Origin of the sequence: Ferrovibrio sp. (assembly GCF_964218355.1) — a bacterium.
GTDB lineage: Bacteria > Pseudomonadota > Alphaproteobacteria > Ferrovibrionales > Ferrovibrionaceae > Ferrovibrio.
On sequence record NZ_CAXPMC010000005.1, the window covers coordinates 55,584 to 168,748 of the forward strand.

Annotated in this window: 107 protein-coding genes and 1 tRNA gene (2 of these 108 cut by a window edge); 69 read left to right on the plus strand and 39 right to left on the minus strand. The window is 65.2% G+C overall.

The window, feature by feature from the left end:
• The 9 genes from ACEQZY_RS01750 to pncA form a co-directional block, all read left to right on the plus strand.
• Positions 1-687 carry the 3' portion of a substrate-binding domain-containing protein gene (locus ACEQZY_RS01750; RefSeq protein WP_341702249.1) on the plus strand. 633 nt of this gene lie to the left of the window's left edge, so 687 of the gene's 1,320 nt are visible here — the last part of the coding sequence; its start codon lies beyond the left edge, outside the window; its stop codon occupies positions 685-687.
• Between the two features lie 148 nt (positions 688-835).
• Entirely contained in the window at positions 836-2,467 is a 1,632-nt protein-coding gene (locus ACEQZY_RS01755) for a flotillin family protein (RefSeq protein ID WP_370151856.1), read from the plus strand.
• A gap of 82 nt (positions 2,468-2,549) precedes the next feature.
• Complete coding sequence (locus ACEQZY_RS01760; RefSeq protein ID WP_341702247.1) at positions 2,550-3,779, plus strand: ABC transporter substrate-binding protein; 1,230 nt, start codon at positions 2,550-2,552, stop codon at positions 3,777-3,779.
• Between the two features lie 10 nt (positions 3,780-3,789).
• The gene (locus ACEQZY_RS01765) at positions 3,790-4,656 is read left to right on the plus strand and encodes a branched-chain amino acid ABC transporter permease (RefSeq protein ID WP_370151858.1); all 867 of its coding nucleotides are present in this window, start codon (positions 3,790-3,792) and stop codon (positions 4,654-4,656) included.
• On the plus strand, positions 4,657-5,682 hold the full coding sequence (locus ACEQZY_RS01770; RefSeq protein WP_370151860.1) for a branched-chain amino acid ABC transporter permease: 1,026 nt from the start codon (positions 4,657-4,659) through the stop codon (positions 5,680-5,682).
• The gene (locus ACEQZY_RS01775) at positions 5,672-6,391 is read left to right on the plus strand and encodes an ABC transporter ATP-binding protein (RefSeq protein ID WP_370151862.1); all 720 of its coding nucleotides are present in this window, start codon (positions 5,672-5,674) and stop codon (positions 6,389-6,391) included. The genes ACEQZY_RS01770 and ACEQZY_RS01775 overlap by 11 nt, the downstream gene beginning before the upstream one ends.
• Positions 6,369-8,867: an amidase gene (locus ACEQZY_RS01780; protein WP_370151864.1), complete on the plus strand. Its 2,499-nt coding sequence runs from the start codon at positions 6,369-6,371 to the stop codon at positions 8,865-8,867. Before ACEQZY_RS01775 ends, ACEQZY_RS01780 begins: the two co-directional genes overlap by 23 nt.
• Positions 8,868-8,925: 58 nt before the next feature.
• Positions 8,926-10,620, plus strand: a complete 1,695-nt coding sequence (locus ACEQZY_RS01785) for an AMP-binding protein (RefSeq protein WP_370151866.1) — start codon at positions 8,926-8,928, stop codon at positions 10,618-10,620.
• A 25-nt stretch (positions 10,621-10,645) separates the two neighbouring features.
• On the plus strand, positions 10,646-11,278 hold the full coding sequence (gene pncA, locus ACEQZY_RS01790; protein ID WP_341702240.1) for a bifunctional nicotinamidase/pyrazinamidase: 633 nt from the start codon (positions 10,646-10,648) through the stop codon (positions 11,276-11,278).
• A 13-nt stretch (positions 11,279-11,291) separates the two neighbouring features.
• Here pncA and ACEQZY_RS01795 read toward each other — a convergent pair whose 3' ends face one another.
• From ACEQZY_RS01795 to ACEQZY_RS01805, 3 genes are all read right to left on the minus strand, one after another.
• Positions 11,292-11,960, minus strand: coding sequence for a hypothetical protein (locus ACEQZY_RS01795; RefSeq protein WP_341702239.1), 669 nt, complete (start codon positions 11,958-11,960; stop codon positions 11,292-11,294).
• Between the two features lie 192 nt (positions 11,961-12,152).
• Positions 12,153-12,680 carry a hypothetical protein gene (locus tag ACEQZY_RS01800; protein WP_370151868.1) on the minus strand — a complete coding sequence of 176 codons (528 nt, stop codon included), beginning with the start codon at positions 12,678-12,680 and terminating at the stop codon, positions 12,153-12,155.
• A 180-nt stretch (positions 12,681-12,860) separates the two neighbouring features.
• Positions 12,861-13,799 carry an IS1595 family transposase gene (locus ACEQZY_RS01805; RefSeq protein WP_370151870.1) on the minus strand — a complete coding sequence of 313 codons (939 nt, stop codon included), beginning with the start codon at positions 13,797-13,799 and terminating at the stop codon, positions 12,861-12,863.
• Positions 13,800-14,032: 233 nt separating this feature from the next.
• Between ACEQZY_RS01805 and ACEQZY_RS01810 the strand changes: the two genes are divergently transcribed.
• Genes ACEQZY_RS01810 through ACEQZY_RS01880 form a run of 15 tightly spaced genes read left to right on the plus strand, consistent with a single transcriptional unit; the run spans position 14,033 to position 30,874 of the window.
• Positions 14,033-15,073, plus strand: coding sequence for a sugar-binding transcriptional regulator (locus tag ACEQZY_RS01810; RefSeq protein WP_341702238.1), 1,041 nt, complete (start codon positions 14,033-14,035; stop codon positions 15,071-15,073).
• Positions 15,042-16,079: a deoxyribose-phosphate aldolase gene (gene deoC / locus ACEQZY_RS01815; RefSeq protein ID WP_370151872.1), complete on the plus strand. Its 1,038-nt coding sequence runs from the start codon at positions 15,042-15,044 to the stop codon at positions 16,077-16,079. Before ACEQZY_RS01810 ends, deoC begins: the two co-directional genes overlap by 32 nt.
• An 8-nt stretch (positions 16,080-16,087) precedes the next feature.
• Entirely contained in the window at positions 16,088-18,457 is a 2,370-nt protein-coding gene (locus ACEQZY_RS01820) for an aldehyde dehydrogenase family protein (protein ID WP_370151874.1), read from the plus strand.
• 7 nt (positions 18,458-18,464) lie between these two features.
• A complete protein-coding gene (locus ACEQZY_RS01825; RefSeq protein WP_341702235.1) occupies positions 18,465-19,484 on the plus strand; it encodes a BMP family ABC transporter substrate-binding protein in 1,020 nt (339 codons plus the stop codon).
• Between the two features lie 54 nt (positions 19,485-19,538).
• Positions 19,539-20,540 (plus strand): BMP family protein, encoded by a 1,002-nt coding sequence (locus tag ACEQZY_RS01830; protein WP_370151876.1) that lies wholly within the window; start codon positions 19,539-19,541, stop codon positions 20,538-20,540.
• 23 nt (positions 20,541-20,563) lie between these two features.
• Positions 20,564-22,165 (plus strand): ABC transporter ATP-binding protein, encoded by a 1,602-nt coding sequence (locus tag ACEQZY_RS01835; protein WP_370151878.1) that lies wholly within the window; start codon positions 20,564-20,566, stop codon positions 22,163-22,165.
• The gene (locus tag ACEQZY_RS01840; protein ID WP_370151880.1) at positions 22,162-23,298 is read left to right on the plus strand and encodes an ABC transporter permease; all 1,137 of its coding nucleotides are present in this window, start codon (positions 22,162-22,164) and stop codon (positions 23,296-23,298) included. Before ACEQZY_RS01835 ends, ACEQZY_RS01840 begins: the two co-directional genes overlap by 4 nt.
• A 3-nt stretch (positions 23,299-23,301) precedes the next feature.
• Positions 23,302-24,276: an ABC transporter permease gene (locus ACEQZY_RS01845; protein ID WP_341702231.1), complete on the plus strand. Its 975-nt coding sequence runs from the start codon at positions 23,302-23,304 to the stop codon at positions 24,274-24,276.
• Positions 24,277-24,278: 2 nt separating this feature from the next.
• Complete coding sequence (locus ACEQZY_RS01850) at positions 24,279-24,704, plus strand: cytidine deaminase (RefSeq protein ID WP_370151882.1); 426 nt, start codon at positions 24,279-24,281, stop codon at positions 24,702-24,704.
• Positions 24,704-25,510 carry a purine-nucleoside phosphorylase gene (locus ACEQZY_RS01855; protein WP_370151884.1) on the plus strand — a complete coding sequence of 269 codons (807 nt, stop codon included), beginning with the start codon at positions 24,704-24,706 and terminating at the stop codon, positions 25,508-25,510. Before ACEQZY_RS01850 ends, ACEQZY_RS01855 begins: the two co-directional genes overlap by 1 nt.
• Positions 25,511-25,512: 2 nt before the next feature.
• Entirely contained in the window at positions 25,513-26,874 is a 1,362-nt protein-coding gene (gene deoA, locus ACEQZY_RS01860) for a thymidine phosphorylase (protein ID WP_370151886.1), read from the plus strand.
• Positions 26,871-28,094 carry a phosphopentomutase gene (locus ACEQZY_RS01865; protein ID WP_341702227.1) on the plus strand — a complete coding sequence of 408 codons (1,224 nt, stop codon included), beginning with the start codon at positions 26,871-26,873 and terminating at the stop codon, positions 28,092-28,094. The genes deoA and ACEQZY_RS01865 overlap by 4 nt, the downstream gene beginning before the upstream one ends.
• Positions 28,091-28,987, plus strand: coding sequence for a phytanoyl-CoA dioxygenase family protein (locus tag ACEQZY_RS01870; RefSeq protein WP_370151888.1), 897 nt, complete (start codon positions 28,091-28,093; stop codon positions 28,985-28,987). Before ACEQZY_RS01865 ends, ACEQZY_RS01870 begins: the two co-directional genes overlap by 4 nt.
• On the plus strand, positions 28,984-29,988 hold the full coding sequence (gene add / locus ACEQZY_RS01875) for an adenosine deaminase (RefSeq protein ID WP_370151890.1): 1,005 nt from the start codon (positions 28,984-28,986) through the stop codon (positions 29,986-29,988). The genes ACEQZY_RS01870 and add overlap by 4 nt, the downstream gene beginning before the upstream one ends.
• A 31-nt stretch (positions 29,989-30,019) precedes the next feature.
• Positions 30,020-30,874 carry a 5'-nucleotidase, lipoprotein e(P4) family gene (locus tag ACEQZY_RS01880; RefSeq protein ID WP_341702224.1) on the plus strand — a complete coding sequence of 285 codons (855 nt, stop codon included), beginning with the start codon at positions 30,020-30,022 and terminating at the stop codon, positions 30,872-30,874.
• A 70-nt stretch (positions 30,875-30,944) separates the two neighbouring features.
• On the opposite strand, the gene hydA is transcribed toward ACEQZY_RS01880, so the two are convergent.
• A complete protein-coding gene (hydA, locus tag ACEQZY_RS01885; RefSeq protein WP_341702223.1) occupies positions 30,945-32,396 on the minus strand; it encodes a dihydropyrimidinase in 1,452 nt (483 codons plus the stop codon).
• 149 nt (positions 32,397-32,545) lie between these two features.
• A complete protein-coding gene (locus tag ACEQZY_RS01890; RefSeq protein ID WP_341702222.1) occupies positions 32,546-33,307 on the minus strand; it encodes a TetR family transcriptional regulator C-terminal domain-containing protein in 762 nt (253 codons plus the stop codon).
• Between the two features lie 297 nt (positions 33,308-33,604).
• Between ACEQZY_RS01890 and ACEQZY_RS01895 the strand changes: the two genes are divergently transcribed.
• The 7 genes from ACEQZY_RS01895 to ACEQZY_RS01925 are packed head-to-tail and all read left to right on the plus strand — an operon-like array spanning position 33,605 to position 41,521.
• Entirely contained in the window at positions 33,605-34,990 is a 1,386-nt protein-coding gene (locus ACEQZY_RS01895) for an NAD(P)-dependent oxidoreductase (protein WP_370151893.1), read from the plus strand.
• 14 nt (positions 34,991-35,004) lie between these two features.
• Complete coding sequence (preA, locus tag ACEQZY_RS01900; RefSeq protein ID WP_370151895.1) at positions 35,005-36,282, plus strand: NAD-dependent dihydropyrimidine dehydrogenase subunit PreA; 1,278 nt, start codon at positions 35,005-35,007, stop codon at positions 36,280-36,282.
• Positions 36,283-36,318: 36 nt separating this feature from the next.
• The gene (locus ACEQZY_RS01905; protein ID WP_370151897.1) at positions 36,319-37,554 is read left to right on the plus strand and encodes a Zn-dependent hydrolase; all 1,236 of its coding nucleotides are present in this window, start codon (positions 36,319-36,321) and stop codon (positions 37,552-37,554) included.
• A gap of 18 nt (positions 37,555-37,572) precedes the next feature.
• Positions 37,573-38,424, plus strand: coding sequence for an ABC transporter ATP-binding protein (locus ACEQZY_RS01910; RefSeq protein WP_341702218.1), 852 nt, complete (start codon positions 37,573-37,575; stop codon positions 38,422-38,424).
• Positions 38,417-39,346, plus strand: a complete 930-nt coding sequence (locus tag ACEQZY_RS01915; RefSeq protein ID WP_370151899.1) for an ABC transporter permease — start codon at positions 38,417-38,419, stop codon at positions 39,344-39,346. Before ACEQZY_RS01910 ends, ACEQZY_RS01915 begins: the two co-directional genes overlap by 8 nt.
• Positions 39,343-40,464, plus strand: coding sequence for an ABC transporter permease (locus ACEQZY_RS01920; RefSeq protein ID WP_341702216.1), 1,122 nt, complete (start codon positions 39,343-39,345; stop codon positions 40,462-40,464). The genes ACEQZY_RS01915 and ACEQZY_RS01920 overlap by 4 nt, the downstream gene beginning before the upstream one ends.
• Positions 40,465-40,507: 43 nt before the next feature.
• Positions 40,508-41,521 (plus strand): ABC transporter substrate-binding protein, encoded by a 1,014-nt coding sequence (locus ACEQZY_RS01925; protein WP_370151901.1) that lies wholly within the window; start codon positions 40,508-40,510, stop codon positions 41,519-41,521.
• 55 nt (positions 41,522-41,576) lie between these two features.
• Here ACEQZY_RS01925 and ACEQZY_RS01930 read toward each other — a convergent pair whose 3' ends face one another.
• Positions 41,577-42,476, minus strand: coding sequence for a LysR family transcriptional regulator (locus ACEQZY_RS01930; protein ID WP_341702214.1), 900 nt, complete (start codon positions 42,474-42,476; stop codon positions 41,577-41,579).
• Between the two features lie 96 nt (positions 42,477-42,572).
• Between ACEQZY_RS01930 and ACEQZY_RS01935 the strand changes: the two genes are divergently transcribed.
• The 5 genes from ACEQZY_RS01935 to ACEQZY_RS01955 are packed head-to-tail and all read left to right on the plus strand — an operon-like array spanning position 42,573 to position 48,123.
• The gene (locus ACEQZY_RS01935; RefSeq protein WP_370151903.1) at positions 42,573-43,922 is read left to right on the plus strand and encodes an acyclic terpene utilization AtuA family protein; all 1,350 of its coding nucleotides are present in this window, start codon (positions 42,573-42,575) and stop codon (positions 43,920-43,922) included.
• Positions 43,919-44,302 carry a hypothetical protein gene (locus tag ACEQZY_RS01940; protein WP_370151905.1) on the plus strand — a complete coding sequence of 128 codons (384 nt, stop codon included), beginning with the start codon at positions 43,919-43,921 and terminating at the stop codon, positions 44,300-44,302. Before ACEQZY_RS01935 ends, ACEQZY_RS01940 begins: the two co-directional genes overlap by 4 nt.
• On the plus strand, positions 44,299-45,270 hold the full coding sequence (locus tag ACEQZY_RS01945) for a TAXI family TRAP transporter solute-binding subunit (protein WP_370151907.1): 972 nt from the start codon (positions 44,299-44,301) through the stop codon (positions 45,268-45,270). Before ACEQZY_RS01940 ends, ACEQZY_RS01945 begins: the two co-directional genes overlap by 4 nt.
• Positions 45,271-45,306: 36 nt before the next feature.
• Entirely contained in the window at positions 45,307-47,190 is a 1,884-nt protein-coding gene (locus tag ACEQZY_RS01950) for a TRAP transporter permease (RefSeq protein WP_370151909.1), read from the plus strand.
• 18 nt (positions 47,191-47,208) lie between these two features.
• A complete protein-coding gene (locus tag ACEQZY_RS01955) occupies positions 47,209-48,123 on the plus strand; it encodes a 3-hydroxyacyl-CoA dehydrogenase NAD-binding domain-containing protein (protein ID WP_370151911.1) in 915 nt (304 codons plus the stop codon).
• 16 nt (positions 48,124-48,139) lie between these two features.
• Here ACEQZY_RS01955 and ACEQZY_RS01960 read toward each other — a convergent pair whose 3' ends face one another.
• Together ACEQZY_RS01960 and rpsU are read right to left on the minus strand one after the other, a co-directional pair.
• On the minus strand, positions 48,140-49,783 hold the full coding sequence (locus ACEQZY_RS01960; protein WP_370151913.1) for a PAS-domain containing protein: 1,644 nt from the start codon (positions 49,781-49,783) through the stop codon (positions 48,140-48,142).
• Between the two features lie 155 nt (positions 49,784-49,938).
• Positions 49,939-50,145: a 30S ribosomal protein S21 gene (gene rpsU, locus ACEQZY_RS01965; protein ID WP_341702207.1), complete on the minus strand. Its 207-nt coding sequence runs from the start codon at positions 50,143-50,145 to the stop codon at positions 49,939-49,941.
• 209 nt (positions 50,146-50,354) lie between these two features.
• On the opposite strand from rpsU, the gene def reads away from it, so the two are divergent.
• The gene (gene def, locus ACEQZY_RS01970; protein ID WP_341702206.1) at positions 50,355-50,891 is read left to right on the plus strand and encodes a peptide deformylase; all 537 of its coding nucleotides are present in this window, start codon (positions 50,355-50,357) and stop codon (positions 50,889-50,891) included.
• Positions 50,888-51,523: a COQ9 family protein gene (locus tag ACEQZY_RS01975; protein ID WP_341702205.1), complete on the plus strand. Its 636-nt coding sequence runs from the start codon at positions 50,888-50,890 to the stop codon at positions 51,521-51,523. The genes def and ACEQZY_RS01975 overlap by 4 nt, the downstream gene beginning before the upstream one ends.
• 63 nt (positions 51,524-51,586) lie before the next feature.
• On the opposite strand, the gene ACEQZY_RS01980 is transcribed toward ACEQZY_RS01975, so the two are convergent.
• The 3 genes from ACEQZY_RS01980 to purE all read right to left on the minus strand — a co-directional run bounded on the left by ACEQZY_RS01980 (position 51,587) and on the right by purE (position 53,779).
• Positions 51,587-52,003, minus strand: a complete 417-nt coding sequence (locus tag ACEQZY_RS01980; protein ID WP_341702204.1) for a hypothetical protein — start codon at positions 52,001-52,003, stop codon at positions 51,587-51,589.
• A gap of 175 nt (positions 52,004-52,178) precedes the next feature.
• Complete coding sequence (locus ACEQZY_RS01985) at positions 52,179-53,276, minus strand: 5-(carboxyamino)imidazole ribonucleotide synthase (protein WP_370151916.1); 1,098 nt, start codon at positions 53,274-53,276, stop codon at positions 52,179-52,181.
• A gap of 2 nt (positions 53,277-53,278) precedes the next feature.
• Positions 53,279-53,779, minus strand: coding sequence for a 5-(carboxyamino)imidazole ribonucleotide mutase (gene purE, locus ACEQZY_RS01990; protein WP_341702202.1), 501 nt, complete (start codon positions 53,777-53,779; stop codon positions 53,279-53,281).
• Between the two features lie 162 nt (positions 53,780-53,941).
• Here purE and ACEQZY_RS01995 point away from each other — a divergent pair, with 162 nt between their 5' ends.
• A complete protein-coding gene (locus ACEQZY_RS01995; protein ID WP_370151918.1) occupies positions 53,942-54,724 on the plus strand; it encodes a GGDEF domain-containing protein in 783 nt (260 codons plus the stop codon).
• 344 nt (positions 54,725-55,068) lie between these two features.
• Here ACEQZY_RS01995 and ACEQZY_RS02000 read toward each other — a convergent pair whose 3' ends face one another.
• Positions 55,069-56,328 carry an MFS transporter gene (locus ACEQZY_RS02000; protein ID WP_370151920.1) on the minus strand — a complete coding sequence of 420 codons (1,260 nt, stop codon included), beginning with the start codon at positions 56,326-56,328 and terminating at the stop codon, positions 55,069-55,071.
• Between the two features lie 95 nt (positions 56,329-56,423).
• Complete coding sequence (locus ACEQZY_RS02005) at positions 56,424-57,194, minus strand: alpha/beta fold hydrolase (protein WP_341705626.1); 771 nt, start codon at positions 57,192-57,194, stop codon at positions 56,424-56,426.
• Positions 57,195-57,371: 177 nt separating this feature from the next.
• Here ACEQZY_RS02005 and ACEQZY_RS02010 point away from each other — a divergent pair, with 177 nt between their 5' ends.
• Genes ACEQZY_RS02010 through ACEQZY_RS02020 form a run of 3 tightly spaced genes read left to right on the plus strand, consistent with a single transcriptional unit; the run spans position 57,372 to position 60,103 of the window.
• The gene (locus ACEQZY_RS02010) at positions 57,372-58,820 is read left to right on the plus strand and encodes a nodulation protein NfeD (RefSeq protein WP_370151923.1); all 1,449 of its coding nucleotides are present in this window, start codon (positions 57,372-57,374) and stop codon (positions 58,818-58,820) included.
• Between the two features lie 14 nt (positions 58,821-58,834).
• On the plus strand, positions 58,835-59,605 hold the full coding sequence (locus tag ACEQZY_RS02015; protein WP_341705467.1) for a slipin family protein: 771 nt from the start codon (positions 58,835-58,837) through the stop codon (positions 59,603-59,605).
• A gap of 3 nt (positions 59,606-59,608) precedes the next feature.
• Positions 59,609-60,103, plus strand: a complete 495-nt coding sequence (locus tag ACEQZY_RS02020) for a TfoX/Sxy family protein (RefSeq protein WP_341705466.1) — start codon at positions 59,609-59,611, stop codon at positions 60,101-60,103.
• 12 nt (positions 60,104-60,115) lie between these two features.
• Here the strand turns inward: ACEQZY_RS02020 and ACEQZY_RS02025 are convergent, their stop codons facing one another.
• Positions 60,116-60,304 carry a hypothetical protein gene (locus ACEQZY_RS02025; protein ID WP_341705465.1) on the minus strand — a complete coding sequence of 63 codons (189 nt, stop codon included), beginning with the start codon at positions 60,302-60,304 and terminating at the stop codon, positions 60,116-60,118.
• Positions 60,305-60,476: 172 nt separating this feature from the next.
• A complete protein-coding gene (locus ACEQZY_RS02030) occupies positions 60,477-61,895 on the minus strand; it encodes a M17 family metallopeptidase (RefSeq protein ID WP_370151926.1) in 1,419 nt (472 codons plus the stop codon).
• 106 nt (positions 61,896-62,001) lie between these two features.
• Here ACEQZY_RS02030 and ACEQZY_RS02035 point away from each other — a divergent pair, with 106 nt between their 5' ends.
• The gene (locus ACEQZY_RS02035; RefSeq protein WP_341705821.1) at positions 62,002-62,658 is read left to right on the plus strand and encodes a glutathione S-transferase family protein; all 657 of its coding nucleotides are present in this window, start codon (positions 62,002-62,004) and stop codon (positions 62,656-62,658) included.
• A 37-nt stretch (positions 62,659-62,695) separates the two neighbouring features.
• Here ACEQZY_RS02035 and ACEQZY_RS02040 read toward each other — a convergent pair whose 3' ends face one another.
• From ACEQZY_RS02040 to ACEQZY_RS02050, 3 genes are read right to left on the minus strand one after another with little or no spacing between them, the layout of a single operon-like run.
• Positions 62,696-63,781 (minus strand): TAXI family TRAP transporter solute-binding subunit, encoded by a 1,086-nt coding sequence (locus ACEQZY_RS02040; protein ID WP_370151928.1) that lies wholly within the window; start codon positions 63,779-63,781, stop codon positions 62,696-62,698.
• Positions 63,782-63,841: 60 nt separating this feature from the next.
• Complete coding sequence (locus tag ACEQZY_RS02045; RefSeq protein ID WP_341703058.1) at positions 63,842-64,168, minus strand: SemiSWEET transporter; 327 nt, start codon at positions 64,166-64,168, stop codon at positions 63,842-63,844.
• 50 nt (positions 64,169-64,218) lie between these two features.
• Positions 64,219-64,629 carry an HIT family protein gene (locus ACEQZY_RS02050; protein ID WP_341703057.1) on the minus strand — a complete coding sequence of 137 codons (411 nt, stop codon included), beginning with the start codon at positions 64,627-64,629 and terminating at the stop codon, positions 64,219-64,221.
• 74 nt (positions 64,630-64,703) lie between these two features.
• On the opposite strand from ACEQZY_RS02050, the gene ACEQZY_RS02055 reads away from it, so the two are divergent.
• On the plus strand, positions 64,704-65,897 hold the full coding sequence (locus ACEQZY_RS02055; protein ID WP_370151929.1) for a class I SAM-dependent rRNA methyltransferase: 1,194 nt from the start codon (positions 64,704-64,706) through the stop codon (positions 65,895-65,897).
• An 18-nt stretch (positions 65,898-65,915) separates the two neighbouring features.
• Here the strand turns inward: ACEQZY_RS02055 and ACEQZY_RS02060 are convergent, their stop codons facing one another.
• On the minus strand, positions 65,916-66,830 hold the full coding sequence (locus ACEQZY_RS02060; protein ID WP_370151931.1) for a LysR family transcriptional regulator: 915 nt from the start codon (positions 66,828-66,830) through the stop codon (positions 65,916-65,918).
• 84 nt (positions 66,831-66,914) lie between these two features.
• Between ACEQZY_RS02060 and ACEQZY_RS02065 the strand changes: the two genes are divergently transcribed.
• Positions 66,915-67,337 (plus strand): nuclear transport factor 2 family protein, encoded by a 423-nt coding sequence (locus ACEQZY_RS02065; RefSeq protein ID WP_341703054.1) that lies wholly within the window; start codon positions 66,915-66,917, stop codon positions 67,335-67,337.
• Between the two features lie 12 nt (positions 67,338-67,349).
• Here ACEQZY_RS02065 and ACEQZY_RS02070 read toward each other — a convergent pair whose 3' ends face one another.
• Genes ACEQZY_RS02070 through ACEQZY_RS02080 form a run of 3 tightly spaced genes read right to left on the minus strand, consistent with a single transcriptional unit; the run spans position 67,350 to position 69,913 of the window.
• Positions 67,350-68,546, minus strand: a complete 1,197-nt coding sequence (locus tag ACEQZY_RS02070; RefSeq protein WP_370151933.1) for a pyridoxal phosphate-dependent aminotransferase — start codon at positions 68,544-68,546, stop codon at positions 67,350-67,352.
• A 17-nt stretch (positions 68,547-68,563) separates the two neighbouring features.
• Entirely contained in the window at positions 68,564-68,944 is a 381-nt protein-coding gene (locus ACEQZY_RS02075; RefSeq protein ID WP_341703052.1) for a VOC family protein, read from the minus strand.
• A 30-nt stretch (positions 68,945-68,974) separates the two neighbouring features.
• Positions 68,975-69,913: a DMT family transporter gene (locus ACEQZY_RS02080; RefSeq protein ID WP_370151936.1), complete on the minus strand. Its 939-nt coding sequence runs from the start codon at positions 69,911-69,913 to the stop codon at positions 68,975-68,977.
• Positions 69,914-70,057: 144 nt separating this feature from the next.
• Here ACEQZY_RS02080 and ACEQZY_RS02085 point away from each other — a divergent pair, with 144 nt between their 5' ends.
• The 9 genes from ACEQZY_RS02085 to ACEQZY_RS02125 all read left to right on the plus strand — a co-directional run bounded on the left by ACEQZY_RS02085 (position 70,058) and on the right by ACEQZY_RS02125 (position 83,528).
• Complete coding sequence (locus tag ACEQZY_RS02085; RefSeq protein WP_341703050.1) at positions 70,058-70,543, plus strand: Lrp/AsnC family transcriptional regulator; 486 nt, start codon at positions 70,058-70,060, stop codon at positions 70,541-70,543.
• 206 nt (positions 70,544-70,749) lie between these two features.
• Entirely contained in the window at positions 70,750-73,410 is a 2,661-nt protein-coding gene (locus tag ACEQZY_RS02090; protein WP_341703049.1) for a glycosyltransferase, read from the plus strand.
• 33 nt (positions 73,411-73,443) lie between these two features.
• Positions 73,444-75,192 (plus strand): hypothetical protein, encoded by a 1,749-nt coding sequence (locus ACEQZY_RS02095; protein ID WP_341703048.1) that lies wholly within the window; start codon positions 73,444-73,446, stop codon positions 75,190-75,192.
• Between the two features lie 108 nt (positions 75,193-75,300).
• Positions 75,301-77,154, plus strand: coding sequence for an ATP-binding protein (locus tag ACEQZY_RS02100; protein ID WP_341703047.1), 1,854 nt, complete (start codon positions 75,301-75,303; stop codon positions 77,152-77,154).
• Complete coding sequence (locus ACEQZY_RS02105; protein ID WP_341703046.1) at positions 77,151-78,527, plus strand: sigma-54 dependent transcriptional regulator; 1,377 nt, start codon at positions 77,151-77,153, stop codon at positions 78,525-78,527. The genes ACEQZY_RS02100 and ACEQZY_RS02105 overlap by 4 nt, the downstream gene beginning before the upstream one ends.
• Positions 78,528-78,972: 445 nt before the next feature.
• Entirely contained in the window at positions 78,973-79,935 is a 963-nt protein-coding gene (locus tag ACEQZY_RS02110) for a TAXI family TRAP transporter solute-binding subunit (RefSeq protein ID WP_341703045.1), read from the plus strand.
• 99 nt (positions 79,936-80,034) lie between these two features.
• Positions 80,035-82,116, plus strand: coding sequence for a TRAP transporter permease (locus ACEQZY_RS02115; RefSeq protein WP_341703044.1), 2,082 nt, complete (start codon positions 80,035-80,037; stop codon positions 82,114-82,116).
• A gap of 16 nt (positions 82,117-82,132) precedes the next feature.
• Entirely contained in the window at positions 82,133-82,510 is a 378-nt protein-coding gene (locus tag ACEQZY_RS02120) for a DUF1850 domain-containing protein (RefSeq protein ID WP_370151940.1), read from the plus strand.
• A gap of 85 nt (positions 82,511-82,595) precedes the next feature.
• Positions 82,596-83,528 carry a DMT family transporter gene (locus tag ACEQZY_RS02125; RefSeq protein ID WP_370151942.1) on the plus strand — a complete coding sequence of 311 codons (933 nt, stop codon included), beginning with the start codon at positions 82,596-82,598 and terminating at the stop codon, positions 83,526-83,528.
• Here ACEQZY_RS02125 and ACEQZY_RS02130 read toward each other — a convergent pair.
• From ACEQZY_RS02130 to ACEQZY_RS02160, 7 genes are read right to left on the minus strand one after another with little or no spacing between them, the layout of a single operon-like run.
• Entirely contained in the window at positions 83,525-85,510 is a 1,986-nt protein-coding gene (locus ACEQZY_RS02130) for an acetoacetate--CoA ligase (protein WP_370151944.1), read from the minus strand. The two genes, ACEQZY_RS02125 and ACEQZY_RS02130, sit on opposite strands and share 4 nt — an antisense overlap.
• 18 nt (positions 85,511-85,528) lie before the next feature.
• Positions 85,529-86,098, minus strand: a complete 570-nt coding sequence (locus ACEQZY_RS02135) for a cupin domain-containing protein (RefSeq protein ID WP_370151946.1) — start codon at positions 86,096-86,098, stop codon at positions 85,529-85,531.
• Positions 86,095-87,129, minus strand: a complete 1,035-nt coding sequence (locus tag ACEQZY_RS02140) for an SMP-30/gluconolactonase/LRE family protein (protein ID WP_370151948.1) — start codon at positions 87,127-87,129, stop codon at positions 86,095-86,097. The genes ACEQZY_RS02135 and ACEQZY_RS02140 overlap by 4 nt, the downstream gene beginning before the upstream one ends.
• Positions 87,130-87,142: 13 nt before the next feature.
• A complete protein-coding gene (locus tag ACEQZY_RS02145) occupies positions 87,143-88,456 on the minus strand; it encodes a TRAP transporter large permease subunit (protein WP_341703038.1) in 1,314 nt (437 codons plus the stop codon).
• Positions 88,453-88,947 carry a TRAP transporter small permease subunit gene (locus ACEQZY_RS02150; RefSeq protein ID WP_341703037.1) on the minus strand — a complete coding sequence of 165 codons (495 nt, stop codon included), beginning with the start codon at positions 88,945-88,947 and terminating at the stop codon, positions 88,453-88,455. Before ACEQZY_RS02150 ends, ACEQZY_RS02145 begins: the two co-directional genes overlap by 4 nt.
• Before the next feature lie 57 nt (positions 88,948-89,004).
• Positions 89,005-90,075 (minus strand): C4-dicarboxylate TRAP transporter substrate-binding protein, encoded by a 1,071-nt coding sequence (locus tag ACEQZY_RS02155; RefSeq protein ID WP_341703036.1) that lies wholly within the window; start codon positions 90,073-90,075, stop codon positions 89,005-89,007.
• A gap of 48 nt (positions 90,076-90,123) precedes the next feature.
• The gene (locus tag ACEQZY_RS02160; protein ID WP_341703035.1) at positions 90,124-90,846 is read right to left on the minus strand and encodes an FCD domain-containing protein; all 723 of its coding nucleotides are present in this window, start codon (positions 90,844-90,846) and stop codon (positions 90,124-90,126) included.
• Between the two features lie 135 nt (positions 90,847-90,981).
• On the opposite strand from ACEQZY_RS02160, the gene ACEQZY_RS02165 reads away from it, so the two are divergent.
• Both ACEQZY_RS02165 and ACEQZY_RS02170 read left to right on the plus strand, forming a co-directional pair.
• The gene (locus ACEQZY_RS02165) at positions 90,982-91,758 is read left to right on the plus strand and encodes a cyclase family protein (RefSeq protein ID WP_341703034.1); all 777 of its coding nucleotides are present in this window, start codon (positions 90,982-90,984) and stop codon (positions 91,756-91,758) included.
• A gap of 6 nt (positions 91,759-91,764) precedes the next feature.
• Positions 91,765-92,700, plus strand: a complete 936-nt coding sequence (locus tag ACEQZY_RS02170) for a fumarylacetoacetate hydrolase family protein (RefSeq protein WP_341703033.1) — start codon at positions 91,765-91,767, stop codon at positions 92,698-92,700.
• 4 nt (positions 92,701-92,704) lie between these two features.
• On the opposite strand, the gene ACEQZY_RS02175 is transcribed toward ACEQZY_RS02170, so the two are convergent.
• The gene (locus ACEQZY_RS02175; protein ID WP_341703032.1) at positions 92,705-93,817 is read right to left on the minus strand and encodes an NAD(P)/FAD-dependent oxidoreductase; all 1,113 of its coding nucleotides are present in this window, start codon (positions 93,815-93,817) and stop codon (positions 92,705-92,707) included.
• Between the two features lie 156 nt (positions 93,818-93,973).
• Between ACEQZY_RS02175 and ACEQZY_RS02180 the strand changes: the two genes are divergently transcribed.
• The 10 genes from ACEQZY_RS02180 (at position 93,974) to ptsN (ending at position 101,317) form a co-directional block, all read left to right on the plus strand.
• Positions 93,974-94,060 (plus strand) — tRNA-Leu (locus ACEQZY_RS02180).
• Positions 94,061-94,150: 90 nt separating this feature from the next.
• Positions 94,151-94,765, plus strand: coding sequence for a ribonuclease H-like domain-containing protein (locus ACEQZY_RS02185; RefSeq protein ID WP_341703031.1), 615 nt, complete (start codon positions 94,151-94,153; stop codon positions 94,763-94,765).
• Between the two features lie 285 nt (positions 94,766-95,050).
• Positions 95,051-96,007 (plus strand): SIS domain-containing protein, encoded by a 957-nt coding sequence (locus tag ACEQZY_RS02190; protein WP_370152024.1) that lies wholly within the window; start codon positions 95,051-95,053, stop codon positions 96,005-96,007.
• Entirely contained in the window at positions 96,007-96,687 is a 681-nt protein-coding gene (gene lptC, locus ACEQZY_RS02195; protein WP_341703029.1) for an LPS export ABC transporter periplasmic protein LptC, read from the plus strand. The genes ACEQZY_RS02190 and lptC overlap by 1 nt, the downstream gene beginning before the upstream one ends.
• Before the next feature lie 6 nt (positions 96,688-96,693).
• Entirely contained in the window at positions 96,694-97,281 is a 588-nt protein-coding gene (locus tag ACEQZY_RS02200) for an LptA/OstA family protein (protein ID WP_341703028.1), read from the plus strand.
• A gap of 8 nt (positions 97,282-97,289) precedes the next feature.
• Complete coding sequence (gene lptB / locus ACEQZY_RS02205; RefSeq protein WP_341703059.1) at positions 97,290-98,072, plus strand: LPS export ABC transporter ATP-binding protein; 783 nt, start codon at positions 97,290-97,292, stop codon at positions 98,070-98,072.
• Positions 98,073-98,085: 13 nt separating this feature from the next.
• On the plus strand, positions 98,086-99,642 hold the full coding sequence (rpoN, locus tag ACEQZY_RS02210) for an RNA polymerase factor sigma-54 (RefSeq protein WP_341703027.1): 1,557 nt from the start codon (positions 98,086-98,088) through the stop codon (positions 99,640-99,642).
• 7 nt (positions 99,643-99,649) lie between these two features.
• Complete coding sequence (can, locus tag ACEQZY_RS02215; RefSeq protein ID WP_370151954.1) at positions 99,650-100,297, plus strand: carbonate dehydratase; 648 nt, start codon at positions 99,650-99,652, stop codon at positions 100,295-100,297.
• A 177-nt stretch (positions 100,298-100,474) separates the two neighbouring features.
• Positions 100,475-100,801: a ribosome hibernation-promoting factor, HPF/YfiA family gene (gene hpf / locus ACEQZY_RS02220; RefSeq protein WP_341703025.1), complete on the plus strand. Its 327-nt coding sequence runs from the start codon at positions 100,475-100,477 to the stop codon at positions 100,799-100,801.
• A gap of 48 nt (positions 100,802-100,849) precedes the next feature.
• On the plus strand, positions 100,850-101,317 hold the full coding sequence (gene ptsN, locus ACEQZY_RS02225) for a PTS IIA-like nitrogen regulatory protein PtsN (RefSeq protein ID WP_341703024.1): 468 nt from the start codon (positions 100,850-100,852) through the stop codon (positions 101,315-101,317).
• 12 nt (positions 101,318-101,329) lie between these two features.
• Here ptsN and ACEQZY_RS02230 read toward each other — a convergent pair whose 3' ends face one another.
• Entirely contained in the window at positions 101,330-101,530 is a 201-nt protein-coding gene (locus ACEQZY_RS02230; protein ID WP_341703023.1) for a DUF1150 family protein, read from the minus strand.
• Between the two features lie 75 nt (positions 101,531-101,605).
• Positions 101,606-102,067: an Hsp20 family protein gene (locus tag ACEQZY_RS02235; protein ID WP_370151958.1), complete on the minus strand. Its 462-nt coding sequence runs from the start codon at positions 102,065-102,067 to the stop codon at positions 101,606-101,608.
• 133 nt (positions 102,068-102,200) lie between these two features.
• Between ACEQZY_RS02235 and ACEQZY_RS02240 the strand changes: the two genes are divergently transcribed.
• Positions 102,201-103,709: a 3-hydroxyacyl-CoA dehydrogenase gene (locus tag ACEQZY_RS02240; RefSeq protein ID WP_341703021.1), complete on the plus strand. Its 1,509-nt coding sequence runs from the start codon at positions 102,201-102,203 to the stop codon at positions 103,707-103,709.
• A 3-nt stretch (positions 103,710-103,712) separates the two neighbouring features.
• Here the strand turns inward: ACEQZY_RS02240 and ACEQZY_RS02245 are convergent, their stop codons facing one another.
• The 7 genes from ACEQZY_RS02245 to wrbA all read right to left on the minus strand — a co-directional run bounded on the left by ACEQZY_RS02245 (position 103,713) and on the right by wrbA (position 111,491).
• Positions 103,713-105,569, minus strand: coding sequence for an adenylate/guanylate cyclase domain-containing protein (locus ACEQZY_RS02245; RefSeq protein WP_341703020.1), 1,857 nt, complete (start codon positions 105,567-105,569; stop codon positions 103,713-103,715).
• A 79-nt stretch (positions 105,570-105,648) separates the two neighbouring features.
• Entirely contained in the window at positions 105,649-106,179 is a 531-nt protein-coding gene (locus tag ACEQZY_RS02250; RefSeq protein ID WP_370151960.1) for a hypothetical protein, read from the minus strand.
• 133 nt (positions 106,180-106,312) lie between these two features.
• Complete coding sequence (locus ACEQZY_RS02255; RefSeq protein ID WP_341702744.1) at positions 106,313-107,779, minus strand: HAMP domain-containing sensor histidine kinase; 1,467 nt, start codon at positions 107,777-107,779, stop codon at positions 106,313-106,315.
• Between the two features lie 18 nt (positions 107,780-107,797).
• Complete coding sequence (locus tag ACEQZY_RS02260; RefSeq protein WP_341702743.1) at positions 107,798-109,225, minus strand: FAD-dependent oxidoreductase; 1,428 nt, start codon at positions 109,223-109,225, stop codon at positions 107,798-107,800.
• 20 nt (positions 109,226-109,245) lie between these two features.
• Positions 109,246-109,956, minus strand: coding sequence for a TVP38/TMEM64 family protein (locus ACEQZY_RS02265; protein WP_370151963.1), 711 nt, complete (start codon positions 109,954-109,956; stop codon positions 109,246-109,248).
• A gap of 151 nt (positions 109,957-110,107) precedes the next feature.
• Complete coding sequence (locus tag ACEQZY_RS02270) at positions 110,108-110,827, minus strand: pirin family protein (RefSeq protein ID WP_370151965.1); 720 nt, start codon at positions 110,825-110,827, stop codon at positions 110,108-110,110.
• Between the two features lie 64 nt (positions 110,828-110,891).
• Positions 110,892-111,491 (minus strand): NAD(P)H:quinone oxidoreductase, encoded by a 600-nt coding sequence (wrbA, locus tag ACEQZY_RS02275; RefSeq protein ID WP_341702740.1) that lies wholly within the window; start codon positions 111,489-111,491, stop codon positions 110,892-110,894.
• Positions 111,492-111,595: 104 nt separating this feature from the next.
• Between wrbA and ACEQZY_RS02280 the strand changes: the two genes are divergently transcribed.
• A complete protein-coding gene (locus ACEQZY_RS02280; RefSeq protein WP_341702739.1) occupies positions 111,596-112,537 on the plus strand; it encodes a LysR family transcriptional regulator in 942 nt (313 codons plus the stop codon).
• A 298-nt stretch (positions 112,538-112,835) separates the two neighbouring features.
• A protein-coding gene (locus ACEQZY_RS02285) for an N-acetyltransferase (RefSeq protein ID WP_341702738.1) crosses the window boundary here: on the plus strand, positions 112,836-113,165 show its 5' portion. It continues 192 nt past the right edge of the window; 330 of the gene's 522 nt are visible here — the first part of the coding sequence; the start codon lies at positions 112,836-112,838; its stop codon lies beyond the right edge, outside the window.

The window sequence follows — 113,165 nt, forward strand, 5'->3', positions numbered from 1 at the left end:
CTGCCGGCATTGTCCTGGGCAACAGCCGAGCGGCGCATACAGCGCTGGGCGCTGATCGGCAATGACTATGTCTGGCCAAGAGCCAGCCATGCGCAGGCCCGGCGTTTCATCCGGAACCTGGGCGGCGCGGTTGCTGCCGAGGCATATCTGCCGCTGGGAACGGAGGATTTCGAACCCTGCCTCGATGCGCTAGAGAAAATACAGGCCGATGCGGTGCTGCTGTCCCTGGTGGGACAGGATGCCATCGCTTTCAACCGGGCCTTCGGCGCCCGGGGAATGCATCGTCGTCTGCTGCGCCTGTCAATGTCGATCGATGAAGACACATTGCTTGGCATCGGTGCGGAGAATACGGCGAACCTGATTGCCGCGGCTGGCTATTTCACCGGCGTGGATACCGATGCCAACCATGCGTTTATCGAACGCTACCGCAGTCATTTCGGAGTTCGGGCGCCGGTCCCCAGCACCTTGGGGCAGTCGATTTACGAGGGTTTTGCCTTTCTGCAGGAAGCCCAGGCGACCGCCCCCGGCCGCCCGGTATTCATTCCCGGAGCCCGCGGCACCACCTATCTGGATAACAGCCGCAAGATCGGCCCGATTTATCTGGCGGAGGCCGATGGTGTCGAGTTCAGGCTGCTGCCGCAGGCCCGGCAGCCGCGCGGCCCGTTGCGGAGTCGTCTGTGGAACTGACGCTCTGACCAGGAAAAAAGCATGGGCAATGCCTGTGCATTTTTCTGTTGCATAAGAAATATTTTCCCATTTAAGTAATCTCCATGACGCCTGTGCGGCGTTGTGCCGGTTTGCTGTGCCGGCTGGGGGTATCAAGGGGAGAAGTCGCGTGACCTGGATCGCGTATCTTATTGCTGCGGTCATCCTGATCGCCGTGGTCATCCTGTTCCTCAACCGCTTTTACCGCAAGGCAACCCGGGATACGGCACTGATCCGCACCGGCGCGGGCGGACAACGGGTGATCATGGATGGGGGCTGTCTGGCGCTGCCCTTCCTGCACCATGTCTCCGAGGTCAACATGAAGACCTCGCGAATCGAGATTTCCCGGGCCGGCCCGAAAGCCCTGATCACTGGCGACCGCCTGCGTGTCGATATCGAGGTGGAACTGACGGTGCGGGTAACGCCAAGCCCTGCAGGCATTGCCACCGCCGCCCAGGCGCTGGGCAGCAAGGCATTCCGGCAGCAGGATCTGGCCGATCTGATCGATGGTCGCCTGATCGATGCAATGCAGACGGTGGCTGCCAGGGAAAGCATGGACCATCTACATGAAAACCGCGGGGCTTATGTCCGTGAGGTCCGTGATCTTGTGGCCGAGAGTCTGGCGCAGAACGGCCTGACCCTGGAATCCGTCGCCCTGCGCCGATTTGACCAGGCGCCGTTTTCGTCAGTCGACGAGAATAATGCCTTCAATGCCGTCGGTCTGCGCCGTCTGGCCGAGGTGATTGCCGCCAACAAGAAACAGCGGGCTGCAATCGAGGCAGATGCCGATGTTGCCGTGCGCCAGAGCCAGCTTGACGCGATCAAGCGTGTTCTGGTGATCGAACGCGAGCAGGAAGAGGCGCGCTTGTCGCAGACCCGCGAGGTCGAGCGGCTGAAGGCCGAAAACGATGCGCAGGTGGCGGAATTCGGCGCCGATTCACGCCGGCGGGCCGACCAGGCCAGGATCGCCCAGGAGCGGGAAGTCAGGATGCTGGAAATCGCCCGCGACCAGCAGTTGCGCCAGCGCGACCTTGCCGCCGCGCTGGAAACCGAGATGACCCGCCGAGACAATGGCATTGTGCTGGCGCAGAAACGCAGCGAGGAGGCAGCGGCCGAGGCAATGGCCGAGCAGGCCCGCCAGCAGGTCATCCTCGCGCAGGAAGCCGTGCAGACCGAAAAGGATATGGCGATTGCGGAACGGGTGCGTCAGCTGGCGCTGCTGCGGGCCCAGGAGGCTGCAGAAGTCGACGCGACCCGCACACGCAGTGAAACCGAAACCATCCGCGAGCAGGCCAGAGCGGAAGCGGATGCCACAACGGCAAAAGCGGTTGCACAGCGTGCGGCGATGATCGCGGAGTCGGAAGGCCGCAGTTCGATGATTGCGGCAGAGAATACCCTGTCGGATGCCATTATCCGCATGCGGCTGGACAAGAAGCGGATGGAAACACTGCCGGTACTTGTTGGCCAGATGATGAAGCCGGTCGAGAAAATCGATTCAATCCGGATCAGCCAGATCGGTGGTCTGCCGGGCCTAGGCGGAGGTGCCGGAGGTGGCGGCCAAAACGGCGCGGCCATGTCCGGTGGCAGTGGTGGTGGCGACAGGCCGCTGGTGAATCAGGCCGTCGACGGCATCCTTTCCATGGCCCTGCAGCTGCCGGCAGTCCAGAAGCTAGGACAGGAGATCGGTATCGACATTGCGCAGGGCCTGGCCGGAATTTCGCGCGCGGCAGAGGCGCCGCCGCCTTCCGCAGGCAAGGCCTGATCCTTCCGTTTCCCATCCGCCCTGCCGCCTGCTGCTGCCGGGCCTGAGATTAACCAGATCACGAAACCAATGGAGGCTACCCATGCAGTTTGACCGCCGTTCTTTCCTGCAAAGCGCCGCAGCCATCTCGGCGTTGACCGCGACCGGATTTGCCGGCCGGGCCTATGCTGCTGGCGGAGAGATCAAGCTTGCCAGCATCCATGACCTGTCAGGCCTGTTCGATCTGTATGGCAAGCCGATGGACCAGGCCGTGATCCTGGCTCTCGAGGAAATCAATGCGGCGGGTGGCCTGCTCGGCAAGAAGGTTGACCAGGTCACCTATGATACCCAGTCCCAGATTCCGCTCTACACCCAGTTCGGCCAGCAGGCGGCACTCAAGGACAAGGTGTCGGTGGTGCATGGCGGCATTCTCTCTGCCTCACGCGAGGCGATCCGCCCCACTCTCGATCGTTTCAAGACGCTGTATTTCTACAACACCCAATACGAGGGTGGTGTCTGCGACCGTAATATTTTCTGCACCGGCGTGACCCCGGCGCAGTCGGTGGAAGCGCTGATGCCCTATGCCATCAGCAAGTTCGGTAAAAAGATTTACACTCTGGCTGCTGACTACAACTATGGCCAGATCATCTCGAAATGGGTGGCATACTACGCCAAGCAGAATGGCGGAGAGGTGATCCAGACCGACTTCTTCCCGCTCGATGTGTCGGATTTCGGCGCCACCATTGCCAAGGTGCAGAGTGCGAAACCGGATTTCGTGATGTCGGCCCTGGTTGGCGGTGCGCATCTGTCATTCTACCGTCAGTGGGCGGCTGCCGGCATGAAGTCCAAGATAGCGATGGCATCGACCACGCTGGGCGCCGGGAACGAGCAGGTGGTGCTGACGCCGGCCGAAGGCGACGGCATCCTGCTCGCCTACAATTACTCGAAGGAGCTGGACACGCCTGCCAACAAGGCTTTCCTCGACAAGTGGCAGAAAAAATTCGGCGACACCAAGCCAATCCACGAGCTGGCCGTGGCCACCTACCAGGGTGTTCTGCTCTGGGCGGCCGGTGTAAAGAAAGCAGGCAGTATCGATCGCATGAAGGTGATCGAGGCCCTGGAAACCGGCATTTCAATCGATGGCCCGGCCGGAAAGGTCACTGTCGATCCGAAGACCCATCACTGCACCCTGGATGTACATGTCATCGAGGTGAAGGGGCAGAAGATGACCGTCGTAAAAAGCCTGGCGCAGGTCCCGCCGAAGGATACCCAGTCGGTCTGCGACCTGAAGGCAAATCCGAACGACACGAAGCAATACGAGATCAAGATCTGAGCTCCGGTCGATGGACTTCGTCAGCGTTGTTATCATTGAGGTTCTGTACGCCATCGCGAGTCTGGCACTGATCAGTGCCGGCCTCGCGGTAGTGTTCGGCATGATGCGCGTAATCAACCTGGCCCATGGTGAATTTCTGATGATCGGCGGCTATGCCGCCATTGTCTCCGTGCAGGCGGGAATCAACATATACATTGCCATGCTGGTCGTTGCTCCGCTGGTGGTTGGTCTGCTGGGGCTGATCGTTGAGCGTTGTGTGATCCAGTTTCTCTATGGCCGCATGCTGGATACCATGCTGGCAACCTGGGGCCTGAGTCTGCTTCTGACCGGTGCGGTGACCATGATCTTCGGTAACACCACAACCGGAATATCCACGCCGATTGGCGGTTTCAGTATCGGCGCCTATCAGGTCAGCGGATATAACATATTCATCCTCGTGGCTGGCGCCGCCCTGATGGCCGCAATCTTCCTGGTTCTGAAGACGACACGGCTCGGCCTGGTCGCGCGTGGAGCGATGCAGAGCGCCGAGATGACATCCGGCCTTGGTCACAATCCGAAACGGATTTACATGGCGACCTTCACCATCGGTGCGGCATTGTCGGGACTTGCGGGGGGGATTCTGGCGCCGCTGACCGGGCTGACGCCGACCAGCGGCGGCCTTTATGTGGCAAAAGCTTTCATCACGGTCATATCCGGAGGCGCGGCAGTGGTGACCGGCACCTTATCCAGTGCAGGCCTGTTCGGCGCCCTGACACAACTGACCATGCTCGCCTCCACGCCGGTCTGGGGTGATGTTGCAATGCTGTTTGCGGCGATTGTCCTTTTGCGACTGCTGCCGCGGGGCATCACCGGCCGCTTTTTCACCCGGCAGGTATAGATGGCACCCAGCGACAGGAGAAACCGGCACATTCTGGTGGCGGCACTGGGAATGCTGATCCTTGTCGGCCTGCCGCTGGTTGTCGACCTGATCACCCTGCTCGAGGTCAGCATATACATTGTCTATGCCATCCTGGCGCTCAGCCTCGGGTTTATCTGGGGCTATGGGGGAATCCTGTGCTTCGGCCAGGCCGCATTTTTCGGCCTCGGTGCCTACACCTATGCCGTTGCCGCAATCAATGTCGGGGAGAGTACCGGGCCGTTCCTGCTGGCAATCGTGCTGCCCGGGGCCTTCGCCTTCCTGCTGGGCGCCATGATGTTCTACGGGCGGATCAGCGATGTCTATATGGGAGTGATGACACTGGTTGTCACGCTCATCCTCTTCAAGTTCATTAACTCGACGGCCAACGAAACCTGGGTGGTCGGGACCGCACGGTTGGGCGGTTTCAATGGCATCCCGAGCTTTCCAACCCTGAATATTCCGGGCGATCCCGGGGCCGTACTCGATCCTGAGCAGTTTTTCTATGTAGCAATGGCTTTCCTGATCGGGGTCTATTTCCTGCTGCACTGGCTGATGACCACGCATTTCGGCCGGGTGGTGGTGGCCATCCGCGAGAACGAGACTAGGGCCGAGCTGCTGGGTTATGACGTCCGCCTTTACAAGACGGCCGTGTTTGCCATCGGTGGTGCCGTCGGCGGTCTGGCCGGCGCCTTGTTTGCCAACTGGGGGAATTTCGTCAGTCCCGGCCTGTTCGGCCTGGCGCAGTCGGCGACCATTATCATCTGGGTGATCGTCGGTGGCCTCGGCACCCTGCTCGGACCGGTGATCGGTGCCGTGCTGATCCAGTACATCACCACACTGCTGGGCCAGCAGGGGGTGATTAACAATGCCTTCGTGCTCGGTGCTATCCTTGTTCTGTTCGTTCTGCTTCTGCCAAAGGGATTGGCGCCGGCCATCATGCAGATTGTGACCCGGCGCCGCAGGCCGGTGCGATCCAAACCGCAGCGAGGCGGCCATGGCAGTTAAAGGCGCGGTGGTTCTGGAGACGCGGGCCCTCAGCATGCGGTTCGGAGGGGTGGTCGCGGTCGATAATGTTGATTTCGAATTGCGTGAAGGCGAATTGCGCTGCCTGATCGGGCCGAATGGTGCAGGCAAGTCCACCTTCTTCAAATGTCTGACCGGCCAGCTGACTCCGTCGGCAGGCGAGGTGCTGATCGCGGACAAACCGGTGGCGGGCCTGCCGCCCTGCCGCATTGCCGATGCCGGTATCGGGGTGAAGACACAGACCCCAAGCCTGTTCAATGGCCTGACCGTGCGGGAGCATCTTGCCCTGGCAGTCGAGCGGCACCACAGGGGGGCGGAGGCAGCCGCGCGGGTCACCGAGCTGACCGAACGCTTCGCCCTGGGCGACCTGTCAGCACGGATTGTCGGCGAACTGGCCCATGGCCAGCGCCAGCAGGTCGAGATCGCCATGGTGGTGGCTGCCGATCCGTGGCTGGTCCTCCTGGATGAACCCGCGGCCGGCATGACCCATGACGAGGTCGAGCGCATGGTTGTCCTGATCCGCGAAATCAACCGCCATACCACCATGATCATTGTCGAGCACGACATGCAGTTCATCCGGATGATCGGCGACCAGGTCACGGTGTTTCACCAGGGCGCGATCCTGATCGAGGATCATGTTGATGTGGTGCTCTCGGATGCCCGTGTGCGTGAAGTCTATCTGGGGGCCTGAGGCGATGGCGGCGACAGAGCATACCGGTAACGGGAATGGCAAAGATGTCCTGCTGAAAATCCGCGGGCTGTCGGCTGGCTATGGCAAGATTCCCGTACTGCATGATCTGGATTTCGAGGTCAGGCCGGGCGAGACAGTCGGCATCCTCGGCCACAATGGCATGGGCAAGACCACCCTGCTGAAGACTCTGATGGGCTATATCCGGCCGGCCGGAGGGCGGATCGCTTTCGACGGCGAAGATATTACCGCCCTGCCGCCCTTCGAAAGAAGCCGCGCCGGCATCGGCTATGTACCGCAGGGGCGGGGTATTTTCCCGGACCTGACAGCCCACGAGAATCTGCGCATGGCTCTGATCGGCACGGATGAGGGGCCCATCGACCGCATCCTTGAGGAGATTCCGCGACTGGAGCGGCTGCTCGACCGGCGGGGCGGCAGCCTCAGTGGCGGTGAGCAGCAGCTACTGGCCCTGGCCCGCTGCCTGGCCGGCGAACCGCGGCTGGCCCTGCTGGACGAGCCGACTGAGGGCATCCAGCCCTCCATCATCAAGGAAATGGCGGTTCTGCTGCGGCAGCTGGTGAAAGCGCGCGGCCTGACCGTGCTGCTGGTCGAGCAGAATCTTGATTTCATTGCCCAGCTTTCCGACCGGGTGCTGATCCTGCAGAAGGGGCGCATCACCGGGGAGGTGAAAGGCAGCGAGATTCATAGCGCTGCGATCATCGAGGAATTTGCCGGCTTTGGTGCCGGCCGTCGCCTTTCCGGGCCGGGGACGGCCCAGCCGATGATGCCGCGGCCGGCCACAACCGCCGTCCCCCTGCCGCAGGCCCAGCGGCCAGCACCCATTCAGATGCAGGGCGGACTTGTATCTGGCCTGTCGACCTCCCTGCCGCTGCAGCGGCCGCGGCCATCGGCCGTTCATCCACCGCCTGCTTCCGCTTCCACCGATCCTGCGAGGACCAGTTACATGACTGTCAAGCGTCCGACCGAGTCGCAGTTGCGCGATATCGTGGCCGAGTTCGGCATGGCGATGAGCGACGATACGCTGCGGACCTATCTCAGCCTGATGGAAGGCACCATTCAGGCCTACGACACTGTCGACGCCCTGCCGGATTTCCTGCCGCCGGTGGATTATCCGCGCACGCCGGGCTACCGGCCCCAGCCGGCGGAGAATCCGCTGAATGCCTGGTATGTGAAGGCCGAGGTGCGCGGTGCGCCGCGCGGGCCTCTGTCCGGAAAGAAAGTCGTGCTGAAGGACAATGTCTGCCTGGCCGGTGTGCCGATGATGAATGGTGCCTCCACGCTGGAAGGCTATGTCCCGGATGTGGATGCCACGGTGGTGACGCGCATTCTCGATGCCGGCGGCACGATCGTCGGCAAGGCCCATTGTGAATATTTCTGTCTGTCCGGCGGCAGCCACACCAATGCCACCGGCCCGGTCCATAATCCATGGAAGATGGGGTACTCGGCGGGCGGGTCATCATCCGGCTGCGGGGCCCTGGTCGGTGCCGGCGAGGTCGAGATGGCGATCGGCGGTGACCAGGGTGGTTCAATCCGCATGCCGGGTTCGCTCTGTGGCATCTACGGCATGAAGCCGACCCACGGCCTGGTGCCATACAGCGGCATTATGCCGATCGAGATCACCATCGATCATACCGGGCCGATGACGCGCACCGTGGCCGACAACGCACTGCTGCTGGAGGTCATTGCTGGCGAAGATGGACTCGATCCGCGCCAGTATGCCCCCAAGGTTGACAAATACACGGCTGCACTCGGCCGCGGCGTCAAGGGCATGCGGATCGGTGTGGTGAAGGAAAGCTTCGCCGTTCCTGGCATGCAGGATGATGTGGTTCAGAAGGTCCGCGCCGCAGCGGAGCTGTACCGCCAGCTCGGTGCCCAGGTCGAGGAAGTATCGGTGCCAATGCACAGTCTGGGCACGGCGATCTGGACGCCGATCGCCCTCGAAGGCCTGACCGACCTGATGATGAACGGCAATGGGTTCGGCACCAACTGGAAGGGGCTTTATGTCACCAGCCTGCTGGATGCCCATGCCAACTGGCGCAGCCGCGCTGATGAGTTGTCGGACAGTCTGAAAATATCGATGTTCATCGGCCAGTATTTCCTCAAGCATTATCGCGGCCATTATTATGCCAAGGCGCAGAATCTGGCCCGCCAGCTGAGGCTGGCCTACGATGCGGCACTGGATCGTTGCGACCTTCTGCTGATGCCGACCCTGCCGATGAAGGCGCAGCCGCTGCCGCCGCCGGGCAGCGGCCCGGAACTGGTTATTCAGCGGGCCTTCGAAATTCTGCCGAATACCGCGCCGTTCGACACGACGGGACATCCGGCGATGACGGTGCCCTGCGGTCTCAGCGAAGGGCTGCCCATTGGTGTGATGCTGATCGGCAAGCACTGGAACGAGGCCACCATCTACCAGGCAGCCCACGCTTTTGAACAGGCTGACGACTGGCGTAATATGTAGGCGGGTTCGAAACCGGCTGCATCAGATAGCCGGATATATACCGCAGGAGGAAACAGCCATGAACCGCCTCACCGAGGCCTATACCCGCGGCGAGAGCGCGGAGCCCCTGCTGCGCCTGACCGTTCACGGCCTGCTGGCCCGGACGGTTGAGCGGCATGGTGCCCGCGAGGCGCTGGTCGTGCGCCACCAGGGAATCCGCTGGAGCTACTACGATCTGGCGCGCGCCGTGGATGATCTGGCCGCCGGGCTTCTGGCGCTTGGCCTGCAGAAGGGCGACCGTATCGGCATCTGGTCGCCGAACCGGGCGGAATGGGTGGTGGCGCAATTCGCCACGGCCAGGATCGGCCTGATCCTGGTGAACATCAATCCGGCCTACCGCATCGCCGAACTGGAATTTGCCCTCAACAAGGTGCAGGCAAAGGCCCTGATCGTGGCGCCGCGGTTCAAGACCAGCGACTATCTCGGCATGCTGCTGGAACTGGCACCGGATCTGGCGGAAGGGGATCCGGGGGCGCTGCATCTGAAGCGTCTGCCGCATCTGCGCTGCATCGTCAGGCTGGGCGAGGAGAAAACGCCGGGCATGGTGAATTACGACGCCGTTCTGCGGCTGGCAGGCCCGGCCCAGCGCGCCCGTCTTGATCAGATCGCGGCCGGCCTCGATCCGGACGAGGCGATCAACATCCAGTTCACCAGCGGCACCACCGGCCTGCCCAAGGGCGCAACCCTGACCCACTACAATATCGTCAACAATGGCTATTTCACCGCCCGCTGCATGAAGCTGTCGGAACGTGACCGGCTCTGCATCCCGGTGCCGCTGTATCACTGTTTCGGCATGGTGCTGTCGAACCTGGCCTGCGTCAGCCATGGCGCCTGCATGGTATTCCCCGGAGAGGGCTTTGACGCAAAGGACGTGCTGGAGGCGGTGCAGGCCGAACGCTGCACGGCGTTGCATGGTGTGCCGACCATGTTCATCGCCGAGCTGGACCATCCGGATTTCGGCAGCTACGACCTGTCCAGCCTGCGCACCGGCATCATGGCCGGCGCTCCCTGCCCGATCGAGGTGATGAAGCGGGTGGTGCGCGACATGGGCATGCGCGAGGTGACGATCGCTTATGGCATGACGGAAACCAGTCCGGTCTCGTTCCAGAGCGGTGTGGATGATCCGCTTGAACGGCGGGTAGCGACCGTCGGGCGGATTCATCCCCATGTTGAGGTCAAGATCGTCGGGGAGCGGGGCGAGACTTTGAGGCCAGGCGAGAAGGGTGAGCTGTGTACCCGGGGTTATTCGGTGATGCGGGGCTACTGGGACGAGCCGGGGAAGACGGCCGAGGCGGTGGATGCCGCCGGCTGGATGCATACCGGTGATCTGGCGGTTCTCGACGAGGAGGGGTATTGCAACATCGTCGGCCGGGTGAAGGACATGGTGATCCGCGGTGGTGAAAATCTGTTTCCGCGTGAGATCGAGGAATATCTGTTCCGCCACCCGAATGTGCAGGATGTCCAGGTTTTCGGCGTCCCCGATGCGAAATACGGTGAGGAGCTTTGTGCCTGGATCGTGCCGAAGCCGGGCAGCCAGCCGACCGAGGAAGATATCCGCGGCTTCTGCCGCGGGCAGATCGCGCACCAGAAAATTCCACGCTATATTCGCTTCGTCGATGCCTTTCCGGTCACGGTGACAGGGAAGGCGCAGAAATTCATGATGCGGAAGGCGATGGTCGAGGAACTCGGTCTGAGGGAGGCGGCCACGGCATGATCCGGGCGAAGGAGGCATCCTGGCAATGACGATCGAGATCCGGCCCGATGATGCGCTGATCGTGATCGACGTGCAGAACGACTTCTGCCCCGGCGGCGCCCTCGCGGTGCCGGACGGCGATGCGGTTGTGCCGGTGATCAACGGCCTGATCGGGCGCTTCGCCCATGTGATCCTGACCCAGGACTGGCATCCGGCCGGGCACCGTTCTTTTGCCTCGACGCATCCCGGCCGCCAACCCTTCGAGAGCATCGCGTGGAGCTACGGCCCGCAGACCCTGTGGCCGGATCACTGCATCCAGGGCAGCACCGGCGCAGAGTTCCACCCGGACCTGCGCGTCGATACGGCGGAACTGGTGATCCGCAAGGGCTTTCGCGGCGAGATCGATTCCTATTCGGCCTTCATGGAGAACGACAAGACATCCCGCACCGGCCTCGCCGGTTATCTGCGCGAGCGGCGGCTGAACCGCCTGTTCTTCTGCGGTCTGGCACTGGACTTCTGCGTCGGCTGGTCTGCGCTGGACGGTCGCCGGGAGAGTTTCCCGGCCTATCTGATAGAGGATGCCTGCCGGGCCATCGACCTGAATGGCAGTCGCGCCGGCGCTCTGGAGCAGTTGCAGGCCGCCGATGTGCAGGTGATAACCGCGGGTCAGTTCGTCTGAAGCGTGCTTCTGTTCAAGCGGCAGCAGTCTGTTCTGCCGACGTGAACTGTCCCGCCGTGGCATTCCACTCCGTCAGCCAGGCCTTGGGGCGGCCCGCCCGGCCGGGATCGAATGCCACCTGCCAGCGCGGGTTGCGGCCATCGCTCGGGCTGGGCCGGATCTGCCAGCGGGTCAGGGCTGCGGAAGCGCCATGGTCGCGGCGGAGCAGGAAACCGAGGACCTGCCCGGAGGCCGCCGCTGCCTGCAGCCGCCGGGAAGCGGCCAGGTCCGGGCCATCCACTTCGGCCACCACGGCCGCGTAGCCCGGGCTGCGCAGGGCATCTTCGAAAGCCAGCAGCCGGTCCTGGGCGCGCCGTGTCCAGGCAACGGTCAGGCGGCGATGGTCGAAGCCGTAGGCGGCGAAGGCCGGGGCATGGAATTGCGGCTCCGGGGTGATCCACAGCACGGGACGGCTGCGCCTGACCTGGCCAAGATACGCCGCCAGGAAACCGGTCACGGCCTGTGGCGGACCGATCAGGTCGTGAAGGCTGCCGGCTGGCAGGCCGCCCCAGGGCAGGGCCGAGTCGATCTCCGCATCCCCGAAGGGGGCGACCTTCCCGGCAAGGACCCGGCTGCTGACGGTCAGGCGGTCGATCCGGCTGCGCAGGCCGGCAATCAGGCTGGGGGAAGGTGACAGGGACATCGGTTTCTCCATGAATGACACTGTATGTTCTATTATTGATCGTAAAAATTTCCAATATGTTCTTATTCCCAATTATATACTTGACTGAACGGTGTGATTATGGAAAATGAGAACGGACAGGCCGGCGCTCTCGAAGAAGTCGAGAGAGAAGTCGCCGATATGATCTGGGAATACGAAAACCGCCCTGGTGAATTAGGGGGAGCGTTTGCGCGAAAACTTGTGGCGCATATTCTCGGGCATAAAGATATCCAACAAATCATGAGAGAACGTGGATGTCTCTTTACTCAGGTCGAGACAGTCTTGCCCAAGTTTTAGAACGCGCTTGAATGTGAATTGTTTTTGATTGATGCGGTGATGTTGCTTATTGGCATCCATTCTAACAAAGGTGAATGTCTGCTTATTTAAATCCCATTTGCTGAGAGTTCCGTGTATCAGCCAATGCCGCGCGTCAATAATCGGATGCATCCTTTCGATCATGCCTTTAACTCTAGGCTCAAGGTGCATGATGCTAGGCGTGGTCTTAAAACACTTCTTTATAAATTCCATTTTGCGGCGCAGTTCTGTTGGAATAGTAGATTCTCCGTGCGGTGATCGCGCTCTTGTATAGATAATTTCAACCCACTGAGTCAGCCCTTGCTCCACAAAAGCCCATGGAATTACTAACTGCCCAACCGACAGATAGAGGGCGTTGTGAAAATCCTCGTCTGGAGTCATGTCCATGACCAAATCCCCCGATGATGCAAAGCGCGACGAGGTGCTGAAGCGGATGCTTCAGACCCCGCCAACACGAAACAAGCCTATGGGGAAAGGGGCTAAGAGTCCCGAGGGAAACGACGCTTCAAAATCGCCAGCCCAAGGAAAGCGTAAACGGAGCGTCGTACTGCCGCAGGACTGAGCGGCTTATGCGCTGTGAGACCGCCGATAGGTCAGACGCTTGCCTTCCGCACCCTTATGGGAAAGCACGGCGCGGGCGTCATCTTCAATCTTGCGGGCGTTGTAGCGGAAATCGAATTCCGCCAGATAGCGGTGCAGATGCTTCTCGCCGCAATGCTGGTAGACGCCCTTCATGCCGCGCTTGAAGATCGAGAAATAGCCTTCAATGGTGTTGGTATGCACGGGGCCACGGGCGTATTCCTTGGCCGAGTGGTTCACCGTCTCGTGCTGTGAGACGTACAGGTCCGCATCGGTATAGAGGCGGCTTTCATCGGTGTAGAGCGTGGCGTTGACGGTCACGTTCTTGGAGACGATTTCCAGCACCGTGTTCTTGGTGGCGCGCTCGACATGGAACGAGCGGACATTGCCGCCACGCTCGACCAGAGAGACGATAGCGCGCTTGTTGGCAGGACCACGGGCGCCGGCCTTGTGATAGGGCTTGCCGTCCGAGCGGGTCATGGTGGGTTCGTCCACCTTGCCAAAATAGGTCTCGTCGGCTTCCACAGGCTGGCCGCGGCCGCCCATGGGGCCCGGACTGGTGTCCTTCATGCTCTCGCGGATGCGATGGGCCATGAACCAAGCGGTCTTGTAGGTGACGCCCAGCATGCGGTGAAGCTGGTGGGCGCTCATCCCCTTCTTGGAGGCGCACAGCAGATGGGTAGCCAGTACCCACTTATGCAGGGGGACATGGCTGCGCTCGTAAACGGTGCCGACGCGGACGGTGTACTTCTTGCGGCAGGCCGAGCAGTGATACCAGCCGTCGCCCATGGACTGGCCGCCCAGCGCCTTGGACTCGTCCGTCACCCCGCAATAGGGGCAGGAAGGGCCATCCGGCCAGCGGATCGCCTCCAGATGGGCGCGGGCTGCGGCTTCGTCGGTGAAGATGGGATTGGTCAGGTCGGTCATGGGCTTATCCTCAGGGGCCCTTTATACCGAACGGACGATGTTCAGTCAAGTATATAATTAGGTTCTTATTCCTATCCGAGTGCCTGCGGAGCATCGGAGCAAAGCCCGGTGCGGGCGAATTGCCTCCCCGGGAGGCATGCTCCAGAAAACGGTGGATAAGATTCCGCGTCCCGTTGACTCCCGCGACGGTCCCGTGACAGCGTGAATAAAATTTCACCACCTGAAATTTTATCATGGGCAAGCGCGCATCCACGACTTCTGCCATGGAAGACGACGATCAGGGCCTCGCGGCCCGGGCGGCCTGGCTGTCCTATATCGGCGGCTATACCCAGCAGCAGATTGCCGATCGCCTGCGGGTATCCCAGGCCAAGGCGCATCGCCTGATCGCCGACGCCCTGCGCCGCGGCCTGGTCAAGGTTTTCGTCCAGGGCGTGCCCGCGGAATGCGCCCGCATGGAAGATGCCCTGCGGGAGCGGTTCGGCCTGGCCAGCTGCATGGTGGCGCCATCTCTGACCCCTGCCGATCCGGCCGGCAGCGAAAGCCATGCCTTTGCGGCCATCGGTGCGGCCGGGGCACGGCTGCTGCACCAGGTTCTGACCACGGAAAAGATTGCCGTCGTGGGTGTCGGCAAGGGCCGCACGCTGGCTGCCGTGGTCCAGCATCTGCCCGAAGTGGTCCGCCCGGACCTGAAAGTGGTCGCGGTTTCCGGCAGCCTCAACCGCAATCTGGCCGCCAATCCGCTCGACATCGTGCTGCGTCTGAGCGAGCGCACCGGCGGCCAGGGTTATTTCCTGCCGGTGCCATATCTGGCCCCGAGCGAAGCGGAGCGCGAGGTCCTGCTGGCACAGAAAAGCGTCGGCGACATGTTGCAGCTGGCGCGCCGGGCCGATCTGGTCATGGTCGGGATCGGCAGCCTCGAGGCCGACGCCCATCTGCGCCAGATCGGCATGCTGAACGAGCGTGAATGGAGCGAATTGCGGGCGCAGGGGGCGGTTGGCGACCTGATGGGCAGCTTCATCGACGAGGCCGGCCGCCCGGTTGCAGCTTCGCTGAACCGCCTGTCTATGGGGCTGGGCATCGCCGATCTGAAAGGCCGCCGTGTGGTTGGCCTTGCCGGCGGAGCACGCAAGGCGAGGGCGATTCTGGCGGCCCTGCATACCGGTGCCCTGAGCGACCTGGTGATCGACGAGGATGCCGCGGCCGGTATCCTGGCCTTGCTGGATGCAACAACGGAGGCTCGCGATGGGCGAGGCGCAGAAGGTCGCGCCGCTTGACCGCGAACGGCTGGCCCGGCGCACTGCGCCGGCCGGCGCCGCGGTGTCCGGTGGCGAACATGGCCGCAATCCGGGCCTGCCATTCGATCTCGACCTGATCGAGCCGATCCGCATCAACCGCAGCGCCGTCGAACGCCGCACGGCCAGCCTGCCCGGGCGCCGCAGCGTGAAGAAGGATGCACAGGCGGCCTGGCTGTTGAAGGCCATCACGTGCATGGACCTGACCACGCTGTCCGGCGACGACACGCCGGGCCGCGTGCGGCGGCTCTGCGCCAAGGCACGCCAGCCGGTGCGGCAGGACATCCTTGCACGGCTTGGCCTTGCCGATCGTGGCATCACCACCGGCGCCGTCTGCGTTTACCATGCCATGGTGGCCACCGCCGTCGAAGCCCTGGAGGGGACGGCGATCCCGGTTGCCGCAGTTTCCACCGGCTTTCCGGCCGGCCTCACGCCCTTCGACCTGCGCCTGCGCGAGATCGAGGCATCGGTGGCGGCAGGTGCCCGCGAGATCGATATCGTGATCGACCGCTCGCTGGTCCTGACCGGGAACTGGCGGCAGCTCTATGACGAGATGCGCGCCTTCCGAGCCGCCTGTGGTGAGGCGCATGTGAAGGCAATCCTTGGCTGCGGCGATCTTGGTACGCTGAAGGATGTCGCCCGCGCCTCGGTGATCTGCATGATGGCCGGTGCCGATTTCATCAAGACCTCGACCGGCAAGGAATCCGTCAACGCGACCCTTCCCTTCGCCCTGGTGATGGTGCGGATGATCCGCGACTATCATGCGATGACCGGATGCCGGATCGGTTTCAAACCTGCTGGCGGCATCAGCGCCGCCAAGGACGTTCTGGTCTACCAGATGGTGATGAAGGAAGAGCTTGGCCTGCCCTGGCTGCAGCCGGACCTGTTCCGGATCGGGGCCTCCAGCCTCCTGAACGACATCGAACGCCAGCTCGAACATCATGCCGGCGGCCGCTATTCCGCCGCCCACCGCCATCCGATGGCCTGAGGATTCCGATGAGCATCGCGGCCCTGATGGACAGCATGGATTACGGCCCCGCCCCGGAAAGCGCGACGGCGGCCGAAGCCTGGCTGGAGGCGCGCAGCCGTCGCCTCGGCCTGTTCATTGACGGTGGCTGGCATCGGCCGGGAGATGGAAACTGGTTCGCCAGCATAAATCCGGCGACGGGACAGAAGCTGGCCGAGGTCGCGCAGGCGTCCGCTGCGGATGTTGACGTCGCTGTTGCCGCTGCACGGACAGCGCAGGCCGGCTGGGCAAAGCTTGGCGGTCATGGCCGGGCACGGTTCCTCTATGCCCTGGCGCGACTGGTGCAGAAACATGCGCGTCTTCTGGCCGTGCTGGAGACGCTGGATAATGGCAAGCCGATCCGCGAGACCCGGGATATCGACATCCCGCTGGTTGCCCGGCATTTCTACCACCATGCCGGCTGGGCTCAGCTGATCGACAGCGAATTCCCGGATCACCGGCCATTGGGTGTCGCCGGCCAGATCATCCCGTGGAACTTCCCGCTGCTGATGCTGGCCTGGAAGATCGCGCCGGCCCTGGCGGCTGGCAATACCGTGGTGCTGAAGCCTGCCGAGGAAACCAGCCTGACCGCCCTGCTGTTTGCCGAGCTCTGTGCAGAGGCCGGCCTGCCGAAGGGCGTGGTCAATATCGTCACCGGGGATGGTGCGGTCGGCGAGATGATTGTCCGCCATGCCGGTATAGACAAGATCGCCTTTACCGGTTCGACGGAAGTCGGCCGCCTGATCCGCGCCGCCACGGCCGGCAGCGGCAAGAAGCTCAGTCTTGAACTTGGCGGCAAGTCGCCTTTCCTCCTGTTCGAGGATGCCGATCTCGATGCCGCCATCGAAGGGCTGGTCGATGCCATCTGGTTCAATCAGGGCCAGGTCTGCTGTGCGGGCTCGCGCCTGCTGGTGCAGGAAAGCATCGCGGAAAAAGCCTATGCCCACCTGCGGGCACGCATGGAAACCCTGCGGGTCGGAGACCCGCTCGACAAATGCACCGATATCGGCGCCATCATCTCGCCCCGCCAGCGCGACCGCATCGATGCGCTGGTGCAGAATGGGGTTGCCGAGGGGGCTGCTTTGTGGCGCCCGGCCACCGCAATGCCGGCGTCAGGTTGCTTCTACCCGCCGACGTTGCTGGCGAATGCCGAGCCGTCAATGACGGTAGCGCAGGAGGAAATTTTCGGCCCGGTCCTTGTCGGCATGACGTTCCGTACGCCGGCCGAGGCGGTGGCGCTGGCCAACAACACGCGCTACGGCCTTGCTGCCTCCATCTGGAGCGAGAATATCAACCTTGCCCTCGACATCGCCCCGAAGCTGAAAGCCGGCGTGGTATGGGTCAACTGCACCAACCAGTTCGACGCGGCCAGCGGTTTCGGCGGCTATCGGGAATCCGGATTCGGCCGGGAGGGCGGTCGCGAGGGCATGCTGGAATACCTGTCTCCGGCACCGCCCTCTGCCGCGAAGCCACGCAAACCGGGGAAGGCGGCAGGTCGTCCATCTGCGATCCCGGCCATCGACCGCACGCCGAAACTCTATATCGGCGGTCAGCAGGCGCGGCCTGACAGCGGCTACAGCCGCGATGTGTTCGATATACAGGGTCGGCTGCTGGCCAGGGTGGCCGATGGCAATCGCAAGGATATCCGCAACGCTGTCGAGGCCGCCCGCAAGGCGGAAGGCTGGTCGACCGGACAGGGCCATTCGCGGGCCCAGATCCTGTATTACTGCGCCGAGAATCTGTCTGCCCGTGCCAGCGAATTCGCAGCCCGGCTTTCTGCAATGACCGGACAGCCGGCCGGTGCTGCGCGGCAGGAGGTCGAGGCCAGCATTCAGCGCCTGTTCAGTGCAGCTGCCTGGGCCGACAAGTATGACGGGGCCGTGCATAACCCGCCGCTGCGCGGTGTGGTGCTGGCGATGAACGAGCCGCTCGGCATCCTGGGCATTGTCTGCCCCGACGAGATGCCGCTGCTGTCTTTCACATCGCTCTGGGCTGCCGCGGTTGCCATGGGCAACCGGGTGATCGTGGTTCCCTCCGAACGGCATCCATTGGCGGCAACCGATTTCTATCAGGTTCTGGATACCTCGGATATGCCGGCCGGCGTGGTGAATATTGTCACCGGCGGAAGCAAGGACCTGGCGAAGACACTGGCGGAGCATCACGAAGTGGATGCCCTCTGGTATTTCGGCGATGCTGCCGGTATCGCCATGGTCGAGCAGGCCTCGGCCGATGATCTCAAACAGACCTGGACCGAACCGGCAGGCCGGCGTGACTGGCATAATGCCGCGCAGGGCGAAGGGCGGCTGTTTCTCCAGCGCGCCACCCAGGTGAAGAACATATGGATTCCCTACGGAGCATGAGGCGGCAATGACAAAGCGCGGCTTTCTCGGTCTGGGTCTGGTTGCAGGGGCAATGGGCATGATGGTCGGCGCCGTGGCGCTTCCGTTGCGTGCCGCGGAAATCAAGCCTGCTATCGTCTTTTCCATCGGCGACAAGTTCGACGGATCTTTCAACGAGGCCGCCTATCGCGGCGCCGAGCGGTTCAAGTCGGAAACCGGGATCGAGTACCGCGATTTCGTGATTTCCAACGAAACCCAGTTCGAGCAGGCGCATCGCCGCTTCGCCCAACGCGGCAACGACCCGATCATCGGCGTTGGTTTCTTCCAGACGGCCGCCGTCACCGCCGTGGCCAGGGAATATTCGAAAACCCGCTTTTCCGTGATCGACACGGTAGTCGACCTGCCGAACGTGCAGTCGATCCTGTTCCGCGAGCATGAAGGATCGTTCCTGGTCGGCCTGCTGGCGGCCATGGCATCCAGGACCGGCACCATCGGGATGGTCGGTGGCATGGATATTCCGCTGGTGCGGCGCTTCTACTGTGGTTTCGAGCAGGGTGCCAAACACGTCAACCCGAAGATCACCGTTCTGTATAATTCCACCGGCAACACACCAGCTGCATGGACTGATCCCGGGCGGGCGGCGGAACTGGCGAAGAGTCAGTTCGACCGCGGCGTGGATGTGGTCTTCGCTGCCGCCGGTACCAGCGGGCTCGGCGCCATGCAGGCTGCCAAGGATAATGGAAAACTGGCAATCGGCGTCGATTCAAACCAGAACCATCTGCATCCGGGCACCATGCTGACCTCGATGGTCAAGCGGGTCGACCTGGCCGTCTATCGCAGCTTCGCCGACGCCAGAGCCGGCAGCTGGAAACCCGGCGTCACCGTTCTTGGCCTGAAGGAGGGCGGTGTCGACTGGGCGCTCGACCAGCATAACGAAAAGCTGATCTCCGCCGAGATGAAGGCCGGGGCCGATCAGGCCAAGGCAGCCATCATCGCCGGCAATATCAGGGTGCATGACTACATGACCAACAACAAATGCACGCCATAAGAAGTCTCGCATAAACAGACGCGTAAACGACAGGGACAAGGAAGGAACAGAATCATGACTGCGCTGATCCGCAATACAATCGGGGCTCTTGCCATCGCGATGACGGCTGCCTCGGCCCAGGCGGCCGATATCAAGCCGGCGGTCGTCTTCGATATGGGCGGCAAATTCGACAAGTCCTTCAATGAAGGCGTCGCCAACGGCGTCGAGAGGTTCAAGACCGAGACCAAGACCGGCTATGCCGAATTCGAGGTCAATAACGAAACCCAGTTCGAACAGGCGCATCGCCGCTTTGCCCAGCGCGGCAACGATCCGATCATCGGCGTTGGCTTCTCGCAGGCCAATGCCGTCGAAAAGGTTGCCAAGGAATTTCCGAAGATCCGGTTCACCCTGATCGACAGCGTCGTCAAGCTGCCGAACGTGCAGTCGGTGCTGTTCAAGGAGCATGAGGGCTCTTTCCTGGTCGGTGTGGCTGCGGCGATGGCCAGCAAATCCGGCAAGGTCGGCTTCGTCGGCGGCATGGATATTCCCCTGATCCGCCGCTTCCAGTGCGGTTACGAGCAGGGTGTGAAATACGCCAACCCGAAGGCGGAAGTGATCGCCAACATGACTGGCACGACGCCGTCTGCCTGGAACGATCCGGGGCGGGGTGGCGAGCTGGCCAAGGGGCAGTTCGACCGTGGCGTGGATGTCGTCTTCGCCGCCGCCGGCGCCACCGGCATCGGCGTCTACCAGGCCGCCAAGGATCGCGGCAAGCTGGCCATCGGCGTCGATTCCAACCAGAACCACCTGCATCCGGGCACCATGCTGACCTCGATGGTCAAGCGGGTCGATCTGGCGGCGTATAACAGCTTCAAGGCTGCAGCCGCGGGCAACTGGAAGGACGGCGTCACTGTGCTGGGCCTGAAGGAAGGCGGCGTTGACTGGGCGCTCGACAAGCATAACGAGAAACTGGTCAGTGCCGACATGAAGACGAAGGTGGAGGCTGCCAAGGCCGATATCATCGCCGGCAAGATCGCCGTGCATGACTACATGAGTGACAACAGCTGCAAGATGTAGGGTCCGGCAGCGGACCTGCCCTGATGTCGGGAGCGGCGGTGCAGGCAACGATACAGGGGGAGCATCAGGCTCCTCCTGCTATCGAGCTGCGCGATATTCATAAATCATTCGGCCTGGTGCATGCCAATCGCGGGGTGTCGCTGTCAGTGCCGGCCGGGTCGATTACCGGGATCATCGGTGAGAACGGGGCCGGCAAGTCCACCCTGATGAGCATCCTCTACGGCCTTTATGAGGCCGATAGCGGTGAGATACGGGTTGACGGAAAACGGGTGGCGATCCACGCACCCCGCGATGCCATCGCGGCGGGTATCGGTATGGTGCATCAGCATTTCATGCTCGTGGATTCCTTCACAGTTCTCGAAAACATTCTGCTGGGCAGCGAGGGTGGCCCGCTCCTGCGTCGCAGCATGGCTGGTGCGCGCCGCGAACTGGAGCGGCTGGAGCGGGAATATGGCCTCCGGGTCAATCCGGATGCCTTGGTCGGCGACCTGCCGGTTGGCGAGCAGCAGCGGGTGGAAATCCTCAAGGTGCTCTATCGCGGTGCTCGCATCCTTGTGCTGGATGAACCGACCGGAGTCCTGACACCGCAGGAGACCGATCAGCTGTTCCGTATTCTCTCCGCCCTCAGCGAACGCGGCGTGACGGTGATCCTGATTACTCACAAGCTGCGCGAGATCATGGCGATCACTGACAATGTGTATGTCATGCGCCAGGGCCAGATCGTGGCTCATCGCCAGACGGCAGCCACCGGGCGCGAGGAACTGGCGGAGCTGATGGTCGGTCGCAAAATCCGCCTTGGACTGGACAAGTCCTCCTGCCAGCCGGGAGACGCCGTGCTGCAGGCCGAGCACCTTTTTTTCCGGGATGCGCGCGGCGTAACACTGGTCGACGATGTCTCGCTGGCCATTCATGCCGGTGAGATCGTCGGTATTGCCGGGGTGTCCGGCAACGGTCAGAGCGAGCTGCTGGAGCTGCTGGCCGGCATGCGCCTCCCCGCCAGCGGCAGCATCCGGCTGGCTGGCCGGCAGATCGACCGCGACCATCCTGTCGATCCGGCGGAAATGCGCCGGCTTGGGCTTGCCCATGTCCCTGAGGATCGCCATCGCTACGGTATGGTGGCCCAGTTCGAGGCGAATGAAACTGCCATTCTTGGCTATCACCGCGAAGCGCGCTTCAACCAGGGCGTCCTGCTCAACCGCAAGGCCATGGTGTCGCATTGCAGCGAGCTGATGGAGCAGTATGACGTGCGACCACGGCATGCGGCCCTGGATTCGCGCAACTTCTCGGGCGGCAACCAGCAGAAGCTGATCCTGGCGCGCGAGATCGAATGCAGCCCGAAGGTCCTGCTGGTCGGCCAGCCGACGCGTGGCGTCGATATCGGTGCCATCGAGTTCATCCACCGCGAACTTTTACGCATGCGCGATGCCGGCTGCGGTATTCTTCTGGTTTCGGTGGAACTGGACGAAGTGATGGCGCTGGCTGACCGGATTCTGGTGATGTTCGGCGGCCGGATTGTCGGTGAAGTGGCCGGCACTGAGGCAGATGAACGCAGGCTCGGCCTGATGATGGCGAATGCATGGCCGACGGCCAATGGTGACGTGGCCATGAACCGGGCAGCCTCGTGAAAGCGCCGCGGCAGCCGTTGCCGGCCTGGATCGATGTCGGCCTGATTCCTCTGGCCAATGTCATGCTTGCTTTTCTCGTGGCCGGCCTGATCGTGCTGGCGGTTGGCGTCAATCCGCTGGATGCGGTGCATGTCATGCTGATCGGCGCCTTTGGTTATCCGGAAGCCATCGGATACACGCTGTATTATGCGACCAATTTCATCTTCACAGGTCTGGCGGTTGCCCTGGCTTTCCATGCCGGCCTGTTCAACATCGGCGGCGAGGGCCAGGCCTATATCGGCGGCCTGGGCGTTGGTCTTGTGGTTCTGGCACTGGACGGCCTGCTGCCGGGGATATTCCTGATCCCGCTGGCCATTCTCGGCGCGGCCGGTTTTGGTGCGGTATGGGCGCTGATTCCGGCCTGGCTGCAGGCGTATCGCGGCAGCCATATCGTCATCACCACCATCATGTTCAATTTCATCGCCGCGGCGCTGATGGTCTATCTGATGGTCAATGTGCTGATCGCGCCAGGGGTGATGTCGCCGGAAAGCCGGGAATTCGCAGCCAGTGCGCATCTGCCGCTGCTGCATATGGTGCTGCGAAGTGCCGGATTTGCCATGGGTGAATCACCGCTTAACCTTTCCCTGCTGCTGGCGCTTGCCTGTTGTGTGCTGGTCTGGGTGTTCCTGTGGCATACCCGTTGGGGCTATGAACTGCGTGCCATGGGGCAGAATCCCGGGGCCGCGAGCTATGCCGGTATCAATGGCCGGCGCATGATCCTGCTGGCCATGGGACTGTCGGGGGCGCTGGCCGGCATGATGGCGGTGAACGAGTTGATCGGCGTACAGCACCGCCTGATCCTGAATTTCACTGCCGGTTATGGCTTTACCGGTATCGCGGTGGCGCTGATGGGGCGCAGTCACCCTTTCGGTGTCGTGCTCGCCAGCCTGCTGTTCGGCGTGCTGCAGCAGGGCGGAGCCGAACTCGCCTTCGAATTTCCCACCATCACCCGCGAGATGGTGGTGGTGATCCAGGGGCTGGTGATCCTGTTCTCCGGTGCGCTGGCCTACATGACGCGGCCATGGTTCGAGAGCCTGTTTGTGCTGCTGCGCCGGCCGTCCGCGGCAGCGGCTGCCGGCACGGAAAGGGCCTGAGCCATGGACGAGTTTTTCGCCGGCCTTGTTCCTGTTCTGGCAGCCACCCTGCGGGTGGCGACGCCGCTGATCCTCTGTGCGATGGGCGGCCTGTTCTCGGAGCGGGCCGGCATTTTCGATATCGGCTTGGAGGGCAAGATGCTCTCGGCGGCTTTCGTTGCCGCAGCTATGGCTGCGGTCACCGGCTCGGCCTGGCTGGCGCTGGCCGCCGCCATCGGTATCTCCGTTCTGCTCGGCCTGCTGCACGGGCTGGCCTGCATCACCTATCGCGGCAACCAGATTGTCAGCGGTGTGGCGATCAATATCCTGGCGTCCGGCCTGACCATCGTGTTCGGCATGGCGTGGTTCCGGCGTGGCGGCCAGACTCCGTCGCTGCCGCCGGAGGCGCGGTTCATGCCGCTGCAGTGGCCAGGCGCCGACATGGTCCGCGACCTGCCGGTGATCGGTCCGGTCTATGCCGAACTGATCGGCGGCCATAACCTGCTGGTCTATGTCGCCCTGCTGCTGGTGCCGCTGGCCCACTGGGTTCTGGGCAGCACGCGGTTCGGCCTGCGGCTGCGGGCGGTGGGCGAGGTGCCACTGGCCGTCGACACCGCCGGCATTTCCGTTGCCTGGCTGCGGTATCGCGCGGTAATCATCTGCGGCCTGTTGGCGGGTATTGCCGGTGCCTATCTGTCGATTGCCCAGAACGCGGCCTTCAGCCGCGATATGAGCGCCGGACAGGGTTTCATTGCGCTGGCCGCAATGATTTTCGGCAAGTGGCGGCCGCTGCCGGCCTTCGGTGCATGCCTGATGTTCGGTCTGCTGGATGCTGTGGCCATCCGTCTGCAGGGCGTGCGGCTGGGCAGTTTTGGCGAGGTGCCGGTGCAGGCCATCCAGGTGCTGCCGTATCTGCTGACGGTCATCCTGCTCGCCGGCTTTGTCGGCCGCGCCGTCGCGCCCAAGGCGGGCGGCATTCCCTATGTGAAGGAGCATTGAGCATGGCCGCCCGGCCAAAACTGCCTGCTGCCGAGATGATCGTCCTGGCCCGCCAGATTATGGCGAAGGCCTATGCGCCCTATTCGGGTTTCCCGGTCGGAGCTGTCATCCGTGGCGGCAACGGCCGCCTTTATGCCGGCTGCAATGTCGAGAATGCAGCCTATCCGCAGGGCTGGTGCGCCGAAACCTCGGCCATTGCCGCCATGGTCGCCGATGGTGAGCGGCGTATCGCCGAGATCGTCGTCATGGGACCGGGCCGGGCGCTGGTCACACCCTGCGGCGGCTGCCGCCAGCGGCTGCGGGAATTCGCCACGGACAGCCTGCCGGTCCATGTTTGCGGCCCGCGCGGCCTGCGTCGCACGGTCAGTCTGGGCGAGTTGCTGCCGCTGTCCTTCGGTCCGAAGAACCTGCCGGGAAAGCTGCGCTGATGGACGACGTGACGCGCTCTATTGCAGCGATCCGCGCCGCTGCGCCGGACTTCCGGCCGCAGACCGGCATGGTGCTGGGCTCCGGTCTCGGCGCCTTTGCCGACACGGTGCAGCCTGTGGCGTCGATATCCTATGCCGACCTGCCGGGTTTCCCGCGGCCTGGCGTCGGCGGCCATGCCGGTCGCCTGCTGCTGGGCCAGGTCGGGCCGGTACCGGTCGCCATCATGCAGGGGCGTAGCCACTATTACGAACACGGCCGGCCCGACGGCATGCGGATTGCCCTGCAGACCCTGCAGGAGATCGGCTGCGAGACCCTGCTGCTGACCAATGCCGCCGGCAGCCTGCGGGCAGAGATGCCGCCGGGCAGCATCATGCTGATCACCGACCATATCAATTTCACCGGCGTCTCGCCGCTGTTCGGCGAGAGTGGTGACCGCCGGTTCGTCGACATGGTCGATGCCTATGACCCCGGTCTGCGAGCGGCCCTGCAGAGGGCTGCGGCATCAGCCGGGATCACGCTGCAGGATGGCATCTACATGTGGTTCTGCGGGCCGAATTTCGAGACTCCCGCGGAAATCCGTGCGGCAAAGTTTCTCGGCGCCGATGCGGTTGGCATGTCGACGGTGCCGGAAGTGATCCTGGCGCGGTATCTGGGCATGAGGGTCGCGGCCCTGTCGATTATCACCAATGCCGGCGCAGGTCTCGATGCCGCGCCGCTCAGCCACCAGCAGACAATGGCAGCGGCCGGGCAGGCTGCCGACGGTGTACGGGCCCTGCTGGAAACCTATTTTGCCGGGCAGAGGTGACCATGCTGCCGCAGGAGATCATCCGCCGCAAACGGGACGGTGCCGAGCTGACGGCCGCAGAGATTGCGTTTATCGCCCGCGGCATCGCCGACAACAGCCTCAGCGAAGGCCAGATCGCGGCTTTCGCCATGGCAGTCTTCTTCCGTGGCATGAGCATGCCCGAGCGTGTCGCGCTGACCCGCGAGATGACGCAGTCGGGGCGGGTGATCGACTGGCATCCGCTCGATCTGCCGGGGCCGGTTCTCGACAAGCATTCCACCGGCGGTGTCGGCGACAAGGTCAGCCTGATGCTGGCGCCGATCGTAGCGGCCTGCGGCGGCTTCGTGCCGATGATCTCGGGCCGCGGCCTTGGTCATACCGGCGGCACGCTCGACAAGCTGGCATCGATTCCCGGCTATGACACCAACCCGGATATTCCGACTTTCCAGCGGGTGGTACGCGAGGCCGGCTGCGCCATCATCGGCCAGACTGACGATCTGGCACCGGCCGACAGGCGCTTCTATGCCACCCGCGATGTGACGGCGACGGTGGAGTCCGTGCCCCTGATCACGGCATCGATCCTGTCGAAAAAGCTGGCCGCCGGCCTTGAGGGTCTGGTGATGGACGTAAAGACCGGATCCGGTGCCTTCGCCGCCGATCCGGTCATGGCGCGCGAACTTGCCGAAAGCATTGTCGGTGTTGCCAACGGTGCTGGCCTGCCGGCCACGGCCCTGATTACTGACATGGACGAGGTCCTGGGCCGCACCGCCGGCAATGCGCTTGAGGTCGCCGAGACGGCCGCCTATCTGGCAGATGCGGCCGGCCGCGACGCACGCCTGCACGAGGTGGTTCTGGTCCTGGCCGGCGAGATGCTGCTGCTGGGCCGGCTGGCCGGATCGGTGGAAGACGGACGCAGGCAGGCGCAGGCCGCTCTCGACAATGGCCGGGCGGCCGAGACCTTCGCCCGTATGGTCCGCCAGCTTGGCGGACCAGCTGATTTTCTGGCGCAGACCGGAAAATACCTGCCGCCGGCGCCAGTGATCCGTCCCTGTCCGGCGCTGCAGGACGGCCATGTTTCGGCCATGGATGCTCGCGCTGTGGGGGTGGCCATCATCGGCCTTGGCGGCGGACGCCAGCGGGCCAGCGACGCCATTGACCCCCGGGTCGGGCTGACCGATATCATGCCGACAGGCAGTCCCGTTGCGACCGGCGAGCCGCTGGCCATGGTGCATGCGGCGGATACTGCCGCCGCTGAACAGGCCGTTGCGGCACTGCAGGCGGCGATCCAGATCGCCGACCTGCCGCCGCCGGCCCGTCCGGTCATCCGGGCACGCATTGCCGCGGCAGATATCATCCGGTCCGAAATGCAGGAGCAGGCGACATGACGCGCGGCTTCATTCTGGTAATGGATTCCTTTGGCATCGGCGCCAGTGCCGATGCGGCCCGCTACGGCGATGCCGGTGCCGACACCCTGGGTCATATCGCCGAAGCCTGCCGAGATGGCCATGCCGACCGGCCGGGCCTCAGGCAGGGGCCGCTGGTGCTGCCCAACCTGGTCCGGCTCGGCCTGGGCGAAGCGGCGCGGGTCAGCACCGGACAGGTGCCGCCCGGTCTTGAAGGGAATGTCACCGCCGGTGCCTATGGCTGCGCGGCCGAGCGCAGCGTCGGCAAGGATACGCCCAGCGGTCACTGGGAAATTGCCGGCCTGCCCGTGCCCTACGACTGGGGCCTGTTTCCCCGAACCCGGCCCTGCTTTCCGCCGGACCTGATCGCGGAACTGGTCCGGCGCGGCAATCTGCCGGGCATACTCGGCGATTGTCATGCCTCGGGCACCGAGATCATCCGCGAACTGGGGCTGGAACATATCCGCAGCGGCAGGCCGATCTGCTATACTTCCGCGGATTCCGTGTTCCAGATCGCTGCACACGAAACCCATTTCGGTCTGCAGCGTCTCTACGATCTCTGCATCCTCGCCAAGGAACTGCTGGAACCCCTGAATGTCGGCCGGGTCATCGCGCGGCCCTTCGTGGGCGAGACGCCGGAAACCTTTGTGCGGACCGCCAATCGCAGGGACCTGACCACGCCGCCCCATGACGACACCTTGCTCGACCGTCTGGCCGCTGCCGGCCACGAGGTGGTTTCGATCGGCAAGATTGCCGATATCTTCGCCCAGCGCGGCCTGACCAGGAAGGTAAAGGCCCCCGACAACATGGCCCTGTTCGATGCCATGCTCGACGAGGCCGGAACCGCACCGGATGGTGCACTGGTCTTTGTCAACTTTGTCGATTTCGACAGTCTGTTCGGTCATCGCCGCGACACTGCGGGCTACGCAGCCGCTCTGGAACAGTTCGACCGCCGGATGCCGGAATTCGAGGCGCTGCTGCGGCCGGGAGATCTCGCCCTGATCACCGCCGACCATGGCTGCGATCCCACCATGCCGGGCAGCGATCATACCCGCGAGCATGTGCCGATGCTGTGGTTCGGCCCGGAAGTACCTGCTTGTAATCTCGGCCGGCGCGAAAGTTTCGCCGATATGGGGCAGACACTGGCCCGGCATCTCGGACTGTCCCCCCTGCCGGCCGGGGAGGCCTGCACATTGTCATGACCGCTGTCGCCGCCCGCCCGCTGCTGCAGCCCCGGCGTTTCGATGTCACGGGTGGCCGGGCTGTCGGTGCCGGGGCGCTGGCGGCCTATGCCGAGGATGGCTTCCTGGTGCTGGAGAATTTCCTCCCTGAGACCGATGTCAGGGCTCTGCGCGATCAGGCCGGGAAACTGGCTGCCGGCTGCGATCCGGAATCCGTCCGCACGGTGTTTTCGACGCGCAGCCAGGCCCATGCGCGGGACGCCTATTTCCTCGAATCCGGCGATAAAATCCGGTTCTTTTTTGAGGAAGACGCTTTCGATCCTGCCGGCAACCTGACGCGGGATGTGCCGCTGGCGCTGAACAAGATCGGCCATGCGCTGCATGATCTTGATCCGGTCTTCTCCGCCATCTCGCGGCATCCGCATTTTGTTGCGCTGGCGGCTGCGCTTGGGCTGCGCGATCCGCGCCTGCTGCAGTCGATGTACATCTTCAAGCAGCCGCAGATTGGCGGCGAGGTCGGCTGGCACCAGGATGCGAGCTTTCTCTATACCGAACCGCAGAGCACCACGGGCTTCTGGCTGGCATTGGACGATGCGACAGCGGAGAACGGCTGCATGACGGCCCTGGCCGCTGGACACCGCGGGCCGCTGCGGCAGCGCTTTGTCCGTGATGGCAGGACGACGCGGAAGGTCGATCTTGATTCCTCGCCCTGGCCGCAGCAGGGCGAGGTGCAGCTCGACGTTCCGGCCGGCAGCCTCGTGGTTCTGCATGGATATCTGCCCCATGCCAGCGGACCCAACCTTTCCGCCCGGCCGCGGCATGCCTATGCCCTGCACCTGATCGACGGCCTGGATGGCTATGCGGCCGACAACTGGCTGCAGAGACCCGGCTTGCCCCTGCGGGGCTTCGCATGACCGGGCTGATGCGCCTGCCGAAAGCCGAACTGCACTGCCATATCGAGGGCGCGGTGGCCCCCGGCCTGCTGCACCGGCTGGCCAATCGTAACGGCATCCGGCTGCCGACGGCGATGTTCGCGCCGGACGGCCGCTATGCCTGGACGGATTTCAGCGATTTTCTTGATGCCTATGACCGGGCCAGCGAATGCCTGCGTCACCCGACCGATTACCGGGACATCATGTATGAGTACCTCATGGCCTGTGCTGCGGAAGGCGCCGTCTATGTCGAGGTCTTCTCCTCGCCGGATCATGCCGCCGCCGTCGGCATGAGCTATGCCGGGCATCTGGAAGGGCTGGCCGCCGGCATCGATGATGCCTTCACAGAGACGGGCATCATCGGGCGCGTCATCGTCACCTGCGTGCGGCATCTGGGGCCGCAGCGGGCCGTCGAGATCGTTGGCAGCATGAAAGCAGAGCCGCATCCCTATGTGGTTGGTTTCGGTATGGGCGGTGACGAGCACCGCTTTGTGCTGGCTGATTTCGTGCCGGCCTTCCGGCTGGCCCATGAGGCAGGCTATGCCTGCACCGTGCATGCCGGCGAGGTGGCTGGACCTGACAGCGTACGGCAGGCCATCGACTTGCTGCCGGTCAGCCGCATTGGCCATGGTGTGCGGGCGGCGGAAGATCCGCGCCTCCTGGAAGATATCGCCCGACGCGGCATCGTGCTGGAGGTCTGCCCGGGCAGCAATCTGGCGCTTGGCCTTTATCCCGACCACGCCAGCCACCCGCTGCCGCGTCTGATCGCCGCCGGCTGCCGGGTGACGCTGAATTCCGACGATCCGCCGTTTTTCGGCACCTCGATCGGCCGGGAATATGCCGCCGCCGCTAAGCATTTCGGCCTCTCTGAAGCCGCTCTGCTGCGCATCACCGAAACCGCCGTCGACGCGGCTTTTGTCGATCCGGAAACCCGGCTGTCCCTGCGACAGCAGCTATCCGGCCAGTCTGTTCGTGCTCACTGACCTAGATCTCTCGACGCGAGGAGAAACAACAATGAAGGCCCGGTATCTCACTTCTGTATTTGTTGCGGCAGGCCTGGTTCTGGCCGCGGCACCCGTGTTTGCGGCCGACGGTCCGCCGCAGAACGACAATCTGAACGCGACCCTGTGGACCCAGCGCTCGGTCGAATTCAAGGCCCACGCGGCCGCGGCCTATGCGCTGGCCCGGATCCGGCTGGACGAAGCACTGGCCGACAAGGCATGGACGGCTGCACCCGGGGAGCAGACCGGCAGCTATCAGGCCCTGCCGCCGGCAGTGATTCTCGATGTCGACGAGACGGTGCTCGACAATTCCGCCTTCCAGGCCTGGATGGTACTGAACGACAAGAGCTTCAACCCGAAGACATGGACCGAGTTCGTGAATGCCGAGATGTCGACCCCGATCGAGGGTGCGCTGGCTTTCACGAAATATGCTGACTCGAAAGGTGTGAAGGTCTTCTATGTCACCAACCGCACCGCGGAAGAAGAGCCCGCCACCCGCAAGGTCATGGAGAAATACGGCTTCCCGATGGGCGGCAATGTCGACACCGTGCTGACCTCGAAGGAAAAGCCCGACTGGGGCTCGGCCAAGAGCACCCGGCGCGCCTATATCGCCAAGGATTACCGCATCCTGCTTGGTATCGGCGATAATTTCGGCGATTTCACCGACAGCTACCGGGGCAGCGAAGCCGAACGGCAGAAGGTGTTCGAGGAGAATGCCGAGCGCTGGGGCAAGTCCTGGATCATGATTGCCAATCCGACCTACGGTTCGTGGGAATCGGCGCCGTTCGGTCACAATTACAAACTGCCGGCCGATGAGCAGCGCAAGGCCAAGCGCGGTGTGCTCAAGGCCTGGGAAGGCCCTAAATAAGGGGGTGTCGCCGAAAAGGAAAAGCCCCGGAGCTTGCTCCGGGGCTTTTTTATGAAGACAGGGTCGCCGGTTATTCGGCGGCGCTGCGCAGCACCGGCTTTGGCCGTTCCAGTTCCGCCTTGCGGGTCAGCGCATCGTAATAGGGCGCAAATGGCGGCCGGTTGATATAGCGGCCGGCGCCTTTCACCGTGCGTACATCGCCGTCCTTGTAGACGATCCGGCCCTGCGAGATCGTCACCGTGTTGATACCCTCGACCTCCATGCCCTCGAAGATGTTGAAATCCACCTTCTGGTGGTGGGTCCTGGCCGAGATTTTTCGGGTTTTCTTGGGGTCCCAGACCACCAGGTCGGCATCGGCGCCCGGCTGGATCACACCCTTGCGCGGGTAGAGGTTGAAGATCTTCGCAGCATTGGCCGACGTGACGGCAACGAATTCGTTCGGCGTCAGGCGCCCTTTGTTGACGCCGTGATGCCACAGCACATGCATGCGGTCTTCGACCCCGCCGGTGCCGTTCGGAATCTTGGTGAAATCGTTGCGCCCGGCGGCCTTCTGGTCGGCGCAGAAGCAGCAATGGTCGGTCGCCGTAGTCTGCAGGTGGCCGGCCTGCAGGGCCCGCCACAGCACCGCCTGATGCTCTTTCGGACGGAAGGGCGGGCTCATCACATAGGCAGCCGCTGTGGCGAAGTCCGGGTTGCGGTAGACGCTGTCGTCGACCAGCAGGTGGCCGGCCAGCGCTTCCCCGAAGACCCGCTGACCCTCGTTGCGGGCGCGGATGATCGCTTCCACCGATTCCTTGCAGGAATTATGCACGATATAGAGCGGTACATTGAGCACCTGGGCGATGCGGATGGCGCGGTTGGCGGCCTCGCCCTCCACCTCGGGCGGACGGGACAGCGGATGCCCTTCCGGCCCGGTGATCCCCATCTTCATGATTTCCTTCTGAAGATGGAAGACCAGCTCGCCATTCTCGGCATGCACGGTGCACAGGGCGCCGAGTTCTCGGGCGCGCAGGAAGCTGTTCACCAGCACCTCGTCCTCGCACATGATGGCGTTCTTGTAGGCCATGAAATGCTTGAAGCTGTTCACGCCATGCTCGTGCACCAGCGTGCCCATATCCCTGTGCACACTGTCGTCCCACCAGGTGACGGCGACATGGAAGCTGTAGTCGGTGGCGGATTTTTCCGACCAGCCGCGCCACTTTCTGAATGCCGCGAGGAGATTCTCCTGTGGGTCCGGGATCACGAAGTCGATGATCATGGTGGTGCCGCCGACCGCGCCGGCGGTGGTGCCGGAGAAGAAATCCTCGGAGGCGACGGTGCCCATGAAGGGCAGTTCCATATGGGTGTGTGGGTCGATGCCGCCCGGCATCACCAGCGCGCCGCCCGCATCGACAATCTCGGCGCCGGCCGGCGCTTCGAGATCGGGGCCGACTGCCCTGATGCTGCCGCCATCGATCAGAACATCCGCACGCTGACTGCAATCCGCATTGACGACCGTGCCGCCACGAACCAGTACCGCCATGTCTGCCTCCCGCCCTGCTTCAACACGACGGGGTATTCATTCATGACCTGACCGAACGGTCAAGAAAATCATGGCGCTCCCGCAGCAGAAGCGCGTGATTGCGCAAGCGGGTGGCGGGCTGCTTGGTTTTTCGGCAAATGCAGCGGCAGTCAGGCTTTTCGCGCGGCTCTGGCGCGAACCGGGCGGAGGGTCTGCCGGGCCCCCGTGCCATTGATCACCAGATCGGTGATCGTCTGCGTTGCCGCGGCAAAAATGCCGTCGTCCAGCGTCTTGCGGTCCAGCACGGCGGCGATCTGGGCGGCGAAGTCGGCATAGGTCTGCGTCGCCGCCCACAGCATGAACAGCAGATGGGCCGGATCGACCGGCTTCATCTTGCCGGCAGCGATCCAGCCCTCGATCACGAGGCTTTTCTCTTTTACCAGCCGGCGCAGGCGGTTACGTAGGAAAGGCTGGACATGGCGGGCGCCGCCGATCACCTCGATCGCCCACAGGCGCGAGGGTTCCGGTGCGTCGCGCGAGGCGGCCATCTTGCGGGCGATGTAGTTGCCGAGCGCCGTGGCCGGATCGGCTTCGGCCACCAGTTCCTCGTCCAGGGCATCCAGCCAGACCTCGAGGATGGCATCCAGCACACTGCCGTAGAGGTCCTGCTTGGTACGGAAATAATAGTGCAGGTTGGCCTTGGGCACGCCGGCTTTGCGGGCGATCTCGGCCGTGCTGGCACCGGCAAAGCCTTTCTTGGCAAAAACCGATTCCGCGGCCTTCAGGATTTTCTCGACATTGCGGCGGCGGATCGCGCCGGCCTGTCCGCCATTGCTGCCGTTCGCCGGCAGGTTGTCGCCGGCAGGCTCGGCCTCCCTGTCCGCTGCAGGCTGCCTGCGGATTGTCTGGGCCGTCTTGCGCTTCGCCGCCATCGTCCGTTCGTCCGTCTGTTCCTGTGCCCAATGAGCGGGCATGTGCATAGGGGCCGTGCAGATTCCTTATGCGGATCGTCGCCATCTGTCAAAGCATGCCGCGACCGCCAGCGAATCCCGACTTGACCATTTGGTCAAGAAAATCCTAGCCTCGCTGCTGTCACAGTAAGGCGGTTGCAGTGTTTTGGGAGAACCGGCACCGATCTTGCGTGGCGACAGGGAGAAGGCCGGACCGCAAAGACGGTGCCGGCCGGCATGCAGCCGGTTCAGGACCACGACAGGCAGGGGGTTCGGGTCATGGTGAAGCAGCACGATCCATCCGGGGCGCCAGGTGCGGATATCCGCGCCGGACGGCTCGACAGGGCAGGCTATGCGACGAATTTTGCCGCGGCCGTCCCCGATCTGGACCAGCAGGCAGCACTGGTCGAAGCCAATCGCTGCTATTTCTGCTATGATGCACCCTGCATCGAGGCCTGCCCGACCGGCATCGATATTCCCGGCTTCATTCGCAAGATCGCGACGGAAAACACCGCCGGCGCGGCGCTCCGTATCTACGAGCAGAATATTTTTGGCGGCTCCTGTGCCCGGGTCTGCCCGACGGAAATCCTCTGCGAGCAGTCCTGTGTACGCAACGCGGAAGAAGGCAAGCCGATCCCGATCGGCCTGTTGCAGCGTTATGCCACCGACCATGGCACGCCGGCCAACCAGCATCCGTTCGGCCGCGCGGCAGCCACCGGCCGTCGCATTGCGGTGGTCGGCGGCGGGCCGGCCGGGCTGGCCTGCGCCCATCGTCTGGCCATGCACGGTCATGCCGTCACCGTGTTCGAGGCGAAGCCGGCGCTGGGCGGGCTGAACAGCTACGGTGTGGCGGAATACAAGGTGCCGCACGGCTATGCCGGCCGCGAAATCGACTTCGTGCTGGGGATCGGCGGCATTACGGTTGAAACCGGCAAGGCGCTGGGGCGCGACATCCGGCTGGAAGACCTGCGGCGCGGTTTTGATGCCGTCTTCCTCGGCCTCGGCCTCGGCGGCGTGAAGGCGCTGGACTGCGATGGCGAGAATCTGCAGGGCGTGATGAATGCGGTCGACTACATCGCCGACCTGCGGCAGGTGAAGGATTTTTCGAAGCTGCCGGTCGGCCGCCGGGTGGTGGTGATCGGCGGCGGCAACACCGCCATCGATATCGCGATCCAGTCGAAGCGGCTGGGTGCCGAGGAAGTGACGCTGGTCTACCGCCGCGGCGCCGCGGCGATGAGTGCCACCGGGCACGAACAGGCCTTCGCCCAGGAAAACGGCGTCGTCATCCGCCACTGGGCCCGGCCGCTGCGACTGGAGGGTGCGGGCGGGGCCCTGCGTCAGGCCGTGTTCGAATATACGCGACTGGACTCCGCCGGCCGCCTGCAGGGCACCGGCGAGACTTTCGCGCTGGCAGCGGACATGCTGTTCAAGGCAATCGGCCAGACCTTCGTGCCGGACCCGGTGCGTGAAGACGGTCGCGACCTGCTGGTGCTGAAAGATGGCCGCATCGCGGCCGATACGGACGGCCGTACCTCTCTCGATGGTGTCTGGGCGGGCGGCGACTGCGTGGCCGGCGGGCAGGACCTGACGGTGGCGGCGGTGGAGGGCGGCAAGCGCGCCGCCGAGGCCATCGACCGGGTACTCCGCAAAAAAGCAGCGGCCTGAGCAGGGAGGCAGCCATGGCAGATCTGTCCGTCAATTTCGCCGGTATCCGGGCCCCTAATCCCTTCTGGCTGGCCTCGGCGCCGCCAACCGACAAGGCCTATAATGTGGTGCGCGCCTTCCAGGCCGGCTGGGGCGGCGTGGTATGGAAGACGCTGGGTGAGGATGGCCCGCCCATCGTCAATGTCTCCTCGCGCTACGGGGCCTATTCCTACAAGGGCAGCCGGGTTGCCGGCCTGAACAACATCGAGCTGATCACCGACCGGCCGCTGGAAATCAACCTGCAGGAAATCAAGCAGGTCAAGCGCGACTGGCCTGACCGGGCACTGGTTGTCTCGCTGATGGTGCCATGCGAGGAAGAGGCTTGGAAATCGATCCTGAAGCGGGTCGAGGAAACCGGCGCCGATGGTGTCGAGCTGAATTTCGGCTGTCCGCACGGCATGCCCGAGCGCGGCATGGGCGCGGCGGTCGGCCAGGTGCCCGACTATGTCGAGATGGTCACCCGCTGGTGCAAGCAGCACAGCCGCATGCCGGTGATCGTCAAGCTGACGCCCAATATCACCAATATCCTCGGCCCGGCCCGTGCCGCCGTGAAGGGCGGTGCCGACGCGGTCAGCCTGATCAACACCATCAATTCCATCGTCAGCGTCGACCTCGACCAGATGGCGCCGACCCCCACGGTGGACGGCAAGGGCACCTCGGGCGGCTATTGCGGTCCGGCGGTGAAGCCGATCGCGCTCAACATGGTCGCCCAGATCGCCCGCGACGCCGAGACCGGCGACATCCCGATCTCCGGTATCGGCGGAATCGAGACCTGGCGGGATGCTGCCGAGTTCATTGCGCTCGGCGCCGGCAGCGTGCAGGTCTGCACGGCAGCGATGCATTACGGCTTCCGCATCGTCGACGATATGGCCGACGGCCTGAAGCGCTGGATGGACGGCAAGGGCTATGCCCGCATCGGCGATTTCCAGGCCCGCGCGGTGCCCAACGTCACCGACTGGAAAAACCTGAACCTGAAATACCAGATCGTTGCCGCCATCGACCCGGAAAAATGCATCAGCTGCGGCCTGTGCCATATCGCCTGCGAGGATACCTCGCATCAGGCGATCACGGCCGGCCGTCTCGACGGACAGCGGGTCTACAGCGTCATTGACGAGGAATGCGTGGGCTGCAATCTGTGCATGCATGTCTGCCCGGTGGAGGGCTGCATCACCATGAAGCGGGTCGATGACGGCCAGAGCTACCAGAACTGGATGCAGCATCCCAACAACCCGATGCGCGAGGCGGCCGAGTAACCGCTTCCCGGACCAGCGTTTCAAGGAGTCACGACGATGGCGAATGTGAAGAACATCCAGGTCAACAAGGACCGCCTGTGGGAAAGCCTGATGGAGATGGCGAAGATCGGTGCCACGGCCAAGGGAGGCTGTGCCCGCCTGGCGCTGACCGATCTCGACAAGCAGGGCCGCGATCTCTTCGTGCAATGGTGCAAGGATGCGGGCTGCACCGTCACTGTCGATCGCATGGGCAATATCTTCGCCCGCCGGCCGGGCAGGAATAACGACCTGCCGCCCGTGGTGACCGGCAGCCATCTCGACACCCAGCCGACCGGCGGCAAGTTCGACGGCGTCTATGGCGTGCTGGCCGGGCTTGAGGTCATCCGCACCCTCAACGACCACAAGTTCGAGACCGACGCGCCGGTCGAGGTTTCCGTCTGGACCAACGAGGAGGGGTCGCGCTTCGCCCCGGCGATGGTGGCGTCCGGTGTCTTTGCCGGTGTCTTTACCGAGGAATACGGCCACAGCCGCACGGATCTCGACGGCAAGACCATCGGCGAGGAGCTGAAGCGGATCGGCTATCTTGGCGACGCCCCGGTGGGCGGGCGGCCGTTCAAGGCTTTTTTCGAGGCCCATATCGAGCAGGGTCCGATTCTCGAGGCCGACCGGCGCACCATCGGTGTCGTGCAGGGCATCCAGGGCATGCGCTGGTTCGAGGTCACCGTGACCGGGTCCGAAAGCCATGCCGGCACCACGCCGATGCCGCGCCGCAAGGATGCCATGCTCGGCTGCGCCCGCATTGTCGACCGGATCAACCGGATCGCGCTGGATCACAAGCCGGGCGTGTCGACCGTCGGCCTGGTCAAGGTCAGCCCGAATTCGCGCAACACCATTCCTGGCAATGTGTTCTTCTCGGTCGATCTGCGCCATCCGCAGGACGAGACCCTCCTGAAAATGAAGGCGGCGCTGGAAGCCGCCTGCGCGGAAATCTGCGGCGAACTCGGCCTTGCTTATGAATGCAAGGAGGTCTGGAATTCACCGGCGGTGCATTACGACAAGGGCTGTATCGCCGCCGTGCGCAAGGCGGCCGAGGAGGCCGGCTACGCCCATATGGACATTACCTCGGGCGCGGGCCACGATGCCGGCTATATCAACCGCGTGGCGCCGACCGCCATGGTCTTCGTGCCTTGCGCCGACGGCATCAGCCATAACGAGATCGAGTCGGCCACCGCCGAGGACCTCGCCGCCGGCTGCAACGTGCTGATGCGCGCCATGCTGGAACACGCGGCCTGAAGGCACGAGAAACGGAGAATGGCCGTCGCGATGGAAGAGCGTGTAGTAAAGGGTGCCGCCGCGGCACCGGCCGGCAATTCTTCTGCCGTGCCGGCGGTCGAGGTGGCCGGAGTCAATCTGGTCTTCCAGACGGCGGATGCGCCGGTCTATGCCCTGTCGGATGTGAACCTGTCGGTTGCGCGCGGCGAGTTCGTATCGTTCATCGGACCATCGGGTTGCGGCAAGACCACCCTGCTGCGGGTGATCGCCGATCTGCAGAAGGCGACCGGTGGCGATGTGAAAGTGAACGGCGTCGCGCCAGAGACCGCACGGCTCGATCGGGCCTATGGCTATGTCTTCCAGGCGCCGGCGCTGTATCCCTGGCGCAGCGTCCTGCGCAACATCACCCTGCCGCTTGAGATCATGGGCCTGCCGAAAGCCGAACGGCTGGAACGGGCGAAGCGGGTTCTCGATCTGGTCAACCTGTCCGGCTTCGAGCGTAAATTCCCCTGGCAGCTGTCCGGCGGCATGCAGCAGCGGGTTTCCATTGCCCGCGCCCTGTCCTTCGACCCGGAACTGCTGCTGATGGACGAGCCCTTCGGTGCGCTGGACGAGATCATCCGCGACCATCTGAACGAACAGCTGCTCGACCTGTGGCGTCGCACCGAAAAGACACTGCTGTTCGTGACCCATTCGATCCCCGAGGCTGTTTTCCTGTCGACCAGGATCGTGGTGATGAGCCCGCGGCCGGGCCGGATCATCGATGTGATCGACAGCAACCTGCCCCGGGATCGCAAGCTCGATATCCGCGAGACACCGGAATTCGCCGCCATTGCCCACCGCGTGCGCGAAGGCCTGCGCGCCGGCCACAGCTACGACGATCATGTCTGACGCCGCCGCCATCCCGGCCACCCGCCCGCCCGCCGGCCTTTGGCTGCGTCTGCGGCAGGGGAGTGCGCTGCCGGTACTCGCGGTGCTGCTGTTCATCCTGGTGGTCTGGTATCTCGGCGCCGTGAAACTGAATGCGCCGCAGGTCCGCGACGCCTACGAGCGCGCCGGCCGTGCCGAATGGACAACCCCCGAACTGGTGGCCGATACCCTGTCGATGGAGCGGCCGGTGCTGCCGGCGCCGCATCAGGTGCTGGACGGCCTGAACAAGATGGTGCTGCAGGTGAATGTCAGCTCGCGGCGCAGTCTGGTCTACCATGCCTGGGTCACGCTGGAATCCGCGCTGGTCGGCTTTCTGTTCGGCACGCTACTCGGCATCGGCCTGGCCGTGGCCATCATCCATGTTGCCAGCCTCGAACGGGCGCTGATGCCCTGGATCATCGCGTCGCAGACCATCCCGATCCTCGCCATCGCGCCGATGATCGTGGTGGTGCTGGGTTCGCTCGGGCTGGTCGGCCTGTTGCCCAAGGCGGTGATCTCGGCCTATCTCTGCTTTTTCCCGGTCACCATCGGCATGGTCAAGGGGCTGACCTCGCCGGAGACCATCCAGCTCGACCTGATGCGCACCTACAGCGCCTCGACCGCCCAGACATTGCGCCTGCTGCGCCTGCCGGCTTCGCTGCCTTTTCTGTTCGCCAGCCTGAAGGTGGCCATTTCGCTGGCCGTGGTGGGCGCCATCGTCGGCGAGCTGCCGACGGGCGCGCAGGCCGGTCTCGGCGCGCGCCTGCTGGCCGGTTCCTATTATGGCCAGACCGTGCAGATCTGGTCGGCACTGATCGTGGCTGCAGTGCTGGCCGGCTCCTGTGTCGGCCTGGTCGGGCTGGTGCAGCGCGGGCTGAACCGCCGGCTCGGAGGTGCAGCATGAAGCGCCGCCGGGATGCTGTTCTGGCCCTCGGCCTGCTTTGCGGTGCGGCCGGCGCCCTGCTGCCGCTGGGTGCGGCCGGCAGTCTGGCCCAGCATGCCATGCCGCTGGTGTTCTGGCTGGTGATGGTGATCGCCATGGCATGGCTGTTCCTGCGGCCGGTGGCGGTCACGGCTGCAGCCGGCGTGGCGCTGGCGGGCTGTCTGGCGGGTGCCGTTGCCCTGCATGATCTGGTACAGGCCGGTGCCCGGAATTTCGATGCGGCCGGCCTCTGGCTCGGCCTGATCGGTCTCGGTCTGCTGGTCTGGCGGCTGCTTGACCGTGCCAGCTTGGCCGCCCAGCAGCTGCCGGGCGCGGCCGGCGGGATCGTGGCGCCGCTGCTGTTCGGCCTGTGGCTGCTGTATCTGTGGGAGATGGTGGTGACCGGCTTTGCCGTTCCGGCCGTGCTGCTGCCGCCGCCAAGCGCCATCGGCCACGCCATCGCGACCAGCCTGCCGACCCTGGGCGTCGATTTTGTGCAAACCTTCATCCGCGCGGTGATTCCGGGCTTCGTGATCGGTTCGTCGGCCGGTTTCCTCGTCGGCGTGCTGGTCGACCGGGTGCCTTTCCTGCAGCGCGGCCTGCTGCCGGTCGGCAACATGGTCAGCGCGCTGCCGATCATCGGCATCGCGCCGATCATGGTGATGTGGTTCGGGTTCGACTGGCAGTCGAAGGCGGCCGTGGTCGTGGTGATGACGTTCTTCCCGATGCTGGTGAACACCATTGCCGGGCTGAACGCGCTGGGCCGCATGGAACGCGACCTGATGGCAACCTATGCCGCCAGCTATGGCCAGACGCTGCTGACGGCGCGTCTGCCGGCCGCCATGCCGTTCCTGTTCACTGCGCTGAAGGTGAATTCCACACTGGCACTGATCGGCGCGATTGTCGCCGAGTTCTTCGGCACCCCGATCATCGGCATGGGCTTCCGCATCTCGACCGAGGTCGGCCGCATGAACATCCCGATGGTCTGGGCCAGCATCGCCGTCGCGGCCCTGGCCGGCTCGGCCAGTTACGGCCTGCTGACGCTGGCCGAGCGCTGGCTGACCTTCTGGCATCCGTCCTTCCGCAAGACAGCATCATGAGTAGTAGGGGTATGACAGTTCCGACAGGAGAGGAGAGAAGATCATGAAGCGTGCAGCCTTTTACAGACTGGCCCTCGGGGCCGTCCTCGCGTTGACCGCCGGATCGGCGCAGGCCGCGGACAAGTTCACCATCCAGCTGAAATGGGTCACCCAGGCCCAGTTCGCCGGCTACTACGTGGCCAAGGACAAGGGCTTCTACAAGGCGGTCGATCTCGACGTCACCGTCAAGCCGGGCGGTCCGGACATCGCGCCGCCGCAGGTGATGGCCGCCGGCGGTGCCGATGCGATCATCGACTGGATGCCGTCGGCGCTGGCCAGCCGCGAGAAGGGCGTGCCGCTGGTCAACGTGTCGCAGACCTTCCAGAAGTCGGGCATGATGCTGACCTGTTCCAAGGCCAGCGGCGTGACCTCGCCGGACAAGTTCCCGGGCCAGACCCTCGGTGTCTGGTTCTATGGCAACGAGTATCCGTTCCTGACCTGGATGGCCAAGCTGGGCATCCCGACCGATGGCAGCGCCAAGGGCGTGAAGGTCCTGAAGCAGGGCTTCAACGTCGACCCGATCATCCAGAAGCAGGCCGCCTGCGTCTCGACCATGACCTACAACGAGTACTGGCAGGTCATCGATGCCGGCTTCAAGCCCGGCGACCTCGTTGTCTTCAAATACAGCGAGCAGGGCGTCGGCACCATGGAAGACGGCATCTATGCCAACGGCTCCAAGTTGGGCGATGCCGCCTATGCCGACAAGCTGGCCCGCTTCGTGGCGGCCTCGAACAAGGGCTGGGACTGGGCGATCAAGAATTCCGATGCTGCCGCGATGGTGGTGCTGGAGAATGACACCACCGGCGCCCAGACCGAAAAGCACCAGAAGCGCATGATGGGCGAGATCGCCAAGCTGATCGAGGGCTCGAAGATGGGTACCGGCTATCTCGACCCGGCCGATTACGAGCGCACCGTGTCGATCCTGCTGTCGGTCAAGTCCGATCCGGTGATCACCAAGAAGCCGGAAGGTGCCTGGACCCACAGCGTTTTCGAGGCGGCGAAGAAATACGCCAAGTAAGCATCCGGGCTGCGGCCCGCTGCGAACCCGGCCGGTGTGAACCGGCCGGGTTTTTTCATGCCGCTGCCGGCTGGCAGTCGGCCGCGATCAGATCGATCAGGGCGCGGGCGGCAACTGAGGGCGAGCGGCCGTTGCGCCGCACGATGCCCATGACCCGTTCGACATGGGGCTCGGTGATCGGGACTTCCGCGAGATCGGCGAAACGCAGCAGCGGCGTGGTCAGGGAGGGAAGAGCGGCGATGCCGAGCCCTTCGCTGACCAGGGCGCCGATGGTGGCCAGATGCTCGGCGTCATACCGGCTGTGCGAGGCGATGCCGGTCTGCGCGCAGGCGGCGTCGATATACTGGCGCACGCTCGACGTGCGGGCCATGGTGATGATCGGATCGGCCACCATGTCGGCCCAGGTCACGCTGCGTCGGCGGGCCAGCCGGTGGCGGCGCGGACAGACCATCACGAAACGGTCGACGATCAGCGGCTGGAAGGCGAAATCGCGGTCGGCCGCCGGCGTCACGGTCAGGCCGAAATCGGCGGCGCCGCTGTCGACCAGGTCCTGGATCTGGTCATGCAGGGTGTCGCGGATGATCACGTCGATACCCGGATGCAGCGCCTTGAAGCGGGCCAGCACGCGCGGCAGCGTCACGGCCGCCAGCGAGGGCAGGGCGGCCACCACCACGCGGCCGCGGCGGCGGGCCAGGTAATCCTGCAGGTCGCCCGATACGGCTTCGAACTCGTCGATCAGCCGGTTCGCGAGCCGGCGCAGTTCGGCGCCTTCCGCGGTCAGGGCGATCTGGCGGGTGGTGCGGTCGAACAGGCGCACGCCAAGCTGGTCTTCCAGCTTGCGGATCGTCGCGCTGAGCGCCGGCTGCGACAGGCCGAGGCGTTCGCCGGCCTCGCTGAAGCTGCCGAGATCGGCCACGGCGCGGAAGGCCTGCAGCTGCCGGAGGGTCAAATTCATAGACATTCATTATAAATAAATAAGATAAATCAATTTGTAAAATATATAGCGAAGCGGCCAGTCTGCCTGCCAACGAGACTCAGTTGGGAGGAGCCCGTGTCGGGGCCCGAGACAGTCCTGGTCGGCAGCGGTGCCGGCTTTTCCGGCGACCGCCTGGATGCCGCCGCGCCGGTGGTGCGTAGCCTGATCCGGTCCGGCCGGCCCGCCGCCATCATGTTCGAGACCCTCGGCGAGCGGACGCTGGCACTGGCCCAGCTGGCCCGGCTGGAGAATCCCGAACGCGGCTACGAGCCTTTGCTGGAGCGCCTGCTGGCGCCGGTTCTCGCCGACTGCCTGGCCCACCGCATCACCATCCTCGGCAATTTCGGTGCCGCCAATCCGCAGGCGGCGGCCCGCGCGATCCGGGCGCTGGCAGTCCGGCTTGGCTGCCGGATGCCACGCATTGCCGTGGTGACCGGCGACGACATTGCCGCGGCCGGACTGCTGCCGCAGCTGCAGGCCGAGGATGGCGGGCTGCTGCGGCCAGATTCCGTCATTTCGGCGAATGCCTATCTCGGCGCCGCGCCGCTGGTCGAGGCACTGGCGGCCGGCGCCGATGTGGTGGTCACCGGCCGTGTCGCCGATCCGTCGCTGGCCCTGGCGCCGTTCATCCATCATCACGGCTGGTCACCGGACGATCTGCCGCGCATCGCCTGCGGCACCCTGGCCGGCCATCTGCTGGAATGCGGCGCCCAGGTGACCGGCGGCTATTATGCCGATCCCGGCATCAAGGATGTGCCCGATCCCCATGCCATCGGCTTTCCGATTGTCGAGATGGCCGCCGATGGCGGTTTCGTCATCGGCAAGGCGGAGGATACCGGCGGCCTGGTCGACCGCCATACGGTGACCGAGCAGATTCTCTATGAAATCCACGACCCGGCGGCGTACCTGACACCGGATGTGACATTGGATGTCACCGGCGTCACGCTGGCGGAGGCCGGCCCGGACCGGATCCGCGTGGCCGGAGCCGCCGGCCATGCGCGGCCGGAGCGGCTGAAGGTCACTGTCGGCCTCGATGGCGGCTGGCTCGGCGAGGGCGAGATTTCCTATGCCGGTCCGAATGCCGTGGCGCGGGCCCGGCTGGCGCTGGATGTGGTGCGCCGCAGGCTGGGGGAAGGCATCCGCATGCGCGGCGACATCATCGGGCTGGCCAGCGTGTTCAACGACGATGACGGGCGATGGCTGGCACTGCAGGCAGCGGAACCGGCGGATGTGCGCCTGCGCATCGCTGTTGCTGCGGCTGACCGTGCGGAAGCAGATCGTGCTTATGAGGAAGTGCTGGCCCTGTATACCTGCGGGCCGGCCGGCGGCGGCGGCGTGCGCGGCGGCACGCGCCGGCGGATCGCCACCGAATCCGGCTATCTGCCGCGCGATCTGGTCCGTCCGGCAGTGGAGATCCTGGAATGACGGCAATGCCGCCCGCGGGCCGCACCATCGAGGTGCCGCTGCATCGCATCGCCCATGGCCGCACCGGCGACAAGGGCAACCGCCTGAATGTCAGCGTGATCGCCTGGCATCCGGACGCCTATCCGCTGATCCGCGACCAGATCACGGCCGAACGGGTGGCGGCAGCCTTTGCCCATCGTCGCCCTGGCAAGGTGGTCCGTTACGAGTTGCCGCATCTGCGGGCACTGAATTTCGTGATCGACGACGTGCTGGAGGGGGGCGTGAACGACGCGCTGAATCTCGACGGTCACGGCAAGACCCATTCGTATCTCGTGCTGGCCCTGCCGGTGCGGGTTCCGGAGGATTACCAGTTCAACAAAACGGAGGAGACAACGAGATGAAACAGACCCTTTTTGCCGCTGCTGCGGCCTGCGCGCTTTTTGCCGCCGCTCTGCCGGCTGCGGCCAAGGACAAGATGCTGATCGGTGCCACCTCGGCATCGTCCAGCCAGTATGGATATTTCGTCGCCCTGTCGCAGCTGATCAACAGCAAGGTACCGAATGCCGAGACCGCCGTTGTCGAAACCGGTGCCACCGTCGACAACCTGCGCCGTATCGAGCGCCGGCAGATCGACATGGGCCTCGTCACCACCAATGTCGGCTACCAGGCCTATGCAGGCGAAGGCGCCTTCGATGGCAAGAAGGTCGACAACCGCCTGCTGTTCGTTTACGCGACGGCGCCGCAGAATGTAATCGTCCGCAACGACAGCGGTGTCACCAGCCTTGCCGCACTGAAAGGCAAGCGGTTCAATCCCGGCCTGAAAGGCTCGGCAACCGAGAAGACGGCGGAGGCGGTGTTCGCCGCTCTGGGCATCGCGCCGGATTACGTCCGCGGCTCAACCACCGACATCGTCGATGCGATGAAGGACAACCGCGTGCTTGGCACCGTGAAATCCGGCGCCGGCATGAAGCTGGATGGGTCCAGCCTCGACATCGCCACCTTCACCCCGATCCGCGTGCTCGGCCTCGATGCCGCCCAGAAGAAGACCGTCGCCGAGAAATTCCCGGATCTTTCGGTGGTGGACGTTCCGGCCGGTGCGGCCGACGGCATCCCTGCCTACAGCACCTGGAGCTTCGGCCTCGCCGTGCATGCCCGCACCGATCTGCCGGAAGAAACCGCCTACCAGATCGCCAAGGCAGCCTTCGAGGACAGGACCATGCAGGTCGGCGCGCTCAGCAGCCTGAAGGGCATCGATCTCATGCAGCTGACGGTCGATAACGGCACCATTCCGCTGCATCCCGGCGTGGTGCGGTATCTGAAGGAGAAGAATGTCGCGATTCCGGCCAAGCTGATGCCGAAATCCTCCTGATCGCGGGTTCGTTCAGGTTTATCGGGAGGCCCGGACATGCATGCGTTCGCAACCAAGGCCATGGCGGTCCTGCTGGGTCTGTTCATTCTCTACACGTCGGCATTCGGCGCGTTCGAGGGACTGATCCAGCGCGCCATCTTTGTCGGCCTGATTGTCGGTCTGGGCCTCCTGATGTTTCCTCTGGGCGCCGGCACGCGCTGGCGTCCGTTCGGCATCGCCGTCGATCTCGCGGCAGCCGGACTGTCGGTGGCGGCCTGCGCCTATACGGTGGTCAATTACGACGAGATCATGGAAAGCCTGCCGACGGCGACCGGCCTCGACATCGCACTCACCGCCGGCCTCGTCCTGTCCGTGCTGGAAATCTCGCGCCGGGCCATCGGCGGCATTTTCCCCGCCATTGCCCTGGCCGGCCTCGCCTATGCCCTGCTGGGGCAGTATCTGCCCGGCGCGCTCGGCCATCGCGGCTTCGACATCTATTTCGTGACCGAGACCCTGCTGCTCGGGGATCTCGGCATCTGGGGCCTGCTGGTCGGCGTGGCCAGCACCACGATCGGGGCCTTCATCCTGTTCGGCAGCGTGTTGCTGTTCACCGGCGGCGGCCAGACCTTCATGGACCTGGCGATCCGCCTGAGCGGCCGCAGCCCTGGCGGTGCGGCCAAGATCGCCACCGTGGCCTCCGGCCTGTTCGGCACCATCAGCGGCAGCGCGGTCGCCAATGTCGCCACCACCGGCAACTTTACCATTCCGCTGATGAAGCGGCTGGGCTACGGCCCGGCGCTGGCCGGCGGCATCGAGGCAGTGGCCTCGACCGGCGGCCAGATCGCACCGCCGGTGATGGGCGCCGCGGCCTTCGTGATGGCCGAGATCATCGGCCGATCCTATTTCGACATCGCCAAGGCGGCGGTCCTGCCGGCCTTCCTCTATTACCTCGGGGCCTTCGCCACCATCCATTTCATCGCCCTCAACCGCGGCCTGCGCACGGTGCCGGAATCCGAGATGCCGCCCTGGCGTACCGTGCTGGCGCCGGGCCGGGTCGGGCCCATCGTCATTGCCTTTGCCGCCCTGCTGTTCGGCATCCTGACCGGCCGGTCGGTGCAGACGGCGGCCTTTTTCGGCGTCACCGGCCTGTTTGCCAGCTTCCTCGTGCTGAATGTCCGATCGGTCGCCAATCTGCGCCGGTCGCTGAAAGTCATCGTCGACAGCCTGGAAGATGCCGGCAAGGCACTGGTGATGATCGGTGTGCTGCTGGCCGGCGCGCAGATTCTGGTCAGCATGGTCAACCTGACCGGACTCGGCGTCGCCCTGTCGTCGCTGATCGTCAGCATGGCCGGCAGTTCGGTCTGGCTGATCGCCCTGGTGACCGGGCTGGTCTGCCTGGTGCTCGGGATGGGTATCCCGACCACGGCGGCCTATGTGCTGGTGGCCGCGGTCCTGGCGCCGGCTCTGGTCAAGGTCGGTGTCGATCCGATCATTGCGCATATGTTCGTCTTCTACTACGCGACGATCTCCGTGATCACGCCGCCGGTCTGTGTCGCGGTTTTCGTGGCGGCAGGCATCGCCCAGACCGGGTGGCTGTCGGTGGCGCGCGAGGCCTGCAAGCTGGGTGCGGTAACCTATGTGATCCCGTTCATGTTCATCGCCTATCCCGGCATGCTGGCCAATGGCGGCTGGCTGGAGATCGGCGAGGCGGTGGTGTCCGGCCTTGTCTTCACCATGGCCTTTGCCGCATTCTTCGGCGGCGCCCGGTTTTTCGATTCCCGGCTGCTCAACGGCGGCATCCTGCTGCTGATCGCGGTGCTGTCGGTCTTCCCGACCTGGACGGGCCTCGGGCTGGCAACGGGTGGTTTCGTCTTGCTGTGGCTGACCCGGTGGCACCGCATCCGGCGTGTCGATGACAGCAGCCAGGCGGCCGGAACCTGAGGGCAGGAAGGGAAGGCCGTGTCAGATCCTGTGAAGACCGTTGCAATTGTCGGCTGCGGCACCGTCGGGGCCAGCTGGGCGGCCCTGCTCCTCGCGCACGGGATCGACGTGCAGGCAACCGACCCGGCGCCGGAGGCGGAACGCTATCTGCGGGATTTCGCGGTCCGTGCCGGCGCACAGCTGGCCGAACTGGGGCTGACCGGGCAGGGGCGGCTCGGTTTCACGCCGCGGCTGGCCGAGGCCCTGCAGGGCGCGGATTTCGTGCAGGAAAACGCCCCCGAGAAGGAAGAACTGAAACAGGCGCTGCTGGCCGAGATCGACGACCTGCTGCCGCCGGCGGTGATCGTTGCCGGCAGCACCTCGTCGCTGCTGCGCAGCCGGCTGGTGGTGCGCTGCCGCCATCCCGGCCGGCATATCACGGCACATCCGTTCAATCCGCCGCATCTGGTGCCACTGGTCGAACTGGTTGGCGAGGATGCGACGGTGGTGGCACAGGCGGCGGATTTCTATCGCCGGGTCGGGCGCCGGCCGGTGGTGCTGGGGCGCGAGATGCCCGGCCATATCGCCAACCGGCTGGCCTCGGCGGTCTGGCGCGAGGCGGTCTATCTGGTGGAACAGGGCGTCGCCAGCGTCGCCGATATCGATGCCGCCATGGCATACGGGCCCGGCATGCGCTGGACGGTGATGGGACCGCATATGACCTATCACCTCGGCGGCGGTCCCGGCGGCATAGCCCATTATCTCGATCATCTCGGCGCCAGCCAGGTGCGGCGCTGGCAGTCGCTGGGCAGTCCGTCCTTCGATGCGGCGACCCGGGCGGCGCTGGTGCAGGGTGTGGATGAGGAAGCGGCCGGTCGTCCGGTCGAAGAGCTGGAAGCCGCCCGCGATGCGGCGCTGATCGCCCTGCTGAAGCTGCGGCCGCAGATTTCCTGACGGCAGCCGCTGTCGCTTATTTTTCGCGGATGAAGGCGAGTGGCAGCCGGATGGTTGCCGTTGTGCCCTGGCCGGGTGCCGAAGTGATCGACAGGCTGCCATGATGCAGCTCGGCCAGCGACTTGACCAGCGGCAGCCCGAGGCCGGTGCCCTGGTGCTGCCGGGTCAGCACGCCGATCACCTGGCCGAAAGGCGCCAGCGCCTTCGGAATGTCCTGTGGTGCCATGCCAACCCCGGTATCGTGCACGGAGATGTCGAGATGGCCGTCTGCCGTCGCAGCCGTGACCCAGGCCCGACCACCGCCCGGGGTGAACTTGACGGCATTGCTCAGCAGGTTGAGCAGCATCTGGCGCAGCATGCGTTCATCGGCCTGCAGGTTCGGCAGGCTTTCGGGCAGGTCTGCCTGGATCGAGACGCGGGCGCGTTCCGCCTGCACCCGGATCATTTCCAGGCTGTCCTGGATCGCCTGCCGCACATCCAGCGCCTCGACATGCACTTCCATGCGGCCGGCTTCGACCTTGGCCAGGTCCAGCACGTCATTGATCAGCTGCAGAAGGTGATGGCCGGATTTCAGGATGTCGTCGACATACTCGTTCTGCTTCGGGGTCAGCGAGCCGAAATAGCCGGCCAGCAGGGATTCCGAAAAACCGATGATGGCATTTAGCGGCGTGCGGAATTCGTGGCTCATATTGGCCAGGAAGGTGCTTTTCGAGCGATTGGCGACTTCGGCCATTTCCTTGGCGCGCAGCAATTCGCGCTCGGTGCCTTCGCGCTCCGCGATATAGCGGGTCAGGGCTTCGGTGCGCTCGTCGACACGCTGCTCCAGCGTATCGGCCAGGTCGCGCAGCTGGTCCTGCACCCGGCGCAGCTCGGTGATGTCGGAGTAGGAGGTGACGAAACCGATGCCCTCGATCGGTGTGCCGATCACCTCGATCACACGGCCGTTGGGCCGGCGGCGCTGCAGCCGGTGCGGCTCCATGCGACGGGCGAGTGCAATGCGTTCTTCCACGATTGCCTCGACATTGCCGGCGCCATATTCACCATGTTCGGCATTCCAGCGCAGGAACGCGATGAACGGGGTGCCGGGCCGGCTGTATTCTTCCGGATAGCCCAGCATGTCGAGGAAATGCTGGTTGCAGATCAGCAGGTTCAGGTCTGTATCGAAAAGCGTGATGCCGTGGCTGATATTGGCAACGATGGTGTCCAGCAGCCGGTTCTTGTCGCGCAGTTCCGCTGTGGCGCTCGCAACCTCCTGTTCCAGTTCGCCGCGGGCCGCGGCAAGGGCCTGCTCGGTCCGCCTGCGCTCGGTAATGTCGCTGTAGACGGTAACCCAGCCGCCGCCGGGCAGCGGTGTGCCGCGGATGTCGAGCACGATGCCGTTCGGGCGGATGCGCTCGAAATGATGGGGCAGGAAGCGGCGGGCCAGTTCGACCCGTTCCAGAACCTGGGCCTCGGCATCGCCCGGGCCGTATTCGCCGAGGCCGGCATTGTGCCGGAAAAAGACTTCCGCCGGTGTGCCGGGGGCTGCGAAGGAATCGGGGAAGCCGAGCAGTTCGATGTAGCGGCGGTTGCAGGCGACCAGTTTCAGCTCCCTGTCGAAGATGCTGATCCCCTGATCGAGGTGGTCGAGCCCCTGCTTGATCAGGAGGTCGTCTTGCACGCGCCGGACTCCATTGTCATTCTTCCCCCCGATTGTAAGGCAATCATGCGCCCGGCAGGGGCTTATTTTCTGTTAACTGGCCGGTCGGGGCCGGACGCGGTCAAGAAAAAAGCCGCCCGGAGGCGGCTTCGTTCGGACCAGCGTGGCCGGATGGCTCAGGCATTGCCTTCGCGCTGGGCGCGCTTGCGGGCCAGCTTGCGGGCGCGACGGATCGCCTCGGCCTTCTCGCGGGCGCGGCGCTCCGACGGCTTCTCGTAATGGCCGCGCAGCTTCATCTCGCGGAAGATGCCTTCACGCTGCATCTTCTTCTTCAGCGCCTTCAGGGCCTGGTCGACATTGTTATCGCGCACGAGGACTTGCACGTGGGTCCCATCCTTTCGGGTAGCAAAGAGAATCCGGTGCAGGGCGAAGCCCCGCCAAGTCGCGCCTTCTATCATGGCCCCCGGCCTTTGTGAAGCGGCTTGTTCACAAGTCGCCGGCAATAATCATTCATATTTGGCCGGTATTTGCGCAATTTACAGACAATCGCCGGAAGCTTGGCGCCGCGGGCCGGCTGGCCTAGTTTTGGGTCATGGCCATTCTGAAAATCGCCCGCATGGGGCATCCGGTGCTGGCCCGGCCGGCCGAGCCGGTGCCCGATCCGACCGCCCCGGACATCCATGCCCTGATCCGCGACATGGTGGACACCATGCTGGACGCGCCGGGGCAGGGGCTGGCGGCACCGCAGGTCCATGTGCCGCTGCGGGTCGCGGTTTTCCTGACCCCGCCCGACGGCGATCCGCCGCAGCGGGAACTGGTCACCCTGGTCAACCCGCGCTGGGAACCGGCCGGGACAGAGCAGGACATCGCCTGGGAGGGCTGCCTGTCGGTGCCCGGCCTGCGCGGGCTGGTGCCGCGCTATACCCGCATCCGCTACGAAGGTCTGCTGCCCGATGGCAGCCGGCTGGAGCGCATGGTCGAGGGCTGGCACGCCCGGGTGGTACAGCACGAACTGGACCATCTGGACGGCATCCTCTATCCCCAGCGCATGACCGATCTGAAGGACCTGGTATTCGAGAGCGAGCTGCGCCACCGTGCGCCGCTGCAGCCGGAGGAGCAGGAAGAATGAGCGACGACCATCTGCTGGCCGAGAAACGGGCCCTGCTCGAGGCATTGCTGGCCCATGTGCCTTTCGACGGCTGGACGGCACGGGCGCTGGCTGCAGCGGCGAAGGATTGCGGCCATGACGCCGGCCTGGTCGCGCGCGCCTTCCCGGAGGGTGCTGTCGACGCGCTGGATTTCTGGATTGCCGAGACCGATGCGGCGATGCTGCGTGCACTGGAAAGCCGCGACCTTGCCGGCATGAAAATCCGCGACCGGGTCAGGACCGCCGTGCTGCTGCGGCTGGAACTGGCCGCGGCCCATCGCGAGGCGGTGCGCCGGGCGCTGGCGCTGGAAGCCCTGCCGCAGCATGCGCCGCGTGCGCTGCGACAGGTTTACCGCACGGTCGATGCGATCTGGTATGCGGCAGGGGATACCGCCACCGATTTCAACTTCTACACCAAGCGGCTGCTGCTGGCCGGGGTCTATTCGACCACGCTGCTGCGCTGGCTGGACGACCGGTCGGAAGGCTTTGCCGCCACGGCGGCATTCCTCGACCGCCGGCTGGCCGACGTGATGCGCATCGAAAAGGCGAAGGGTCGGCTGGCGAAACTGGCCGGACGGCTGCCCGACCCGCTGCAGCGCCTGCGCCGGGCCTGAAAAGACAACGGGCCTGAAAAGAGAAGCCTGATCTGTCAGGCAGTCCGGAAATGGAGGCGGTGGTCAGACCGAGAGGCTGACCTGGCGGCCCGCATTCGACGCGCTCTGGCCCTGGTTGGCCGTGCCATTGGCGCTGTAGCTGAGGGCCGAGTTGCGCGGGGCCTCGGGCTGCTGGCCGCTGCCGGCCTCGCCGACATTGCTCTGCTGTTGCAGGAACTGGCTCAGCGTCTGCACGCCGCTGCTGCTGTCATTGGCGGCCGGCTGGCGGGTTTCGCGGGTCTGCTGGGCGGTCGAGGGCTGTGTGACCGCACCGGCGGTCTGCGTCTGCACGCCGCCCTGGCTCTGGCCGGGTTGCTGCGCGGCATCCTGCAGGAACTGCTGAATGCTCTGGCCGCCATTGTCGCGCTCCTGGGCGGCGCGCGGCTGGAACTGCTGCGCGGCGGCGGCATTGTAGGAACCGATACCATCAATCGGGGGCATGATCGCCACTCCAGACCGGCGGGTGCACATTTCTCGTGCAGGCCGGACAGGGCCGCCGCTCCTCGGCAGCCGGACGTCTGAAATCTTGCCGACTAATATAATACCCCGGCGGGCCGTCGCCAAGGGGGCCGCCAAGAGCGCCGCCGGGGGTGGCCCCGGCAGGCAGAAAGGGCATTCAGTCCAGTGATTTAGGCGCCGGCGCCTGCCCGGCGGGGTACAGCCGGTTGACATGGCCCATCTTGCGGCCGGGGCGGGCCTCGGCCTTGCCGTAGAGATGCAGCCGGGCATTCGGCTCGGCCAGCAGGGCCGGCCAGGCATCGATCTCGTCGCCGATCAGGTTCTCCATCACCGCATCGCAGAGCCGGTCCGGGCTGCCCAGCGGCAGGCCGCAGATCGCCCGGATATGCTGTTCGAACTGCGAGGTGACGGCGGCATCCATGGTCCAGTGGCCGGAATTATGCACCCGCGGCGCCATCTCGTTGACCAGCAGGCGGTCGCCGCAATCGAACAGCTCCACCGCCAGCACGCCCACATAATCCAGCCCGCCGGCCAGGGTGGCGGCGATGCGCTCGGCTTCCGCGGCCTGTTCGGGCGAGATCGCAGCGGGGGCATGGGTGCGCCACAGGATGTGATTGCGGTGGATATTCTCCACCGGTCCCCAGGAGCGGATGGTGCCGTCGGTGCCGCGGGCGAGCACGACGGAAAGCTCGCGGCGGAAGGCGACGAACCCCTCGGCGATCAGGGCATCGGATTTCAGTGCGGCAAGGGCGGGCGCGACGTCGTCGAGATGGCCGATCTTCGCCTGTCCCTTGCCGTCATAGCCCATGCGGCGGGTCTTCAGCACCAGCGGCAGGCCCATGGCCTCGGTCGCGGCGCAGAGATCCTCCGGATTGGCGACCGCCCGGTAGGGGGCGGTGGCGATGCCGCGGGCGGTGCAGAAATCCTTCTCGAACAGCCGGTCCTGGCTGATCCGCAGCGCTTCGGTGCCGGGCCGCACCGGCACCAGCCGGGCGATCGCGGCCACCGGATCGAAGGGGATGTTCTCGAATTCGTAGGTCACCACTGCGCAGCTCTTCGCAAAGGCGGTCATGGCGGCGGCATCGGTATAGTCGGCGCGGGTATGGCGGGCGGCCACCTCGGCGGCCGGCGGGTCGGCCTCGGGCGCGAGGATATGGCAGTGATAGCCGAGCCGCGCCGCCGCCATCGCCAGCATGCGGCCGAGCTGGCCGCCGCCGAGGATGCCGATGGTGCTGCCGGGCGGAATCGCGGTCATGGCTATTTGCCGCTTACCGGTCTGGCCTTGACCGACTTCGTCTGCTTCGCCCGCCAGGCCTGCAGGCGCTTCGACAGGGCCGGGTCGCCCAGCGCCAGGATCGCCGCCGCCAGCAGCGCGGCATTGATGGCGCCGGCCTTGCCGACCGCCAGCGTGCCGACCGGCACGCCGCCGGGCATCTGCTGGATCGACAGCAGCGAATCAAGGCCCTTCAGGGTGCGGCTCTCGACGGGCACGCCCAGCACCGGCAGATGCGTCATCGCCGCGGCCATGCCGGGCAGATGCGCGGCGCCGCCGGCACCGGCGATGATCACCTGCAGGCCGCGCTCTGCCGCGGTGGCGGCATAGTCGTACAGGCGCTGCGGCGTGCGGTGGGCCGAGACGATGCGATGTTCGGCCGGCACTTTCAGCGCCGCCAGGATATCGGCGGCATGCTGCATGGTCGCCCAGTCGGACTGGCTGCCCATGATGATGCCGACTGTCGGTCCCTTGCGCGGTGCCATGCTGCCCCCTGCTCGGCGTGGAAAGGCGCGGATTATAGGGAGCATCACCGGGGTGTAAAGCGGCGGGCGGCCGGGGTGGCGGGCGGGGCAAATCCATGATTTGTTAACGACATATGCGGCATGAAACGTGGACGATGCCGTAGAAGGGGGCAGTTGCGGCCCATGTCGAGAATCGAGGATCGCCGGCCGGTCGGGCTGGGGACGGGGGCAGCGCCGGTCGGTACGCCGGGCGCCGGCCTGCGTCCGGCCGCGCCCGCCGCTGCCGGGGCCGCCGCCTATGCGGCCCAGCCGGCGGCCGAGCCCGGTGCGACCGCGACGGTGATGGGCATCCCCGAGACGGAACTGACGCCGCGGGTGCGCGACGCGATCATGCGGCTGATGGGCGAGGTCGACCAGCTGCGCGGCGAACTGAACCGGACCCGCCACCGGCTGGCCGAACTGGAGCGGCTGGCCGACCGCGACACGCTGACGCCGCTGTATAACCGGCGGGCCTTCGTGCGCGAGCTGAGCCGTGCCATGGCCCATGTCGAGCGGTACAACCGGCCCTCGGCGCTGATCTATTTCGACCTGAACGGCCTCAAGGAAATCAACGACAGGCAGGGCCACGGCGCCGGCGATGCCGCCCTGATCCAGGTCGGCCAGATCCTGCTGGACAATACCCGCGAGAGCGACATCGTCGCGCGGCTGGGCGGCGACGAATACGGCGTGATCCTCAGCGAGACCGATGCCCAGGCCGGCCGCGAAAAGGCCGACCTGCTGGCCGAGGCGATCCGCCGCCGCCCGCTGCACTGGGAGGGCAAGGTGCTGCCACTGGATGCCGCCTATGGCGTCTATCCCCTGAAGCCGGGCGAGGATCCGGGCGCGGCCTTGGCGGCGGCCGACCAGATGATGTACAGCCACAAGCTGGCCCGCCGGGCGGGCCGCAGCGGCGCGGCGCGGAATTAATCGCCGCCGCACAACCGGCGCGTCCGGCCGGGCCCCGCAATTGGCCGGCCGAATCCGGTAACTACCTGCAATATAAAGACTTTCAGCGAGCGGCGTGGGCCAGTTCGGGCCAGCGCGCGCCAGTACGGGCCCATTGGGCGGCCGGCACGGGCCGGCGGGAGCCAGTCCGGGCCGGAAAAATCCCGCAGAATCCCGTCAGGGCCGGTTGCGGCCGGCCGTGGCGGCGGCGCCGTTCCCGGCAGGGTGGTGCAGATTCACGATGGGCGACAGCGATGATGCCATTATGAACATAAAGAGAACAAAAATCAAGCCGGCCCCGCACCGGCTGCCGCGCCGCTCCCGGGCTACTGCCCGGCCGGCCGCGGTGCCAGGTCCGGCGCGCCGGGATTGAGCGGGGCGGCGCAGGCGGTGCTGCCCGGTGCCATGGCGGAAGCGGTGCCGCGGGTGGCGCTGCGCGGCTGGCCGTGCCAGAGGCGGAACAGGGCCGTCGCCACGGTCAGCGCCTGGATGATCGCGAGGAAGGTGAACAGCCCGGCCGGGCCCGACTGCTCCACCGCCAGCGAGCCGAGCACCGGCCCGAGGGTGACGCCGGCGCCCAGCACCAGGGTCAGGGTGCCGCTGGCGGCGACGATCTGCCCCGGCTTCAGATAGTCGTTCATATGCGCCATGCAGATCGAATAGAGCGGCAGGGTCAGGCCGCCGATCAGCGTGATGCCGGCATACAGCAGCGGCAGGTCGGCGCGGTCGGCATGGTCGAAGGGCAGCAGCAGCAGGCAGACCGGGATTGCCAGCCCGGCGGCGCCGGTGATCACCAGCCGCCGGTCGACGCGGTCGGACAGCCGGCCGAGCGGAAACTGCATCAGCATGCCGCCAAGCGTGGCGCAGCCGATCAGCGCGCCGATCGCCCCGGCCTGCAGGCCCACGGCGCGGCCATAGAGCGCCAGCACCACGTAGATGGCGCCCTGGCTGACGCCGTTCAGGAAGGCGCCACTGAGGCCCATCGGCGACAGGCGGAAGAGTTCCGCCAGCGAAATCCATTCCGGCACCACGAAGGGCGGGCTGGCATCGGCCGAGATCAGGATCGGCACCAGCGACAGCGAGATCAGCACCGAGACCACGATCAGCAGCAGGATGCCTTCGGGGCTGGACAGGTTCAGCAGGCTCTGCCCGGCGGCAACACCGCCGGTCTGGATCACGAAATAGATCGACAGCAGGCTGCCGCGGTTCGCATTGGTGGCGCGGCCGTTCAGCCAGCTTTCCGCCACCACGTAGAGGCCGGCGAAGCAGAAGCCGGCCAGCATGCGCATGGCGCCCCAGCTCCACGGATCATGGGTCACCAGATGCAGCAGGGCCGCCGTGCTGGCGATCGATGCCAGTGCCGCGAAGACACGCACATGACCGACGCGCACCACCAGCCGCGGTGCGACGAGGCAGCCGGCCAGCGAGCCGAACGGATAGGCCGCCTGCACCAGGCCGATCACCGTCTCGCCGAAGCCGAGGCTGCCGGCGCGCAGGGTCAGCACCGTGCCGAGCAGGCCGTTGCTGACCATCAGGAAGATCATGCCGACAAACAGCGGCCAGGACGTGCGGATTGCGGCCCACATCGGAAAAGCTCCAGGTTTTGCGATGCGGGCAGGGTAAGGATCGCGGCCCGCCCGCGCAACCCATGCGGCTGCCGGGCCGGAAACCGCGCGGGCCGTCAGGCCGCGGCGATATAGCGCGAGGCCCAGGCGCTGAGCACGTCGGCGACATAAACCGCATCGGACTGGCGCGACAGCAGGTGATCGGCATCGTCCAGCGAGACAAAGCTTTTCGGATGTTTCGCCGCCTGGAAGATGGCCGCGGCATTCTCGACGCCCACCGTCAGGTCGCGTGGTGCATGAAAAACCAGCAGGGCCTTTTTCAGGTGCTCGACGCGCTGCTGCACATTCTGCTGTTCGAGGTCGTCGAGGAACTGCCTGCGGATGGTGAAGCTGCGGCCGGCCAGCCTGACCTCGGCCATGCCGGTTTCGCGGATCGCCGACAGGTCGGCCTGGAAATTATGCACCACATGGCCGGCATCGGCCGGTGCGCCGATGGTGGCAACGGCTTTCGCCTCCGGCACGTCGCCGGCTGCCGCCAGCACCGCGGCGCCGCCCAGGCTGTGGCCGATCAGGATGGCCGGCGCCTGATGGTCGCGGCGCAGGAAATCCACCGCCTGCAGCAGGTCGGCGACATTGGAGGAGAAGTTGGTGTTGGCGAATTCGCCCTCGCTCATGCCCAGTCCGGTGAAATCGAACCGCAGCACGGCGATGCCGCGTCCGGCCAGCGCACCGGCGATGCGGCTGGCGGCAAAGATGTCCTTCGAACAGGTGAAGCAATGGGCGAAGATGGCATAGGCGCGTGCGGGACTGTCGGGCAGGTCCAGTCTTGCGGCAAGCTGGCCGCCCTGGGACCCGGGGAATGTCACCTTCTCTGATCGCGCTGCCATGGGAGCCTCTGCTGCCGGGGGATCCGGCAGGCATTGTGGCCGGCTGCAGCCGGCAGAGTCCACCGCCGCAGATACGGCCGGCAGCGCGCGGAACAGAAACACCGCATCCGGACTGGGTTTTTCCGCACTGGGCTTTTCCGCACTGGGTTTTTCCGGGCGCAGCCCCATATTCCGGGCATGGCTGCGCTGCGCATACCGGCGACCCTGCGCCGCAAGCCGGGCCTTTGCGGGGCCGGCATGCGGCGGGCCGCCTGTGCCCTGCTGGTGGCCGCCGGCCTGCTGGCCGGTCTGTCCGCGCCGCCGCCGGCGGCCCGGGAAGGCGGTCGCAGCGCGATCCTGCTGCAGGTCGCCGATGCGATCGGCCCCGCCACGGCAGACTACATCATCCGCGGGCTGGAGACGGCGGCCGAACGCCGGGCGGCACTGGTGGTCCTGCGGCTGGACACCCCCGGCGGCCTCGACGGCTCGATGCGCGCGATCATCAAGGCGATCCTCGATTCCCCGGTTCCGGTGGTCACCTGGGTCAGCCCGTCCGGCGCCCGTGCGGCCAGTGCCGGCACCTATATCCTCTATGCCAGTCATGTCGCGGCGATGATGCCGGGCACCAATCTCGGGGCCGCGACGCCGGTGCAGCTGGGCGGCGGGCTGCCGTTCGGCGGTGGCGGCGAGAAACCGGGCGAAGGCGGCAAGGATGATGCCGCGGCGCCGAAGACCGCCATGGAAAAGAAAGTCGTCAATGATGCCACCGCCTATATCCGCGCCCTGGCCGAACTGCGCGGCCGCAATGCCGACTGGGCAGTGCAGGCGGTGCGCGAGGGCGCCAGCCTGCCGGCCCGCGAGGCGGTGGAAAAGGGCGTGGTCGATCTGGTTGCCGACAGTCTCGATGTCCTGCTGGCCGCGGTTGACGGCCGGGTGGTGAAGCTGCGCGGCGAAGATGCGGCCGTCGAGGCGCGGGGGCTGCAGGCGGTCGAGATCGATCCCGACTGGCGAACCCAGATGCTGGCAGTGATCACCAATCCGAATGTTGCCCTGATCCTGATGATGATCGGCATCTACGGCCTGATCTTCGAATTCATGAATCCGGGGGTTTTCTTTCCGGGCGTGATCGGCGCCATCTGCCTGCTGACCGGGCTGTATGCGCTGGCGGTGCTGCCGCTGAACTATGCCGGCGCCGCCCTGATGCTGCTGGGCCTCGCACTGATCGTCGGCGAGATCTTCACGCCCTCGGTGGGGACGCTGGGTATCGGCGGCGTGATCGCCTTTGCGCTGGGTGCGGCGATCCTGATCGATACGGACATGCCCGCCTTCGCGATCGACTGGCCTGTGATCGCCGCCGTCTCGCTGCTGGGTCTCGGCTTTGTCCTGGTGGTGATGCAGCTTGCCGTGCGGGCCCACCGGCGGCCGGTGGTGTCCGGCCCGGAAGAGATGCTGGGCGCCTCTGCCCGCGTGCTGGACTGGCAGGGTGCCGGCGGGCATGTGCTGGTGCATGGCGAACGCTGGCAGGCGGTGCCGGCCGATCCGGCCGCGCCGGGAAATGCCACGCTGCAGGCCGGCAGCGCGGTGCGGGTCGCGGCGCTTGACGGGCTGGTCCTGCGGGTGGTGCCGCTCGGGCCCGGGAAACCATAGGGAAGGAAGCCGTCATGTGGATGCAGCTGAGCTATTATGTGCCGGTCGTGGTGCTGGTCGTCATCTTCCTGGCGGCGGCAATCCGCATCCTGCGCGAATACGAACGCGGCGTGGTGTTCACGCTGGGCCGCTACACCGGGGTTTCCGGACCCGGCCTGATCATCCTGATCCCCTTCGTGCAGCAGATGGTGCGTATCGACCTGCGCACCATCGTGCTGGACGTTCCCAGCCAGGACATCATCACCCATGACAATGTCTCGGTGAATGTCAATGCGGTGCTGTATTTCCGCGTCGTCGAGCCCGAGAAGGCCGTCATCCAGGTTGCCGATTACCTGGCCGCCACCGGCCAGCTGGCACAGACGACGCTGCGCTCGGTACTCGGCAAGCACGATCTCGACGAATTGCTGGCCGAGCGTGACCGGCTGAACAACGACATCCAGGAAATTCTCGATACCCAGACCGACGCCTGGGGCATCAAGGTGGCCAATGTCGAGATCAAGCATGTCGATATCGACGAGAGCATGATCCGGGTGATTGCCCGCCAGGCCGAGGCCGAGCGCGAGCGGCGTGCCAAGGTGATCAATGCCGAGGGCGAATTGCAGGCGGCGCATAAGCTGCTGGAGGCGGCCGAGATCATGAGCGGCCGGCCGGAAGCGATGCAGCTGCGCTATCTCAGTACCCTGGCCAGCATCGGCACGCAGAACAACTCGACCATCGTGTTCCCGTTTCCGCTCGACATGGTCCGCAATCTGACGGATATGCTGGGCCGCAAGGGGCAGGGATAGGACATGGCGGCAGACGGTGACTATGTCGATTACGTGCTGGACTGCATGGCCGGGCTCGGCCCGGTGCGGGCGGTGCGGTTTTTCTCCGGCACCGGGCTGGTGCTGGACGGCGTGCAGTTCGCCATGATCACCAAATCCGGCCGGCTGTTCCTCGTGGTCGACGATGCGACGCGGCCGCGCTATCAGGCTGCCGGCATGGAGCCTTTCTGGTATACCCGCCGGACCGGCCGCCGCGAGGTGCAGCGCTGGTATGAACTGCCGGAGGACGTGCTGCTGGACGCCGACGAATTGCGGCGCTGGGCTGGCGACGCGATCCGCATCGCCGCCGCCACGAAAAAGCCGAAGCGCGTCGCACAGAAGCCGGCCGCAAAGAAGCCGGCGGCGAAGAAAGCAGTCGGCAAGCAAACTGCCGGAAAGAAAAAGGCCGCGCCGGCACGCAGCCCGGAACGCAGCCCGGAACGCAGACAGGGCGCCCGTCGGCGCCCTGTCGCATCGTGATCCCGTTGTTGTTCAGATTTCGGTATCGGTGTCGTGCCGCATCAGGTGGTAACAGGCGAACAGGGGCAGGCCGCTGAGGAAGGCGGCAATCTGCACGGCCAGCATTTCATCGAGATGCAGCAGGCTGACCAGGTTGTCGGCGACGACGAAGAACTGCAGTACGGCCAGAATGATGAAAAAGGCGATGCCGGGGAAAGGCATGGTGAATCTCCTGGTATGAATGGCGGGAAAATGGACACGAATAGGTGACCAGGAGGGTAGCGGCCGGCATCGCCGCAGCGCGACCGACAAGGCTGTGACGGCTGTGACGATGCTGTGACCCGGCCGGGAACGGCCGGGGAATTGGCGGAAAAGGCGCGGAGCCGTGGCCGGCTCAGCCCCGGCGGCCGGCCGGCCGCGACTTTGCGTAGCGGGCCTCGATGGCAGCGAACAGGGCGCGCAGGCCGGTTGCCTCGGCACCGGCCGGGCGGCCGGGGCGTGCCTTCGGGTTCCACGCAAACATGTCGAGATGTGCCCAGGCCTTCGTCTTCTCGACGAATTCCTGCAGGAACAGGGCCGCGGTGATCGAGCCGGCAAACGGCGTGTCGGCCGAATTGCTGATATCGGCCACCTTGCCCTCGATATACTCGCGGTAGGGCCTGTGCAGCGGCATGCGCCACAGCGGGTCGGCGGCGGCGAGGCCGGCCGCGAGCAGGGCCTGTGCCATGGTGTCGTCGCTGCTGTACAGCGCCGGCAGGTCGGGGCCGATGGCGACGCGGGCGGCGCCGGTCAGGGTGGCGCAGTCGATCAGCCAGTCGGGTTTCTCGCGGTCGGCCTCGGCCAGCGCATCGGCCAGCACCAGCCGGCCTTCCGCGTCGGTGTTGCCGATCTCCACGGTCAGGCCCTTGCGGCTGGTCAGCACGTCGCCCGGCCGCATGGCATTGCCCGACACGCTGTTCTCGACGGCGGCGACCAGCACCCGCAGCCGCACCGGCAGCTTCAGCGCCATGATCGCGGCGGCCAGCCCCAGCACCACGGCGGCCCCGCCCATGTCCTTCTTCATCAGCAGCATGCCGGCCGAGGGCTTGAGATCGAGGCCGCCGGTATCGAAGCAGACGCCCTTGCCGACCAGGGTCAGCTTCGGATGCTTCGGATTGCCCCAGGTGATGTCGATCAGCCGCGGCAGGCGCACCGAGGCGCGGCCGACGGCGTGGATCATCGGGTAATTCTGCTCCAGCAGGTCGTCGCCGATGATGCAGGCGAAGCTGCCGCCGCCGAGCAGGGCGACGGCGCGGGCGGCTTCCGCCAGCTCGGCCGGGCCCATATCGGCGGCCGGGGTGTTGACCAGGTCGCGCGCCAGCACGATGCCGTCATACAGGGCGACCACGCGGGCGCGATCCGCCTTCGCCGGCCAGACCAGGCGGGCCCTGCCCCTGCGGCCGGCGGCCGGCTTCTTGTAGCGGTCGAAGCGGTAGGCGGCCAGCGTCCAGCCCAGCGCGGCATCGTCGGCGGCCAGCTGGTTCATTTTCCGGGTATCGGCCAGCCGGTATTCGCCCTCGGGCAGGGCCTGGGCAATGGCGGCCCAGGACCACAGGTCGGGCGTCTCGGCGATGCCGGCCAGCACGCGGGCGGGCCGGCCGCTGCGCCCGTCGGGCAGCACCAGCACCTCGCCGGGCTTCGCCGTGAAGCCCTGGGCGGCCGCCCATTGCCGGACCGCCGGCTTTTCGCGGCCCTGGCGCGCCGGCCATTGCCGGGCGGTGCAGGTCTCGACCGGTATGGCGTCGGATGTCCTGGCGGTGAGGGTGGCAGTCACGGCGATCCTCTTGCGGCGGTTGTCCGGGCGGTTTCCCGGCTGGGCGCGGTTATGTCTCTCGTTTATAAGGGGTGCGGCCTCGCCTTGAAACAGACGGAGACGGATTGTGGCCTCCCTTGTGATCGTTATCGGCAACCGGAACTACTCGAGCTGGAGCCTGCGGCCCTGGCTGGCGCTGAAAGCCGCCGGCGCGGATTTCGAAGAGGTGGTGGTCGGCCTGCGCCAGCCGGAAACCAAGGCGAAGATTCTCGCCCATTCGCCGGCCGGCAAGGTGCCGGTGCTCAAGCATGGCGACCTGCTGGTCTGGGAAAGCCTCGCCATCTGCGAATATCTGGCCGAGGTGTTTCCGCAGGCCGAGCTGTGGCCGGCAGACATGCGCGCCCGCGCGGTGGCCCGCGCGGTGGCCACCGAGATGCATGCCGGCTTTGCCGGCCTGCGCCGCGACCTGCCGATGGACATCCACGGCAAAAGCGAAGTGGCGCGGCAGCCGGGCGAGGAGGCAAAGGCCGATATCGCCCGCGTGCAGCAGATCTGGCAGGATTGCCGCGGCCGGTTCGGCGGCGGCGATGACGGCGGCCCCTTCCTGTTCGGCCGCTTCAGCATCGCCGACTGCATGTATGCGCCGGTCGCCACCCGTTTCCGCAGCTACGGCGTGGCGCTGGATGCGGTTTCGGCCGCCTATGTTGATGCGGTCTATGCGCATCCGGCCATGCAGGACTGGATCGCCGCGGCAAAGGGCGAGGCACCGCTGCCGGAGAACTGAGCCGGCAGCAGGACCGGCGGTTCCCCCACCGGCGGACTCAGGTGATCAGCTTCATTTCGCGGTAGAAGCGCTCGGCGCCCGCATGCAGCGGCGTCGAGAGGCCGAGCACGGCGGTGCCCAGCCGGATGCGCTGGGCGGTGGCGACGCCGGAATCGAGGATCCTGCGGTTCTGCGGATGCCACAGGGCGCGCACGATCTCGTAGGCCAGGCCCTCGTCGAGGCTGTCGGCCACCACCCACTGCATGCCGATGCTGACCGTCTCGATCTCGCCGACATCGGTATAGGTGCCCAGCGGGATCACGTCGCGGCTGAAAAAGCGGTGGCGGCGCAGGGCGCCGTCGATCTGCTTGCCGGCCAGCGGCACCAGGTCGGCGATCCGGCGGGCGGTCAGGTCGGCCACGGTCGGCGCCGGCTGGCCGGAGATCAGGAAGAAGGCGTCCAGCTCGTCACTGGCCATCAGTTCGGCGGCCTCGCCGGGATCGACCTCCAGCAGCCTGACCTGGTTCAGCCGCACGCCATAGGCGGCGAGGATGATCTCGGCATTGAAGCGGGTGCCGGAGCCGGCCCGGTCCATCGAGACCCGCTTGCCGATCAGGTCGCGCAGATCGGCGATGCCGCTGCCGCGGCGCACCACCAGGTGCACGGTCTCGGGATAGAGGTTGGCGATCACCCGCAGGTTGGGCTGTTTGGCACGGCGGAAATAGACGCCCTCGCCGTTATAGGCCGAGGCGATCAGGTCGGCCTGGGCGAAGCCGGATTCGATGCTGCCATTGGCCACCGCCGCGATATTGGCGACCGAACCGGGGCTGGTCAGGGCCACGGCGATCAGTCCCGGCACCCCGCAGGAGCCGCCGCGGGCGCAGGGCCGGCTGCCGGGCGGATTGGAGATGCTGGCGGCGATCAGGGTGCCGACCGGGAAGGCGGTGGTATGGGCCGAGCCGGTGAGGATGCGGAAGAAGCTGCCGCCGCCGGGCGCCTCGTTGCCGGCCGCCGGATTCTCCGCACCCGCCTGCGCGGTCTGGGCCAGGGCGCTGCCGCCGGTCAGGCCGCCTGTCACACCGGCCGGCAGGCCGGCGGCCAGGCCGGCCACCAGCGAACGGGACAGGAAATCGCGGCGGCGCATGCACCGGTTATACGCCGGGCGGCCGGCCGCGGCCAGCCCGCGGCGACGGTCGGCAGGAGATCAGGCCGCTTCCGGGCCGCCGGGGCCGGGCAGGTCGGGCGGCAGGCCGGGCCGGTCGTATTTCAGCTTGGCCGCCAGCACCGCGGCGGTCAGGCCGAGCGTCACCGCATTGGCGGCGATCAGGCCGGGCGAGTCGATCAGCAGGCCGTAGACCAGCCACAGCGCGATGCCGATATTCATCAGCAGGAAGGTGCCGAGCGAAATGTCGCGGGTGGAGCGGCTGAGCCAGACCTTCACCGCCTGCGGCACATAGGCCAGCGTGGTGAGGGCACCGGCGATCATGCCGACGAGTTCGACGACATCACTGGAAAGCACGGAGTCCGACATGGCGTCGCACCGGAAGCAGGAGTGCTGGGCGGGCGGGGAGGCGCCCGGCGTCAGACCCGCGCGATGAAGGCGTTCTGCAGCCTGGCGATTGTACTACGGAGCCCGGCATCGTCATAGGGCTTTGGCGGCAGCTTGCCCCAGATCGGCCCCGGCCAGGCCGGGTCGTCGCGGAAGCGGGCGGCGACATGGACATGCAGCTGTGGCACGATGTTGCCAAGGGCGCCGACATTCAGCTTGTGCGGCTGGAAGACATGGGACAGTACCCGTTCGGCCTGGGCGATCTCGTTGATCAGCAGCTTGCGCTGCTTCTCGTTTAGCTCGGCAATCTCGGTGACGTTGTCGACGGCGGGAACCAGGATCAGCCAGGGATACTGGGAATCGTTCATCAGCTGCACGAGGCAGAGTTTCATGCGGCACACCGCAAGGGTGTCGCGACGCAACTGGTCGTGCAGAGTGAACATCGAATTTGTCTCGCTTTCCCTGTCCCGATCGGATATCGGATCGCGCAGATAAACCAATCATCGAGGGCTTGTCCATGGCTGCTTCATCGTTGCCCGCTCTGCGCGTGAAACCGCGCGAGGAGCGCCGTGTTAAGGGTGGCCATCCCTGGATATATTCCAATGAACTTCTGCTCGACCCTGCGGCGAAAGCTTTGCCGCCCGGTGCGCTGGTGCGTCTGTTCGATGCGCATGGCGGCGGGCTTGGCATTGCAAGCTTCAATCCGCATTCGCTGATTGCAGCGCGCCTGTGGACAGAAGATACCGGGGCGAGCATCGATGCTGCATTTCTCGCCGCCCGGCTGCGAAAGGCACTGGCATTGCGCGAGCGGTTTTTCGCCGCACCCTACTATCGTCTAGTGCATGCCGAAGCCGACGGCCTGCCGGGCTTTGTCGTCGACCGTTTCGACGATGTGCTGGTGGTGCAGGCGAACACCGCCGGTGCCGAACAGCTGACGCCGCTGCTGCTGCAGGCATTGCAGGATGTGCTGCAGCCGCGCGCCGTGGTTTTGCGCAACGACACGCCGGTGCGGCGGCTGGAGGGGCTCGACGAGGAGATCCGTCTGGCCGCCGGCAGCCTCGAACCGCAGCCCCATGTCGAGGAGGGCGGCCTGCGCTTCGCCCTCGACCTGCTGGAAGGACAGAAGACCGGCTGGTATTTCGATCTGGCCGCCGCCCGTGCGCAGGTGGCGGCGCTGGCGCCAGGACAGGACGTGCTCGACTGCTACTGCCATACCGGCGCCTTTGCGCTCAATGCGGCGAAGGCCGGCGCGAAATCCGTGCATGGCATCGACCGGTCGGAGTCCGGCGTGGCGCTTGCCACGCAGGCGGCGAAGGCGAACGGCCTCGATCGCATCGCGCGCTTCGAGAAGGCCGACGGTTTCGAGGCGCTGGACAGGCTGGGCAGCGCGGGCACGCGGTTCGGCGTGGTGATCACCGATCCGCCCAACTTCGTCAAAAGCCGCAAGGATCTCGGTGCCGGCAGCCGGGCCTACCGCAAGCTGGCGAAACTGGCGGCGCCGCTGGTGAAGCCGGGCGGCTTCTGGTTCGTCGCCTGCTGCGCCCATCTGCTGCCGGGCGAGCTGTTCGCGAAGGAAGTTGCCATCGGTCTCGGCCAATCCGGCCGTGCGGGCCGCATCGTGTTGTCGGGCGGTGCCGGACCGGACCATCCGGTGCATCCGCATGTACCCGAGAGCGCCTATCTGAAATGGCAGGTGCTGCAGCTCGACTGAGCCTGGCCGTCCGGCGCCCTAGCGAAGGTCGGCGGCGACAGTCCTGACCAGGCCGCGCATCCACTGCCCTGCGGCATCGCGGGCCAGCCGGGTGGCCGTGCGCAGCAGCAGCCGGTCGGTTCCCGGGTCCACCGGCGCCTCGGCAATGACAAGATCGAGCCGTTCGGACATCGACCGGGCAAGGCGGCGCGGCACGAAAGCGATCAGGTCCGTGCGGGCGGCGATGCGGATGGCAAGCAGGTAGGTGGGCACGGTCAGGCCGATCTGCCGCTCCAGCCCGACCGCGCGCAGCCAGCTTTCGCTGACATCCTCTGCCTCGCCCGTTCCGACAATGGCGATATGGCGCTGGCCGCAGAAACCGGCCTTCGTCGAAAGCTTCCGCCGCGCGGGATGCCCGGCGCGGGCGACGACGACATCGCCATCCTCGTACAGCGGCTCGTCGGCGAAGCCCGGAAAATCCCGGGCCACCGAGGTGATGTGGAAGTCGAGCGCCAGCAGGTCCCGCGCCGTCAGCAGATCGGGGCCGCGCCAGGGCATGAAGGTCATCTGCACAGATGGTGCCTGCCGGGCAGCCGCAGCCACCAGCGGCGGCCCGAGCAGGTCGCAGACGAGATCGGGCATCATGAAGGTGAAGGTGCGGCGGCTGGTGGCGGGGTCGAAGCCGGTATCCCGCAGCAGGGCGCGGGTGTTTTCCAGGAGCGCGGCAAGCGGTTGCCGCAGGCCCTCGGCTTTCGGCGTCAGCACCATCGCGGCCCCGACGCGCACCAGCAGCGGATCGCCGAGCAGGGCCCGCAGCCGCGCCAGTGCGTGGCTGGTGGCCGGCTGCGACAGGCCCACGCGCTGGCCGGCGCGCTGGACATGGCTTTCGGCCAGCAGCGCATCGAGCACGACCAGCAGGTTCAGATCGATGGCAGATAAATTCGTTTCCTGCATGATATCAATATCATCAATCGATTGGACGAATGATTACCCTGTCCCTTTACTGGGGCCACCGCAACCGATTTCCGGGAGGCCCGCATGGGTGCCGTCGAAAACAGGGAAACCGTCCGCCGCATCTATGCCGCCATGGCGCAGGGCGACCTCACGGCCTTTGGTGGGGCCGTGCATCCGGACTATGTCTGGCGACTGGCCGGTCATGCGAGCTGGTCACAGCGTTTCGAGGGGCAGGAGGCGGTCCGCAGCCGGTTGCTGAAACCGCTCTTTGCCCTGTTCGCCACCCAGTACAGGGCGCAGGCGGTCAATATCGTTGCGGAGGGCGATTTCGTCGTCGCGGAGGTTCGCGGCGATGTCATGACCCGGCGCGGCGACCGCTACAACAACGAATACTGCCTGGTGTTCCGGTTCCGTGGCGACCGGATTGCCGAACTGGTCGAGTATTGCGACACCGACCTGATCGAGCGTGTGCTCGGCCCCTATGATACAGCGGTGGCGCCGGGCTGACTGCGGCCCGGGCTAGCGCCGGTTCTGCGCCCTGAACCACGGCTCCAGCCGCCGGATCGCCTCGTCGATCACCGCTGCATCCATGCAGAAGGAGAGGCGGATGAAGCGATGGCCCTGCGCGGTGTCGAAGTCGACGCCAGGGGCTGCCACCACGCCGGTTTCATCCAGCATGCGGCGGCAGAAGGCAACGCTGTCGTCGGTGAAGCCGCCCACATCGGCATAAAGATAGAAGGCGCCATCCGGCGGTGCGAAGTTGTCGATGCCGAACCGCGGCAATGCCGCCAGCAGGGCATCGCGGTTGCGCGCATAGGCCGCGACGCGGGCACGCATCTCGTCGTCGCAGTCCAGTGCGGCAATGGCGGCGATCTGCGACAGGGTCGGCGCCGAGATCTGCAGGCTGCCGGTCAGCGCCTCGACGCGCTGCACCAGCCGGTCGGGCAATGCCAGCCAGCCGATGCGCCAGCCGGTCATGCCCCAGTATTTGGAAAAACCGTTGATGACGATCACATCGTCGCCGGCAGCAAGAGCCGTGGCGGCGGGGCGACCATAGCCGACGCCGTGATACAGCTCGTCGACGATCAGCCACAGGCCGCGCCGCCGGCAGGCTGCGACAATGCCGTGCAGGTCCGCAGCATCCAGCATCGTGCCGGTCGGGTTGGCCGGGCTGGCGATCACCAGGCCGGCCACCTGCGCCGGCAGTGCGTCGATCATCGCCGGCGTCACCCTGTAGCCGGTGCTGGCATCGGTGCCGAGCCGGTGGGGCACAAGATTCACGGCCTTCAGCGCGCCGCGATAGGCCGGATAGCTCGGCTCGGCCACCGCCACCGTCTGGCCTGCCTCGAAAGCGGCCATGAAGGCGAGCATGAAGCCCGAGGAGGTGCCGGTGGTCACCGCGATCCGCCGTGCCGGAATGTCGAGTTCGTGGCGCTGGCGGTAGAGCTGCGCGATCCCCTCGCGCAGGCGCGTCATCCCCAGGGCCTCGGTATAGCCGATGGTGCGGCCGTCGCTCAGCGCGCGGATCGCGGCCTCGGCGGCTCTTGCCGGCGGCGGCAGGGTCGGTTCGCCCACCAGCAGGCTGACCACCTCGCCGCCGGCTTTCACGCGGGCATTCACCGCCTTGTAGATTTCCCACATGCGGTAGATTTCGACATCGCTGCGCGGCGAGGGCTGCGGAGACAGGAGGGGCTGGCGGTCGGTCAGGTCGGACATGGGCAGCTCGGCGGCGCTTACTCGGCGGAGAAGGTGACGGCCTCGATCCGGTAACCGTCGGGATCGCAGACGAAGGCGGCATAATAGCCGGGCGAATATTGCGGGCGAATGCCAGGGCCGCCGTCATCCTCGCCGCCATGGCTGATCGCGAGGGCGTGGAAGGCCTGCACGGCGTCGCGGTTCTCGGCATGGAAGCAGATATGGCAGCCGGATTGCGGGTTGCGCGGCGCCGGGCTGTCGGTCGGGTTGAGCCAGAACTGCGCCCGTTTGCCGGCGCCGTAGCCGGCGCCATGGTCGCCGTCATACAGCCGGGTGATCCCCAGCGGTTTCAGTGCCGCATCGTAGAAGGCCGTGCTGCGGGCCAGATCGCGCACGCCGATGGAAATATGGTCGAGCATGACTAACCTCCTTGAGGGTTACAAGGCAGATTAGCCCGCCCGGCGCCGGCTGTCGAATGCTCCGTTGGCCAGCGCCACGCCAAGGCTGACGGCGACGATGCCTGTCCAGGTGGCCGGCTCCGGCCATTCGCCCAGCAGGGGGATGGCCAGCAGGGCGGTCAGGGCCGGGGTCAGGGCGCCGAAGGCGGCGGCCGGCGCCGCGCCCAGCCGGCGCACGGCAAATCCATAGGCCGCCATGCTGAGCAGGCCCGAGGCGACCGACTGGAACAGCTGGATGCCGACCTCGAAAGCGGGCGCAGCCATCAGCCGGCCGGCGCCGCCGCCCAGCAGATAGACCGGTGCGTAGAGCAGGCAGGACGTGACATAGACCACGGCCGCCGCCTGCCAGACGCCCAGCCCGCTCTTTTTCATGGCGATGGTGTAGCAGGCCCACATGGCGCCGGCGGCCACGAACATCAGGTCGCCGCGCCAGGTGCTACCGCCGTCATGCAGGACCTGCCAGCCGCCGACCGCGGCGGCGCCGGCCAGCATCAGCAGGGTGCCGAGGCGACGCGCCGGCGTGAACCGCTCGCCCAGCACCAGCACCGCCAGCAGGGCGGCGAAGATCGGCATGCAGCCCGGCATCAGCGCGCCGGCATGGGCGGCCGGGGCGAAGACCATGCCGCCGCTGCTGGTGAGCAGGAAGGGCAGGCCGGCTCCGGCCACCAGCACCGCCAGCAGCAGCGGGAAATGCGGCCGGCCGGCAGCGGCAGGCGGGTGCCGGACCAGCACCGGCAGCAGCAGCAGGGCCGGCAGCAGCAGGCGCAGGAACACCACGTCCCACAGGGTCAGGCTGCCGGTGACGCCGAAACGGGTGGCAACCAGGCCGGCCGCCCACAGCAGCACCGTGAACAGGGCGGCGGCGGCCCCGGCCAGGCGGGCCGGCTCGGGGCGGATTGCGGGGGCGGCTAGGCTGCAGTCGGTGGTCATGGTCCGTCTTTCCGTGCGCGACATCGGGTATTCCAGCGGGTCGGAGCTTGCCCCGGATGCTCCTGGCATGTCCTTGCTATTTCCGCCCAATATGGGAGTATCCTGGCAATAACCGGGCATGGATAGTTCCATTTAAGGCACAATATGCCAAATTCCCCGCTGGATGCTTTCGACCATAAAATTCTCGCGGCCCTGCAGCGCGACGGCCGGCTGAGCAATGTCGACCTTGCCGCGGCGGTCGGCCTGTCGCCCTCGCCCTGCCTGCGCCGGGTGCGGCGGCTGGAGCAGGAGGGGTATATCCGCGGCTACCGCGCGGTGCTGGACCGGCGGAAGGCTGGTCTCGGCCTGACCGTCTATGTCGACATCAAGGTCGAGAAGCATTCGACCGAGAATGCAGCGATGCACCAGCGCCTGCTGGAGGCGATCCCGGAGGTGGTGGCGGCGCATATGGTGTCCGGCGAGGCGGATTTCGTGGCAGAAGTAGTGGTGCCTGACCTCGCCGCCTACGAAACGCTGCTGACCGAGCGGCTGCTCAGCCTGCCGATGGTCAAGGATGTGCGCTCGAATTTCGTCATCCGTCCGGTCAAGACCGACGGCCCGCTGCCGCTTGGCCACCTGGAAGCCCCGTAGCGCTGCCGCGGCAAGGTAACCTGCCGTCCTCTCGACTCTATTCGGGCCTGCCCGTATAGTCCGCCGGTCGCCGCAAAGCCGCCATATTGCCTGTCTAGAACCTGCCGCCAGAAATGCCCTTCGGGGGATCAGGGCCGGCCGGCCGGATCGGACAGGATCAGCGGCAGCGGCCGGAATTTCGCAGCCATCTTTCGCCAAGGGCAGCCATGCGCTACTCGGGACTGTTTGTCCTCTTTCTCATCGCCGTGATCAATCTCGGCGGCTGGGCCTACCTGAACCGTCCGGTCGAGCCGCGGCCCTGGGGCCAGGTGATCAACGGCGTCGACTATTCGCCGTTCCGCGGCGACCAGGATCCGCGCGGCCAGCGTTTCCCGAGTGCCGAGGATATCGAAAGCGACATGCAGCTGCTGGCCGGCCAGGTCAAGCAGATCCGCACCTACTCGACGCTGGACGGCCAGGGCGAGATCGCGCGCATCGCCGACCGCTACGGCCTTGAAGTGCTGCAGGGCAGCTGGATCGACGGCCGGCTGGAACGCAACGAGCAGGAAATCGCCAATCTGGTACGCATCGCCAAGGAGCAGGATAACGTGCGCCGCGTGCTGGTCGGCAACGAAACCATCCTGCGCGCCGACATACCGATCCAGGATCTGATCCAGTATATCCGCCGCGTGCGCACCGAACTGAGCGGCAAGCATGTCGAGGTTTCGACGGCGGAAACCTGGGATGTCTGGCTGCGCTATCCGCAGCTGGGCAAGGAAGTCGATTTCATCTCGATCCACCTGCTGCCCTACTGGGAAGGCCAGTCGCCGGACAATGCGGTCGACTACGCGATCAGCCGCTACCAGCAGGTCAAGGATGCCTTTCCGACCAAGAAGGTGGTGATCACCGAGGTCGGCTGGCCATCGGAAGGCCGCATCCGCCGCGACGCGGTGCCGAGCCCGACCACCCAGGCCGGCTTCCTGCGCGGTTTCCTCAACATCGCCAACCAGCGCGGTCTCGACTATTTCATCCAGGAAGCCTTCGACCAGCCGTGGAAGCGCAATATCGAAGGATCGGTCGGCGCCTACTGGGGCGTCTACACCGCCGACCGCACGCCGAAATTTCCCATGGTCGGCCCGGTCAACGACCGGCCGCACTGGCCGCAGCTGGCCGCCGCCAGTATCCTCCTCGCCCTGCCGCTGATGGCGTGGTTCCTGGCCCGCTGGGCGGAGCTGCGGTTTTTCGGCCGCTTTTTCTTCGGCGCCCTGATCCAGCTGGTGACCACGGCGCTGGTGATGGTGATCGATTCCGGCCTGCGCACCTATATGAGCCCGGGCATCGCCCTGATGTGGGCGATGCTGCTGCCGCTGCTGCTGCTGCTGTTCATGGTGGTGCTGGCCGAGGGGCTCGAACTGTCGGAGGTGATCTGGGCCAGCCGTCGCAAGCGGCAGTTCCTGCCATTCCCGGCCGATGTCGACCGCACCTGGCCGAAAGTCTCGATCCACGTGCCGGCCTATAACGAGCCGCCGGAGATGCTGAAGCGGACCCTGGATGCGCTGGCGCGGCTGGATTATCCGAATTTCGAAGTCCTGGTGATCGACAACAATACCCGGGATGAAAAGGTCTGGCGTCCGGTCGAGGAATACTGCGCCACGCTGGGCGAGCGCTTCCGCTTCTTCCACGTTGCACCGCTGAAGGGCTTCAAGGCCGGCGCGCTCAATTTCGCCCTGCGCAACACGGCGCCGGATGCCGAGATCGTCGGCGTGATCGACGCCGATTATCTGATCGAGCCGGACTGGCTGAAATCGCTGGTGCCGTATTTCGACCGGGCCGATATCGGCTTCGTGCAGGCGCCGCAGGACCATTACGACTGGCCGGGCGACACCTTCAAGGAATTCATCAACTGGGAATATGCCGGCTTCTTCCAGATCGGCATGGTCCAGCGCAACGAGCGCGATGCCATCATCCAGCACGGCACCATGACGCTGGTGCGCCGCGCCGCCATCGAGCATGTCGGCCCCTGGGCGGAATGGTGCATCTGCGAGGATGCCGAGATGGGCCTGCGGCTGCTGGCCGGCGGCTGGCACTCGGTCTATACCGACCGCCGCTATGGCTACGGCCTGACCCCGGACAGTTTCTCCGGCTACAAGAGCCAGCGTTTCCGCTGGGCATATGGCGCCGTGCAGATCATCAAGCGGCACTGGCGCGACATGCTGCCGGGCGACGAGCGCAAGCTCGATCCGATGCAGCGCTACCACTTCATCACCGGCTGGATGCCGTGGTTTGCCGACGCGCTCGGCCTGATCTTCGCGATCGCCTCGCTGGCCTGGACCGTGGGCGTGCTGGTGCTGCCGAAATATTTCGAGCTGCCGCTGGCGCTGTTCCTGCTGCCGGTGGTGGCCGTGTTCGGCGCCAAGCTGGCGCAGTTCCTGTGGCTCTACAAGATCCGCGTCCCCTGCAGCTTCCGCCAGCGCATGGGCGCCGGCCTGGCCGGGCTGGCGCTGACCTACACCATCGCCAAGGCGATGCTGTACGGCCTGTTCACCTCGAAGCTGCCGTTCATCCGCACGCCCAAGCATGAGGACCAGGCCGCCTTCGTGCAGGCGCTGATCATGGCGCAGGAGGAAACGCTGCTGGCGATCCTGCTGCTGCTGGCCGGCATCGGCATGTGGAATTTCCAGGGCGGCGAAGACCCGGAAGCGCGGCTGTGGGCCATCGTGATGTGGGCACAGTCGGTGCCTTACTGGGCCTCGTTGGTGCTGGCGGCAATCAGCACGGCGCCGAAAGGGCCGGGGACGCCGTCGGGCGCGCCGGCCGCGATGCCGAAACCGGCCCCGGCCCCGCAGCAGGGCGGTGCCGTTCCGCAACAGGGCGGTGCCGGCCAGTAGCGCCGCGCAAGCCGAAGCTCCGGATTGTCAATCATGCATGCGCCGACCACCAAGCCGGCCCGCCGGATTCTGCTGCTGCTGGCCTGTTTCCTGGCCGCGGCGGCCGTCAATGTCGCCGGCTGGTGGTTTGCCAACCGTCCGGCGCCGACCGCTGCCGGTGCCTCAGCGACAGAGGCAGCGGCGCCCCATGTCATTGCCAGCGTGTCTTTCGCGCCGTTCCGCCGCGGCCAGGGGCCGCTGAACAGGGTCTACCCGAGTGCGGAAGAGGTCGAGAGCGACCTTGCCAGCCTGCAGGGAATCGCCCGCGGGGTGCGCACCTACACCGCCCGCGAAGGGTTGCAGGTGGTGCCGGCGGTGGCCGGAAAATACGGCCTCGATGTCATGCAGGGCGTCTGGCTCGGCCGCGAGGCGGCCATCAACGATGCCGAGGTCGAAGCCGGCATCCGCCTGGCCAACCAGTATCCCGACGCGATCCGGTCGGTTGTCGTCGGCAACGAGGTGCTGCTGCGCAAGGACCTGACCGTCGATCAGCTGATCGCGCAGATCCGCAAGGTGAAGGCGGCCGTACGGCAGCCAGTGACCTATGCCGATGTGTGGGAATTCTGGCTGCGCTTTCCGCAGCTGCTGGATGAGGTCGATTTCGTCACCGTGCATTTCCTGCCCTACTGGGAAGACATGCCGATCGGTGTCGACCATGCCATGCCGCATATCATGGATGTCTACCGTCAGGTACAGGCGGCGCTGCCGGGCAAGCCAATCGTGATCGGCGAGGTCGGCTGGCCCAGCGAGGGCCGCTCGCGCCGCGAGGCGGTCCCGTCGCGCATCGAGGCCGCCCGCTTCATCGACGGTTTCCTGCAGCTCGCCGCCCGCGAAAAGCTGGCCTACAACCTGGTCGAGGCCTTCGACCAGCCCTGGAAAGTGGCCCTTGAAGGCACGGTGGGGGGAGCCTGGGGCGTGCTGGATGAATTCCGGCACCCCAAATTCGCAATCGGCGGTGCCGTATCGAACCTGCCGCAATGGCCGCTCGTTGTCGGTCTGGCGCTGCTGGCCGCCCTGATCCTGATGATCCCGCAGGCGCCACGCGTGGCCGGCCTGCCGGCGCCGGCAATGCTGGGCATCGCGCTGTACGCGCAGATGCTGGGTGCTTTCTTCGCCGCGGCCATCGAGCATGGCCTGTCGCATAATTTCTCGCTGCTGCGCTTCGCCGAGTTCGCCGTGATGACACTGCTGCAGGCCGTGTTCGCCACCCTGCTGTATAACGAGCTGCTCGACCGGCTATCCGGCCGGGTTCGGCCGGTACGACCGCTGCAGCCACTGGCCACGGGTGCCGCCGCACTGGGCGGCTGGCGCCGGTTGTCGCGCGAGCAGGTGGCATCCTGGCTGTTTGCGTTGTTTGCCCTGCTGGCGGTCTATCACTGCCTGATGCTGGTCGTTGCCGGCCGTTACCGCGACTTTCCGCTCGACTATTTCCTGCTGCCGCTCTGCGGCTACCTGGCGATGCGGCTGGTTGGTGTTGCGGCGGGTGGCGGCACCGAACGCGGCGCGGAACTGGTTGCCCTGGGCACCGGCTTCTGCCGTGCCGAGGCGGCGGCGGTGTCCGGTCCGGGCGGCCGCTATGGGCCGGAGGCGGCGCTGGCTTTCCTGCTGCTGTCCCTGCCGGTTCTGGTGCTGCTGATCGAGACGCTGCAGAATCGCGAGGCGCTCTGGTGGTGCCTGCTGGCTGCCGGCTATGCCGTGCCGCTGCTGGGCAACCTGGTGCTGGCGCGGCGCCGGGCCGGCTGAGGTTGCGGGCCGCGCCTGCGGCCCCGAAGCCTTGCCCCGGAGCGGGAATCGACAATAGTGGGCGGACCCGGACCCTGCCGCCAGTCGCGGAGACAGACAGATATCCGCATGACGACACCATCGCCGACCCTGCCACTGCCCGTCATGCTGGCAGCCCCGCGCCGCCGCCTGGTCGCTTTCGGCATGATCTTCCTGATCCTGTCCGGCCTTCTGGCCTGGGCGGTGGGGACCGCGATCCGGCAGGCGGCGATGGAGGATATCGAGGCCCGCGGGCGGCAGCGCCTCGGCCTCTACCAGTCATCCTTCCGCAACCATCTCGAGAAATACGAATATCTGCCCGGGGTGCTGGCCCAGGATGGCGATGTGCAGGCCCTGCTTGACCAGCCAGGCAGCCAGGCCCTTGTCGAGAATGTGAATCGCAGGCTGCAGCGGCTGAACGCGGCGGCGCGAACCTCGGTGCTGTATGTCATGGATCTTGCCGGCACCACGCGGGCGGCCAGCAACTGGGCCGAGCCGACCAGTTTCGTCGGACAGAATTACAGTTTCCGGCCCTATTTCCAGAATGCGCTGAGCGAAGGCCGTGGCCGGTTCTTCGCCATCGGGGCCACCACGGGCCTGCCGGCCTTCTTTTTCGCCCAGGCTGTGCGGGATGCCGCCGGCGCGGCGGTCGGCACCGTGGTCGTGCGGCTGGATATCGAGCCGCTGCAGAAGGAATGGGAACAGGCCGGCGAGTCCGTCCTGCTGGCCGATGAATTCGGCGTGGCGTTTCTCAGCAGCCGGCCGGTCTGGCGTTTTGCCGCCCTGCAGCCGCTCGATGACGCGGCGCGGCGCAGCCTGCAGGAGACCCGCAAATACAGCGGCATCGAACTGCATGCCCTGCCGCTGCAGGATCGCGGGTACTGGCATGCCGCGCCGCTGGTAGGGATTGCCGGGCGCGATTATCTGCGTCAGGAGCAGAGTCTCGATGCCTACCGCTGGCACCTGATCTATCTTTCCGATATCGGGCCGGCGGCCATCCAGGGACGGCTTGCGATGTCGGCAACTCTGGCTGGCTGCGCCCTGCTGGCGCTGACGTTTCTGTTCCTGCGCCAGTATCACCTGCGCCAGGAGGCCCGTGCGGCCATGGCGGAAACCCTGCGCCGGTCGCGCGACGAGCTTGAGGCGCGGGTGGCTGAGCGGACCGCCGACCTGCAGAAGCAGATTACCGAGCGCGAGCGTGCAGAACGTATCCTGCGTGAAGCGCAGGATGAACTGGTGCAGGCCGGCAAGCTGGCGGCGCTCGGGCAGATGTCGGCGGCGATTGCCCACGAGATCAACCAGCCGCTGACGGCGATCAGTACTTTTGCCGCGGCATCACGGGTACACGCCGAACGCGGCGACATGGCCAGCGTTACCGGCAATCTCGCAATGATCGAGGACCTGACGCGTCGGATGGCGGAAATTTCCCGCCACCTGAAAACCTTTGCCCGCAAGAGTGCGGCCGATCGCAAGCCGGTGGCCCTGCACCAGGTGGTCGGCCATTCGATCGGCCTGCTGCAAACCCGCCTGAATCAGGAAGGCGTTTCTGTCTCTCTGTCCGTGCCTTCGGAGGCGATGGTTGCCGCCGACGACATCCGCCTTGAGCAGGTGGCGATCAACCTGCTGCGCAATGCCTGCGACGCCATGGCAGAGAGCGGAACGAAGCAGCTGACGGTAACCGCGCGGCCGGTCATGGACGGGTGGGAGCTGGATATCGCGGATAGCGGCATCGGCATTTCACCCGAGCATATGCCGCATCTGTTCGATCCGTTTTTCACCACCAAGTCCCAGTCGGGCGGGCTGGGGCTGGGGCTTGCCATCTCGCATGGCATCGTGCGCGATTTCGGTGGCCGGCTGGTGGCACGCAACACCGCGGGTGGTGGTGCCGTGTTCAGCCTGTGGCTGCCGCGGCCGCCCGACACCAGTACAAGGAGCAGCGTATGAGTGGAAAGCCGCAGGTCCTTTTCGTGGACGACGAAAAAGCCGTCCGCCTGTCGGTGCGGCAATGGCTGGAGCTGGCCGATTTCGAGGTCGAACTTCAGGAAACGGCACCGGCAGCCCTGCAGGGGTTGAGCGCGGATTTCCCCGGTATCGTGGTGTCGGACGTCAAGCTGCCGCAGATGGACGGCCTGCAGCTGCTGGAGCGGGTGCGGGCCATCGATCCGGACCTGCCGGTGGTGCTGATCACCGGGCATGGCGATATCGCCATGGCGGTCGATGCGATGCGGCGGGGCGCCTATGACTTCATCGAGAAGCCGTTCTCGCCGGATCGGCTGGTGGAGAGCCTGCGCCGTGCCGCCGACAAGCGGCGGCTGGTACTGGAAAACCGGCGATTGCAGCTGCGGCTGTCATCGGGCGGCGATATCGCCGGACGTCTGATCGGCACCGGCAGTGCCATCGAGCAGCTGCGTCGCGATATTCTCGATCTGGTGCCGACCTCGGTGCCGGTGCTGGTCCATGGCGAGACCGGCGCCGGCAAGGAGCTGGTTGCCCGCTGCCTGCATGATCTGGGCGGGCGCGCTGCACATCCCTTCGTTGCCATCAACTGCGCCGCCGTGCCGGAGGCGCTGTTCGAGGGCGAGCTGATGGGGTACGAACGCGGTGCCTTCACGGGCGCGGCCGAACGCCGCATCGGCCGGCTGGAATATGCCCATCGCGGCACGCTATTTCTCGACGAGATCGAAAGCATGCCGCTGGCCCTGCAGGCCAAGCTGCTGCGGGTTCTGCAGGACAAGGTGATCGAACGGCTGGGCTCGAACCGCAGTATTGCCGTCGACTTCCGCGTGGTGGCGGCCACCAAGGCTGATCTGCGTGCGGCAGCAGCAGCCGGCCGTTTTCGCGAAGATCTCTACTACCGTCTGAACGTGGCAGAGCTGGCGTTGCCGCCGCTGCGGGAGCGCCGCGAGGATATCCCGCTGCTGTTCCAGCATTTCGCGCATGAGGCGGCACGCCTGCATGACCGCGAGATGTTGCCGCCGGATGATACGACGATGACGGCTCTGCAGTCGTATGACTGGCCGGGCAACGTGCGGGAGTTGCGCAATGTCGCCGAGCGGCACGTGCTGGGACTAAAGGCGCTGTCCGGTCCGCTGGCCGGTCTGGCACCGGCGGCCGGCGAGACGGATGAGGGAGGACGCTCGGGCCTCGCCGCCAGCGTCGCTGCCTATGAGAAAAGCTGTATCGAAGCGGCGCTGGCCGATTGCCAGGGCGATGTGCGGCTGACCATGGAGCGGCTCGGCCTGCCGCGCCGCACACTGAATGAAAAGATGGAACGCTACGGGATCGACCGCCGCCGCTTCCTGCCGGAACCGGGCTAGGCCGTTGCGCAGTTTCTTGCCGAGAAGGCGCCCCTGTCGGCGGAAAACTGCCGAAGCGGCTGCCGGCGGCATGCAGTATTTTCAGGCAAATCAAGGACCTATCCAGCGGGGCGATGTGGCCATCCGCTGGTATGCTCTTTGCTGAACATTGGCGGCTCCGCCGGCAGAGCGGATTGCAACCGGAGGAACGCGCCCCCTGTATTGCCCGGCATGGGTGGGACAGGCACGCGTATTGCTCTTTCCGCTTTGCAATTCACTTCGCCGGCAGGGCGGTTTCTGGCCGTTGCCCGGATCATTGCGCAATGCAGCATGACCGGTGTGGGTGTGCCCGTGTGACCCTGCTGCCGGCACCCGCCGGCAAAGGGTTTGCGAAAAGACCCCCCAGCCGGTAAAACGGCGCTCGAACAGAAACATGATTGATGTTCAAATTCCGAGGGAGGACACCATGACTTTCACACGCCGGACCCTGGTCGCTGCTGCGGCCGTGTCCCTGTCGCTCACCTTCGCTGCCGGCACGGCCAGAGCGCAGGAATTCATCAACATCCTGACCGGCGGCACGTCGGGTGCCTACTATCCGATCGGTGTGGCGCTGTCGAACATCTACACCAAGGAAATTTCCAACGCGAAGGTCCAGGTACAGCCGACCAAGGCTTCGGTCGAAAACCTGAACCTGCTGGCGACCCGCAAGGGTGAACTTGCCCTGACGCTGGGTGACACCCTGTCGAACGCCTGGGCCGGCGATGCCGAAGCCGGCTTCCCGAAGAAGCTCGAGGGTCTGCGCACCATTGCCGCTGCTTACAAGAACTACATCCAGATCGTTGCCAGCGCGTCGTCGGGCATCAAGACCCTCGCCGACCTGAAGGGCAAGCGCATCTCCGTCGGCGCGCCGAAGTCGGGCACCGAGATCAATGCCCGTGCCGTTCTCGGCGCTGCCGGCATCAAGTACGAGGATTTCTCGAAGGTCGAGTATCTCGGTTTCGGTGAATCCGTCGACCTGATGAAGAACCGCCAGATCGATGTGACCCTGCAGTCGGCAGGTCTCGGCGTCGCTTCCATTCGCGATCTTGCCACCTCCATTGATATCGTGTTCGTGCCGGTTCCGGCCGATGTGGTGAAGAAGATCGGCGATGCCGCCTACATTGCCACGGAGATTCCGGCCGGCTCATACAAGGGGGTCGATGCTGCGATCCCGGCCACGGCGGTGAGCAACTTCTTCGTCACCAACGACAAGGTCAGCGACGACCTTGCCTACAAGATGACCAAGGCGATGGTCGAAGGCCTCGACCAGCTGCATGCGGCGCATTCGGCAGCCAAGGGCATCGTCAAGACCGAGATGCCGCTGAACTCGCCGGTGCCGCTGCATCCCGGTGCCGCGAAATACTACAAGGAAGCCGGCCTGCTGAAGTAAGCAGTCGACTGGCAGTCATCCGCGCCGGCGCCTCCTCACAAGGGCGCCGGCGTTTTTCTTAAAAGCAGCGATCAGATTCAGCAGGCGAGGGATAGCCGCATGTCCGCCAACAGCGAAGCCAAAGCGGTCGCAGACCGCGAGAACCCCGCGCATGGCGCGGCAGCGCTCGAGGGCTGGCAGGGGACGGCCGTGCTGGCCATCGCCATTGTCTTCACCTGTTTCCAGATCGTTACGGCGGCCTTCAGCCCGTTGCCGACCATCGTTCTGCGCAGCGTGCATGTCGGCTTCCTGGTGGCGCTCTGCTTCCTCCTGTTCAGGTTCCGCCGGGGCAGCCATAGCAGCCGGGCGCCATGGTATGACATCCTGCTGGCGGCGATCGGCTTCGGCCTGGCTTTTTATCACTGGGTATTCGAGGCCGAGCTGATCCTGCGCGCAGGCGACCCTACCACGATGGATCTGATCGTCGGTTCCATCGTGACTGTTCTGGTGATCGAGGCTGCCCGCCGCGTCATGGGCTGGGAACTGCCGCTGCTCTGCTCGCTGTTCATTCCCTATGCCATTTTCGGTCGCGACCTGCCGGGTTTCCTGATCCATCGCGGCTTTGATTTCGAGCAGGTGATTGACACGCTGTATTTCGGCACCGAAGGCATCCTCGGCACGCCGACTTTCGTTTCCGCCACCTACATCTTCCTGTTCATCCTGTTCGGCGCCCTGCTGGAGCGCGCCGGCATGATCAGTCTGTTCAATGACCTTGCGCTCGGCACGGTCGGCCACCACAAGGGCGGGCCGGCGAAGGTGTCGGTGATCTCGTCCGGCCTGATGGGCACCATTAACGGCTCCGGCGTGGCAAACGTGCTGACGACCGGACAGTTCACCATTCCGCTGATGATGCGGTTCGGCTACCGGCCGGCCTTTGCCGGTGCCGTCGAGGCCTGCTCGTCCATGGGTGGACAGATCATGCCGCCGGTGATGGGAGCGGTGGCCTTCATCATGGCGGAAACCATCGGCATTCCCTATTCCGAGGTGGCGCTGGCCGCGGTGATACCGGCGATCCTGTATTTCTTCTCGGCCTTCTGGATGGTCCATCTCGAGGCCGGCCGCGCCAATCTGCTCGGTCTGAAGAAGGAGGACTGCCCGAGCGCGATCAGGGCGCTGGTGACAAAATGGTATCTGCTGCTGCCGCTGGCGGTGTTGGTCTACCTGCTGTTCTCCGGTTTCACGCCGCTGTTTGCGGGCACTATGGGCATGGCCCTGACGGCAGTGCTGATCCTGGGGCAGCAGGCCGTCGGCCAGACCAAGGTGTTTTTCTACCGGGCCCTGTTCTGGATCGGCCTCGGCCTCTGCGGGGCCGTGCTCTACCGCTTCTCCGGCCTGCGTATCGAAAGCCTGGCGGTGGTGATGATCGCCCTGCTGATCGTGCTGACCTGGTTCGTCAAGGGCGGTCGCGAGACCCAGAAGATGCTGCTGTTCAGCTTCGCCGATGCAGCCAAGGGCGCGCTGGGCGTAGGCATTGCCTGTGCCCTGGTCGGCATCCTGGTGGGCATCTCGCAGATGACCGGTGTGGCCAACGACCTGGCCCGCGGCATCCTGGCGGTGGCCGGCGACAACCTGCTGCTGGCACTGCTGATGACCATGGTGACCTGCATCATCCTCGGCACCGGTATCCCGACCATCCCGAACTACATCATCACCAGCTCGATGGCAGCGCCGGTACTGACCGAGATGGGCGTGCCGATCCTGGTCAGCCACATGTTCGTCTTCTACTTCGGCATCATGGCGGACCTGACGCCGCCGGTGGCGCTGGCGGCGCTGGCGGCCTCGTCGGTGGCGAAGGAAAACCACATGAAGATCGCCCTGACCGCGACCAAGATCGGGCTGGCCGGCTATGTCGTGCCCTTCATGGCGGTGTACACGCCGGCCCTGATGCTGCAGGGCGGGACCTGGTTCGACACCGCCTATGTCGCCATCAAGGCGCTGATCGCGGTCTGCCTGTGGGGCGCGGCGGCCAGCGCCTGGCTGTTCGGCCGGCTCGGCTGGCCGGAACGGATCTGGGCAACGGCCGCGGCCTTCGGCTTCGTGGTTGCACTGCCGGTTACCGACGAGATCGCGGCAGCCCTGACCGTCAGCTTCCTCGTCTTCCATTGGTGGAAGACGCGCCGGGCTGCCGCAAGGGCCGCCTGATCCGGCGGCGGGCCCGGTGGCCGGCCTCTGCCTGGTTCTGGGTGCGGCGACGGTCGCCCTGCATGCCGCGACCGTCGACCTGCGCTGGACCCACAGCGTGCAGAAGACCGAATGGCGCGAACACTGGGCCCTGACTGCGCAGGGCCTGGTGCTGGAGCAGGCCGCGGTGCAATCCAGCGGCGCCGGCATGGATCCCGGCGAGGGCGCCGTTTACCGCGATGGTTTCTGGGTCTGGCGGCCGCAACTGCCGCCACAGCCGCAGCTGATCCTGACCCGTTCGCCCTATACGCCCGGGGATTGGCATGTCTGTATCGCCGGGCAATGCCGCGATGCCGGCAACTATTTTCCCGGGATTGCCGCCGACCAGGCGGTCACCCTGAAGCCCTGCGGCTGACCGCTGCCGGGGCGTCGCGATTGTGTTTCGCGCCGGTCCGCGCTAAGCCGGAGCAATAAGTAACCGTTTCGCCGGAAACCCGAGAATGTCTGCCGCCCCGAAGGCCGAACCCGCCGCGACCGCCGGCCTGCGCCAGCATCTGGCGCTGGCTGCCCTGGTACTGGGGGCTCTGGCGATTGCCTTCTCGCCGATCTTCGTCCGCCTGTCGGAAATCGGCCCGACCGCCACCGGATTCTACCGTGCCATTCTTGCCGTGCCGCCGCTGTGGCTGTGGTGGCGTTTCATGCCGGCACTGCCGCGGGTTTCTGCCGCCGGCAGCGGCCGCCGCCTGCCGCCGCTGGCCCTGATCCTGGTCCCGGGGCTGCTGTTCGCCGGCGACCTGTTTTTCTGGCATCTCTCCATCCAGTACACGACTGTGGCCAACGCCACGCTGCTGAGCAATTTTGCGCCGGTGATCGTTACGCTCGGGGCCTGGCTGGTGCTGCGCGAGAAGATCACCGCTGCCTTCCTCGTCGCCATGCTGGTGGCAATCTGCGGCGCACTGATGCTGGTCGGTGCCAGCTTCCAGCTGGGTGGCACCAATGTGTTCGGCGACATGATGGCCTTTGCCACTGCCACCTTCTACGGCGCCTACATGATCGCCGTGGCCAAGCTGCGGGGACGGCATGGCACGCAGGAACTGATGCTGTGGTCGAGCCTGGTGACCGGCTTGGCATTGCTGCCGATGGTATGGGTGATGGGCGAAGGATTGCTGCCGGCCACGGCCGGCGGCTGGCTGACCCTGTTCGGGCTGGCCTGGATCAGCCATGCGCTGGGGCAGGGCCTGATCGCCTATGCACTCGGCCACCTGCCGGCATCGTTCTCGTCGCTGGTGGTGCTGATCCAGCCGGTGGCCGCGGCCGGCTTTGGCTGGCTGTGGCTGGGCGAGGGTCTGCAGCCGCTGCAGCTGGCCGGCGGCGCCGTGGTGCTGGTCGGAATTCTGCTGGCCCGCCGCGCCCAGATGAACGGCGGCGGCTAGGCGGCGCCTTTCTCCCGGTGCTGCCGGGCGAATTCGACATACCAGCCGATACTGGCCGGATTGGCCATGGTGCCGGGATTGGCGACCTTCTCCGCCGGCTGGCCGAGCAGGATCTTTTTCACGGGCACTTCCAGCTTCTTGCCCGACAGCGTGCGTGGCACCTCGGATACCTGAAAAATGTCGTTCGGCACGAAGCGGGCCGAGACCGCCTTGCGGATCGCCTGGTTGATCCTGTCCTTCAGCGCCGCATCCAGCGTGATTCCGGGACGCAGCACCACGAACAGCGGCATGTAGCTGTCGCGACCGAGGAATTCGAGGTCGATCACCAGGCTGTCGAGGATTTCGGGCAGTTCCTCGACGGCGCGGTAGATTTCCGCGGTGCCGAGCCGCAGGCCGTAGCGGTTGATGGTGGCATCCGAGCGGCCATAGATCACCGCGCCGCCGCGCGGCGTGATGCGGATCCAGTCGCCATGGCGCCAGACCCCGGGATAGACGTCGAAATAGCTGTCGCGATAGCGTTTGCCATCCGGGTCGTTCCACAGATACAGCGGCATCGATGGCAGCGGCTGCACGCAGACCAGTTCGCCAACCTCGTCCGTCAGCGGTTTGCCGGCCTCGTCATAGGCCTGGATATCGGCACCGAGGCAGCGCACCTGCATTTCGCCGGTATAGACCGGCAGGATCGCACAGCCGGCGACGAAGGCGCCGGCGAAGTCCGTGCCGCCCGAGATCGGCATCAGCCAGATATCGGGCCCGAGTTCGCGGTAGATCCAGGCATAGGCATCTTCCGACAGCGGCGAACCGGTGGAGCCGATGGTGCGCAGCCGCGACAGGTCGGCCACCTCGCGCGGTTTCACGCCGGCCTTCAGGCAGTTGGCAAAGAAAGCCGCGCCGCCGCCGAACACGGTCAGTTTCGCTTCGCCGGCAAAGCGCCACAACCGGGTCCAGTCGGGCGAGGAGGGGCTGCCATCATACAGCGCGATGGTGGCGCCGACGGCAAGACCGGAGACCTGTGCATTCCACATGATCCAGCCAGTGCTGGAATACCAGTGATAGACATCGTCGGGTCCGATGTCGTTATGCAGTGCCATCATCTTCAGCATTTCGACGACGATGCCGCCATGGCTGTGCACGATGGGTTTCGGCAGGCCGGTCGTGCCCGATGAATAGACCACCCAGAGCGGATGATCGAATGGCACCGGGGTGACATCCAGGGGGGCGGATCTGGCCACGATATCGGCCCAGAGGTCGACCTGGACAATCTGCGGCGGCGGTTCGCTGCTTCTGCCCGGCATCAGGATGAGGTTTTTCAGGCTGGGCAGGGCAGCCACCAGTTCGGCCAGCACGCCGCCCTTGTCGATTTCCTTGCCGTTATAATGGCAGGACGGCACGGCGAAGAGGGCAACCGGCTCGATCTGGCGGAAACGGTCGAGAACCGAGTTCAGGCCCATATCGGGCGAGCAGACTGACCAGACCGCACCGATGCTGACGATGGCGAGGAAGGCGATGATGGTTTCCGGCGTGTTCGGTGCATAGGCGACCACGCGGTCGCCGCGCTTGACGCCGGCGGCGCGCAGATGGGCTGCCACGGCGCCGGCCTGTTCGCGCAGCTGTGCCCAGGACATCTGCTGCAGCGGACTTGTCTCGGAGGCAAACAGAATGGCTGGTCGGTCCGCGGTCTCGTGGCGCAACACCTGGTCGACGAAATTCAGTTCCGCGCCGGTGAACCATTCCGCGCCCGGCATCTCGCGCCTGCCCAGCACTTTGGTATAGGGCTTGTGGGCGCGGATATCGAAATAGTCCCAGATCGACGCCCAGAAAGCCTCGATATCCTGCACCGACCAGCGCCAGAGGGCATCGTAGTCAGGGAAGTCGAGGCCGCGCTCGCGGGCCAGCCAGTCCATGTAGTGCCGCAGCCGGCTGCGCTTGATGCGCTCGGGCGACGGGGACCACAGCAGGGCGGGTGCGGTGGACTCGGGCATGCTTTCCTCCGGGGCTGCTCAGTCTTTTTCGAGCAGTTTACGCAGCTCCGGGGAAAATGCACCATCCAGCAGGATAAAAGCCATGCGGGCAGGGCGGTTCGAGCGGTTTGCCCAGGCGTGATCGGTCCCGCGCTGGACTACGATGTCGCCGGCCTGCAGGCGGGTTTCCGTATCGTCAAGCACCAGGGTGATCTCGCCCTCCAGAACGATCCCGTAATCGACGGTTTCGGTGCGGTGCATCATCGGATGCCGCCCGCTTTGCCAGGTGGAGGCATGAGCCGTGCCGACCATGGCGAAGGCGGCCTTGGCAGCCTCGGCATCCAGCGCGCGGGTTGCCTCGGATTCCGGGGCAAAATCGACATAGCGGATGATGCTGCCCTGCGGCGGCGGCGGAATGGTCAGCGGCCGGTCGGTGGGATCGGCGCCATTGTCGACCGGGGCGGGGGAGTCCGCCGTGTTCCATATCTCGTAGAAATCAACCCCGCGCTCGGGGTTGGAGATTTTCGGTGCCAGGACCGTGTCGATGGCGACGACGGACTTGCCGCCAGCGTCATGGCCGGTAACGATGCGGCGCGGTGACCTGTTCATTTTCGCTCCTTCCAGTGCACCATCGGCAGGCCGGCCACCGGACTGCGGAACCAGGGAATATTGGTGCCGAACAGGGTGCCGATATAGGCGTTGCGCAGGTCGGGACCGCCGAAGGTGACGCTGGCCATCCAGGGCGTGACACTGCTGCGGGTGGCCATCATCAGCTCGGGCGTTGCCCGACCGGCCTGGTAGGCGGCTTCCAGCGCGGCAATGGCGGCAGGATTGCCGTCGTCGAACAGGGTCAGCACCTCGCCCTCGGGGGTCAGCGCGATCAGCCGTTCGGCCATGATCAGGGTGATCCAGAGATTGCCGTAGGCATCGAAGGTGCAGCCATCGGGGAAACCGGCCGGTCCGAAATCAGCCGGTCCGAAGATTTCACGGCCTGACAGGCTGCCATCGGCACCGACACGAAACCGGCTGATCCGGCGGCCGCAGGTCTCGACCGCGTAGAGGTATTCCTCCCGGGCGTCGAGACGGACCTCGTTGGTGAAATGCAGGTCGTCGGCGACAATGCGCATGCCCTTGTCGTCGACCAGTGCGATATAGCCATCGTTGATACCCGGCCGCACCGCCTCCATCCAGTTCCTGATTTTCGTCGAGACGGTGACCCAGAGACGGTCGCGGCTGTCGCGCAGGACGAAATTCACCTTGCCAATCGGCTGGCCGTCGATGCTGTCATACAACACACGGCTGCGGCCATCCCGATCCATCACCTCAAGGCAGTCGGTGCCGAAATTGGCAATCAGGAAATCGCCGTTGCGGGCGAAGGCAAGACCGTTCGGCAGGGTACCTTCGGTGAAGCGCCGGGCGAGGTCGCTGGTGCCGGCGAAATGGCTGTCGGCCTGCTGGGCGATCAGGCTCTGGGTGCCATCGGCGGCGATGCGCATGACGCCGCCGCGGGCATCGGCCGACCACAGGGTGCCATCGGCTTCGGCGAGGATGCATTCAGGCCGCTGCAGGTCACGACCGGTAAATTTCAGGTCCTCGCGACTGATGCGGAAACCCTTCAGCGGATTATCGGCTACAGGCATGGGGCCTCCTTGGTCAGAGCAGGGCGAGGGTCAGTTGCGGGAACAAAACCAGCAGGATCAGAACCACCAGCATGATCACGGCAAATGGGGCCGCGCCGCGGAAGATGGCTCCCAGAGTGACGCGGGAATCGGCCAGCGTGCTTTTGATCACATAGACACTGAGCCCGAAGGGCGGGGTCAGCAGGCCGATCTCGACGGCGACGATGGTGACAATGCCGAACCAGACCAGATTCATGTCGAAGCCGCTGGCAATCGGCAGCATCAGCGGCAGCACGATCAGGAGAATCGAGCTGGAATCGATGAAGCAGCCGAGCAGAACGACCAGCAGGATATAGCAGGCGAGGAAGCCGAGCGGGCCGAGGCCGGCGCCGGCAATTTCCTCGACCAGGAATTGCGGCACGCCGCTGAGGGCCAGCATACGGGTATAGAGGCTGGCGGCGATGATCAGGAAAGAAACCGAGACGGTGACATGACCGGTCTCGACCATAACCTGCCACAGCTTCTGCCGGTTCAGCCGCCGCTTGACCAGGGCAATGATCAGGGCGCCGGCGGCCCCGACGGCGCCGGCATCGGTGGCATTGAAGAAGCCGCCGTAGATGCCGCCGAGCACCGCGACGATCAACAGCACGATCGGCAACAGCTTGAGCAGCATTTCCCCAGGCGACATCAGTTCGCCCGGCATGGCGTCTCCGGTGGCGCTGCCACCAACAAAATCCGGGGTCAGGCGTGCCATGGCGGCAATGCTGATGCCGTAGGCGACGGCGAGGATCAGTCCGGGCAGGATGCCGGCCATGAACATGTGGCCGACCGACACCTCGGCCAGGAATCCGTAAAGGATCATCAGCAGGCTGGGCGGAATCAGCATGCCCAGCACCGAGGAGCCGGCGACCACCCCGGTCGCGAAGCTGGGGGTATAGCCGTAGCGCAGCATCTCCGGCACGGCGACGCGGGTGAAGACCGCAGCCGAGGCGATGGAGATCCCGGTGATCGCGGCGAAGATCGCATTGGCGGCAACCGTTGCCATGCCGAGGCCGCCGCGCAGGCGGCGCAGGCCTTGGTTGGCGACCTCGAAGGCATCCTTGCCGACATCGGCGATACTGACCAGGAAGCCCATCAGGACGAACAGCGGCACCACTGCAAAGACGTAAGAGGCGACCGCATCATAGGCACCCTGCGACAGCATGGCGGTGGCGACTTCCGGGCTGCCCTTCAGCAGCCAGACGCCGGCAAAGGAAGTAAGGCCCAATGCCACGGCAACATGCACGCCAAGCCAGATCAGGACCATCATCACGGCGACGGTGCCGAAACCGATCTCGAGGCCGCTCATGATTTCATCCCGAGCACGATGCGCATGTCCTGCCAGGCAAGCAGCAGGAACTGCAGGCCGGTGGCGGCGCTGCCGACCAGGATGATCAGGCGGACCGGCCATGTGGGGGCAGTGAAATCGCCCACGGCGCCAACATATTCCTGAATGTCGAGGGCCTCCTGCAGCAGGTCGAGGCTGCCGGTGAAGATGATGCCAAGCAGAATGGCGCCGCCCAGATGAAACAGGCATTGCAGGCCGTGCCCAAGCCGCGGGGCATAGGCCAGTAGGTTGTCGATCACCATGTCAGAGCGGGTGACCTTGCCGGTCATCAGGGTGTGGCCGAGCTGCAGGAACACGATGCCGACGATGGAGAGGGACATCAGTTCGGTGGTGCCGCGCACAGGGGAACCAAAGACTTCGCGACCGATGATGTCGCTGTTGATCAGAACCATGAGGAGAAAGATCCACACGGTTCCGCAGGCGTTCATCACGCCGAGGAAACGGGAAAACATGCGCGGCACCAACCTGACTGCTGCTGTTGCGGGAAAGCGGGTGTTGCCCTCCGCGTCTTACTCCTTCGACCAGTCGCGCGGGTACTCCACGCCATTGGCCTTCATCTCGGCCATATAGGCCTTCAGCACCTTGGTGCCGGGAAGACCCTTGGAGTCGAGGTCCTGTGCCCAGGGCAGGGCCGGATTCGGAATCGCCGCCGCCCACTTCTTGCGCTCGTCGGCTGAGACGTCCCGGATCTTGGCGCCGGCCTCGGCCATCTTGCCCATCAGGGCCCCCGACGTGCCGGTCAGCAGGGCGTTGAACTTCTCGGCATAGTCCTTGCCGACATCAAGGAAGACCTTCTGCGCATCCTTGGGCAGCTTGTTGAGGACCTTGCGGTTCATTGCCAGCGCACCACCGAACTGGGCGCCGTAATTCACCTTGGTGATATGCGGCGCCACTTCGTAGACCTTGGCCGGGAAGGCGCCGGTCGAGAAGGTCAGCGTGCCGGACGTCACGCCGGTCTGGATGTCGTTGTAGTAGGTCTGCAGGGTGCCGGCCACGGCGATGGCGCCGGTATCCTTGACCCAGTTGGCCGAGGGTCCGGGGGCGTTGATCTTCAGGCCGTTCAGATCCTCGACCTTGTTGATCGGGTTCTTGGTGAAGAGATAGTAGGTGTCGAGACCGGTGCCGCCGAGGAACACGGCGTTGTTTTTGGTCCAGGCATCCTTCATCTCCGGGATCTTGTCCTGCAGCGTGGTGATCACCTTGGCCACAGTGGAGATATTGTCGGTGCCGAACGGGGTGTAATAGGTGATGTTCTGCAGCGGGAATTTCGGGGCTTCGAAAATGGTCGAGACGAAGCCGACCTCGCCCAGCCCGTCCTTCAGTGCCGTCGATTCGCTGCCCAGCTTGACCAGCGTGCCGCCATAGGCGCGGGTCCATTCGATCTTGGTCTTGCCGCCGGCCGCGGCCAGCCGCTTGTCAACCTCGGGGATGAAATACTCGTCCATCAGCTTCACCCACGGGAAGACCGGGGGATGGCCGGCAAACGCGGTCATCTTGACGGTTTCGGCCTGGCCCGGCTGGGCCAGCAGGGCAGCAAAAGCGACGCCAGCCGCCAGGCTGGCTTTGTGAAATGCGGACATTGTTTCCTCCCTCTGGGTTATTTCCGCGATCGATGGTGGCTGTCCGGGCTAAGGCGGTGCGGTCTGGGCCAGCACGTTCCCGAAACAGAAGTCGTAGGTATGGCCGAGATGGTGCTCCAGCATGGCGCAGGCCGCGTCGGCCTTGCGCGCCAGCACGAGGTCCATCAGCTGGCGATGCTCGTCCATGATGCCGATGCCGATCTCCAGCAGGTAGGCGGTCATCATGCGGTGGCGGTAACGCTCCGCCTGGTCGTAAAGCCGGGCCTGTTCGTCCAGCAGGCGCGGCGAGCCACAGGCGGCAACCAGCGCCACATGGAAGGCTTTGTGCAATTCCCCGAACTCGGCGAGATTCTCCACCGGGGCATTGCCCATGCGGTGCACGAAGCGCTCCAGCCGGTGATAGGCGGCGAGAATGCCGGCCTCCCAGGCGTCGTCGCCACGCTCGAAGGCATGCTTCAGGGCGGCGATCTCGATCACCTTGCGGGCCAGGGTGATGTCGGCGAGATCCTCGGCGCTCATCGGCGTCACCCGGAAACCGCGCTGGTTCTCGGCCTGCACGAAGCCCTGGCTGATCAGCCGGGCCAATGCCTCGCGCAGCGGGCTGGCGCTGAGGCCGTAGCGGGTCTTGAGGTCATCGATCTGCAGCTTGGTGCCCGAGGGAAACTGGCCGGCGATGATGTCAGCGCGAATATTACGGTATGCGAATTCGGTCAGGCTGCCGGCTTCGGCGGCCAGGTCGCGGATTTCAGCTTTGCTCCGGCCCTCGGTCATGAGGGCACTCTGGGTGCGGTGACGGGCAGTGTCAACGACAAAAAAGAAAAAAATCGACAAAATGAATTTGTGTCGGTAAACAAGAGAAACAAGAGCACCAAGCAGGCTGCCCGATCCGGGCGGACAGGAGGAAGCATGCCCCGCCGTTTTGTCGACCTGTCGATCTACCTGGAAAACGACGTGATCTCCGATCCGCCGGGTTTCGGGCCGAAGATCGAATACATCCGTCACAAGGACAGCGCGGCCGACGTGGTGAAATTCTTTCCCGGCCTGAAGGAAGAGGACCTGCCCGAATCCGAGGGCTGGGCGGTCGAGAATGTGCAGCTCAACACCCATAACGGCACCCATCTGGATGCGCCGTATCACTTCCATTCGACCATGAACAAGGGTGAGCGGGCCTGGACCATCGACGAGGTGCCGCTCGACTGGTGCTTCGGCGACGGCGTCAAGCTGGATTTTCGCGCCAAGGGCGATGGCTATGTGGTGACGGCGGAGGATGTCGAGGCCGAACTGAAACGGGTCGGCTATACGCTCAAGCCGCAGGATATTGTGCTGGTGAACACTGCGGCGGGTGCGGCGTACGGCCAGCCGACCTATGTCAGCACCGGTTGCGGCATGGGCTACGAGGCGACCATGTACCTGCTGGAGCGCGGCGTGCGGGTCACCGGCACCGATGCCTGGAGCTGGGATGCCCCCTTTGTGCATACCGCCAGGAAATTCGCCGAGAGCCACGATGCGTCGCTGATCTGGGAAGGCCACAAGGCCGGCCGCCATATCGGCTACTGCCACCTCGAGAAGCTGCATAATCTCGAGGCCCTGCCGCCTTTCGGCTTCACTGTCTCCTGCTTCCCCCACAAGATCCGCGGCGCTTCAGCCGGCTGGACCCGCGCCGTCGCCATCATCGAGGAATAGACGTCCATGAAATTCTGCACATTCAGCCATCCGGCCCGCGGCGAGATGCGTCCCGGCGTGCTGACCGGCGACGGCGCCATGATCGTCGATCTGGGCGACAGCTTCCCGTCGGTCCTGGCGGTCATCAAGGGCGGCGACGAGGCGCTGGCCCGGGTCCGCGACCTGCATGCGAAGGCAGAGATCCGCGTGCCGCTGGCCGATGCCAAGCTGCATGCACCGGTGCCGGTGCCCGAGCAGATCCGCGACAGCATGCTGTTCGAAAAGCATGTGCAGCAGGCGATGGAACAGATCGCCCGCATGCGCAAGCCGCTGCTCGGCCCTCTGATGGTCAAGATGGGCATGATCAAGGTGCCGGCCACCTGGTACAACATCCCGATCTACTACAAATCCAACCGCTTCTCGGTGAACGGCCCCGAAGGGATCGTGCAGTGGCCGCGCTACAGCCAGGTGATGGATTTCGAGCTGGAATTCGGCTTCTTTCTCGGCAGGGGCGGCAAGAACATCAGGCCGTCGGAAGCGCGCAACCACATTTTCGGCTTTACCATTTTCAACGATTTCTCGGCCCGCGATGCCCAGAGCATCGAGATGCAGAGCCAGCTCGGCCCCTGCAAGGGCAAGGATTTCGATACGGGCAACAGCATGGGGCCGTTCCTGGTGACGCTGGACGAGATCGGCGACCCCTATGCTCTGCGCATGCAGGCCCGCGTGAACGGCGAAACCTGGTGCGACAGCAATTCCAGCACCATCCACCACAAGTTCGAGGACCTGCTGGCCCGGGTCTCGGCTGACGAGACCGTGCATCCGGGCGAATTCTTTGGCTCGGGCACCGTCGGTGATGGCTGCGGCCTCGAGCATGGCCGCTATCTGAAGGATGGCGACGTGGTCGAGCTGGAAGTCGAGAAGATCGGCATCCTGCGCAATCGCGTGATGCGGCAGAAATAACCCGTCAGACAGAGGCGGCGGCGAGATCGGCGACGGTCTCGCCGATAGCGAGCGAGGCGGTCAATCCCGGGCTTTCGATGCCGAACAGGTTGATCAGGCCGGTCACGCCATGGACGCCCGGCCCCTGGATCACGAAATCGTCGGCCTTGCCGCCCGCCGCCGACAGTTTCGGCCGGATGCCGGCATAGCCCGGCTGGATCGCGCCATCCGGCAGCGCCGGCCAGTAGCGGCGCACGGCGGCGTAGAACTTGTCGCCACGGGCCGGATCGACCTGGTAATCGATGTCATCGATCCATTCCACGTCCGGCCCGAAGCGCATCTGCCCGCCCATGTCGATGGTGACATGGGTGCCGAGGCCGCCCGGCTCCGGCACCGGGTAGATCAGCCGCGAGAAGGGCGGCCTCATGCCTGACAGAACGAAATAATTGCCCTTGGCATAGTGGGTACCGGGAATCTGTGCGGCAGGCATGCCATCGATCCGGGCTGCCAGGGCCTGCGCCTGCAGACCGGCTGCATTCACCACGATGCGGGCCTTCAGTTCCAGCGGATCCTCGCCGCCGGTGCGGATCGCGATACCGTCGTTCCGCACCTCGCCGGATGTGATCGGCGAGCCCAGCGCCAGCATGGCACCGTGATCTTCCGCCTCGCCCTGCAGTGCCAGCATCAGGCCGTGGCTGTCGATGATGCCGGTCGAGGGCGACAGCAGGGCCGCCACGCAGTGCAGGTGCGGCTCCAGTGCCAGCGCCTGATCCCGGTCCAGCCATTCCAGGTCGGTGACGCCGTTGGCCTCGGCCCTGGCCTTCAGCGCCTGCAGGTCCGGCACCTGTCCGTCATCGGCCGCGACAATCAGCTTGCCGCAGCGGTTATGGGCAATGCCGCGTTCGGCACAATAGGCATACAGCGCCTGCTTGCCGTCCACGCAAAGCCGCGCCTTCAGGCTGCCTGCCGGGTAATAGATGCCGGCATGGATCACCTCGGAATTGCGGGAGCTGGTCTCGCTGCCGATCAGGCCGGCAGCCTCGGCAATCACGACCTCGCGGCCCCGGCGGGCCAGCGACCGGGCGGCGGCAAGGCCGACCACACCGGCGCCGATGACCAGACATTCCACTTGATCCATGGGGTTTTTCCTGAACTGGGGTCATCCGTTATCGGCAGGGATGGGGGGCAAGGCAAGTCCCGGCAGAACTTTGTCGGCGGCGCTTGACTTCCCCCGGCAGTGGCCGTAAAGACACGGCCTCGGTCGGGACGGCCTTCGGGTCAGCCTGCACCGCCTGCCCAGGTGGCGGAATTGGTAGACGCGCTAGCTTCAGGTGCTAGTGACCGAAAGGTCGTGTAAGTTCGAGTCTTATCCTGGGCACCAATTCCCTTTAGTCTCGCGCCGCAAGGCGACTGCGCCCCGCAGGGCGGGCGACGCCTTACCGAGGGCGCCATCGCCAGCAGGGACGTGACGATGACCATCACCGTATATCAGGGCGACCTGCCCGCTGGCCTCGACCTCGGCCCCGTGGTGGCCGTCGATACCGAGACCATGGGGCTGCGCACCCTGCGCGACCGGCTCTGCGTGGTGCAGCTGTCGTCCGGCGACGGCAATGCCCATCTGGTGCAGTTCCAGGCCGGCCGGCCCTATGCGGCCCCCAATCTGAAGGCCCTGCTGGAAAATCCGAAAATCCTGAAACTGTTCCATTTTGCCCGCTTTGACCTTGCCGCGCTGAAGCAGTATGTGGGCGCGGCGACGGCGCCGGTTTACTGCACCCGCACGGCGTCCAAGCTGGTCCGTACCTTCACCGACCGGCATGGTCTGAAGGACCTGTGCCGGGAACTGATCGGGGTGGAGATCTCGAAGCAGGAGCAGTCTTCGGACTGGGGGGCGCCCAGGCTGAGCGAGGCCCAGCAGCGGTATGCGGCCTCCGATGTGCTGTATCTGCACCAGCTGAAGGCGGTGCTGGATGGCATGCTGGTTCGCGAGGGGCGGATGGAACTGGCCGAGGCCTGTTTCGGCTTCCTGCCGGCCAGGGCCGATCTCGATCTGGCCGGATGGCCGGAAGACGACATTTTCGCCCACTGACCGGCCCGCCGGCGCTCCCATAGGCTGTATCCCTCGGGTTATGCACCGAAAAAAGGCAGCCGCGAGGTCAAGCGGTTTGCATTTTCGAACCCGATTCTCCATATTTGGCACGATTCTTGTTAGTGTCTCGCAAGCGGTGGGTAGCCCATGACATCCGCACCATCCGCCGCGCGTGTTAAGCGCGCCGGAAACAAACGTGCGACAGGCGGTTCCAAGGTGGTGAAGGTGGCCGGCGGCACGCCGGCGGCCAGCGAGGACATTGCCGTCGGCCGTCGTGTGCTGCTGATGGAGGCCAATGGCCTGGCGGCCCTGGCGGCCCAGATAGACGGGGCCTTCACCCGGGCGGTCGATATCCTGATGACGGTCAGCGGCAATCCGGCGGCGACCACCGGTATTCGCGGGCGCGTGATCGTGTCCGGCATGGGCAAGAGCGGCCATGTCGGGCGCAAGATCGCTGCCACCCTGGCCTCGACCGGCACGCCGGCCTTTTTCGTGCATCCGGCAGAAGCCAGCCATGGCGATCTCGGCATGGTGATGCAGGGCGATGTCCTGCTCGCCCTGTCCAATTCGGGCGACGTGCCGGAACTGGCGGATCTCATTGCCCATGCCAAGCGGTTCGGCATTCCCCTGATCGGCATGACCTCGAAGGCGCGGTCGGCGCTTGGCCAGGCTTCCGACGTGGTGCTGACCCTGCCTCCGGTGGAAGAGGCCTGCCCAATGGGGCTGGCACCGACAACCTCCACCACCATGATGCTGGCATTGGGGGACGCGCTGGCCGTGGCACTGATGGAGCGCAAGGGCTTCAACCGCGATCACTACCGGGTGTTCCATCCGGGAGGGCGGCTGGGCAAGCAGCTGATCAAGGTCGGCGACCTGATGCATTCCGGCCCGGAAATGCCTCTGGTCGACAGCGGGACGCCGATGCGCGAGGCACTGGTCACCATGGCCGGCCGCAGTTTTGGTTGTATTGGCATTCTGGGTGTGAAGGGCCGCGACAAGGGCCGTCTGCTCGGCATTGTCACCGACGGTGATCTGCGGCGGCATATCGAGGGGGACCTGCTGTCTCGCAAGGTCGACGACGTGATGACCAGGGCACCGATCACCATCGGGCCGAATATCCTGGCTGTCGAGGCCCTGCGGGAGATGAACCGGCGCCGCATCACGGCCTTCTTTGTCGTCGAGTCCGGCCGGCCGGCCGGCATCCTGCACATGCATGACTGCGTGCGGGCGGGGATTACATGATGGCCGCCGGGATCGATGGCAAGCTGCCGGGTTCGGGCGGGCGCCGCGTCGCGGATTATGCATCGCATCCGGTCGACGTGCTGTCGGCCTTGTCCCGCCGCCGGCGCTTTGCCCAGTTCATGAAATTTGTACTGCCGCTGCTGGCCGTGGTGACCGTGGCGGCGGTGGTGGTCTGGCCGCAGCTGACGAAGCAGGTCGATTTTCTGCCGCTCAGCTTCACCGATGTCGACAGCACAAATGCGGCCCTGGTCATGCGGAACCCGCGCTACCATGCCACTGATGCCAACAACCAGCCCTATGTCGTCACCGCGGATCGCGCCATTCAGGACCCGCAGGATGACCAGCTGGTGACGATGGACAACGTGCATGCGGATCTGACGATGACCGATGGCGCCTGGTGGTCGCTGACGGCCGATACGGGTCTGTATAACGGCAAGGCGCAGTTGCTGAACCTGTTTGGCAACATCCAGATTTTCAGTGACAACGGCTATGAACTGCATGGCCTGTCGGCAGAGGTTGATCTGACGACCAAGCGGGTGGCAAGCGATCAGAAGGTCTGGGGCCAGTCCGCACTGGGATTGATCCGGGGCAACGGCCTGCGAATTTCTGAGAATGGCCGGGTGATCCACGTCATCAACGGCGTCAACACGACAGTCTACCCGCAGGGTAAACGGAGCTGAGGCGGCATGCGCAGTGGTATTACAGGCCTGCTGATTGTTTGCGTCGCCGTTTCTGCGGCGCATGCACAGGCCACACTTGGCGGCAACAAGAACAGCGACAAGCCGATCGAGATCGCTTCCGATACCCTGGAAGTCCAGCAGGACAAGCAGCTGGCCATCTTCCGTGGCAAGGTCGACGCCGTGCAGGGCGATACGCGGCTGCGGTCGGATGAACTTTATGTCCATTACCGGGACCGCCAGCAGGCTGGCGCAGCCGCCCCGAAACCCGCGGCAGCCAGCGGGCCGGATGCAGGGTCCATCACCCGCATCGAGGCCAAGGGCAACGTCTTCGTCTCGACCCCGCAGGAACGTGGCCAGGGCGATACCGGAATTTACGATGTCGACAAGAAGACCATTACCCTGATCGGGAATGTGCTGCTGACCAATGACCGCGGCACCATCCGTTGCGCGCGGGCCATCATGTACCAGGACAGCGGCCGCAGCATCTGCGAGCCGGCTGCGGGAGGGCGCGTCAGGGGCGTGTTCCTGCCTGGCGAATCAGAAGGTGGCGCTTCGGCAAAGCCGCCGCAGAATTCCCCGGGCAGCAGGCAGTGATGATGGATATGCCGCAGATCGATACAGGCGAAACTGGCGACGGCCTGCGGGTGGTTGCCGAGAATCCGACACCCGGGCTCGCGGCCCAGCGCCTGGGCAAGAGTTTCAAGAAGCGGCCGGTACTGCGCGATGTCTCGCTTTATGTCCGCCGTGGCGAGGCCGTCGGCCTGCTGGGGCCGAACGGGGCGGGCAAGACGACGACTTTTTACATCATGACCGGCCTGATCCGCCCCGACCATGGCGCCATTACGCTCGATGGTCATGACATCACCGGCCTGCCGATGTACCGCCGCGCGCGCCTTGGCATGGGGTATCTGCCGCAGGAAGCGTCGATTTTCCGCGGCCTGTCGGTCGAGCAGAATATCCGGGCCGTGCTGGAACTGGTCGAACCCGAGCCGGATCGCCGGGAAGCGATGCTGGATGACCTGCTGGCAGAATTCTCGATCACCCACCTGCGGCGCACGCCTGCCCTGGCGCTGTCAGGCGGCGAACGCAGGCGCTGCGAGATCGCCCGCGCCCTTGCGACCCAGCCGTCCTTCATGCTGCTCGATGAGCCGCTTGCCGGCATTGATCCGATCGCCGTCGGTGAAATCCGTGAACTGGTGTCCCATCTGAAACATCGCGGCATCGGCGTGCTGATTACCGATCACAATGTCCGGGAAACCCTTGATATCATCGACCGCGCCTACATCCTGCATGACGGCAAGGTTCTGATGGAAGGTCTGCCGAACGAAATCGTCGCAGACGAGAATGTGCGCCGGGTCTATCTCGGCGAACGGTTCAGCTGGTGACCGGGTTCTGACCATGGCTCTCGGTCCCCGTCTTGAACTCAGGCAGGGCCAGGCGCTCGTCATGACGCCGCAGCTGCAGCAGGCTATCAAGCTGCTGCAGCTGTCCAATCTTGAACTGATGGCCTATGTCGAGCAGGAGCTGGAACGCAATCCGCTTCTCGAGCGCGGCGAGGCGGAGGATGGCGGCCCGGAAGACGACGGCAGGACCCCTTTCGAGGTAGCGGATGCCGCGGCAATACCGGATGGCGCGGCACAGCGCCTTGATCTTGCCGGCGAGCAGACGGCAACCGCGGCCCGCGAATCGCTCGATGCCGAATCCGACAACACCTTCACCAACGACAGCGGCTATGACGCGGCCGGTGATGGCATCGGCATGGAGAGCAACTATATTGCCGGCCGGGGCGGTGATTCACGCTTCGAGGATGGGGCAGGCTCGCTTGAGCAGACCCTTTCCGAAGAGCGGAGCCTGCGCGAGCATGTACAGATACAATGGGGCCTGATGCCCAGCAATGCCGGGGACCGGCTGATCGGGCAGGCGCTGATCGACAGCCTGGATGATGCCGGCTACGTGACCGAGCCACTTTCGGAAATCGCCCAGCGCCTGGGCGTCGATGAAGAGGAGATTGAGGCCGTTCTGCTCGACCTGCAGACCATCGAACCCACCGGGATTTTCGCGCGCAGCCTGAAGGAGTGCCTGGCTCTGCAACTGCGGGAACGCGACCGGCTCGATCCGGCGATGCAGTGCCTGCTGGATCACCTCGAGCTGCTGGCCAAGCGCGATATTGCCAGTCTGATGCGGGTTTGCGATGTCGACCAGGAAGACATCGCCGACATGGTCAAGGAAATCCGCGCCCTCAATCCGAAGCCGGGGCTGCTGTTCGGTGGCGAACCGGTGCAGACCCTGATCCCGGATGTTTATGTGCGCCGTTCGACGGATGGCGGCTGGATGGTGGAACTGAACAGCGACACGTTGCCACGGGTTCTGGTCAACAGCCGCTATTACGCCAGGGTCAGTCGCGACAAGACGGCAGCCGGTACGCCGGACCGGCAGATGAAGACCTACCTGTCCGAGTGTCTGAATTCGGCGAACTGGCTGGTCAAGTCGCTCGACCAGCGGGCGCAGACCATCCTGAAAGTCGCCACCGAGATTGTCCGCCAGCAGGACGGGTTCCTGCGGCATGGCGTTTCGCATCTGAAGCCCCTGAATTTGCGGGCTGTGGCCGAAGCCATCGACATGCATGAGAGCACGGTCAGTCGCGTCACGTCCAACAAGACCATGGCGACGCCGCGCGGCATTTTCGAGATGAAGTATTTCTTCACAGCCAGTATTGCGGCAACGGATGGCGGCGATGCTTTTTCCGCCGAGTCGATCCGTCATCGCATCAAATCGCTGATCGATGCTGAGAACATGGAAGACGTGCTGTCCGATGACAAAATCGTTGAGATGCTGGCAGGCAAGGGCGTCGATATTGCCCGCCGTACCGTTGCAAAATACCGAGAAGCCATGAGTATTCCGTCATCCGTGGAGCGCAGGCGCTTGAAAAAGGCCGGCCTTCTTTCTGTCAGTTGAGAGCCATATGGCTGATATTTCACCGCTCTTAGAATCGAACCGGAAATGGGCCGCCAACAAGCTGCGCGCGGATCCAGGTTTTTTCGAACGCCTGGCGCATCAGCAGAATCCGGACTATCTGTGGATCGGCTGTGCCGATAGCCGGGTGCCGGCAACGGAAATCGTCAATCTCGACCCGGGCGAAATGTTCGTCCACCGCAATGTTGCCAACCTGGTGCATCCGGGGGACATGAACTGCCTTGCCGTGCTGCAGTTCGCGATCGAGTTCCTGAAGGTCAAGCACGTCATCGTCACCGGGCATTACGGCTGCGGCGGTGTGCGCGCGGCCATGCAGTCCGAACAACTCGGGCTGATCGATCACTGGCTGCAGCCGATCCGGGACATTTACCAGAAGAACAAGACGGATCTGCAGGCGATAGTCGACGAATACAAGCGCCTGAATGCCCTGTGCGAGATGAATGTGCGCGAGCAGGTCCAGAACCTGGCCAAGACCACCATCGTACAGAATGCCTGGCGGCGCGGGCAGGAGCTCAGCCTGCATGGCTGGGTCTATGGCCTGAGCAACGGGCTGGTGCGCGATCTCGGTGCGACGGTGAACAGTCCGGACAAGCTGGATGAAATATTCCGTACGCACCCGAAAGATGCCGCTGGCTGACAGCCGTTCCGCAGCTTTTTTTCTTTTCAGCAAGCCCAATTAAATCAACAGGTTGGCCGCAATTGCCGCGGTTGACAGCCGGAGGGGCCTTCTCTATGGTCCGCCTCCGGCATGACGGGCCCTGGCTGCCGTACTACAATCATGCCACGACCGACCGAAATCGGATTTTATTGCATCATGAAAATCCTGACTTCCGGACAGCAACTCGACCTCGGCGATTCCCTGCGCGCCTATATCGAAGAGAAGCTTCCCGTTGCCGTGGAAAAATACATGGACAATGCGATCGAAGCGCAGGTTGTCTTCAGTCGCGAAGGTGCGATGTACAGCTGCCACTGCTCGGTTCATGTCGGAACCGGCATTGACATGCAGGCGGATGCCCAGGATGCCGAAATCTACGCCAGCTTTGATCAGGCGCTTGAGCGGCTGGCCAAGCAGCTGCGGCGCGACAAGCGCAAGCGGCGCAACCATCATACCCGTACGTCTAGTACCGGAGAGGTTGCCTGATCCTGTGATCAGGCGACGCCGGTATCAGCCGCGGAGGCATTACTCTCCATGGAAATCTTCCAGCTTCTGAGCCCTGATGGCGTTGTTGCCAATCTGAAGGCCAACAGCAAGAAACAGGCTTTGCAGGAGCTTTCGGCCCGCGCCGCGCGCATCACCGGCCAGCCGGAACGCACCATTTTCGATATCCTGCTCGAGCGCGAGCGGCTCGGCACCACCGGAGTCGGCAACGGTATCGCGATTCCGCATGGCCGCCTGGCCGGGCTGGACAAGCTTTACGGCCTGTTTGCCCGGGTTGAACGTCCGATCGATTTCGATTCGATCGACGAAATGCCGGTCGACCTGATCTTCCTGTTGCTCGCCCCGGAATCGGCGGGCGCCGATCACCTCAAGGCGCTGGCCAAGGTCTCGCGCATGCTGCGCGACAAGGTGATCTGCGAAAAACTGCGCGGCGCGGAAAGTGCCGACGCGCTTTTCGCATTGCTGACCGACAACTCGGCCAGTAACGCCGCTGCCTGAAGGCTGGGCCGGTCAGTGGACGCTGACCGGCACCAGTTCGTTCTGCATGGCGGCCGCAAAGGCGAGATCGCGTGCCGGCGCCCATCCCAGCTGCTGGCCGTTTGCTGAAAAGACGCCCCAGGCTTCGGCATCACCGCCTTCGCTGGCGATGATGATCGGGCGGATATAGGCCATATCCGGGGTTCCGAGATTGGCGAACATCTCCGCACTCATTGTCTGCGATGCATGCCGCGGGGTGGTATTCGGGTCGTTAGGGGAAGCCATTGTTCTTACTCCTAGCCAGAACCGTCATGATTCGCCAGCGGGATTGCCGATACCGAGTCTGTCGCTGCGGCCGTCGCCGCTGGTCCGGATGGCGATGTTGCGCACCTGGGCTTCCGGTTTCGGACGGCGCAGATCGACATGCAGCAGGCCGTTGCCCAGTTCGGCGCCAATCACCTCGATCCCGTCGGCCAGGACGAAGCTGCGCTGGAACTGCCGGGCGGCAATGCCACGGTGCAGGTAAACCCGTTCGCGGTCATCGACCTGTTTGCCACGAATAACGAGCTGCTTGTCTTCCAGCAGGATCGTCAGGTCGCCGGCGGCGAACCCGGCAACCGCCAGCGTGATGCGCAGGCCGTCTTCGCCGATCTGCTCGATGTTGTAGGGTGGGTAGCCTTCCGAACCGGCCTTGGCGGCCCGTTCGATCATGCGTTCGACATGGTCGAAACCGAGCAGCAGCGGGCTGGAAAACAGCGATACACGGGTCATGACGGTCTCCTTCGCAGCGAGAGCCGCCGGAGCCCTCTGAGGCACCCCGGCCATCATCATGTGGGGAGGCACGGCTTGCGGATCAAGGCCTGCCCCGGCAGGATGACAGCCTTGGAATTATGGGAGGATCGTCGTGGCTGGAGCGTTGCAAGCCGTTGATACTGTTGGTGTAGTTGGGGCCGGCGCGATGGGGCGCGGGATTGCGCAGGTCGGCATGACCGGCGGCATGGCGGTGCGGCTCTTTGATGCGGCGCCCGGGGCCGCCGGCAAGGCGGCCGCGGCGATCTCGGCCCAGCTTGACCAGATGGTGGCCAAGGGCCGGCTCGATGCCGCAGCGGCGGCGGCGGCCAAGGCACGGCTGACCGTGATCGAGACACTGGAGGAAATGGCACCAGCCGATCTGGTGGTCGAGGCAATTGTCGAGAACCTGTCCATCAAGCAGGAGGTTTTCCGCAAACTGGAAGCGATCGTCCGGCCCGACGCCTTGCTGGCGTCCAACACCTCGTCCCTGCGCATTGCAAGCATTGCCAGTGCCTGCCGGCGGCCGGAACGGATCGCCGGTCTGCATTTCTTCAATCCGGTGCCGCTGATGAAGCTGGTCGAAGTCATCCGTGCGCCCGCCAGCAGCGACGCCACCATTGCAACCCTTGTCGGGGTTGGCGAACGCATGGGCCGCGTGCCAGTGGTGGTCCAGGACAGTCCGGGCTTCCTCGTCAACCTCGGCGGGCGGGCCTACACACAGGAAGCATTGCGCATCGTTTCCGAGGGCGTGGCGACACCGGCCCAGGTGGATGCCGTGATGCGGGATGCCTGGGGCTTCCGCATGGGACCGTTCGAGCTGATGGATCTGACCGGCATCGATGTCAATTTCCCGGTCAGTCAGATCATCCATGAAGGATATTTCTTCGATCGCCGGCTGGCCACCACGCCGCAGCACCAGCTGCTGCGGGAAAGCGGGCAGTTCGGCCGCAAGAGCAGGCGTGGCTTCTTCGACTATGACGAGGCCGGCAAGGCGTCGGTGCCATCGCCCGATGCACCGTCGAGCACTCCGCCTGCCGCGCGGGCCGTTCTGGCCGAGGAGGATGAGGCGCTGGGCGAACTGCTGCGCAGCCTCGGTTTCGAGATCAGCGGTTTCGACGACGGGGAGGCGGCCATCCTCTGTGCCCCGCTGGGCGAGGATTGCTCGACCTACGCGGCACGGATGAAACTGGACCACCGCCGGCTGTTCGCACTGGATATCGCCGGCAAACTGGACCGGCGGCTGACCCTGATGCATGCCCCGGGAACCCGTCGCGACCTGCTGGACGGCCTGGTGGCGCGTCTGCACGAGGCGGGCCGTGCCGTCACCGTGATCAATGACAGTCCCGGCTTCATCGGCCAGCGCATCGCCGCCATGGTGGCCAATCTCGGTTGCGAGATGGCACAGATTCGGATCGCCACTCCGTCCGACATCGACAAGGCGATGACGATGGGTCTGAATTATCCATTTGGTCCGCTGGCGCTGACCGACGCCATGGGGCCGGCCGCGGTGCACACCGTGCTGGTGCAGCTGCAGGCGATCACCGGCGATGACCGCTACCGGCCGAGCCTGTGGCTGCGCCGGCGGGCCCAGCTCGGCCTGTCTGCCCTGACCGAGGACTGAATATCAGGTCGGCCCGGTAACGGTCAGGCGCACGAACGGCACCGGGCGGTCGAAGCCTTTCAGTTCGGCCGCCTCGTGGGCCAGCGGCAGGCCATCCAGCAGCGGTGCGATGGCCGGATCCGCTGCGAGCGATTCCGAGAGGACGACCTCACCACCGCGGCTGCGCCCCTGCAGGCGGGCAGCCATATTGACGGTGCTGCCGAAATAATCGAGGCGGTCGTTCAGATTGACAGCAATGCAGCGGCCGCCATGCAGGCCCATTTTCAGGCCGATGGCGGCATCGACCGGGCGGTCTGCGGTGGCGGTTTCATGTCGGTAGTCAGCATTGAAAGCAGCAATGCCATCACGAATGGCCAGGGCGGCCCGCACCGCCTGCTGCGGATCGGCGAAAACCGCCATCACGGCATCGCCGATAGTTTTCACCAGGGCGCCATCATGTTCGCGGATACTGGACGCGAGAAAGCCGAAATGCCGGCGCACCAGGCGGTAGGCGGCAGCATCGCCAAGCCGCTCATACAGGGCCGTTGAGCCTTCCAGGTCGGTGAACATCAGGACCAGGTTATCGATCGAGGCGTCTTCGCCGGGTCGCAGAACCTGCTCGGGCAGCAGGTCGCGGAAGGCCTGCAGGGTGGTGGCTTCATGGGCGGTCAGGGCATCGCGCCGCCAGTCCCGCGCTTCGATCACCAGGGTCAGGGTGCGGCGGCTGCGATTATGCAGGACGATCATGCCGATGCTGTCTCCAGGCGTGGCGGCAATATCGAAGGCAGGCAGGATCGCGGCATCGCTGGCAATAATCTGCGGGAAGGCCCCGCCGGTATGACGGATGACGGTTTCGCCGCCCGGCTCAAGGGCACGCAGGCGGTATTCGCCGGCCGGCAGGGAGACATTGATATTGCGGGTTTCGCCGGGTGCGAGAATCTGCTGCACGAGGATATGCCGCGACACATGCGGACCGCCCATGCAGAACTCGCCGGCACCGATTGTGCGGATGCTGGGCGCGGGGCTGAAGCTGATCTCCACATTTTCGGCGAAACGGCTGTCATAGGGTATGTTGCAGGAAGGGCAGTGGGCCGCCTGCGGCAGGGTGTCGAGCTGTGCCGTTTTGGCCTTGGCGCCCCCGCAGCGCGGGCAGAGCACGTTCCAGGACAGGTTGAGCAGGCCGGCGCGGGTCGCCTCCAGGCACAACTCCGCCGTATGGCGCACCGGCACCTGCCAGTCGCGGGCCAGGATACGCGGCCGGATACGCACAAGATCGACCTCCTGGGCCGAGGCGATATGGTCCGCCAGCCGCCCGGCCAGGCCATGGGCATAGGCACTGCCGGCGATCCGGCCGGTCAGTCCCTCCAGCCTCTCCCGCTGTTCGGCAGGCAAGGGCGGCGGCTCATATTCAAAGGGCATGCTGGCGGCGCCCGCGGCGAAATCTCCGGCATGCCGGATCATCTGTTCGAGGCCCTGCCCCATCCGGTCGAGCAGGCCGCCGGCAAACAGCAGGTGGCCGAGCAGGCCGCGGGGTTCGGCTTCCAGACGGTAGGTCAGGCGACTGCCGCCTTCCGGCGTCGGTTCCAGGAGCAGGGCCGGCGCCAGCTTCGTCAGCGGGCCGCGCTGAAACAGCCGGGTCTGGCGGAATTCCCGTTCGGCCACCCATTCATAGGGCGGGTCATCCCAGGCAACTGCGATGCCTTTGTAACTGGCGGTCGCCTTCCGCCGCACAGATCCGTCGGGCCTGGCAATTTCCTCCACGTCATACCGCGGAGTTCCGGCCGCTTCATTGAAGCGGGCGGTATCGGAAACATAGGGCCAGATGGCAGCCGGCGGAACCGGCAGGGTCCAGACCCAGGTCCGGTGATGACGATGCGGCATGTGATTCTCCCGTGCCTAAACTAGCACGGCAGGATCGCAGGCAAGAGCGGATGGCGCGTTTGTGATCCGGGCGCCGGATCTATTGCTGCCGCACGGCAGCCGGTGCCGCAGCCGGTTCCACCATCGGTTCGACCGGCATGGCGGCTGCCGGCTCTGCGGGGACGGCCTGCGCCGGCTGTTCCATGCCGACAGGGGCCACGGCCACCTGCGGCGGCGGGCGGCGTCCGGGCGGGGTCATCGGCATGCGGGGATCGGCGAGCGGCCGCGGAGACTCGGGCAGCGCGCGGCCGGCCAGCGAATAGGGATCCGGCTCGCCGTAACAGTCGACACCGCCCAGGGTCTTGAAGCACCAGACCTCCTGGCGGTCGGTGGGTTTGTAATTGCTGACGCAGTAGGTGCCGTCGCTGATCATGTTCAGCGGATTGCAGGTCATCTCCATCCGCCGCTCGATCTTGGTCTTGACCACTTCAAGGCCAAGGCCGATGGCGGCAGCCTGTCCGGCCGCCGGCAGGGGGATCACCTCGTCGAGAGCATTCTCGAGACTCGAGCATCCGCCCAGCACTGCACCTGCAGTGGCGATGGCGACGAGTGTTAGCAAGGGGCGACGCATGAATTCTCTCCTGCGCTGGGTGCCTCCGCGTGAAGGTGGCATCCCTGTATCAGCCATTCTGGCAGGACGATTATGTGCCGGAACCCTGTGAAGGTACAGTTAAGCAAAATGGTTAACGCGGCAGCCGGCGCAATCAGTCAGCTGCATCCGGTAGCGAAATCCGGAAAGTGGTGCCCAGGGGTCCGGTCCGCGCCAGCTCCAGTTCACCGCCATGAGCGCGGACCAGTTCGCGTGCGATGGCCAGGCCAAGACCGGTGCCGCCATTGCGGCTGCCGCGGAACGCCTCGAACAGATGGGCTTTGGCTGTTTCATTCAGGCCACTGCCGGAATCGGCCACCTCGATGACGACCCGCCCGCCGCCAGCCATGGCGCTGACATGCAGGGTGCCACCAGCCGGCATGGCATGGCAGGCATTGCGGGTCAGGTTGCTCAGCACCCGGTACAGATGATCCGGATCGGCATAGACGGTCAGGTCGCCTGGCACCGCATTGATCCAGCGAATGCTGCCGCCGTCTTCCGGCAGGCCAAGGCCGGCGGCAACGCCGTCGAGGAAAGACCGCAGGGCGAAGCGCTGGGCGGCAGGCTCCAGCTCTTCGGCCTTCCCGTAGCGCAGGGTCTGGGCGCAGAGAGCGATGGCTCGATCGATCGAGCCGACCAGCCGGGGCGCGACCTGCCGCACGGTCGGATCGTCGGATGCAGCCAGCCGATCCGAAACCAGCTGGGCCGAGGCCAGCATGTTGCGCAGGTCATGGCTGATCTTGCTGACCGCGATGCCAAGCTGCGCAAGATGGGTCTGTTGTGTCAGGGCCTGCCGCAGGTCCTGTTGCATCGCCTGCAACTCGCGCTCGGCGCGGCCGAGTTCGTCCCCGCGCGCCGATGGCCGGATGATCTGTCGGGCATCTTCCGGTGCGGCGCGGAATCCGACGATGCTGTCGATCAGGCGACGCATCGGCCGGACCATCCACCATTGCAGGGTGAGATAGACCAGACCTGCAGTGATGACGGAGATGATCAGGGATAACGAAAAGATGCGCCACGAGAAATCCCGCAGGGCGGCAGTCAGCGGTGCGGCGGGCAGCACGACCTCGATGCGGGCCGAAATATCGCGCGGGGACGGGCTGATCACCCGGATGTATTCATCTGTATGACCGGTCAGTGCCCCGATGGCGTCGATAATCGCTTCCCACCACATCCAGTTGTCGAGTTCCATCGGCTTGCCCAGCATGGGCAGTTCCTGCCGGTCGCTGAGAATGAGGGCCGTGGAATCCCTGCGTTTCATTGCCACCAGCTTGCCGCCGACATTGTGCAGAAGATCGGCTTCCAGTTCGGCGCTGACCATGCCGTCGGGAGCGGCCAGCAGGGCGAGGGCGGCCTGGTCGGCCAGTTCGATCCTGGCTTCGAAATAGCTGATGCGGAATCGCGCCATTGACGGCAGATAGATCAGCACTTCCGCCAGCATGACAAAGACAATGGTCAGCACCAGCAGCCGGCCTGACAGGCTGTTCATGCCTGGTATCGCCGTGGCGGAAGGCGCGCGCACAGGCGTGCCGCCATCATTCTGCGGGCCGGCGTTGTTGCTGGTCGTCGGATTCTGCGCCATGCCGCAATAATACCGCAGTCAGCCAAGGCGGGCGAGCAAACGGACCAGCCGGCGTACCAGGGGATGCAGCAGCCTGGGGCGGAAAAAGTCGCCGGCAGCACGTTTGCCGGCATCGCCGCGGGTCGGGTAGGGCACGATCATGCCCTGCATGGCGCCGATCCCGATACGACGCCCAAGTGCCAGGCTCCAGGGCTGCAGCAGGTCGCCGGCATGCGGCCCGACAATGCTGACGCCGAGGAGACGGCCCCGTGGGCTGGCAATGACTTTCACCATTCCGTCGATCCGGCCCTCGGCTCGCGCCCGGTCATTGGCAGAAAAAGGGCTGCGCAGGATGCGGATGGTGCCATGCCGGGACCGTGCCGCGGCTTCGTCGAGACCGACGACAGCCAGTTCCGGGTCGCTGTATGTGACACGTGGAATTGTGTCGTGGTCAGCCCGCACAGGCAGGCGAAACAAAGCATTCTTCAGTACCAGTCCGGCATGATAGGCGGCGGTATGGGTAAAGGGGCTGAGGCCGGTGACATCGCCTATGGCATAGACGCGGCGGTTGGTTGTCCGCAGCCCTGAATCGACCGTAATGCCCTTTTCGCCGACAGCAATGCCGGCGGCTTCAAGATTGAGACCGTCGGTCACCGGCCGACGGCCTGTTGCCACCAGCAGGTGCGAGCCGGCCAGTCGTTCCTCGCCACCATCCGGATTGCGCAGGGTGAGGACGATCCCGGAAGCGGTGTCCCGCGCATGCGCGACGTCTGTCCGCTCGCGGATATCGACGCCTTCACTGCGCAGTGTCTCCAGAACCAGGCTGGAGAGTTCCTGATCCTCGCGCGGCAGGCAATGCTGACGTTCGATCAGGGTGACCTTGGAGCCGAGCCGGCGGAAGGCCTGCGCCATTTCGATGCCTATCGGGCCACCGCCCAGGACCAGGAGATGCAGAGGCTGTTCATTCAGGCCGAAGATCGTCTCGTTGGTCAGATACGGGGTTTCGGCAAGGCCATCGATTGCAGGGATATGAGGCGCGGATCCGGTGGCGACGACGAAGCGGCGCGCACGGATGGCACGTTGTCCCACCATCAGGCTGTCCGGCGCCGTGAAGGCAGCTTCGCCCTGGATCACCTGCACCCCGAGTGCTGTAAACCGCTCGACGGAATCATGCGGTGCTATCGCGGCAATCGTATCGTGGACATGGCGCATCACGGCGATGAAGTCGACCTCCGGTTCGCCATAGCGCACCCCGAGTGCTTCGGCGTGACGCCAGGAGACGGCATGCCGGGCGGCGCTGATCAGTGCCTTCGAGGGCACACAGCCGTAATTCAGGCAGTCGCCCCCCATCTTCCCGCGTTCGACCAGAACCGTGGTGGCACCCAGCATCGCGGCGCCGGCGGCCACCATCAATCCGCCCGAACCGGCGCCGATCACGGCGATATCGCAGGTCACGCTCTCGGTCATGACTGTGTGGCCGTCATCTGTCAGGTCTGGTCATGCCGGCCCGTCCGGCCCCGGTGCCATTTGATCCATACCGGCAGCAAAGACAGCAGGGCCAGCAGAGTCAAGGCAATCAGGATTTCCGGCGTGGCCACGCTGGCCAGCGAGATACGCTCGCTCTGGCGCAGGGTCGTGCCGAGGCCATAACCGAAATAGGCAAAGACGAAGGTGCCGGGCAGGATGCCCAGTGCCGTGGCAACCATGTAGGGGGCGAGCCGCATGCCGAAGACGGCCGGCGCTATATTGACCAGCCAGAAGGGGAAGGCGGGAACCAGGCGCAGGAACAGCAGGTAATGGAAGCCGTTGGCGCGAAACTCGGCCTCCAGCCGTGCCAGCCGTGGCCCGGCCCGATCCCGCAGGGACTCGCCCAGTGCCGTGCGGGCGGCAAGGAAGACGAGGGTGGCGCCCAGGGTGGCGCCCAGTGCGGTCCAGGCCGTGCCGAACCATGCCCCGAACAGGAAACCGCCGGCGACGGTGGCAAAGGAGGCAACCGGCAGAGAGAAGGCGACCAGCAGAGTGTACAGCAGGATATAGGCCAGCGGTGCCAGCAGCGGATGTGCTGCAATCAGGTCGCGCCATGCGGCCTGGTTGCTGCGCAGGGTGGCGAGGTCGAAATACTGCCGGAGATCGAAGACGAAAAAGAGCGCCAGCCCCGCCATCAGCAGGGTCAGCGGTATGAAGCGTCTGGCCGCCATCCGCTATTCATTCCTTCCCGGTTGCCCGCCCCAGGCAGGCCTGACAGGTTTGTGCCAGATACTGACGGGAAGGAGGGTAAATTGCGCGCGAGGACCGACGCAATGCCGGAGGCTCACCAAATCGTGAAGCCTCCGGCACCAGTCCGGCGGATCAGTTCGGCCGCGGCAGGTCGAACAGCAGGATTTCCGCACCCTCCGGTGCGGTAACCTCGATGCGGCCCTCGCCGATCAGGGCCGCTCCGGCTCGGGTGGCCACCGCATTGCCGTTGACGGTCACATTGCCATCGGCAACCACCAGATAGGCCATGCGGCCTTCCTTCAGGTCATAGCTGGCGCTGGCGGCCTTTTCGATCAGGGCGCCATAGAGCGTGGCATCCTGGTGGATCAGCAGCGTACCGGCATTGGCACCCAGTACCGCCTCTTCACCGGAAGCCAGCGGCACCAGCCGGTTGCCGCGGTCGGCCTTGGGAAACTGGGCCTGATCCCAGCGTGGTTTCAGCCGCGCCTGGCGCGGCTCGATCCAGATCTGGAACAGATGCGTCAGCTCGTCCTCGGCATTCCACTCCGAATGCATGATGCCGGTACCGGCGCTCATCACCTGCACGTCGCCGGCCGGGGTGCGGCCCTTGTTGCCAAGGCTGTCCTCGTGGCTGATCGCACCCTTGCGGACATAGGTGATGATTTCCATGTCGCGGTGGCCATGCATCGGGAACCCCGATTGCGGCTGGATCTCGTCGTCGTTCCATACGCGCAGTGGCCCGAAACCATGGCCCATCGGCGCGGCGACGCCGGAGAAGTTGAAGTGGAACCGGCTGTTCAGCCAGTCGATCTGCATGCGACCGAGACGGTCGAAAGGAACAACATGGATCATGGGGACCTCCGTGCGCGGCGATGGCCAGCAAGCCTGGATGGCCGTCGCCGCGCGGTTGAGAATGTTACGCCTTCAGCTTGGCGGCAATACCCGCCACATGCCGGCCCTGGAAACGGGCGGTCTTCAGTTCGGTCTCGCTCGGCTGGCGGCTGCCATCCGGGCCGGCGATGGTCCCGGCACCCAGCGGCGATCCGCCCTTGACGGCCGAGACATCCATGGTTTCGGGTATGGCATAGGGCAGGCCCACGATCACCATGCCATGGTGCAGCAGGGTGGTATGGAAGCTGCTGGCAGTGGTCTCGTTGCCGCCGCCGGTGCCGGTCGACACGAATACGCTGCCGACCTTGCCGACCAGCGCGCCCTTCACCCACAGACCGCCGGTCTGGTCGAGGAAGGTGCGCATCTGGCCGCTCATGTTGCCAAAGCGGGTGCCGGTGCCGAAGATGATGGCATCATAATCCGCCAGCTCGGCCGGATCGGCCACCGGGGCGGCCTGATCCCATTTGCCACCGGCCTTCCTGAAAGCCTCTTCCGGCATGGTTTCGGGCACACGCTTGACCGTCACCTGCGCGCCGCCGATCTCGCGGGCGCCGGCGGCCACGGCCTCGGCCATCTGTTCCACATGGCCGTACATCGAATGATAGAGCACCAGAACCTTGGTCATTGTCGTCTCCTGGGTGGCTGGGGTTGTTGGTATCGGTTCGATACGGACCATATGGCCGCCACCCGGATTGAAACAATAACGCCTTTGGAATAGGATTGTTTCCCATGATAGACAATCTTGCTGACCTGGCGGTTTTCGCCAAAGTGGTAGAGCTGAACAGCTTCAGCGAGGCCGCCCGCAATCTGAAACTGTCGAAATCGGCAGTGTCGAAGCAGGTTGCCCGGCTGGAAGACCGGCTAGGGGCCCAGCTGCTGCAGCGGACGACCCGGCGCCTGACGCTGACCGAAACCGGTCGCATCGTGCTGACCCATGCCCAGCGGGTGCTGGCCGAAGCCGATGCCGCCGATATTGCCGTGCAGTCGCTCTATTCGGCGCCGCGCGGCCGGCTGCGGGTGAATCTCCCGCTCAGCTTCGGGCTGGGCCATATCGCGCCGCTGGTGCCGGATTTTCTCAGCCTGTGCCCGGAACTGCATGTCGATCTCAGCTTCAACGACCGCCTCATCGACCTGCTGGAAGAAGATGTCGATCTGGCGATCCGCATCGGCGACCTGCGCGATTCCACCTTGGTGGCGCGCCGGCTGGCGCCGGCCCGTGCCGTTTTCTGTGCCGCCCCGGCCTATCTGCGGCGGGCCGGGGTGCCACTGAAGCCTGGCGACCTGCGCCAGCATGAATGCCTGCTCTACACCTACCTGCCCGAGCCCGATTCCTGGCCGGTTCTCGACGAGGCCGGGATTGCGGCCAGTATCCGCGTCTCCGGCCGCCTGCATGCGAATAATGGCGATGCCCTGCGGGCTGCGGCACTGGCCGGGCACGGCATCGTACGGCTGCCCAGCTTCATCGTCGGCCCGGACCTTGCGGCCGGTCTGCTGGTCCCGGTGCTGGAGGACTTCACGCCGCCGCCGGCCGGCATCTATGCGGTCTACCCGGCCCAGCGCTACCTGACGCCGAAGGTCAGGGCCTTCATCGACTTCCTGGCCGAGCGTTTCGGGCCGGAGCCGCCCTGGGACTGTGTCTGGCTGGACACAGTGGGCAGGAACCTGCGCTGACCGCACAAAGCGGGTTTACGGCGGCCCGGCGGCTGTGTTATCCAGCCGCTGCGACAAGAGGACGCATTCGTTATGACCCGCCAATGGCGACATCGACGACCGGCCCCCAGCGCACCGCAAATGCGAAAGCGGTGCGCGGCGGTTGTTCGCGTGCGCTGAAGCGGAAGTCAAAGACGCCACCATTCCTCGTCGACAGACAGCAGCTTCCAGGATGACCGCGAATCACCGGCCGACCGGACGGCAGGCTCAGGCCGCCCGTCCGCCCGTGGTCTCCGATTATGTTGCCGGAAGCAAGCTGATGTTCCCCATCTCTCCCGAGCGGCCCGCCGATGCCGCCCAGATCGAAACCCTGCTGGACCTGACCTTCGGATCCGAGCGGACGCAGAAAACCGTCTACCGGCTGCGCGAAGGCGTCGCGCATCTGAAGCCGCTGGCTTTCGTGGTGCGCCGGGATGCCGATGCCGCACTGCTTGGCTCGATCCGCTACTGGCCGGTGGCCCTCGGCGAAACCCAGGTTCCGGCGGTGATGCTGGGGCCGGTGGCCGTCCATCCGGATTACCAGGGGCAGGGAATCGGCCGTGCGCTGATCCGGCACAGCCTTTATGCCGCCACGCGGGTCGGCCACCGG

Coding starts and splice junctions, on each gene's coding strand:
- ACEQZY_RS01760 (WP_341702247.1), top strand. CDS start 2,550: ATGCAGTTTGACCGCCGTTCTTTCCTGCAAAGCGCCGCAGCCATCTCG.
- ACEQZY_RS01765 (WP_370151858.1), top strand. CDS start 3,790: ATGGACTTCGTCAGCGTTGTTATCATTGAGGTTCTGTACGCCATCGCG.
- ACEQZY_RS01770 (WP_370151860.1), top strand. CDS start 4,657: ATGGCACCCAGCGACAGGAGAAACCGGCACATTCTGGTGGCGGCACTG.
- ACEQZY_RS01775 (WP_370151862.1), top strand. CDS start 5,672: ATGGCAGTTAAAGGCGCGGTGGTTCTGGAGACGCGGGCCCTCAGCATG.
- ACEQZY_RS01785 (WP_370151866.1), top strand. CDS start 8,926: ATGAACCGCCTCACCGAGGCCTATACCCGCGGCGAGAGCGCGGAGCCC.
- pncA (WP_341702240.1), top strand. CDS start 10,646: ATGACGATCGAGATCCGGCCCGATGATGCGCTGATCGTGATCGACGTG.
- ACEQZY_RS01795 (WP_341702239.1), bottom strand. CDS start 11,960: ATGTCCCTGTCACCTTCCCCCAGCCTGATTGCCGGCCTGCGCAGCCGG.
- ACEQZY_RS01800 (WP_370151868.1), bottom strand. CDS start 12,680: ATGGACATGACTCCAGACGAGGATTTTCACAACGCCCTCTATCTGTCG.
- ACEQZY_RS01805 (WP_370151870.1), bottom strand. CDS start 13,799: ATGACCGACCTGACCAATCCCATCTTCACCGACGAAGCCGCAGCCCGC.
- ACEQZY_RS01810 (WP_341702238.1), top strand. CDS start 14,033: ATGGGCAAGCGCGCATCCACGACTTCTGCCATGGAAGACGACGATCAG.
- deoC (WP_370151872.1), top strand. CDS start 15,042: ATGGGCGAGGCGCAGAAGGTCGCGCCGCTTGACCGCGAACGGCTGGCC.
- ACEQZY_RS01820 (WP_370151874.1), top strand. CDS start 16,088: ATGAGCATCGCGGCCCTGATGGACAGCATGGATTACGGCCCCGCCCCG.
- ACEQZY_RS01825 (WP_341702235.1), top strand. CDS start 18,465: ATGACAAAGCGCGGCTTTCTCGGTCTGGGTCTGGTTGCAGGGGCAATG.
- ACEQZY_RS01830 (WP_370151876.1), top strand. CDS start 19,539: ATGACTGCGCTGATCCGCAATACAATCGGGGCTCTTGCCATCGCGATG.
- ACEQZY_RS01835 (WP_370151878.1), top strand. CDS start 20,564: ATGTCGGGAGCGGCGGTGCAGGCAACGATACAGGGGGAGCATCAGGCT.
- ACEQZY_RS01845 (WP_341702231.1), top strand. CDS start 23,302: ATGGACGAGTTTTTCGCCGGCCTTGTTCCTGTTCTGGCAGCCACCCTG.
- ACEQZY_RS01850 (WP_370151882.1), top strand. CDS start 24,279: ATGGCCGCCCGGCCAAAACTGCCTGCTGCCGAGATGATCGTCCTGGCC.
- ACEQZY_RS01855 (WP_370151884.1), top strand. CDS start 24,704: ATGGACGACGTGACGCGCTCTATTGCAGCGATCCGCGCCGCTGCGCCG.
- deoA (WP_370151886.1), top strand. CDS start 25,513: ATGCTGCCGCAGGAGATCATCCGCCGCAAACGGGACGGTGCCGAGCTG.
- ACEQZY_RS01865 (WP_341702227.1), top strand. CDS start 26,871: ATGACGCGCGGCTTCATTCTGGTAATGGATTCCTTTGGCATCGGCGCC.
- ACEQZY_RS01870 (WP_370151888.1), top strand. CDS start 28,091: ATGACCGCTGTCGCCGCCCGCCCGCTGCTGCAGCCCCGGCGTTTCGAT.
- add (WP_370151890.1), top strand. CDS start 28,984: ATGACCGGGCTGATGCGCCTGCCGAAAGCCGAACTGCACTGCCATATC.
- ACEQZY_RS01880 (WP_341702224.1), top strand. CDS start 30,020: ATGAAGGCCCGGTATCTCACTTCTGTATTTGTTGCGGCAGGCCTGGTT.
- hydA (WP_341702223.1), bottom strand. CDS start 32,396: ATGGCGGTACTGGTTCGTGGCGGCACGGTCGTCAATGCGGATTGCAGT.
- ACEQZY_RS01890 (WP_341702222.1), bottom strand. CDS start 33,307: ATGGCGGCGAAGCGCAAGACGGCCCAGACAATCCGCAGGCAGCCTGCA.
- ACEQZY_RS01895 (WP_370151893.1), top strand. CDS start 33,605: ATGGTGAAGCAGCACGATCCATCCGGGGCGCCAGGTGCGGATATCCGC.
- preA (WP_370151895.1), top strand. CDS start 35,005: ATGGCAGATCTGTCCGTCAATTTCGCCGGTATCCGGGCCCCTAATCCC.
- ACEQZY_RS01905 (WP_370151897.1), top strand. CDS start 36,319: ATGGCGAATGTGAAGAACATCCAGGTCAACAAGGACCGCCTGTGGGAA.
- ACEQZY_RS01910 (WP_341702218.1), top strand. CDS start 37,573: ATGGCCGTCGCGATGGAAGAGCGTGTAGTAAAGGGTGCCGCCGCGGCA.
- ACEQZY_RS01915 (WP_370151899.1), top strand. CDS start 38,417: ATGTCTGACGCCGCCGCCATCCCGGCCACCCGCCCGCCCGCCGGCCTT.
- ACEQZY_RS01920 (WP_341702216.1), top strand. CDS start 39,343: ATGAAGCGCCGCCGGGATGCTGTTCTGGCCCTCGGCCTGCTTTGCGGT.
- ACEQZY_RS01925 (WP_370151901.1), top strand. CDS start 40,508: ATGAAGCGTGCAGCCTTTTACAGACTGGCCCTCGGGGCCGTCCTCGCG.
- ACEQZY_RS01930 (WP_341702214.1), bottom strand. CDS start 42,476: ATGAATTTGACCCTCCGGCAGCTGCAGGCCTTCCGCGCCGTGGCCGAT.
- ACEQZY_RS01940 (WP_370151905.1), top strand. CDS start 43,919: ATGACGGCAATGCCGCCCGCGGGCCGCACCATCGAGGTGCCGCTGCAT.
- ACEQZY_RS01945 (WP_370151907.1), top strand. CDS start 44,299: ATGAAACAGACCCTTTTTGCCGCTGCTGCGGCCTGCGCGCTTTTTGCC.
- ACEQZY_RS01950 (WP_370151909.1), top strand. CDS start 45,307: ATGCATGCGTTCGCAACCAAGGCCATGGCGGTCCTGCTGGGTCTGTTC.
- def (WP_341702206.1), top strand. CDS start 50,355: ATGGCCATTCTGAAAATCGCCCGCATGGGGCATCCGGTGCTGGCCCGG.
- ACEQZY_RS01975 (WP_341702205.1), top strand. CDS start 50,888: ATGAGCGACGACCATCTGCTGGCCGAGAAACGGGCCCTGCTCGAGGCA.
- ACEQZY_RS01980 (WP_341702204.1), bottom strand. CDS start 52,003: ATGCCCCCGATTGATGGTATCGGTTCCTACAATGCCGCCGCCGCGCAG.
- ACEQZY_RS01985 (WP_370151916.1), bottom strand. CDS start 53,276: ATGACCGCGATTCCGCCCGGCAGCACCATCGGCATCCTCGGCGGCGGC.
- purE (WP_341702202.1), bottom strand. CDS start 53,779: ATGGCACCGCGCAAGGGACCGACAGTCGGCATCATCATGGGCAGCCAG.
- ACEQZY_RS01995 (WP_370151918.1), top strand. CDS start 53,942: ATGTCGAGAATCGAGGATCGCCGGCCGGTCGGGCTGGGGACGGGGGCA.
- ACEQZY_RS02000 (WP_370151920.1), bottom strand. CDS start 56,328: ATGTGGGCCGCAATCCGCACGTCCTGGCCGCTGTTTGTCGGCATGATC.
- ACEQZY_RS02005 (WP_341705626.1), bottom strand. CDS start 57,194: ATGGCAGCGCGATCAGAGAAGGTGACATTCCCCGGGTCCCAGGGCGGC.
- ACEQZY_RS02010 (WP_370151923.1), top strand. CDS start 57,372: ATGGCTGCGCTGCGCATACCGGCGACCCTGCGCCGCAAGCCGGGCCTT.
- ACEQZY_RS02015 (WP_341705467.1), top strand. CDS start 58,835: ATGTGGATGCAGCTGAGCTATTATGTGCCGGTCGTGGTGCTGGTCGTC.
- ACEQZY_RS02020 (WP_341705466.1), top strand. CDS start 59,609: ATGGCGGCAGACGGTGACTATGTCGATTACGTGCTGGACTGCATGGCC.
- ACEQZY_RS02025 (WP_341705465.1), bottom strand. CDS start 60,304: ATGCCTTTCCCCGGCATCGCCTTTTTCATCATTCTGGCCGTACTGCAG.
- ACEQZY_RS02040 (WP_370151928.1), bottom strand. CDS start 63,781: ATGCGCCGCCGCGATTTCCTGTCCCGTTCGCTGGTGGCCGGCCTGGCC.
- ACEQZY_RS02045 (WP_341703058.1), bottom strand. CDS start 64,168: ATGTCGGACTCCGTGCTTTCCAGTGATGTCGTCGAACTCGTCGGCATG.
- ACEQZY_RS02050 (WP_341703057.1), bottom strand. CDS start 64,629: ATGTTCACTCTGCACGACCAGTTGCGTCGCGACACCCTTGCGGTGTGC.
- ACEQZY_RS02055 (WP_370151929.1), top strand. CDS start 64,704: ATGGCTGCTTCATCGTTGCCCGCTCTGCGCGTGAAACCGCGCGAGGAG.
- ACEQZY_RS02060 (WP_370151931.1), bottom strand. CDS start 66,830: ATGCAGGAAACGAATTTATCTGCCATCGATCTGAACCTGCTGGTCGTG.
- ACEQZY_RS02065 (WP_341703054.1), top strand. CDS start 66,915: ATGGGTGCCGTCGAAAACAGGGAAACCGTCCGCCGCATCTATGCCGCC.
- ACEQZY_RS02070 (WP_370151933.1), bottom strand. CDS start 68,546: ATGTCCGACCTGACCGACCGCCAGCCCCTCCTGTCTCCGCAGCCCTCG.
- ACEQZY_RS02075 (WP_341703052.1), bottom strand. CDS start 68,944: ATGCTCGACCATATTTCCATCGGCGTGCGCGATCTGGCCCGCAGCACG.
- ACEQZY_RS02080 (WP_370151936.1), bottom strand. CDS start 69,913: ATGACCACCGACTGCAGCCTAGCCGCCCCCGCAATCCGCCCCGAGCCG.
- ACEQZY_RS02085 (WP_341703050.1), top strand. CDS start 70,058: ATGCCAAATTCCCCGCTGGATGCTTTCGACCATAAAATTCTCGCGGCC.
- ACEQZY_RS02090 (WP_341703049.1), top strand. CDS start 70,750: ATGCGCTACTCGGGACTGTTTGTCCTCTTTCTCATCGCCGTGATCAAT.
- ACEQZY_RS02095 (WP_341703048.1), top strand. CDS start 73,444: ATGCATGCGCCGACCACCAAGCCGGCCCGCCGGATTCTGCTGCTGCTG.
- ACEQZY_RS02100 (WP_341703047.1), top strand. CDS start 75,301: ATGACGACACCATCGCCGACCCTGCCACTGCCCGTCATGCTGGCAGCC.
- ACEQZY_RS02105 (WP_341703046.1), top strand. CDS start 77,151: ATGAGTGGAAAGCCGCAGGTCCTTTTCGTGGACGACGAAAAAGCCGTC.
- ACEQZY_RS02110 (WP_341703045.1), top strand. CDS start 78,973: ATGACTTTCACACGCCGGACCCTGGTCGCTGCTGCGGCCGTGTCCCTG.
- ACEQZY_RS02115 (WP_341703044.1), top strand. CDS start 80,035: ATGTCCGCCAACAGCGAAGCCAAAGCGGTCGCAGACCGCGAGAACCCC.
- ACEQZY_RS02125 (WP_370151942.1), top strand. CDS start 82,596: ATGTCTGCCGCCCCGAAGGCCGAACCCGCCGCGACCGCCGGCCTGCGC.
- ACEQZY_RS02130 (WP_370151944.1), bottom strand. CDS start 85,510: ATGCCCGAGTCCACCGCACCCGCCCTGCTGTGGTCCCCGTCGCCCGAG.
- ACEQZY_RS02135 (WP_370151946.1), bottom strand. CDS start 86,098: ATGAACAGGTCACCGCGCCGCATCGTTACCGGCCATGACGCTGGCGGC.
- ACEQZY_RS02140 (WP_370151948.1), bottom strand. CDS start 87,129: ATGCCTGTAGCCGATAATCCGCTGAAGGGTTTCCGCATCAGTCGCGAG.
- ACEQZY_RS02145 (WP_341703038.1), bottom strand. CDS start 88,456: ATGAGCGGCCTCGAGATCGGTTTCGGCACCGTCGCCGTGATGATGGTC.
- ACEQZY_RS02150 (WP_341703037.1), bottom strand. CDS start 88,947: ATGTTTTCCCGTTTCCTCGGCGTGATGAACGCCTGCGGAACCGTGTGG.
- ACEQZY_RS02155 (WP_341703036.1), bottom strand. CDS start 90,075: ATGTCCGCATTTCACAAAGCCAGCCTGGCGGCTGGCGTCGCTTTTGCT.
- ACEQZY_RS02160 (WP_341703035.1), bottom strand. CDS start 90,846: ATGACCGAGGGCCGGAGCAAAGCTGAAATCCGCGACCTGGCCGCCGAA.
- ACEQZY_RS02165 (WP_341703034.1), top strand. CDS start 90,982: ATGCCCCGCCGTTTTGTCGACCTGTCGATCTACCTGGAAAACGACGTG.
- ACEQZY_RS02170 (WP_341703033.1), top strand. CDS start 91,765: ATGAAATTCTGCACATTCAGCCATCCGGCCCGCGGCGAGATGCGTCCC.
- ACEQZY_RS02175 (WP_341703032.1), bottom strand. CDS start 93,817: ATGGATCAAGTGGAATGTCTGGTCATCGGCGCCGGTGTGGTCGGCCTT.
- ACEQZY_RS02185 (WP_341703031.1), top strand. CDS start 94,151: ATGACCATCACCGTATATCAGGGCGACCTGCCCGCTGGCCTCGACCTC.
- ACEQZY_RS02190 (WP_370152024.1), top strand. CDS start 95,051: ATGGAGGCCAATGGCCTGGCGGCCCTGGCGGCCCAGATAGACGGGGCC.
- lptC (WP_341703029.1), top strand. CDS start 96,007: ATGGCCGCCGGGATCGATGGCAAGCTGCCGGGTTCGGGCGGGCGCCGC.
- ACEQZY_RS02200 (WP_341703028.1), top strand. CDS start 96,694: ATGCGCAGTGGTATTACAGGCCTGCTGATTGTTTGCGTCGCCGTTTCT.
- lptB (WP_341703059.1), top strand. CDS start 97,290: ATGCCGCAGATCGATACAGGCGAAACTGGCGACGGCCTGCGGGTGGTT.
- rpoN (WP_341703027.1), top strand. CDS start 98,086: ATGGCTCTCGGTCCCCGTCTTGAACTCAGGCAGGGCCAGGCGCTCGTC.
- can (WP_370151954.1), top strand. CDS start 99,650: ATGGCTGATATTTCACCGCTCTTAGAATCGAACCGGAAATGGGCCGCC.
- hpf (WP_341703025.1), top strand. CDS start 100,475: ATGAAAATCCTGACTTCCGGACAGCAACTCGACCTCGGCGATTCCCTG.
- ptsN (WP_341703024.1), top strand. CDS start 100,850: ATGGAAATCTTCCAGCTTCTGAGCCCTGATGGCGTTGTTGCCAATCTG.
- ACEQZY_RS02230 (WP_341703023.1), bottom strand. CDS start 101,530: ATGAGTGCGGAGATGTTCGCCAATCTCGGAACCCCGGATATGGCCTAT.
- ACEQZY_RS02235 (WP_370151958.1), bottom strand. CDS start 102,067: ATGACCCGTGTATCGCTGTTTTCCAGCCCGCTGCTGCTCGGTTTCGAC.
- ACEQZY_RS02245 (WP_341703020.1), bottom strand. CDS start 105,569: ATGCCGCATCGTCATCACCGGACCTGGGTCTGGACCCTGCCGGTTCCG.
- ACEQZY_RS02250 (WP_370151960.1), bottom strand. CDS start 106,179: ATGCGTCGCCCCTTGCTAACACTCGTCGCCATCGCCACTGCAGGTGCA.
- ACEQZY_RS02255 (WP_341702744.1), bottom strand. CDS start 107,779: ATGGCGCAGAATCCGACGACCAGCAACAACGCCGGCCCGCAGAATGAT.
- ACEQZY_RS02260 (WP_341702743.1), bottom strand. CDS start 109,225: ATGACCGAGAGCGTGACCTGCGATATCGCCGTGATCGGCGCCGGTTCG.
- ACEQZY_RS02265 (WP_370151963.1), bottom strand. CDS start 109,956: ATGGCGGCCAGACGCTTCATACCGCTGACCCTGCTGATGGCGGGGCTG.
- ACEQZY_RS02270 (WP_370151965.1), bottom strand. CDS start 110,827: ATGATCCATGTTGTTCCTTTCGACCGTCTCGGTCGCATGCAGATCGAC.
- wrbA (WP_341702740.1), bottom strand. CDS start 111,491: ATGACCAAGGTTCTGGTGCTCTATCATTCGATGTACGGCCATGTGGAA.
- ACEQZY_RS02280 (WP_341702739.1), top strand. CDS start 111,596: ATGATAGACAATCTTGCTGACCTGGCGGTTTTCGCCAAAGTGGTAGAG.